At 70.7% G+C, this 112,790-nt stretch carries 115 protein-coding genes, 4 tRNA genes and 1 pseudogene (2 of these 120 running past the window's edge); 76 read left to right on the plus strand and 44 right to left on the minus strand.

The annotated features are described in order from the left end of the window. Nucleotides 1–381: the 3' portion of a YceI family protein gene (locus ACVHNB_RS40210; protein ID WP_428953677.1), read on the plus strand. The gene continues 438 nt to the left of window position 1, outside the view; only the last 381 of its 819 coding nucleotides appear in the window; the start codon falls outside the window, past its left edge; the stop codon is at nt 379–381. 51 nt (nt 382–432) lie between these two features. Continuing rightward, nucleotides 433–900, plus strand: a complete 468-nt coding sequence (locus tag ACVHNB_RS40215) for a PPOX class F420-dependent oxidoreductase (protein WP_428953676.1) — start codon at nt 433–435, stop codon at nt 898–900. Here ACVHNB_RS40215 and ACVHNB_RS40220 read toward each other — a convergent pair. Further along, the gene (locus ACVHNB_RS40220) at nt 897–1,652 is read right to left on the minus strand and encodes a TetR/AcrR family transcriptional regulator (protein WP_428953675.1); all 756 of its coding nucleotides are present in this window, start codon (nt 1,650–1,652) and stop codon (nt 897–899) included. The two genes, ACVHNB_RS40215 and ACVHNB_RS40220, sit on opposite strands and share 4 nt — an antisense overlap. 96 nt (nt 1,653–1,748) lie before the next feature. Next, on the minus strand, nt 1,749–3,296 hold the full coding sequence (locus ACVHNB_RS40225) for an MFS transporter (protein ID WP_456227077.1): 1,548 nt from the start codon (nt 3,294–3,296) through the stop codon (nt 1,749–1,751). A 101-nt stretch (nt 3,297–3,397) separates the two neighbouring features. Here ACVHNB_RS40225 and ACVHNB_RS40230 point away from each other — a divergent pair, with 101 nt between their 5' ends. After that, nucleotides 3,398–4,264: an endonuclease/exonuclease/phosphatase family protein gene (locus ACVHNB_RS40230; protein ID WP_456227078.1), complete on the plus strand. Its 867-nt coding sequence runs from the start codon at nt 3,398–3,400 to the stop codon at nt 4,262–4,264. A gap of 160 nt (nt 4,265–4,424) precedes the next feature. On the opposite strand, the gene ACVHNB_RS40235 is transcribed toward ACVHNB_RS40230, so the two are convergent. The 14 genes from ACVHNB_RS40235 to ACVHNB_RS40300 all read right to left on the minus strand — a co-directional run bounded on the left by ACVHNB_RS40235 (nt 4,425) and on the right by ACVHNB_RS40300 (nt 22,694). Continuing rightward, nucleotides 4,425–6,644 carry an ArnT family glycosyltransferase gene (locus ACVHNB_RS40235; RefSeq protein ID WP_456227079.1) on the minus strand — a complete coding sequence of 740 codons (2,220 nt, stop codon included), beginning with the start codon at nt 6,642–6,644 and terminating at the stop codon, nt 4,425–4,427. After that, a complete protein-coding gene (locus ACVHNB_RS40240; RefSeq protein ID WP_456227080.1) occupies nt 6,641–8,020 on the minus strand; it encodes a glycosyltransferase in 1,380 nt (459 codons plus the stop codon). The genes ACVHNB_RS40235 and ACVHNB_RS40240 overlap by 4 nt, the downstream gene beginning before the upstream one ends. A 26-nt stretch (nt 8,021–8,046) precedes the next feature. After that, nucleotides 8,047–9,543, minus strand: coding sequence for an ATP-binding protein (locus ACVHNB_RS40245; RefSeq protein WP_456227081.1), 1,497 nt, complete (start codon nt 9,541–9,543; stop codon nt 8,047–8,049). After that, complete coding sequence (locus tag ACVHNB_RS40250) at nt 9,540–10,289, minus strand: response regulator transcription factor (RefSeq protein ID WP_428953669.1); 750 nt, start codon at nt 10,287–10,289, stop codon at nt 9,540–9,542. Before ACVHNB_RS40250 ends, ACVHNB_RS40245 begins: the two co-directional genes overlap by 4 nt. Nucleotides 10,290–10,395: 106 nt before the next feature. Next, a complete protein-coding gene (locus tag ACVHNB_RS40255; RefSeq protein WP_456227082.1) occupies nt 10,396–11,106 on the minus strand; it encodes a chitinase in 711 nt (236 codons plus the stop codon). A gap of 102 nt (nt 11,107–11,208) precedes the next feature. Continuing rightward, entirely contained in the window at nt 11,209–12,063 is an 855-nt protein-coding gene (locus ACVHNB_RS40260) for an amidohydrolase family protein (protein WP_428957616.1), read from the minus strand. 94 nt (nt 12,064–12,157) lie between these two features. Then, nucleotides 12,158–12,529, minus strand: coding sequence for an antibiotic biosynthesis monooxygenase family protein (locus tag ACVHNB_RS40265; RefSeq protein ID WP_456227083.1), 372 nt, complete (start codon nt 12,527–12,529; stop codon nt 12,158–12,160). Between the two features lie 151 nt (nt 12,530–12,680). After that, nucleotides 12,681–13,562: a DUF2797 domain-containing protein gene (locus tag ACVHNB_RS40270; RefSeq protein ID WP_456227084.1), complete on the minus strand. Its 882-nt coding sequence runs from the start codon at nt 13,560–13,562 to the stop codon at nt 12,681–12,683. 277 nt (nt 13,563–13,839) lie between these two features. Then, entirely contained in the window at nt 13,840–14,490 is a 651-nt protein-coding gene (locus ACVHNB_RS40275; RefSeq protein ID WP_456227085.1) for a hypothetical protein, read from the minus strand. A gap of 73 nt (nt 14,491–14,563) precedes the next feature. Next, a complete protein-coding gene (locus ACVHNB_RS40280) occupies nt 14,564–16,123 on the minus strand; it encodes a type I restriction-modification system subunit M (RefSeq protein ID WP_456227086.1) in 1,560 nt (519 codons plus the stop codon). Further along, entirely contained in the window at nt 16,120–17,640 is a 1,521-nt protein-coding gene (locus ACVHNB_RS40285) for a restriction endonuclease subunit S (protein ID WP_456227087.1), read from the minus strand. The genes ACVHNB_RS40280 and ACVHNB_RS40285 overlap by 4 nt, the downstream gene beginning before the upstream one ends. Before the next feature lie 14 nt (nt 17,641–17,654). Beyond that, a complete protein-coding gene (locus ACVHNB_RS40290; RefSeq protein WP_456227088.1) occupies nt 17,655–21,218 on the minus strand; it encodes a DEAD/DEAH box helicase family protein in 3,564 nt (1,187 codons plus the stop codon). A gap of 256 nt (nt 21,219–21,474) precedes the next feature. Next, nucleotides 21,475–21,945, minus strand: a complete 471-nt coding sequence (locus ACVHNB_RS40295; RefSeq protein ID WP_456227089.1) for an NUDIX domain-containing protein — start codon at nt 21,943–21,945, stop codon at nt 21,475–21,477. 2 nt (nt 21,946–21,947) lie between these two features. Beyond that, nucleotides 21,948–22,694: an XRE family transcriptional regulator gene (locus ACVHNB_RS40300; RefSeq protein ID WP_456227090.1), complete on the minus strand. Its 747-nt coding sequence runs from the start codon at nt 22,692–22,694 to the stop codon at nt 21,948–21,950. A gap of 205 nt (nt 22,695–22,899) precedes the next feature. Between ACVHNB_RS40300 and ACVHNB_RS40305 the strand changes: the two genes are divergently transcribed. Both ACVHNB_RS40305 and ACVHNB_RS40310 read left to right on the plus strand, forming a co-directional pair. Continuing rightward, nucleotides 22,900–23,139 (plus strand): hypothetical protein, encoded by a 240-nt coding sequence (locus ACVHNB_RS40305; protein ID WP_456229015.1) that lies wholly within the window; start codon nt 22,900–22,902, stop codon nt 23,137–23,139. Next, nucleotides 23,112–23,372, plus strand: a complete 261-nt coding sequence (locus ACVHNB_RS40310) for a DUF7848 domain-containing protein (protein WP_456227091.1) — start codon at nt 23,112–23,114, stop codon at nt 23,370–23,372. Before ACVHNB_RS40305 ends, ACVHNB_RS40310 begins: the two co-directional genes overlap by 28 nt. 1,346 nt (nt 23,373–24,718) lie before the next feature. Here ACVHNB_RS40310 and ACVHNB_RS40315 read toward each other — a convergent pair. Then, the gene (locus ACVHNB_RS40315; RefSeq protein ID WP_456227092.1) at nt 24,719–25,165 is read right to left on the minus strand and encodes a GntR family transcriptional regulator; all 447 of its coding nucleotides are present in this window, start codon (nt 25,163–25,165) and stop codon (nt 24,719–24,721) included. A 159-nt stretch (nt 25,166–25,324) separates the two neighbouring features. Between ACVHNB_RS40315 and ACVHNB_RS40320 the strand changes: the two genes are divergently transcribed. From ACVHNB_RS40320 to ACVHNB_RS40345, 6 genes are all read left to right on the plus strand, one after another. Then, nucleotides 25,325–25,705: a hypothetical protein gene (locus ACVHNB_RS40320; protein ID WP_266741398.1), complete on the plus strand. Its 381-nt coding sequence runs from the start codon at nt 25,325–25,327 to the stop codon at nt 25,703–25,705. A 109-nt stretch (nt 25,706–25,814) separates the two neighbouring features. Further along, nucleotides 25,815–27,209: an FtsK/SpoIIIE domain-containing protein gene (locus ACVHNB_RS40325; RefSeq protein ID WP_456227093.1), complete on the plus strand. Its 1,395-nt coding sequence runs from the start codon at nt 25,815–25,817 to the stop codon at nt 27,207–27,209. Nucleotides 27,210–27,250: 41 nt separating this feature from the next. After that, nucleotides 27,251–27,955 carry a DUF2637 domain-containing protein gene (locus tag ACVHNB_RS40330; RefSeq protein ID WP_456227094.1) on the plus strand — a complete coding sequence of 235 codons (705 nt, stop codon included), beginning with the start codon at nt 27,251–27,253 and terminating at the stop codon, nt 27,953–27,955. A gap of 133 nt (nt 27,956–28,088) precedes the next feature. Next, the gene (locus tag ACVHNB_RS40335; protein WP_456227095.1) at nt 28,089–29,552 is read left to right on the plus strand and encodes a replication initiator; all 1,464 of its coding nucleotides are present in this window, start codon (nt 28,089–28,091) and stop codon (nt 29,550–29,552) included. Then, complete coding sequence (locus ACVHNB_RS40340; protein ID WP_456227096.1) at nt 29,549–29,731, plus strand: helix-turn-helix domain-containing protein; 183 nt, start codon at nt 29,549–29,551, stop codon at nt 29,729–29,731. The genes ACVHNB_RS40335 and ACVHNB_RS40340 overlap by 4 nt, the downstream gene beginning before the upstream one ends. Continuing rightward, nucleotides 29,731–31,014, plus strand: a complete 1,284-nt coding sequence (locus ACVHNB_RS40345) for a tyrosine-type recombinase/integrase (protein WP_456227097.1) — start codon at nt 29,731–29,733, stop codon at nt 31,012–31,014. Before ACVHNB_RS40340 ends, ACVHNB_RS40345 begins: the two co-directional genes overlap by 1 nt. A gap of 92 nt (nt 31,015–31,106) precedes the next feature. Here ACVHNB_RS40345 and ACVHNB_RS40350 read toward each other — a convergent pair. Both ACVHNB_RS40350 and ACVHNB_RS40355 read right to left on the minus strand, forming a co-directional pair. Then, nucleotides 31,107–31,179, minus strand: a tRNA-Arg gene (locus ACVHNB_RS40350). Nucleotides 31,180–31,369: 190 nt separating this feature from the next. Continuing rightward, a tRNA-Ser gene (locus tag ACVHNB_RS40355) sits at nt 31,370–31,460 on the minus strand. Nucleotides 31,461–31,619: 159 nt separating this feature from the next. On the opposite strand from ACVHNB_RS40355, the gene ACVHNB_RS40360 reads away from it, so the two are divergent. Together ACVHNB_RS40360 and ACVHNB_RS40365 are read left to right on the plus strand one after the other, a co-directional pair. Continuing rightward, complete coding sequence (locus ACVHNB_RS40360; RefSeq protein ID WP_456227098.1) at nt 31,620–32,090, plus strand: SSI family serine proteinase inhibitor; 471 nt, start codon at nt 31,620–31,622, stop codon at nt 32,088–32,090. Between the two features lie 194 nt (nt 32,091–32,284). Continuing rightward, nucleotides 32,285–36,268, plus strand: coding sequence for a PAS domain-containing protein (locus ACVHNB_RS40365; protein ID WP_428953664.1), 3,984 nt, complete (start codon nt 32,285–32,287; stop codon nt 36,266–36,268). Nucleotides 36,269–36,387: 119 nt separating this feature from the next. Here ACVHNB_RS40365 and ACVHNB_RS40370 read toward each other — a convergent pair whose 3' ends face one another. The 4 genes from ACVHNB_RS40370 to ACVHNB_RS40385 all read right to left on the minus strand — a co-directional run bounded on the left by ACVHNB_RS40370 (nt 36,388) and on the right by ACVHNB_RS40385 (nt 40,684). Continuing rightward, nucleotides 36,388–38,046, minus strand: a complete 1,659-nt coding sequence (locus tag ACVHNB_RS40370; RefSeq protein WP_456227099.1) for a long-chain fatty acid--CoA ligase — start codon at nt 38,044–38,046, stop codon at nt 36,388–36,390. 75 nt (nt 38,047–38,121) lie between these two features. Further along, nucleotides 38,122–39,852: a recombinase family protein gene (locus tag ACVHNB_RS40375; protein ID WP_181849199.1), complete on the minus strand. Its 1,731-nt coding sequence runs from the start codon at nt 39,850–39,852 to the stop codon at nt 38,122–38,124. Next, on the minus strand, nt 39,849–40,199 hold the full coding sequence (locus ACVHNB_RS40380) for a hypothetical protein (RefSeq protein WP_181849200.1): 351 nt from the start codon (nt 40,197–40,199) through the stop codon (nt 39,849–39,851). The genes ACVHNB_RS40375 and ACVHNB_RS40380 overlap by 4 nt, the downstream gene beginning before the upstream one ends. Before the next feature lie 32 nt (nt 40,200–40,231). Next, nucleotides 40,232–40,684: a helix-turn-helix domain-containing protein gene (locus tag ACVHNB_RS40385; protein ID WP_114528202.1), complete on the minus strand. Its 453-nt coding sequence runs from the start codon at nt 40,682–40,684 to the stop codon at nt 40,232–40,234. A 465-nt stretch (nt 40,685–41,149) separates the two neighbouring features. Here ACVHNB_RS40385 and ACVHNB_RS40390 point away from each other — a divergent pair, with 465 nt between their 5' ends. The 43 genes from ACVHNB_RS40390 to ACVHNB_RS40600 all read left to right on the plus strand — a co-directional run bounded on the left by ACVHNB_RS40390 (nt 41,150) and on the right by ACVHNB_RS40600 (nt 74,296). Next, the gene (locus ACVHNB_RS40390; protein ID WP_181849202.1) at nt 41,150–41,344 is read left to right on the plus strand and encodes a hypothetical protein; all 195 of its coding nucleotides are present in this window, start codon (nt 41,150–41,152) and stop codon (nt 41,342–41,344) included. A 68-nt stretch (nt 41,345–41,412) separates the two neighbouring features. Further along, nucleotides 41,413–41,787: a hypothetical protein gene (locus tag ACVHNB_RS40395; RefSeq protein WP_250748282.1), complete on the plus strand. Its 375-nt coding sequence runs from the start codon at nt 41,413–41,415 to the stop codon at nt 41,785–41,787. Continuing rightward, complete coding sequence (locus ACVHNB_RS40400) at nt 41,784–42,164, plus strand: hypothetical protein (RefSeq protein WP_114528204.1); 381 nt, start codon at nt 41,784–41,786, stop codon at nt 42,162–42,164. Before ACVHNB_RS40395 ends, ACVHNB_RS40400 begins: the two co-directional genes overlap by 4 nt. Continuing rightward, the gene (locus ACVHNB_RS40405) at nt 42,161–43,417 is read left to right on the plus strand and encodes a recombinase RecT (RefSeq protein ID WP_114528205.1); all 1,257 of its coding nucleotides are present in this window, start codon (nt 42,161–42,163) and stop codon (nt 43,415–43,417) included. Before ACVHNB_RS40400 ends, ACVHNB_RS40405 begins: the two co-directional genes overlap by 4 nt. After that, nucleotides 43,414–44,070 carry a hypothetical protein gene (locus ACVHNB_RS40410; RefSeq protein ID WP_114528206.1) on the plus strand — a complete coding sequence of 219 codons (657 nt, stop codon included), beginning with the start codon at nt 43,414–43,416 and terminating at the stop codon, nt 44,068–44,070. Before ACVHNB_RS40405 ends, ACVHNB_RS40410 begins: the two co-directional genes overlap by 4 nt. Continuing rightward, nucleotides 44,067–44,309 (plus strand): aromatic ring-opening dioxygenase LigA, encoded by a 243-nt coding sequence (locus ACVHNB_RS40415; RefSeq protein ID WP_114528207.1) that lies wholly within the window; start codon nt 44,067–44,069, stop codon nt 44,307–44,309. The genes ACVHNB_RS40410 and ACVHNB_RS40415 overlap by 4 nt, the downstream gene beginning before the upstream one ends. A gap of 594 nt (nt 44,310–44,903) precedes the next feature. Next, nucleotides 44,904–45,275: a hypothetical protein gene (locus ACVHNB_RS40420; protein ID WP_456227100.1), complete on the plus strand. Its 372-nt coding sequence runs from the start codon at nt 44,904–44,906 to the stop codon at nt 45,273–45,275. Next, nucleotides 45,272–45,970, plus strand: a complete 699-nt coding sequence (locus ACVHNB_RS40425) for a zinc finger domain-containing protein (protein ID WP_031017743.1) — start codon at nt 45,272–45,274, stop codon at nt 45,968–45,970. Before ACVHNB_RS40420 ends, ACVHNB_RS40425 begins: the two co-directional genes overlap by 4 nt. After that, nucleotides 45,967–46,527: a hypothetical protein gene (locus ACVHNB_RS40430; RefSeq protein WP_250748272.1), complete on the plus strand. Its 561-nt coding sequence runs from the start codon at nt 45,967–45,969 to the stop codon at nt 46,525–46,527. The genes ACVHNB_RS40425 and ACVHNB_RS40430 overlap by 4 nt, the downstream gene beginning before the upstream one ends. Further along, nucleotides 46,524–46,685: a hypothetical protein gene (locus tag ACVHNB_RS40435; RefSeq protein WP_456227101.1), complete on the plus strand. Its 162-nt coding sequence runs from the start codon at nt 46,524–46,526 to the stop codon at nt 46,683–46,685. Before ACVHNB_RS40430 ends, ACVHNB_RS40435 begins: the two co-directional genes overlap by 4 nt. 131 nt (nt 46,686–46,816) lie before the next feature. Continuing rightward, nucleotides 46,817–47,338: an HNH endonuclease signature motif containing protein gene (locus ACVHNB_RS40440; protein WP_456227102.1), complete on the plus strand. Its 522-nt coding sequence runs from the start codon at nt 46,817–46,819 to the stop codon at nt 47,336–47,338. Further along, nucleotides 47,338–47,844, plus strand: coding sequence for a single-stranded DNA-binding protein (locus ACVHNB_RS40445; RefSeq protein WP_114528211.1), 507 nt, complete (start codon nt 47,338–47,340; stop codon nt 47,842–47,844). Before ACVHNB_RS40440 ends, ACVHNB_RS40445 begins: the two co-directional genes overlap by 1 nt. An 86-nt stretch (nt 47,845–47,930) precedes the next feature. Then, nucleotides 47,931–48,599: a hypothetical protein gene (locus ACVHNB_RS40450; protein WP_114528212.1), complete on the plus strand. Its 669-nt coding sequence runs from the start codon at nt 47,931–47,933 to the stop codon at nt 48,597–48,599. Then, nucleotides 48,596–48,745 carry a hypothetical protein gene (locus tag ACVHNB_RS40455; protein WP_386480341.1) on the plus strand — a complete coding sequence of 50 codons (150 nt, stop codon included), beginning with the start codon at nt 48,596–48,598 and terminating at the stop codon, nt 48,743–48,745. Before ACVHNB_RS40450 ends, ACVHNB_RS40455 begins: the two co-directional genes overlap by 4 nt. Then, nucleotides 48,742–49,641, plus strand: coding sequence for a hypothetical protein (locus ACVHNB_RS40460; RefSeq protein ID WP_386480343.1), 900 nt, complete (start codon nt 48,742–48,744; stop codon nt 49,639–49,641). The genes ACVHNB_RS40455 and ACVHNB_RS40460 overlap by 4 nt, the downstream gene beginning before the upstream one ends. Further along, a complete protein-coding gene (locus tag ACVHNB_RS40465; RefSeq protein ID WP_386480346.1) occupies nt 49,638–49,904 on the plus strand; it encodes a hypothetical protein in 267 nt (88 codons plus the stop codon). Before ACVHNB_RS40460 ends, ACVHNB_RS40465 begins: the two co-directional genes overlap by 4 nt. 19 nt (nt 49,905–49,923) lie before the next feature. After that, on the plus strand, nt 49,924–50,751 hold the full coding sequence (locus ACVHNB_RS40470) for a hypothetical protein (RefSeq protein ID WP_386480349.1): 828 nt from the start codon (nt 49,924–49,926) through the stop codon (nt 50,749–50,751). Nucleotides 50,752–50,960: 209 nt separating this feature from the next. Then, nucleotides 50,961–52,367: a hypothetical protein gene (locus ACVHNB_RS40475; protein WP_456227103.1), complete on the plus strand. Its 1,407-nt coding sequence runs from the start codon at nt 50,961–50,963 to the stop codon at nt 52,365–52,367. Between the two features lie 59 nt (nt 52,368–52,426). Next, complete coding sequence (locus ACVHNB_RS40480) at nt 52,427–53,305, plus strand: hypothetical protein (protein ID WP_456227104.1); 879 nt, start codon at nt 52,427–52,429, stop codon at nt 53,303–53,305. An 85-nt stretch (nt 53,306–53,390) separates the two neighbouring features. Then, entirely contained in the window at nt 53,391–53,828 is a 438-nt protein-coding gene (locus tag ACVHNB_RS40485) for a hypothetical protein (protein ID WP_456227105.1), read from the plus strand. A 250-nt stretch (nt 53,829–54,078) separates the two neighbouring features. Beyond that, nucleotides 54,079–54,612 (plus strand): helix-turn-helix domain-containing protein, encoded by a 534-nt coding sequence (locus ACVHNB_RS40490; protein ID WP_456227106.1) that lies wholly within the window; start codon nt 54,079–54,081, stop codon nt 54,610–54,612. A gap of 6 nt (nt 54,613–54,618) precedes the next feature. Continuing rightward, a complete protein-coding gene (locus tag ACVHNB_RS40495; protein ID WP_114528218.1) occupies nt 54,619–55,875 on the plus strand; it encodes a PBSX family phage terminase large subunit in 1,257 nt (418 codons plus the stop codon). Between the two features lie 4 nt (nt 55,876–55,879). Next, nucleotides 55,880–57,358: a phage portal protein gene (locus tag ACVHNB_RS40500; protein WP_456227107.1), complete on the plus strand. Its 1,479-nt coding sequence runs from the start codon at nt 55,880–55,882 to the stop codon at nt 57,356–57,358. 18 nt (nt 57,359–57,376) lie between these two features. Further along, entirely contained in the window at nt 57,377–59,743 is a 2,367-nt protein-coding gene (locus ACVHNB_RS40505) for a phage minor capsid protein (RefSeq protein ID WP_456227108.1), read from the plus strand. Nucleotides 59,744–59,745: 2 nt separating this feature from the next. Then, nucleotides 59,746–59,931: an Rmf/CrpP fold protein gene (locus ACVHNB_RS40510; protein WP_114528221.1), complete on the plus strand. Its 186-nt coding sequence runs from the start codon at nt 59,746–59,748 to the stop codon at nt 59,929–59,931. Between the two features lie 100 nt (nt 59,932–60,031). After that, nucleotides 60,032–60,643 carry a hypothetical protein gene (locus tag ACVHNB_RS40515; RefSeq protein WP_114528222.1) on the plus strand — a complete coding sequence of 204 codons (612 nt, stop codon included), beginning with the start codon at nt 60,032–60,034 and terminating at the stop codon, nt 60,641–60,643. Between the two features lie 17 nt (nt 60,644–60,660). Beyond that, a complete protein-coding gene (locus tag ACVHNB_RS40520) occupies nt 60,661–61,668 on the plus strand; it encodes a major capsid protein (protein ID WP_114528223.1) in 1,008 nt (335 codons plus the stop codon). Nucleotides 61,669–61,671: 3 nt separating this feature from the next. After that, complete coding sequence (locus tag ACVHNB_RS40525) at nt 61,672–61,860, plus strand: hypothetical protein (protein ID WP_147286249.1); 189 nt, start codon at nt 61,672–61,674, stop codon at nt 61,858–61,860. Nucleotides 61,861–61,864: 4 nt separating this feature from the next. Then, complete coding sequence (locus tag ACVHNB_RS40530; protein WP_114528224.1) at nt 61,865–62,254, plus strand: hypothetical protein; 390 nt, start codon at nt 61,865–61,867, stop codon at nt 62,252–62,254. A 92-nt stretch (nt 62,255–62,346) separates the two neighbouring features. Further along, nucleotides 62,347–62,565 (plus strand): hypothetical protein, encoded by a 219-nt coding sequence (locus ACVHNB_RS40535; RefSeq protein ID WP_234310881.1) that lies wholly within the window; start codon nt 62,347–62,349, stop codon nt 62,563–62,565. Next, nucleotides 62,562–62,915, plus strand: a complete 354-nt coding sequence (locus ACVHNB_RS40540) for a minor capsid protein (protein WP_114528225.1) — start codon at nt 62,562–62,564, stop codon at nt 62,913–62,915. The genes ACVHNB_RS40535 and ACVHNB_RS40540 overlap by 4 nt, the downstream gene beginning before the upstream one ends. Further along, a complete protein-coding gene (locus ACVHNB_RS40545) occupies nt 62,908–63,330 on the plus strand; it encodes a minor capsid protein (RefSeq protein WP_114528226.1) in 423 nt (140 codons plus the stop codon). The genes ACVHNB_RS40540 and ACVHNB_RS40545 overlap by 8 nt, the downstream gene beginning before the upstream one ends. A gap of 11 nt (nt 63,331–63,341) precedes the next feature. After that, complete coding sequence (locus ACVHNB_RS40550) at nt 63,342–63,812, plus strand: phage tail tube protein (protein WP_114528227.1); 471 nt, start codon at nt 63,342–63,344, stop codon at nt 63,810–63,812. A 2-nt stretch (nt 63,813–63,814) separates the two neighbouring features. Continuing rightward, nucleotides 63,815–64,291 (plus strand): hypothetical protein, encoded by a 477-nt coding sequence (locus ACVHNB_RS40555; RefSeq protein ID WP_114528228.1) that lies wholly within the window; start codon nt 63,815–63,817, stop codon nt 64,289–64,291. Between the two features lie 260 nt (nt 64,292–64,551). Continuing rightward, entirely contained in the window at nt 64,552–66,603 is a 2,052-nt protein-coding gene (locus ACVHNB_RS40560; RefSeq protein ID WP_456227109.1) for a phage tail protein, read from the plus strand. Nucleotides 66,604–66,605: 2 nt separating this feature from the next. Further along, a complete protein-coding gene (locus tag ACVHNB_RS40565) occupies nt 66,606–67,940 on the plus strand; it encodes a phage distal tail protein (protein WP_181849205.1) in 1,335 nt (444 codons plus the stop codon). Nucleotides 67,941–67,952: 12 nt separating this feature from the next. After that, complete coding sequence (locus ACVHNB_RS40570; protein WP_147286250.1) at nt 67,953–68,960, plus strand: hypothetical protein; 1,008 nt, start codon at nt 67,953–67,955, stop codon at nt 68,958–68,960. Between the two features lie 10 nt (nt 68,961–68,970). Beyond that, nucleotides 68,971–70,068, plus strand: a complete 1,098-nt coding sequence (locus tag ACVHNB_RS40575; protein WP_114528231.1) for a hypothetical protein — start codon at nt 68,971–68,973, stop codon at nt 70,066–70,068. Continuing rightward, complete coding sequence (locus tag ACVHNB_RS40580) at nt 70,068–70,904, plus strand: hypothetical protein (protein ID WP_114528232.1); 837 nt, start codon at nt 70,068–70,070, stop codon at nt 70,902–70,904. The genes ACVHNB_RS40575 and ACVHNB_RS40580 overlap by 1 nt, the downstream gene beginning before the upstream one ends. Then, nucleotides 70,904–72,505, plus strand: coding sequence for a collagen-like domain-containing protein (locus ACVHNB_RS40585; protein ID WP_114528233.1), 1,602 nt, complete (start codon nt 70,904–70,906; stop codon nt 72,503–72,505). The genes ACVHNB_RS40580 and ACVHNB_RS40585 overlap by 1 nt, the downstream gene beginning before the upstream one ends. Nucleotides 72,506–72,572: 67 nt before the next feature. Beyond that, complete coding sequence (locus ACVHNB_RS40590) at nt 72,573–73,631, plus strand: peptidoglycan-binding protein (RefSeq protein WP_114528234.1); 1,059 nt, start codon at nt 72,573–72,575, stop codon at nt 73,629–73,631. Between the two features lie 60 nt (nt 73,632–73,691). Continuing rightward, on the plus strand, nt 73,692–73,955 hold the full coding sequence (locus tag ACVHNB_RS40595; RefSeq protein ID WP_114528235.1) for a hypothetical protein: 264 nt from the start codon (nt 73,692–73,694) through the stop codon (nt 73,953–73,955). Then, nucleotides 73,952–74,296, plus strand: a complete 345-nt coding sequence (locus ACVHNB_RS40600) for a hypothetical protein (RefSeq protein WP_114528236.1) — start codon at nt 73,952–73,954, stop codon at nt 74,294–74,296. Before ACVHNB_RS40595 ends, ACVHNB_RS40600 begins: the two co-directional genes overlap by 4 nt. A 59-nt stretch (nt 74,297–74,355) precedes the next feature. Here the strand turns inward: ACVHNB_RS40600 and ACVHNB_RS40605 are convergent, their stop codons facing one another. Continuing rightward, entirely contained in the window at nt 74,356–75,708 is a 1,353-nt protein-coding gene (locus ACVHNB_RS40605) for a transcriptional regulator (RefSeq protein WP_114528237.1), read from the minus strand. Between the two features lie 138 nt (nt 75,709–75,846). On the opposite strand from ACVHNB_RS40605, the gene ACVHNB_RS40610 reads away from it, so the two are divergent. From ACVHNB_RS40610 to ACVHNB_RS40620, 3 genes are read left to right on the plus strand one after another with little or no spacing between them, the layout of a single operon-like run. After that, a complete protein-coding gene (locus tag ACVHNB_RS40610; protein WP_258565880.1) occupies nt 75,847–76,281 on the plus strand; it encodes an ATP-binding protein in 435 nt (144 codons plus the stop codon). After that, a complete protein-coding gene (locus ACVHNB_RS40615) occupies nt 76,278–76,763 on the plus strand; it encodes a hypothetical protein (protein WP_114528239.1) in 486 nt (161 codons plus the stop codon). Before ACVHNB_RS40610 ends, ACVHNB_RS40615 begins: the two co-directional genes overlap by 4 nt. Continuing rightward, on the plus strand, nt 76,763–77,077 hold the full coding sequence (locus ACVHNB_RS40620) for a hypothetical protein (RefSeq protein WP_147286251.1): 315 nt from the start codon (nt 76,763–76,765) through the stop codon (nt 77,075–77,077). Before ACVHNB_RS40615 ends, ACVHNB_RS40620 begins: the two co-directional genes overlap by 1 nt. A 174-nt stretch (nt 77,078–77,251) precedes the next feature. Here the strand turns inward: ACVHNB_RS40620 and ACVHNB_RS40625 are convergent. From ACVHNB_RS40625 to ACVHNB_RS40665, 9 genes and pseudogenes are all read right to left on the minus strand, one after another. Then, a pseudogene (locus tag ACVHNB_RS40625) lies at nt 77,252–77,518 on the minus strand (AMP-binding protein); the annotation flags it as partial. Nucleotides 77,519–77,640: 122 nt separating this feature from the next. After that, the gene (locus tag ACVHNB_RS40630; protein ID WP_428953662.1) at nt 77,641–78,231 is read right to left on the minus strand and encodes a SigE family RNA polymerase sigma factor; all 591 of its coding nucleotides are present in this window, start codon (nt 78,229–78,231) and stop codon (nt 77,641–77,643) included. Nucleotides 78,232–78,450: 219 nt separating this feature from the next. Next, on the minus strand, nt 78,451–79,317 hold the full coding sequence (locus tag ACVHNB_RS40635) for a DUF1906 domain-containing protein (RefSeq protein WP_456227110.1): 867 nt from the start codon (nt 79,315–79,317) through the stop codon (nt 78,451–78,453). A gap of 67 nt (nt 79,318–79,384) precedes the next feature. Next, nucleotides 79,385–80,551, minus strand: coding sequence for a lipid-transfer protein (locus ACVHNB_RS40640; protein ID WP_456227111.1), 1,167 nt, complete (start codon nt 80,549–80,551; stop codon nt 79,385–79,387). Further along, nucleotides 80,548–80,961: a MaoC family dehydratase gene (locus tag ACVHNB_RS40645; RefSeq protein ID WP_428957615.1), complete on the minus strand. Its 414-nt coding sequence runs from the start codon at nt 80,959–80,961 to the stop codon at nt 80,548–80,550. The genes ACVHNB_RS40640 and ACVHNB_RS40645 overlap by 4 nt, the downstream gene beginning before the upstream one ends. A 17-nt stretch (nt 80,962–80,978) precedes the next feature. Next, complete coding sequence (locus ACVHNB_RS40650) at nt 80,979–82,172, minus strand: acyl-CoA dehydrogenase family protein (protein ID WP_456227112.1); 1,194 nt, start codon at nt 82,170–82,172, stop codon at nt 80,979–80,981. A 1-nt stretch (nt 82,173) separates the two neighbouring features. Continuing rightward, complete coding sequence (locus ACVHNB_RS40655; protein WP_428953658.1) at nt 82,174–83,118, minus strand: bifunctional MaoC family dehydratase N-terminal/OB-fold nucleic acid binding domain-containing protein; 945 nt, start codon at nt 83,116–83,118, stop codon at nt 82,174–82,176. Between the two features lie 5 nt (nt 83,119–83,123). Then, nucleotides 83,124–84,320 carry an acyl-CoA dehydrogenase family protein gene (locus ACVHNB_RS40660; RefSeq protein WP_456227113.1) on the minus strand — a complete coding sequence of 399 codons (1,197 nt, stop codon included), beginning with the start codon at nt 84,318–84,320 and terminating at the stop codon, nt 83,124–83,126. Nucleotides 84,321–84,505: 185 nt separating this feature from the next. Beyond that, the gene (locus tag ACVHNB_RS40665; RefSeq protein WP_428953656.1) at nt 84,506–84,817 is read right to left on the minus strand and encodes a hypothetical protein; all 312 of its coding nucleotides are present in this window, start codon (nt 84,815–84,817) and stop codon (nt 84,506–84,508) included. 370 nt (nt 84,818–85,187) lie between these two features. Here ACVHNB_RS40665 and ACVHNB_RS40670 point away from each other — a divergent pair, with 370 nt between their 5' ends. Beyond that, entirely contained in the window at nt 85,188–86,093 is a 906-nt protein-coding gene (locus tag ACVHNB_RS40670; protein ID WP_456227114.1) for a bifunctional DNA primase/polymerase, read from the plus strand. Nucleotides 86,094–86,221: 128 nt separating this feature from the next. Here the strand turns inward: ACVHNB_RS40670 and ACVHNB_RS40675 are convergent. Then, nucleotides 86,222–86,306: transfer RNA gene (locus ACVHNB_RS40675), tRNA-Ser, on the minus strand. Nucleotides 86,307–86,380: 74 nt separating this feature from the next. Continuing rightward, nucleotides 86,381–87,808: a S1C family serine protease gene (locus tag ACVHNB_RS40680; protein WP_428953654.1), complete on the minus strand. Its 1,428-nt coding sequence runs from the start codon at nt 87,806–87,808 to the stop codon at nt 86,381–86,383. Between the two features lie 312 nt (nt 87,809–88,120). Between ACVHNB_RS40680 and ACVHNB_RS40685 the strand changes: the two genes are divergently transcribed. From ACVHNB_RS40685 to ACVHNB_RS40695, 3 genes are all read left to right on the plus strand, one after another. Continuing rightward, a complete protein-coding gene (locus ACVHNB_RS40685) occupies nt 88,121–88,924 on the plus strand; it encodes a glycerophosphodiester phosphodiesterase (RefSeq protein ID WP_428953653.1) in 804 nt (267 codons plus the stop codon). Nucleotides 88,925–88,996: 72 nt separating this feature from the next. After that, nucleotides 88,997–89,635 carry an ATP-binding protein gene (locus ACVHNB_RS40690; protein ID WP_428953652.1) on the plus strand — a complete coding sequence of 213 codons (639 nt, stop codon included), beginning with the start codon at nt 88,997–88,999 and terminating at the stop codon, nt 89,633–89,635. Nucleotides 89,636–89,739: 104 nt separating this feature from the next. After that, the gene (locus ACVHNB_RS40695) at nt 89,740–90,702 is read left to right on the plus strand and encodes a DUF5926 family protein (protein ID WP_428953651.1); all 963 of its coding nucleotides are present in this window, start codon (nt 89,740–89,742) and stop codon (nt 90,700–90,702) included. 237 nt (nt 90,703–90,939) lie between these two features. Here the strand turns inward: ACVHNB_RS40695 and ACVHNB_RS40700 are convergent, their stop codons facing one another. Further along, entirely contained in the window at nt 90,940–91,620 is a 681-nt protein-coding gene (locus tag ACVHNB_RS40700; RefSeq protein ID WP_456227115.1) for a hypothetical protein, read from the minus strand. A gap of 56 nt (nt 91,621–91,676) precedes the next feature. Beyond that, the gene (locus ACVHNB_RS40705; protein WP_428953649.1) at nt 91,677–92,372 is read right to left on the minus strand and encodes a bifunctional DNA primase/polymerase; all 696 of its coding nucleotides are present in this window, start codon (nt 92,370–92,372) and stop codon (nt 91,677–91,679) included. Nucleotides 92,373–93,002: 630 nt separating this feature from the next. On the opposite strand from ACVHNB_RS40705, the gene ACVHNB_RS40710 reads away from it, so the two are divergent. The 3 genes from ACVHNB_RS40710 (at nt 93,003) to ACVHNB_RS40720 (ending at nt 96,926) form a co-directional block, all read left to right on the plus strand. Beyond that, nucleotides 93,003–94,394 (plus strand): PP2C family protein-serine/threonine phosphatase, encoded by a 1,392-nt coding sequence (locus ACVHNB_RS40710; protein WP_428953648.1) that lies wholly within the window; start codon nt 93,003–93,005, stop codon nt 94,392–94,394. Nucleotides 94,395–94,536: 142 nt separating this feature from the next. Next, complete coding sequence (locus ACVHNB_RS40715; RefSeq protein ID WP_428953647.1) at nt 94,537–96,000, plus strand: aminopeptidase P family protein; 1,464 nt, start codon at nt 94,537–94,539, stop codon at nt 95,998–96,000. A 95-nt stretch (nt 96,001–96,095) separates the two neighbouring features. Beyond that, nucleotides 96,096–96,926, plus strand: coding sequence for a class I SAM-dependent methyltransferase (locus tag ACVHNB_RS40720; protein ID WP_456227116.1), 831 nt, complete (start codon nt 96,096–96,098; stop codon nt 96,924–96,926). 10 nt (nt 96,927–96,936) lie between these two features. On the opposite strand, the gene ACVHNB_RS40725 is transcribed toward ACVHNB_RS40720, so the two are convergent. Next, complete coding sequence (locus tag ACVHNB_RS40725) at nt 96,937–97,389, minus strand: ATP-binding protein (RefSeq protein ID WP_428953645.1); 453 nt, start codon at nt 97,387–97,389, stop codon at nt 96,937–96,939. A gap of 191 nt (nt 97,390–97,580) precedes the next feature. Here ACVHNB_RS40725 and ACVHNB_RS40730 point away from each other — a divergent pair, with 191 nt between their 5' ends. From ACVHNB_RS40730 to ACVHNB_RS40770, 9 genes are all read left to right on the plus strand, one after another. Then, complete coding sequence (locus ACVHNB_RS40730) at nt 97,581–98,384, plus strand: hypothetical protein (protein WP_456227117.1); 804 nt, start codon at nt 97,581–97,583, stop codon at nt 98,382–98,384. Nucleotides 98,385–98,571: 187 nt separating this feature from the next. Then, nucleotides 98,572–99,315: a YcnI family copper-binding membrane protein gene (locus tag ACVHNB_RS40735; RefSeq protein ID WP_428953643.1), complete on the plus strand. Its 744-nt coding sequence runs from the start codon at nt 98,572–98,574 to the stop codon at nt 99,313–99,315. A gap of 96 nt (nt 99,316–99,411) precedes the next feature. Beyond that, entirely contained in the window at nt 99,412–100,068 is a 657-nt protein-coding gene (locus ACVHNB_RS40740) for an SCO family protein (RefSeq protein WP_456229005.1), read from the plus strand. Then, nucleotides 100,065–100,538 carry a copper chaperone PCu(A)C gene (locus tag ACVHNB_RS40745; protein ID WP_428953642.1) on the plus strand — a complete coding sequence of 158 codons (474 nt, stop codon included), beginning with the start codon at nt 100,065–100,067 and terminating at the stop codon, nt 100,536–100,538. Before ACVHNB_RS40740 ends, ACVHNB_RS40745 begins: the two co-directional genes overlap by 4 nt. Before the next feature lie 16 nt (nt 100,539–100,554). After that, entirely contained in the window at nt 100,555–102,447 is a 1,893-nt protein-coding gene (locus ACVHNB_RS40750) for a copper resistance CopC/CopD family protein (RefSeq protein ID WP_456227118.1), read from the plus strand. Between the two features lie 6 nt (nt 102,448–102,453). Then, entirely contained in the window at nt 102,454–103,722 is a 1,269-nt protein-coding gene (efeB, locus tag ACVHNB_RS40755) for an iron uptake transporter deferrochelatase/peroxidase subunit (RefSeq protein WP_456227119.1), read from the plus strand. A gap of 86 nt (nt 103,723–103,808) precedes the next feature. Then, nucleotides 103,809–104,744, plus strand: a complete 936-nt coding sequence (gene pheA, locus ACVHNB_RS40760; RefSeq protein ID WP_456227120.1) for a prephenate dehydratase — start codon at nt 103,809–103,811, stop codon at nt 104,742–104,744. A 651-nt stretch (nt 104,745–105,395) separates the two neighbouring features. After that, on the plus strand, nt 105,396–106,667 hold the full coding sequence (gene serS / locus ACVHNB_RS40765) for a serine--tRNA ligase (RefSeq protein WP_456227121.1): 1,272 nt from the start codon (nt 105,396–105,398) through the stop codon (nt 106,665–106,667). Between the two features lie 24 nt (nt 106,668–106,691). Then, entirely contained in the window at nt 106,692–107,516 is an 825-nt protein-coding gene (locus ACVHNB_RS40770) for an HAD family hydrolase (protein WP_428953637.1), read from the plus strand. Between the two features lie 147 nt (nt 107,517–107,663). On the opposite strand, the gene ACVHNB_RS40775 is transcribed toward ACVHNB_RS40770, so the two are convergent. The 6 genes from ACVHNB_RS40775 to ACVHNB_RS40800 all read right to left on the minus strand — a co-directional run bounded on the left by ACVHNB_RS40775 (nt 107,664) and on the right by ACVHNB_RS40800 (nt 111,923). Beyond that, a tRNA-Ser gene (locus ACVHNB_RS40775) sits at nt 107,664–107,751 on the minus strand. A gap of 260 nt (nt 107,752–108,011) precedes the next feature. Beyond that, nucleotides 108,012–108,254 (minus strand): SGM_3592 family protein, encoded by a 243-nt coding sequence (locus tag ACVHNB_RS40780; RefSeq protein WP_428953636.1) that lies wholly within the window; start codon nt 108,252–108,254, stop codon nt 108,012–108,014. 109 nt (nt 108,255–108,363) lie between these two features. Beyond that, nucleotides 108,364–109,083, minus strand: a complete 720-nt coding sequence (locus ACVHNB_RS40785; RefSeq protein ID WP_428953635.1) for an ABC transporter permease — start codon at nt 109,081–109,083, stop codon at nt 108,364–108,366. A gap of 20 nt (nt 109,084–109,103) precedes the next feature. Beyond that, nucleotides 109,104–110,015: an ABC transporter ATP-binding protein gene (locus tag ACVHNB_RS40790; RefSeq protein ID WP_456227122.1), complete on the minus strand. Its 912-nt coding sequence runs from the start codon at nt 110,013–110,015 to the stop codon at nt 109,104–109,106. Continuing rightward, the gene (locus tag ACVHNB_RS40795; RefSeq protein WP_428953633.1) at nt 110,012–110,914 is read right to left on the minus strand and encodes an ABC transporter permease; all 903 of its coding nucleotides are present in this window, start codon (nt 110,912–110,914) and stop codon (nt 110,012–110,014) included. Before ACVHNB_RS40795 ends, ACVHNB_RS40790 begins: the two co-directional genes overlap by 4 nt. Continuing rightward, a complete protein-coding gene (locus ACVHNB_RS40800) occupies nt 110,904–111,923 on the minus strand; it encodes an ABC transporter ATP-binding protein (RefSeq protein WP_456229006.1) in 1,020 nt (339 codons plus the stop codon). Before ACVHNB_RS40800 ends, ACVHNB_RS40795 begins: the two co-directional genes overlap by 11 nt. A gap of 301 nt (nt 111,924–112,224) precedes the next feature. Between ACVHNB_RS40800 and ACVHNB_RS40805 the strand changes: the two genes are divergently transcribed. After that, nucleotides 112,225–112,790 carry the 5' portion of a M24 family metallopeptidase gene (locus ACVHNB_RS40805; RefSeq protein WP_428953632.1) on the plus strand. 277 nt of this gene lie beyond the right edge of the window, so the window shows 566 of its 843 coding nt (coding positions 1–566); it begins with the start codon at nt 112,225–112,227; the stop codon falls past the right edge of the window.

Genomic DNA, 112,790 nt, shown 5'->3' on the forward strand with positions numbered 1-112,790 from the left:
GCGTCGATCGACACCGGCAACGGCATGCGCGACGGCCACCTGAAGTCGCCGGACTTCCTGGACGTGGAGACGTACCCGGAGATCACCTACCGGTCGACCGGGCTGAGCCCGGCGGGCCCGGACCGCTGGACGGTGCACGGTGAGCTCACCATGCACGGCGTCGCCCGCCAGGTCGACCTCGACCTGAGCTACCTGGGCACCGGCGCCGACCCGTGGGGCGGCACCCGCGCGGCGTTCAAGGCGACGGCCGAGCTGAAGCGCGAGGACTTCGCCATGAACTACAACCAGGTCGTGCAGGCCGGTATCGCGGCGATCGGCGCGACACTGAAGGTGGAGCTGGACATCCAGGCGGTGCAGGGCGACACGCTGCCGCAGGCCTGAACGGGATCGCGCGGCGGGCTCGAGCGGGGTCGAAGTCGTAAGGTGCGGGGCATGGCTCCGAACATCGCGACCAACACCCGCGTATCGCTGGACGAGTTGCTCGACTTCGTACGCCCCCGCCACCGCGCCCTCCTGATCACCGCCCGCGCCGACGGCACCCCGCAGGCCTCACCGCTGACCTGCGGGGTCGACGACTCCGGGCGGATCGTCGTCTCCACCTACCCGGAGCGCGCCAAGACCCGTAACGCCAAGCGGAACCCGCGCGTGAGCGTGCTCGTCCTCAGCGACGACTGGAACGGCCCGTGGGTCCAGGTCGACGGCACCGCCGAGGTCCTCGACTCCCCCGACTCGGTCGAGCCCCTGGTCGAGTACTTCCGCAACATCTCGGGCGAGCACCCGGACTGGGACGAGTACCGCGAGGCGATGATCAAGCAGGGCAAGTCCCTCATCCGGGTCACCCCGCAGAAGTGGGGCCCCATCGCCACCGGCGGATTCCCGGCGCGGCTCACCGAGGGCTAGGAATCGGCCCGCTCCCGGGCCACCAGGGCTTCGATGCCCGCGATCTGCAGTTCGAGCGCGACCTGGAAGTCCAGGTCGCGCATCTCCTCCACGGTGTCGCCCTCCTCCATGGTCTCCATCAACCGCTCGGCGTGCTTGAAGTTCTCCGCCATCTCCGGCGGCACGCTGAACGCGTACATCGCCTCGCGGAAGTACTCGTCCTGCGTCATGCCCGCCTCGCCGCACCGCTGCACGAAGTGGCCCTCGATGGTGCCGTACCCGTAGACGAACTGGAAGACGGACGCGATGGCCCCGCGCTGCCGGGGCAGGGAGAGGCCGGTGCGGGAGATGACCAGTTGCACCGCGCGCGAGAACCGCAGCGAGTTCGGGCCGATGTTGAGGAAGTTGCCGGTCAGTGTCGAGGTCCAGGGGTGGCGGACGATGAGCGACCGGTACTCGGCCGCCAGCTCCCGGAGCTGATCGCGCCAGTCCACGTCCGGCCCCTCGTCCAGGGCGAGGAACCGGGGCTCGCCGAAGACCCGGTCGAGCGCGAGCTCCAGCAGGTCGTCCTTGGTGTCGACGTACCAGTACACGGACATCGCGGTGACCCCGAGCTCGCCCGCGAGGCGCCGCATGGAGAACTTGGCGAGCCCTTCCTCGTCGAGCAGCTTCACGGTGGCCTCGGTGATCCGTTCCCGGTCCAGGCCGCTGGGCTGCTCGCTGCGCCGACTGCGCGGCGCCTTGGCCCCTGAGTCCTCGAGCCAGACACTCATCCGCGCTGCCTTCACCATGGCGCACCTTCCCGGGAGTTGTCGTACGCGGGCGGACCCTGGGTTCTTGCGGAACCCGGCGGTCCGCCCGCACCGATGCTATGCGGAAGCCACCACGGCTGAGTCTGCCCGCTCCGCCCTGCGCAGCAACGCCGCGGCCAGCAGTCCGCCGACGAGCACGGCGACGGCCCCGACCAGCTGGCTGGTCCCGAGGCCCGAGGAGAACGAGTCGGCGATCCGGGCCCTCTCCTGCGCCGACCCGGCCGCCGCCAGCGCCGCCGGGAGCGAGGCCGCGGAGACCGACACCAGCGCCGCGAAGCGGGCGTTGAGGACCGCGCCGAGCACGGCCACCCCGAGTCCGTTGCCGAACTCGGCGAGCGTGCCGTTGACCCCCGCGCCCACGCCCGCCTTCTCCGGCGGGATCGCGCTCATGATGGCGTTGGCCATGGCCGGCATGGCGAAGGCGATGCCCACGCCCATGACGACCAGGCCCGCCAGCATCCCGCCGTAACTGTCCGAGCCGAGCAGGGCGATCGCCGCGAGCCCCGCCGCCAGACAGCTCATGCCGGAGGCGATGGTGACCGGGGTGCCCACCTTGGCGAGCAGCCGGGCGCCGACGCCGCTGAGGTTCAACGCGACGATGGTCAGCGCGAGCGGCGCCGTGCGCAGGCCCGCCTCCAACGGCCCGTACCCGAGGACGAACTGGAGGTGCTGGGTCAGCAGGAAGAGGGAGCCGCCCATGCCGAAGGCAACGAGCACGGCGCCCGCCACCGCGCCCGTGAACTTCTGGTTCCGGAAGAAGTGCATGTCCAGCATCGGGTACGGGATGCGCAGCTCCCACAGCACGAACGCGGCCATCACGAGGATGCCGACCGCGGCCGAGGCGAGGGTCGGCGCGGAGGTCCATCCCTTGTCGGGGCCGGAGATGATCGCGTAGACGACACCGGTCATGCCGATCGTGGAGAGCAGCGCGCCGAGCAGGTCGGGCCGGTCGCCCCGCGGGTTCTTCGACTCCGGTACGAGCGCCAGGACGGCGACGAGGCCGATGACCGCGACCGGGATGTTGATGAGGAAGATCGCGCCCCACCAGAAGTGGTCGAGCATCACGCCGCCGAGCAGCGGGCCGACGGCGAAGCCGAGCGAGTTGACCGTCGCCCACAGGCCGATCGCCTTCACACGCTCGGCCTCGTCGAAGATCTGCACGACGACGGCCAGGGTGGTGGTCATCAGCAGCGCGCCGCCGATCCCCATGCCCGCCCGGGCGGCGATCAACTGCCCGGTGGACCCGGCCAGTCCGGCGACGAGCGAGCCCACGCCGAACAGCACCAGGCCCGCCGCGAGCATCTTCTTGCGCCCGTAGCGGTCCGCGGCGCTGCCGGCGGTGAGCAGCAGGCCCGACTGCACGAGCGAGTAGGCGCTGATGACCCACTGGATGTCCGAGGTCGACGCGTGCAGCTCCTCGGTGAGGGAGGGGATCGCGACGTTCAGGACCGTGTTGTCGAGCAGCACGGTCAGCTGCGCGAGGCAGATGACACCGAGGATCAGCCAGCGCTGCGGGTGGCCTCCGGCCGGGCCCGGCCGGCCGGTTTCCTCGGCGTTCTCAGCGTTCTCGGCGTTCTCGGCGTTCTCTGCGGTCGTCGCTGTCATGGGCCCCCCTCTTCTTATACGGCGTACGACTGAGCGTCGCCGTACACCGTAAGGGATAAGACGTACGGCGTACAACAAGGTTTTCCGCATACGGTTCCGGCATGCCGATACGCACCCGCGCACTGCCTCAACTGACCCTGTCCGCAGCCCTGTTGAGCCTGGTCCTGGCGGTGCCGCCCGCCTCGGCCGCGGCCGGACCCCACGGCGCGGTCCCCCTCCGGATCGCCACCTACAACATCCACGCCGGGTCCGGCATGGACAACGTCTTCGACCTCGACCGGCAGGCGGCAGCGCTGCGCTCGCTGCACGCGGACGTGATCGGGCTCCAGGAAGTGGACGTGCACTGGGGCACCCGCAGCCAAGGACGCGACGTGGCACGGGAGTTGGCGGAGCGGCTCGGGATGCGGGTGTCGTTCGCGCCGATCTACAGCCTCGATCCGGACCCGGCCGGGGGACCGCGGCGCGAGTTCGGAGTGGCGGTGCTGTCCCGGTATCCGATCCGGGCCGCCGCGAACCACGAGATCACCCGGCTGTCCACGCAGGACCCGAACCCCGTACCGGCGCCGGCCCCCGGCTTCGGCGAGGTCACGCTGAAGGTGCGCGGGGTGCCGGTGCAGGTGTTCGTGACACACCTCGACTACCGCGCGGACCCGGCGGTGCGGGTGGCGCAGGTCGCGGACACGCGGCGGATCATGGCAGCCGAACGGGGTTCCGTCCCGGGGGCGCGGCAGGTGTTGCTCGGCGACTTCAACGCGGCTCCGTCGGCGCCGGAACTCGGACCCTTGTGGCAGGAGTTGCGGGATGCGGGGCCGGCGAACGGCGGCACGTATCCGGCGGACGCGCCCGTGAACCGGATCGATTACGTGGCGGTGGGGGAGGGGATACGGGTGCGGTCGGTGTCGGTGCCGGGCGAGGCGGCCGCGTCGGACCACAGGCCGGTGGTGGCCGATCTGTCCATGCCCCGCTGAGGGGCGCGGGGAACTGCGCGACCAGCCCCCCACCGGCCGCGCGACGGCGAACGACACGGGGCTCCGCCCCGGGCCCCGCTGCTCAATCGCCGCAGGGGCTTGATCGGACGTGCTCTCGCCCCTTCCCGCTTCGGGAAGGGGCGAGAGCAGGGAGAAGGAATCAGCTCTTCGGCTGCGTCAGGTCGTAGAACGTGGCGCTCCCGACCGTCACCTTCTTGAAGTGGGACTCCACCCACGACGTGATCTTGGACGATGAGCCGGAGCTCGATCCACCCATGCCGCCACCGGAACCGCTCCCGATGAAGTAGTGGATCTTTCCGTCCTCGACGTACTGCTTGAACTGGGCCAGCGTCGGCGACGGATCCGTGCCGTTGAAGCCGCCGATCGCCATCACCGGGTCGCCGGTGGCCAGCTGGTAGCTCGCCTGGTTCTGGGAACCGACCGTGGCCGCCACCCAGGTGTAGTCGTCGGCGTTCTTCTCCAGCAGCTTCTTGGCCTTGGTGCTGACCTGGGCGCCGTTGAGCAGTCCGCCCATGCCGCCGCCACCGCCGGGCCCGCCCTCGCCCATGCCGCCCTGCCGCTGGGTCTTGCCGGTGCCCTGGTTGCCCTGCTGGTTCTGGTTGCCCTGCTGGTTCTGGCCGGGCATGCCGCCGCCGGGGAAGCCGCCGCCCTGCTGGTTGCCGGTGCCGGTGCCGGTGGGCGGCTGGCCCATCTGGCCACCCTGACCGCCCTGACCGGCTTGGCCGCCCTGACCGGCTTGGCCGCCTTGGCCGCCGCCGGGGAATCCGCCCCGGCCACCGCCACCGCCCCCACCGGGCCCGCCGCCGCCCATCATGCTCGCCCCCGAGGGACCCGCCGTGACGATCGACCCGGTGTGCCCGGTGTTCAGCGTGCTGATGGTGTACGCGGTCGGCGCCGCGAGGGACGCCACGAGGCCCAGCCCGGCCGCGCCGAGCGCCAGTTGACGGTTGAGACGACCCGCGAACGCGAGTCCGAGTCCTGCCACGAGCCCGCCGATGAGCACGGCCCACCGCAGCCACGGCAGATAGTCCGCCGTCCGCCCGAGCAGTACGTGACCCCACACGGCCGTGACCGCGACCGAGACGCCGAGGGTCGCCGACGCCGTGATCCGCGCCCGTTCCTCCCACAGGACCGTCGCGCCCATGCCGATCAGCGCCGCGACGTAGGGGGCCAGGGCCACCGTGTAGTACTGGTGGAAGATGCCGGCCATGAAGCTGAAGACCAGGCCGGTCATCAGCAGCGAGCCGCCCCACGCGAGGAACGCGGCGCGTGCCGTGTCCGTCCGCTTCGCCTTCCACGTCAGGACGACACCCGCGACGAACAGGATCAGCGCGGCCGGGATCAGCCACGAGATCTGGCTGCCGATCTCGGAGTTGAACATCCGGCCGATGCCGGTCTCGCCCCACTGGCCGGTGCCGCCCGTGCCGCCGCCACCGCCGCCGACGGAGCCGGTCTCGTCGCCGCTGATCCGGCCGAGGCCGTTGTAGCCGAAGGTCAGTTCAAGGAACGAGTTGTTCTGGGAGCCGCCGATGTACGGGCGCGAGGACGCGGGCCACAGCTCCACGACGGCCACCCACCAGCCCCCCGCGACGATCATCGCGAGCCCGGCGAGGGCGAGCTGGCCCAGCCGCTTGCGCAGCCGCGTCGGCGCGAGGACCGCGTAGAGCACGGCGAGCGGCGGCAGGATCAGGAAGGCCTGCAGCGTCTTGGTGAGGAAGGCGAAGCCGACGGCGACGCCCGCCCAGACCAGCCACTTGGTGCGGCCGCGCTCCACGGCGCGCAGCACGCAGTGGACCGTGACGGTCATCAGCAGCGCGAGCAGCGCGTCCGGGTTGTTGAAGCGGAACATCAGCGCGGCGACCGGGGTCGTCGCGAACACCGCCATGGTGATCAGGCCCGCGGCGGCGCTGAAGCGGCGGCGCACGGCCGCGTACAGGACACCGGCGGTGGCCAGGCCCATCAGGACCTCGGGGACGAGGATCGCCCAGGAGTTCAGGCCGAAGATCCGCACGGACAGCGCCATGGGCCACAGCGCGGCCGGGGGCTTGTCGACGGTGATGGCGTTCGCCGCGTCGGACGAGCCGAAGAAGAACGCCTTCCAGCTCTCGCTGCCCGCCTGGACGGCCGCCGAGTAGAAGGAGTTGGCGTAGCCGGACGCGGAGAGGTTCCACAGGTAGGCGAGGCCGATGACGAGGAGCAGGCCGAGGAAGGCCGGGCGCACCCAGCGCGCGTCCTCGGGCCGGCCGCGCCACACGCGCCGCGGGAGGGAGTCCTTGGGACGGCCGTGTCCGCCGCCGGGAGGAGGTGATGCCTCGGGCGCCGCCGGAGCGGCGTCGTACGGATGGAGGTCTGTGGTCATCGCGGTGTCCTGGGATCGAGGTCGTGGTCGTGGGCGCGTACGGCGTTCAGCTGCGCCGTCGCGTCGTCCCAGGCCTGCGGAACCTGAGGATGGTGCACGGGAGCCGGGGCGGTGCGCTCGGGGAACACCCACGCCCGGAAGAGCAGGAAGCGCAGCACGGTCGCCGCGAGGTTGGCCGCGATGAGCACGGCCAGCTCGGTGGAGTGCGCCGGGCTGCCGGACGCCGCGTTGAGGGCGGCGAGGGAACCGCTGGTCAGGGCGAGCCCGATGCCGAAGACGACGAGGCCCTGGGCCTGATGGCGGACGGCCCGGTCACGGCCGCGCACCCCGAAGGTCAGCCGCCGGTTGGCGGCGGTGTTGGCGACCGCGGAGACGAGCAGGGCGAGCGCGTTGGCGACCTGGGCCCCCGAGAACGTACGGAAGCCGGAGTAGAGCAGCAGGTAGAGCAGCGTCGACAGACCGCCGACGACGCAGAAGCCGACCAGCTGGCGGGCCAGCCCCTTGGGCACGCCCGGGAGCTGTCGGTCGCGCGGGTCGTCGCCGAAGGGGCGGGCCAGCCGGTCGAGGGAGAGCGAGCCGGTGGCGAGCGCCCGGCCGACGCGCCACACGCCCTTGAGGTCCTCGGTGGCCGTCTTGACGATGTGGACCGTCGAGTTCGGGTCGTCGACCCAGTCGACGGGCACTTCGTGGATACGGAGCCCGGCCCGCTCGGCGAGGACCAGCATCTCGGTGTCGAAGAACCAGCCGGTGTCCTCCACCAGCGGCAGCAGCACCTGCGCCACATCGCGCCGGATCGCCTTGAAGCCGCACTGGGCGTCGGAGAAGCGGGCCTGCAGCGAGCCGCGCAGGATGAGGTTGTAGGCGCGGGAGATGAACTCGCGCTTCGGGCCGCGCACGACCCGGGAGGACCGGGCCAGCCGGGACCCGATCGCGAGATCCGAGTGCCCGGAGATGAGGGGGGCCACGAGCGGCAGCAGGGCGTTCAGGTCGGTGGACAGGTCGACGTCCATGTACGCGAGGACGGGGGCGTCGGACGCCGACCAGACGGTGCGCAGGGCGCGCCCGCGCCCCTTCTGCTCCAGCCGGGAGTACGTGACGCCCGGCAGCTCGGCGGTCAGCCCGTGGGCGACCTGGGGTGTGCTGTCGGTGGAGGCGTTGTCCGCGACCGTGATGCGGAAACGGTAGGGGAAGGTGCGCACGAGGTGGGCGTGGAGTCTGCGCACGCAGGCGCCGAGGTCCTTCTCCTCGTTGTAGACGGGGATGACAACGTCCAGGACCGGCACATCGCCGCTGCCCACGGGGAGGTGCTCCCGCGCCGGCAGCGCCCCGAACCTCGCGGCGGTGGGGTCGATGCCCGGAGAAGAGTCGGTTCGCATGCCATCGACATTCGCCAACTGCCCTGTTAGCGCTGTGTGGTGACGCTATGCCCTGCCTGTGAGTACATGACGGGCTCCTGATGGGCCGGCAGATGCACGGTGAACACCGTCCTGCCGGGCACGCTGTCGACGGTCACGGCACCCCCGTGCGCGGCCGCGACGGCCTGCACGATGGCGAGCCCGAGACCGGTGGAGCCGGCCTTGCGGGACCGCGAGGAGTCCCCGCGCGCGAACCGCTCGAAAACGTGCGGCTGCAGCTCTGCGGGGATGCCGGGCCCGTCGTCCTGCACGTCGAGACGGACCCAGGGGCCGTGCCGGTGCACGCGGGCGGTGACGGTGGTGCCCGGGGGCGTGTGCGTACGGGCATTGGCGAGCAGGTTGACCAGGACCTGGTGCAGCCGCGCGGAGTCGGCGAGCACGGTGGCCGGTTCGTCGGGCAGTTCGAGCCGCCAGGCGTGGTCCCGGTCGGCGGCGCGGGCGTCGCTGAGCGCGTCCACGACGAGGGGCGACAGGTCCGTCGGCTCGTACGACAGCGGTCTGCCCGCGTCGAGCCGGGCGAGCAGCAGCAGATCCTCGACCAGGCCGGTCATCCGGTGCGCCTCGGACTCGATGCGGCCGAGGGCGTGCCGGGTGTCGGGGCCGGTCTCCTCGCGGCCGCGCCGGGTCAGTTCGGCGTACCCGCGGATGGAGGCGAGCGGGGTGCGCAGCTCATGACTGGCGTCCGCGACGAACTGCCGCACACGCGTCTCGCTCTGCTGCCGCGCCTCCAGGGCGCCGTGCACATGGTCGAGCATCCGGTTGAGCGCGGCCCCGACCTGCCCGACCTCGGTCCTGGGATCGGCCTCGGCGTCCGGGACCCGTTCGTAGAGGGTGACTTCGCCGCTGTGGAGGGGGAGTTCGGAGACGCGGGTCGCTGTCGCGGCGACGCGGCGCAGGGGGCGCAGGGCGACGCCGACCATCACGGCGCCGGTCACGCCCGCGGCCAGCAGGCCGGCGCCGGTGACGGACAGTTCTATGACGATGAGGGTGTTGAGGGTGGAGTCGACGTCGCCGGAGGGCAGGCCGACGACCAACGTGCCGTCGTCGGACGACTGGACGCGGTAGTTCCCGAGGCCGGGCAGGCTGACGCTGTGCGGCCGGCCATCACGGGGGACGGAGGCGAGGGCGTCCTTCTGGGACGCGGTCAGATCGGTGGTGCCCGTCAGGGAATCGCGGTCGGAGATCGCCGCCTGCGTGAGCGAGCCGTCGTCGACCAGCGCGCCCACCGTGTACTGGCCGCCGGGACCCGGCAGGCCCAGGAACGACAGGTCGTGTGCGCGCGCCTGCCCCCCGGGTTCCCGGCCCTCGGGGCCACCGCCGCCCCCGGCCATGCGGACGACCTGCCCGACCTTGTCGTCCAGCTGCCCGTACAGATACGAATGCAGCGCCAGGGTCGTCACCGTGCCGATGACCACGCTGACCAGGGCGATGAGCCCGACGGCCGTGACGATGAGCCGGGTCCGCAGGGTGCGGGCCCGCTTCACGACACCGTCGTAGCGGCAGGCTTGATCAGATAGCCCGCCCCGCGCCGCGTATGGATCATCGGCTCCCGCCCCGCGTCGATCTTCCGCCGCAGGTACGAGATGTACAGCTCGACGACATTGGCCTGGCCGCCGAAGTCGTAGGACCACACCCGGTCCAGGATCTGCGCCTTGCTGAGCACGCGCCGCGGATTGCGCATCAGGAACCGCAGCAGCTCGAACTCGGTCGCGGTCAGGTGGATGTGGGCCCCGCCCCGCGACACCTCGTGGCTGTCCTCGTCGAGCATCAGGTCACCGACGACGAGCACGGACTCGCTGCGCCGGTCGGCCGCCCCGGTGCGCCGGATCAGCCCGCGCAGCCGCGCGACGACCTCCTCCAGGCTGAACGGCTTGGTGACGTAGTCGTCGCCGCCCGCGGTGAGCCCGGCGATCCGGTCCTCCACGGCGTCCTTCGCCGTGAGGAACAGAACGGGGACCTCGGGCAGCTCACGGCGCAGCCGCCCGAGCACGCTCAGCCCGTCCATGTCCGGCAGCATCATGTCGAGCACGACGGCGTCGGGCCGGAACTCGCGCGCGGTCTGCACGGCTCCGGTCCCGTCACCTGCGGCCCGGATCTGCCAGCCCTCGTAGCGCAGGGCCATGGACAACAGCTCGGTGATCGACTGCTCGTCGTCCACGACAAGCACCCGGACGGGGCTTCCGTCCGGCCTCAGCAGTTCGGTACGCCCCTGGGGCGAGGTCGCGGTCATGTTGCAACCTTGCGACGCTCCTCTGAGAGCACCCTTTTCCGAACCTGTGAATTCCCTGAGAAACGCACAGGTGTCTCTCAGGCACGCCCTTGCACGCGGCCTGCGGTCAGCAGGTCAGCCCGCGCCCCGGCGCGACGTGCAGGAGCCGGGTGAAGGAGACGTACAGGTCGACGCGGTGCCGCATCTGCGCGGTGTTCCCGCCGTCGCACTCGGCGGTCCCGTTCAGACTGCGGATGGTCTCCCCGAACCCGGCCCGCGACACCATCGCGTCGTGCCCGGTCATCGTTCCGGGACCGGTCTGCGTGTTCCAGTACCAGAGGGCGGTCATCCAGGCCACGGCCGGATCCTGCTCGACCAGCCACGGGTTGTTCAGCAGGTCGAGACCGAGGGCGTCCCCCGCGGCCTTGTAGTTGAAGTTCCAGCTGAGCATGATCGCGCCGCGCCCGTAGTAGGCGTCGTGCCCGGCGGGACAGCCGTAGGGCTGCGTCTCGTCGCAGAAGACCGGATACGTCTCCTTGTTCTGCGCGACGACGTAGTACAGCCCTCCCGTCTCATGGCTGACGTTGGCGAGGAAGGCGGCGGCCTCCCGCTTCCGCAGCGCCCGGCCGCCGGTGTGCGCGAAGCGCGGGTACGCCTCGGTGGCCTTCACCAGACCCTCGTACGTGAAGAAGGAGTCCCGCTGCGGGAACATCCGCTCGAACTGCGCCTCGCTGACGACGAAGCGCCCCCTGCCGGCCGGGCCGGACGTGCCCGGCGCGGCGGTCGCCGATCCCGGTACGACGACGGCACCGAGCAACCCGACAGCGGCGGCCAGCACCCACACCGCACATCGCCTCAACACACCAGCACCTCCGGGAAGTTGGTCTGGACCAAGCGTCCGCGCCCGAACCTACCCAGCTCACCTCCCGTCACACCCGCCCTACTTGAGGAAGAGCGCCGCCCCGTTCCCGTAACAGACGGACCGCACCCAGTCCGCCCCAAGACCCAACTCCTCGATCACGTGCAGCTGATGCACATACGGATAGGGAATGTTCGGGAAGTCGCTGCCCAGCAACACCCGGTCCCCCAGATCGGCGAGCCGCCCCAGCTCACCCTTCGGAAACGGCGCCTGCCGCTCGCTGAACCCGGTGAACGCCATCGTCGTGTCGAGCCGCACCTCCCGGTACCGCTCGGCCAGATCCAGGAACTCGGCGTACTCCGGCATCCCCAGGTGGGCGACGACGAGCGGCAGCCGCGGATGCCGGGCGAGCACCCGCGCCATCGGCTCGGGCCCGGTGTGTTTGCCGGGCGCGGGCCCCGACCCGCAGTGCGTCACGACGGGCACACCGGCCTCGGCGAGCAGGCCCCAGACGGGATCGAGCAGCGGATCGTTCGGGTCGTACGCCCCCACCTGCACATGCGCCTTGAAGACCCGCGCCCCCGCCTCGACCGCCCGCCGCACATACGCCTCGACGCCCGGCTCGGGATAGAAGGTGGCGGTGTGCAGGCAGTCCGGCGTCCGCGCGGCGAAATCGGCGGCCCATCCGTTCAGCCACTGCGCCATCCCCGCCTTGTGCGGATACAGCATGGAGGTGAAGGCCACGACCCCGAACTCCCGGAGCCGCGCGAGCCGAACCCCCTCCTCCTCCCGGTACGCGATCGGCCACTCGGCCCCCACCAGCGGCCCGGCCGCGTCGAAGTACGCCCACACCTTGCGCAGTACCCGGTCGGGCATGAAGTGGGTGTGCACGTCGACGAGGCCCGGCAACCCGTGCCGCGCGCGAAACGCGGCGATCTGCCGCGCCTCACCACTCCCGTCGCTCCCATCACTCCCGTCGCTGCCGCCGCTCCCCCTGTGCGTCTCACTCACCCCGCCCACTCCGCCCACTTCACTCACTTCGCTCACTCCGCTCACGCGCGAACCCGTGGCCGCGCACGACCTCGGCGACATGCACGGTGTACGCCTCGTACCACTCGGCCCGCCCCTGCCGCTGCGCGTCCCGATGATCGCCGACCGACCGCCACCGCTCGATGGCCGCGACGTCCCGGAAGTACGACACGGTGATCCCGAGCCCGCCGGGGTTGCGCGCCGACTCGTGCCCCAAGTAGCCGGGGATCTCCCGCACCAGCTCGTCCAACCGCCCGGCCGTCTCCCCGTACCCGTGGTCCCCCTCCGTGCGCACGGAACTGAACACCACGACGTAGTAAGGCAGTTCGAAGGCCGGCAACGGCCGGACAGGCGCATCGCTGTGATCACTCATGTCCCCCACGGTCACCGGTCCCCTCCCCGCTGTCCACCCTCCCGCTCCGCTCCTTGCCGTACGGGAGCCGAGACTTGACCCTCCGGTCGACAACCGGCCGGCCGGTCAGCCGGTCGTTCCAGGGGGGCTGGCCACGTCCGGCGGACAGGACCTAGAACAACCCGCCCTGCACCCCGGGCACCTCCCGCACCACGACCCCCGCCCCGCTCGCACCGGCCGGCGCCCGCTCCAACGGCCAACCGGCCAGCACCCGCGTGTCCACCACGAGCCGCCGCCCGGCCGGCTCGACGAGATGCAGATCGGGCCCGGCGGCCGCGACCACGGTCCCCGCCACCACGGCCCCCTCGACGAGCCCGCTCACCACGGCGTCCACCCGGTCGATCGCCGCGAGCCCGAACGCCTCCCCGTGATCGACGACCCGGCACGGCAGCCGCTCCAACGACTCGGGCCACCCGTCCCCGATCCCCGCGGCGACGGCATGCGCCCGCACCAGCTCGGCGCCCCGCCCCTCGACCCCGGCCAGCCCCGCCCGAACGGCACGCTTGCGCTCGTACGGAATCCGGTCGGGCACCCCGAGCGCCACCCGCAGCAGCTCCTCGGCCCGCCGGGCCGCCATCAACGGCCCCCGCCCCAGCCAGGTGAAGGCCACCGCCCCCTGCTCCAGCAGCCGCGCGCTCCCCCTCCCCACACCGGTGATCCCCACCTTCACCAGTCCGTCCCCGAACCACGCCAGATACACGTGGTACGGCCGCGGATCATCGGCGAGGGTGTCCGCGGCCACGGACCGCGCCCGGTCGATCCCCGCGCACTCCCCGCACTGCGCCCGCGTCCCCCGCACCGGCGCGGCCTCCCGCCCCGGACACGGCGTCCGCCGTCCCCCGCGCCACACCCCCGGACACCGCCGCACCCCACCGACCCGGAACGCGACCGGCTCCCCGAACCTCACCCCGCTCTCCCGCTCACCCCCGTCCCCCGTCCACCCGAACACCGGCCCGCCCCCACGCCATCGCATCCCGGTGCACCACCACGTCATACGGCCAGCATGACGCAGCCCACTGACAACGCCGGATACACGAAGAAGCCCCCGGAGGATCTCCGGGGGCTTCTTCTCTGTGTGCACTCGGCAGGATTCGAACCTGCAACCTTCTGATCCGTAGGATCGGGCAGCACGTCACTAGGAGCACCGGCGGCCTCCCATTGCGATCGCTCATCGCAGCGATGATGCGCGTCTGTGTGCCGCCGTTGCCGTCAGGGCTGCCGTCAGCTCCGAATAGTGACCTTAACGCTATGGCGGTGCCTGAGACGTCGGCTCATCCCAGCACTGTCGCGATGGCGAGGGCGATTCGCTCGATCCAGTCAATCGCGTCAGTCACTTCAGCGTCAGAGATAGGGCGGCGACGCTTGAGGTCGCCGTCCAGCAGGTCCGCATCGTGGGCGATCCTGTTGCGGCGATCGGTGATCGAGTTGTACTTCTGCTTCAGCGTCTGCGCATTCATGGCCGTACGGCCATGGTTCCACTCGTTGATCTTGATGGCGGCCTTCGCCCAGATGTCTTCTTCCGTCACCAGCTTCAGGGCCTCGCTGATCTTGCGAGGATTCTGTAGGGCTGCGTTGCCCCACTTCGCCTTGACATGCTCGGAAACGGCATCGGCGAGCGTGGTAGTACCGCGCCGCACTTCCTCCACCTTGGCCAAGGGCAGCTCGAACTTCGTCAGCTGGTAGGGCATTCCGGGGCTGTCCTCGGCTGCCAGCTCGGCCACACGCCGGTACAGCTCCTCGTGGAACCAGTGGTCGATGGCGCTGACGGCCTGCACCCAGGCCGCCCGATAGAAGTCTCCGATGTCGATGACCGGAGACTGGAAGGCAGCCAAGCTCTGACCCGCCACGATCATCTTCCGGGCGTACTCGAGGTTGGTCAGGAACGCCCGAAACTCGCGTGTCTGCGGCTGTGCGGCCGGCATGAAGCTCCCCCGTCTCGCTGGTCTGAGAACTCAGGATTCCGACGGGACGGGGGAGGGGCAACCCAGTTCTGGATCAACCACTCTCAGTTGGCTCAATCGCGTCGGTGTCGGCCGAGACCTCACCACCGAGGGCCTCTGCAATGGCCGCGAACTCACTCAACGCGGCCTGCAGATCCTCGACGATCTCCTGGGCGATCACCTCAGGCGGCAGCAGACTGTCGGCGTCGTCGAGTGCCGGGTCCGTCATCCAGGTGATATCCAGATTCACCTTGTCGCGGGCGATGAGCTCGTCGTAGTCGAAGGACTTGAAGCGCTCAGACTCCACCCGCTCGCTGCGCAACTTGCCGGGCAGGTACGCCTCAACGAACTCCTCCAGAGCCGCGCGGGTCAGCGGGTGTTGCTTGAGGGTGAAGTGCTTGGCGGTGCGGAAGTCGTAGACCCAGAGGCTTGAGGTGTTGTGGGCGCCCCCGCTGCGGGGCGGTTTTTTCTCGAAGAACAGGACGTTGGCCTTGACGCCGCCCGCGTAGAAAATGCCGGTGGGCAGGCGCAGGATGGTGTGCAGGTCGAACTCGTCGAGCAGGCGTCGACGTACCTTCTCCCCCGCGCCGCCTTCGAAGAGCACGTTGTCCGGCAGGACAACAGCCGCACGGCCGTTCATCTCCAGTTGCGACATGATGTGCTGAAGGAAGTTGAGCTGCTTGTTGGTGGTGGTGGCGCGGAAGTCGTCCCGCTCGTACGAGATGTCTTCCCTCTCGGCCTTGCCGTCCGTCCCGACGATCGTGATCGCGGACTTCTTACCGAAGGGCGGGTTGGCGAGTACGAGTGACGCATGGCGGTCGGGCTTGTCGGCGAGAGCGTCACCCACGGTGATGAGGGACTTGCCGTCGGCGTCACCGATGCCGTGCAACAGCATGTTCATGGCGGCCAGGCGGGCTGTGCCGGTGACCAGCTCGTTGCCCCAGATCTTGCCGGACCCGAGTTCGAGACGCTGCTCCCGTGACAAGTGCTGCATATGGTGCTTGCGGATGTAGCTGTGCGCCGCGATCAGGAAGCCGCCGGTACCGCAGGCGGGGTCGGTGATGGTGTCCTCGGGCCTCGGCTGCATCACGTCGACCATGGCGTCGATGAGCGCGCGGGGCGTGAAGTACTGGCCAGCACCCGTCTTGGTGTCCTCGGCGCCCTTGGCAAGCAGACCCTCGTAGGCGTCGCCCTTGAGGTCCGTCCCCTGGATCGTCCAGTCCTCCTTGCCGATCAGGTCGACGACCAGCTTTTCGAGCAGGGCGGGCTCGGTGATGCGGTTCTGGGACTTGGCGAAGATCGTGCCGAGGGTGGTGCCGGGGTTCTTGGCGAGCTCTTCGAGGGTCTTGCGGTAGTGGACTTCGAGGTCGATGCCCTTGAGACGGGCGAGGGACTGCCAGTCGTACGCGGCGGGTACGACGGTCTTGGCCTCCTGCTCCGTGAAGGGGTCGGAGGCGATCTCGTCGGCCATCTTGAGGAAGAGCAGGTACGAGAGCTGCTCGACGTACTCGATGGTGGACAGGCCGTTGTCCCTGAGGACATTGCAGTAGTTCCAAAGCTTGGCGACCAGGGTGTTGGTCTGCGCGTGCGCCAAGGCGGGGGATGCGGGGGTCACAGCGGAAGCTCCTGCTGAACGGAGTTGGTGGGGGCGGAATTTGAGGAAGCAGGCGGCGGGGGCGGTGCATCTGCGGTGGCCGCCTTGCGGGGGCGGCGAGTCGTCCGCTTGGGCTTGCCACCCGCGACCTCGCGATCGGCCCGGATGCGGTCAAGGAGGACTGAGGCGGGCTCGTCAGCGGGGTCCTGTGGGACGAGTTTGCCGCGGAACGCGCGAGTCAGCAGTGATTTCCGAAGTGTCATACATCGGTAAGACGAAAGAGTTATCACCTTCTCAGCGGCATCGATGGCGGAGAGCTTTTGTTGACATACCTCGATGATCTTCATCTGAGTGGCAAGTGAAGGAACAACCACAGGTAGAGCGCGGATAGAAGCGATGTTGACGCCCTTCACGGCAACACCGCGGGCGTGCGCTTTGAGATAACGCTGTGAAAAACTACTCTGCAGATAGAGGTGGAGATACTCGGGATCAAGCCCGGGCAGAGGAGCAATTCGAGCGACATCGCGGCTCACGTTGGCGCCGTTCAGCCCCTTCGAGACCACCGCAGAACGGTCGTATGAGCCTCTCACGGCAAGAAGGACATCGCCTGATTTAATCCTGGCCCCTGCAAATTGCGCGTCCAATTCTGCACTCGTCAGATGGAGTTCCTTTTCATGAAGTGAACATCCTTTCAGATCCTTTACTTCCACATATGGAACGGTGCCACCGCTCTTGACTTTGGGCGTCAAGATTCCGTAGCGGATGATTCGCATGGGGTCGGTGAGAGCTTCTAGACTGAACACGTTCCATCCCTGGGGGACAACTGGTACGTGATCAGCATCTGCCACAGCAGGCTCTTTGTACCTCCTCTCTCCATTTGCGGCTCTCCAGGATTCACGTCGTGAGGCAATGAAATCCGATACGTCGCCCGTGCTGTTGACGACCTTTCCCTCCGTAACGGCGGTGTGAAGGGCACGCCTCTGCAAGGGGATCAACGTTTGAGCATGGGCAAGGGACTGCGAGGCGGCGTCGAGGTGGGAGAGGCGAGCTTCGATTACCTCAACAATACGAAGCTGCTCCGCGAGAGGAGGCACTGGGATTGGCCAAGCTTTGAGAATTGTCTGGCTAATGTTTGGCTGGGCCCCACCTTTTCCAGCCTTACGGAGGGCATCGCGCTGAGACCGCAGGTACCAGAACAGGAAACGTTTGTCCATAAATTCTTGATGCGGGGTTGCGAACGCAACTGCCTGATTGGTGGTAAGCGGTCGCCCGGTGATGGCTAGCTTGCCAATCGTGGCACCGTACATGGCGATAAGCACGGATCCTTCAGGCACCCATTTTGCTGAGCTTGATTTCAGCCCCTCAGCCGTGATGCTGGACGTGGATGAGTAGATTGGCCCGTCGTTCAGATCGCCGCTAACAACCCACAGGATATCTCCGCCGTAAAACTGACTGACACCGCTCTTGGGCGTCCCCCCGCTGCCCCAACTGGCGACATCCCCCAGGGTGGCCCAAACCCACCTGCCCGGAAGCTCCATGTCACTCAACCCGCTCAAGCCAACTCTCGATTCAGCTCACCCAACAACGATCGAACATCCCGCCCCGGAAACGCGTGCGCGAACCCCCGGCCGCCACCCTTTCCCTTGAAAGGCTCGGCGTTGAACTCCGCCGTACTGATCCCGACGTCGCTCGCCACCACGTCCCGTATGGACCGCAGCCACCACAGCTGCTCGTCGGAGAAGTCCGCCCCCGCCTGCTGCTGCTTGAGCAGCCACCCCTCGAAGCGCACTTCCACCGTCTCACGGTATGGACGCAGCTCGTCGTCCACCCCGAGCTCGTACCGGATGAGCGAGATCAAGTCAGGGACTCCCGCCTCCCGGCCGCCGTCGGAGCGGACCGCCGCGCCCAGGTCCTCGTAATACGTCCATAGGGCCTGCGGCGTCCACGCGTACTGCGGGCGGCGGATCTCCAGTGCCAGTTCCTTCAGCGCGGCATACGCCTCCGCAGGGGAAACGGACCGGGGACTTGTCAGGGCAATACTGACCGCAGCGATTCGGTCGCGCTCGTCCTTCAGTAGCTGGCTCCAGCGGCCGACCTGCTCCCGGGCCCGCTCATCGCGCGGGATCTCGTCGAGATCCGTCACCTCAACAGCTGTGAACTCGTCGAAGAGGTAGTCCTTGTCCCGCCGGATCTCGATGATGTGCCGCCGAAGATCGGGATACTCCGTCAGCGGAGCGATTGCGTCCTCCACGAGCTGCCTGGCCGCCGCCTGGCCGCCCTGCTCCAGAGCCCGCTCCTGCCGGTCCGGATCCACTGCCTTCACAATGTCGCCCGCGATCTCGGAAAGGGTCTCCCCGCCTGAGGCGCGCGTCAGCTGCTCGCGCTCCTCCTCCGTCAACTGCTGGTTGAGCCGCGCCAGCCGTCCCGCCAGGATCTCGGCCTCACTCGCGCTGATCGATTTCGTACCGGCCTTGTCCAGCAGCTTGGCCAGTGAGACCTGCCGCTCGCCTGCCGGCACCAACGGCTTGGCATCCACCAGCGGGGAGTCCGTCACCCCAACCGCGTCGACGAGTACAAACCGGTCCTTGCGGACCGTCGCGTCTGCATCCGGTGTGACCTCCTGGAGCTCTGTCGCGTCGATGGTGCGAGCGCCGCGGCCCTTCATCTGCTCGAAGAGGACGGCACTGCGCACCTCGCGCAGGAAGATCACGCACTCCAGGGCCTTCACGTCCGTACCGGTCGCGATCATGTCGACGGTGACGGCGACCCGCATCCGGGGCGAGGTCCGCAGCGCTCGGATCAGCTCGTCCGGGTCCTCGCCGGCCTGGCGGCTCTTGTACGTGATCTTCTTCGCGAAGTCGTCGCCGCGCCCGAAGACCTCCTTGACCTGGGCGAGGACATCTTCCGCATGGTCCTCTCCGACCGCGAAGATCAGGGTCTTCGGAAGCTCAGTCCGGCCGGGGAACCAACGCCGCCAGTTGTCCCGGTACGCGGTGAGTACCGCCCGGATCTCGTCCACCGTCACCACCGAGCGGCCTATTTGCCCGGTCGTGTAGGTGAAGTCGTCGTCCAGTTCCTGGTAGCGCTGCCGCCGCGTCTTGCGGTCCTTGACCCGCACCGTCGTGCCCGACTCGATGGTCGCGGCGCCCTTCTCACGCAGGTCGGTGCGCATCCGTACGACGTCGAAGTCGACATTCACTCCGTCCGCGACGGCCTGCGGATAGGTGTACTCGGAGACCAGGTTGCGGCCGAAGAAACCGAGGGTCTGAAGTGTGGGGGTGGCGGTCAGACCGACCATGTGCGCGTCGAAGTACTCCAGCACGCCCCGCCACAGACCGTAGATCGAGCGGTGACACTCGTCCACGATGATCAGGTCAAAGGACTCGATCGGGACCTTCGGGTTGTAGGAGACCTCGATGGGCAGGTCCGTCGCATACGTGTCCTCATACGCCGTGCTGTCCGAAACCTCGTCTGCCTGCTCGTCATCAACAAGAGTCTCCCCGCGCAGCAGCGAGTACATCTTCTGGATCGTGCAGATGACCACCGACGAGGTTTCCTGGAGCCCCGCCGCCCCGAGCCGGTCCACGTTGTAGATGTCAGACAGTTTGCGGCCGTCGTCCGGCGTCGTGAACTTGCGAAACTCGTCGTATGCCTGCCTGCCCAAGTTGTTGCGGTCGACGAGGAATAGGACCCGGCGCGCCTTGGCGTACTTGAGCAGCCGGTAGGTCTGTGCCACGGCGGTGAAGGTCTTGCCCGCGCCCGTCGCCATCTGGATCAGTGCCCGCGACCGGTCCTCTCCCAGGGACTCCTCCAGGCCGCTGATGGCGTCGATCTGGGCGAGACGCAGCCCGTTCGGCTCCAGCATGGGCAGTCGGCGCAGGGCAGCCCGGAACGTTGGGGCGTCCGGTGCCTCGTCGGCACGCCGCATCCAGGCGGCTACCGTCTCGGGACGGTGGAAGGAGAACACCTCTCGGGAGCGGGCATCGGGGTCGAGGCGGTTGATGAAATAGGTCTCGGTGCCGGTCGTCGCGTAGCGGAACGCGAACGGCTCCGCCTCCCGCCAGACGGCGAGCCGGTGCTCCTTGAGGACACCGGCCGCGTACCGGTCGTTCTGCTCCACGGCGCTGGAGAGGTGATCTCCCTCTCGCTTGGCCTCGATCACACCGACGATCCTGCCGTCGAAATACAGGACGTAGTCCGCACGGCCTGTGGCCAGCGTGAACTCACGCACCGCCACGCCCGCGTTCCTTTTCGGACTGACCTGGTCGCGGTCCTGGACATCCCATCCCGCCGCGTGCAGCATCTCGTCGATGGCCTCGCGGGCCTGCACCTCGTTGAGCGCGGCGGGCCGCTGTGCGCGGTGGATGATCGCCTCGCGGCGCTTGGCGTCGACCTCACGCGGCTGCCTCCGGGCGGCCTCGTACTTCGCCTGCTGGGCGTCGCGCAGCTCTTCGATCCTGCTACTCAACTGCTCTACTCGGGCGAGCAGTTCGGTCTTGTTCGCGTCGGCGCTGGCGATCAGGCTCTCGGCCTCGGCCCGCGCCCTGCGCTCGGCCTCCAGCGCGTCGTCGGCTTCGGCGAGCCTCGTGCGGGCCTGCGTGAGCGCCTGACGGTGGCCGTCGAGGGCCTCGCGCAGCTCGGCCAGCTCGGCTGGGTCCGTGATCTGAGCGCTGTCACCGGGGTCCGTGGGCGGCACGAACTCGGCTACGGTCCGCCGGCCGTCGATGGCATCGTGGAACCAGAGGCCGAGCCGGTAGCAGATCCGTACGGCAGCCAGGGCCCGTGCCGTGTCGAAGAGATGGCTGTGGGCGGCCTTGTTGCGGTCGCGGCGCACCCGGTCGAAGTCTGCGCGGATCTCCGGAACGAGGACTCCGGCCCTGGTCAGAGCGGTCAACCGGTCGATCTGCTGGTCGCCCTCGATCCGCATCCCGATACGAGCGATCAGTTCCTCTGCGAGGACCTCGCCGAACTGGCCCGCCTGGACCAGGGAGGAATTGGGGTTCGTGAACACGGTCGCTTCGGCGGAAGCCCCGTACAGGGAGAGCAGCGGCTGGTGCTGATACAGCACCCCGAAGTTGGGTGAGCCCTTCGCGAAGTCACGAAGCCGGTCGTCCATGCCCTATCCCCCGCCGTCACGCCCTATCGGTCAAGGGCGTCAGCTTACGCAGCGGCGACGTGCGAAGGTGGGGATATCTCTGGTGCAAACGCTACTTCGTACCGAGACGAGAGCATCCCGGTAGAACGCGGCAGACCCCGTCGACGGCCTAACTGACCGTGCGATCGGGTCGTCCTGGAAGGGCGCTGACGACCTCTCGAACTGGTCGCCATGTCAACCACCATGAGTACCTGCGTGCCGATCGTTGCCGTCAGCCTTACCCGAGATACGGATGACCGCGGTGCTCCAAGAAATGCCGAAGCCTGAGCTGCTGAGTGTGATGCATCGGCAGTTCCTCCAGCTCTTCCAGACGGACAAACCTCACTTCGGTCGACTCATCAGAAATCGAGAGCTGACCACCGATGATGCGGGCGGTGAAACAGACATTGAACTGTCGCCGGACCTCGCCATCCGTGTACTCGATGATGTGCTTCGGGTCGGTGTACGTACCGACCAAGCCAGTGATCTCCACGTCGAGACCGGTCTCTTCCTTGACTTCTCGGACCGCCGTACCGGGTAGGGAATCGGTGAGGTCCATGCCTCCCCCCGGCAGTGCCCAGAGACCGTTGTCCCGACGACGCTGGAGCAAGATGCGCCCCTGCTCATCAGTCACGACCGCGGAGGCCGCGACAACCATGCTGTTCGGCTTGGGTGCGTTCGGGTCGTTGTAGTACTCGGTCCGCGACATTGTCACTCCTCCTGCGGTACCGGCTCCGCCGTCGCCCATACCGCGTCGAAGCTCTGCTCGTAGGTGTCGAACATGCCGCCTTCCCCGTTGCGACGGAGATGCCACACCGGGGCACCATAGGCGTTCACACCCCAGACGTGAGCGTTGATCAGCATCTGATCATCGGCGCGGTACAAGGAGTTGTAGAGCGTCGTTCCGTGGGTCCTTATCTCGATGCCGGGTACGCCTACCAGAGGGCGGTAGTGCATCAGCGCCAGTCGACACCGGGACTCGATGCCGTGGCCGAACCGCTCCTCCTGGCCGCGTGCCTGGACGTTCGAGCTGTCGGCGTCTCCTATCGCGATGCGAACGGAGCAGCCTTCGGCAGCACGCTCGCGAAGCAGATCGTTGAGCCGGGGGTACGCCTCGTGGAGGAAGACGGCCGCGTAAACCAACACGTCGATGTGCTCACGGGCCTGCGTCATCATGTCCACGAACGTGGATACGGGGAGGTCGGCACGTTGCTCGTAGAGGGCGACGAGCTCCGGGCTGATAGATCGGGCGGCGCGAGCCTGTCGCAGTGCCGGCCAGAGTGCGTGCACGTCTTCTCCTAGGGCTTCAGCCGCCTCCAAGGCTGTGGCACGGCGCGGCGTACGGCCCAGATTCACCCATCGCTCCACCGACTTGGGATCGACTTCAACTGCCTTCGCGAGGGCGGCATACGTCCAGCCTCCGGCCGCCATGACGGCACGTAGTCTCTCGTTCTGCATGAGTCTCCCCCTGGCTGTTGGGACGGCGCTAGGGACGTTCTACCCGACGCAGGACGTCCCGAAGTGGGGTTTGGGGGTTGTTCCTAGGTCCTGTCAGTTGATCTGAAGCTTCTCCGCATCGACACGGACGGATACGGACCGCTTACGGGTGATGCGGCTCTCCGGATCGGACCCGGTTCGTCCCATCTGCGAGTAGGAGGCACAAGTGGTCGACAAGGCGGCCCTACCGACTGTCGGCACCCTCGTGGTGGATGAACGCACCGACAAGGCCGGCATCGTCATGGGCCACGAGGGCCCATACGTACAACTGCGACCGCCGCGGGGCGGCATGGAGTGGGATGCCCCGCCCGAGGCACTCCGTGAGCCCACCCAAGCCGAAGAACTGAGCGCGAAGGTGTTCCTGGCCAACGAAGTGTCATGGGGGAACAGCCGGTGGGAAATGTGAGCCCTCGGGCCGTACAGCGATATGAGACGTGGACTCTCGAACCCGATCGGGAGCCTGACGCCGAACCCACGACGTACGCCATGCAGTGTGCAGTGGACGGCGAGACGTCACCGACCTGCGAGGACTTCGTCGAGCCCCAGGACTGGGTCCTCAAGCACTGCGGCAAGAACCCCTCACACCACACCTATCGCGAGATCATCACGCGGCCGTGGCGATCCTGGATGAGCGCATGATGCGCCGAACGATCAACCGGCTGGGGCAGTTCACGGGACCGCTACTGATCATCATGATCTCCGGATCAAGCGGTGTAGTCATCGGCGTCGCGCTGGCATCCAGAGCTTCGTCGTTCTGAACCCCCGTCCCCATCGACTGACGCCGATCAACGTGGTTCCCCCACGTTCTACGGGCTCGATGGGGACGGGTCCATATCTGCATCCGGCCTGCCCGGAACGCGCAGTCTCCGCCCTCGCCGTGCGCAAGGGCGCCTAGAGCAAGAGACCGGACCACCCCTCAGCCTGGACAGCATTCCGGGTGGTCCGGTCGCGGAAGCCCTGATCAGGACCCCGGTGCCGATGGTACCGGGGCGTTCGGCGTGCCCGAACTCGGGTGCGACTACAACCCCGGCTCGTAGCTACCGAGTTGGAGATGATCAATGATGCGGCGGAGTCCGTGGGAGCCCAGTCCTGACCCCAGCCACCGAAAGTCAGCCACGACGGCGGGACAGACGAACGAGCACCCGTCACGTGTGCCGCGAGCAACCCAGTTCCGGTCTCAGCCACCCCACTTGTTCACGTCACGGACTGTTCCACTGTCCGGCCTGGCCGTTGCCGACGCGACATGGCGACCGCGTTCGGGCTGCGCGTCTGTGGTCGGTGCGGCTATGGGGTGGCGGGCGGTCGAGTGGCGTGGTCGGGTCGGCACACGCTGGCTGGGCCCTGGTGCTCGGGGTGGTCAAGTTGCTTTCCGACCTTGCCGTCCGTCTCGGCGAAGCTGCGCGCTGAGCGGCGTGGGGTCGCCGCAGCGGTGGCGGAGACATGGAGCGGCGGCGGCCCCGGGCCGCCAGCGCGCGCGGTCCGCCGCAGGCGGGCCGCCTTGATCCAGTAAAGAAACTTTGGACAGCTCGCCCCTTGGGCCACTCCTCGCTGACCGCTTCTCGATACTTGGGCATCTATTGAGCCGTTCTGCGCTCCGGATCGCCAAAACTTATCCACAGGCGTTCTGGGTTTTCCTGAACTCGTCGGCACCGGACTGTCACACGGCGAGGCCTGGCCACACCTGTAGCAAGTGAAGGACCGAGCATCGGCGTAATAGCCGAAGCGGGCTACCGGGGAGCGTGTGACGGGACGCGAAAGCAAGTTGCATCACCGCGGTGCGGGAGGGCGTGAAGCCCTCAACCGCCCCGCGGGACGGGGCATCCCACGGGCCAGTGATCCGTGGTGGCGTGAGCAGTCAGATCAGCGCAACGAAGGGCGGGACCTGGTGGATGAGTCGGAGATAGCGACACTTGACGGTGAAGTGACGCGTCTCGTCGTGGAGGTGGCCGAACTGGCGTCACTCCTGGAGCAGGTGCGAGCGGAGATTAGGCGCCTTCGCCCTCGCCCTTCAGCTGCTGCATCAGCTCCAACAGGCTCTGCATCGTCTCGCGCATCTCGCCGACCTGGCCGCGCAGATCGGCAACCTCGGCGGAAAGGGACGCGATCCTAGAGCGCAGGCCTGCGGCGTTACCCTCCGAACCCTCCGACTCGGAGAGCTCCGGGTTCTCCGACCCGCCCTCTGACCCGGGGCCGGCGGCGGGGCGGCGAATGAAACTGCCCCGCCCCTGGACGCTGTAGATCAGTTCTTCGCTCTTCAGCAGCCGGAACGCGTTCTGGATGGTCGCGCTGGCCAGACCGAACTTCTCTTGGAGCTCACGGGAGGACGGGACCTTGTCCCCGGGACTCAGCTCACCGCTCTGGATCTGACGGCGGAGGTACTCAGCCACCTGCACGTAGGGCGGCCGTGAGTCGTCTTCCAGGGGCAGCGTCATGGCCCAAGAATACGGCGGCTACGCCTGCCCCACCTACGGAACACATGGGTAGCAGCAAACATCTAACACACGGGTGTTGCAGTACACCTAGCTGTTGTGGTTACCTCTTGTTGCGGCCGACACCCGGACCGCAGAACCAACCGAAGGGCTCTATCTGTCATGGCTATGACCTTCATCCGCGTCGGTCTGCTCGACTCCACGAATTTCATGGTCGGCACGCCTCCGGTGCCGAAGTGGAAGGACCAGGAGAACGGTGTGCGCGCCGTCGACCGCGAGACCGGCCAGCCGATGTTCGTCGTGACGCTCTTCCTGATGGAGGACGACCGGGCCGAGGCAATGAAGATCACCGTTCCGGCGGGAGGTCTGCCGAACGGTCTTCACCCCGGTCGCTTCGTGAAGCCGGTGGAGCTGTTCGCGATTCCGTGGGCCCGGATCTTCAACGACTCCCTTCAGGAGGGCGTCGCCTTCCGCTGCGCGTCCCTGGAGCTGGTCGCTGGCCCGGCGGTCCCGCAGGACGCTGCCGAGTCTGCGGCGGCGTAGGTCCAGCACTCCGAGACATCCCAGGGCGGCGGCCCTTGCCTTCTCACCTCTGCGGGGCAGGACGCCGCCCCTCTGGCGGCCAACTCCTCATAAACAGAAGGACGCAGTGATGAACGGAATCAACGAAGCCTTCGGCTGGGTCAGCGGTGCTGTCTGGCTGGGTCTCATAGTGATCACCCTGTGGGCGGTGGCATGGGTGGTCCGCTACCTGCGAGCGACGCCCATGGAACGCCGCAGCATCCGCCTGGCCGTGCGCATCCGGTGGGGATGGAAGCGGCTGGCGCCGATGGTCGGGCTGTCCGTCACCGACAAGATGCCAACCGCCGTGGCCTCCCTCACCAGCGGTGACAAGGTCGTGAAACCCCGCGTTCTGGTGCCAACCCTCAAGGTCGTCCCGGATGAGTTCGGGGTCATCGTGCGGGCGGGCTGCTTGCCACAGGTGGGCCTGAAGGAATTCCAGAAGGCGGCCCCGTATCTGGCCGACGCATGGCGCATGACCCGGGTCTCAGTCCTGCCGGACAAGCCGGGTCAGGTCCTCATCCGCGGCGTACGAGTCGACCCGCTCGTCACCTCGACCACGCACACCCCAACGGGGCAGGCGCCGCAGAAGATGGCCCTGTGGGATCTGGGTCTGGACGAGTTCGGCATGCCTGTCAGCGTGCCGCTGTCGGAAGTTCCCGGCGTGACGATGGCGGGCCTGCCCGGCTTCGGGAAGACGTCTGCGGTCAACCGTCTGATCTGTGACTGGGCCCCGTCACCGGCCGTGCAGTTCAACGTGTTCGACGGCAAGGTGTCGCATGCCTACGAGGGGGACTACGCCGATCTTGTGGACCGGCTGTTCGCCTTCGTCGGTGACGACCTGGAGGCAGCGAACAAGGAGCTGAAGCGGCTGGTCGAGCTACGCCGTGCCCGCTCTTCCTGTCAGAAGCAGATCCGGGGCGTCAAGAACTTCTGGCACGCCGGGCCCACAGAAGAGTGGCCGCTGATCGTGACCATCATCGACGAAGCACACACCTACTTTCGCGACCACAAGGGTTCTGACGCGCAGACGAAGCGACTGGCCGCCCTGGCTGCTGAGAACGCTCGCCTGGCGGAAGACCTCACCAAGAAGGGGCGAGCGCTTGGCTTCCTAACTCTGATCATCACTCAGAAGACCACCGGCGACGCCATCCCTACCTTCATCAGGGACGTGTGTCCGGTCGGCCTGTCATTCGCCCAGAAGACTGCCGACGCCGCGGTTGCCGCCCTCGGAGACGACATCCGTCAGTGGCCCGAAGCCAACCCGGTCACGCTCCAAGACGCCGCCTATGTAGGGGTGGCGGTCATGAACGCCCATGGTCGCCCCGGCTTCGTCCGCATCCGCACCCCGTTCGTGGCCGACGAGCACGCCGCCCGCATAGCTGCCGAGACAGCACACCTCACCCGTGACCCCGGCCGGCTCCTCGAAGGCCTCACCGGTCAGGACCCCGTAGACCTCGCCAAGGCCCTTCCAGAAACGGCCTGAACGTCACTACCGCCTACGCCCTCGAAAGGAGGTGAAACCCCATGTCGGAAGACAGGATCACGCAACGCACGGTCACCGTGGTCATGGCTGTCATCGCCCTACTGGCCTTCGTTTTCTCCTTCGGCAACGTCTGGAACCTCGCCCTACGTCTCGACGTTCCCGGCTCCGTCGCACCGCTCATCGCCCCGATGGTGGACCTGTCCGTGGTCGGCCTCCTGGTCGCCCTGCGGTACCTGTCCCTGCGCGGAGTCCCGGCCGGTGAACTCAAAGCGGCCACCCGCCTCATGCACGTCTCTGGCTTCTTCACCCTCGCCCTGAACGTGGCTGAACCCATCATCTCCGGGCACTACGGCCGCGCCTGCGTGGACGCCGTAGCTCCCCTGCTCCTCCTCGGCTGGGGCGCGGTCGGCCCTGCCCTCCTGCGCCACTTCCACGCGGTCGCCACCCCTGCCGACACGCCGACCGAATCCCCTGCGGTGCTGACCGACGCAGCACAGGCGCCGGGCCAAACGGCACTGCCCGCACCCGCCGAAGCCGCCCAACCTGCGGCGTCCCCCTCCCCGCTGCCCGTCGCCGACCCGGCCCAAGCCGCCCCCGTGCCCCAGGGCCTTCTGGAAGCCGCACGTGAGATCGCGGCCGACCACACCGCGACCCACGGCCAGCCCATCACTGCCTCGCAGCTCAAGGCTCGGCTCGGCGTCGGCCTTCCCCTGGCCAAGGCTGCGCACGCCGCCCTGACCGCCTGACCTTCGGCCGGCTTCGGCCCCACTCTCTGCCCCTGCCCTACCGGGCCCGGTTCGTCATGCCTCCGGGCAGCAGCAAACCCCCTCGGTTGCTGCCCGGCGGTCCCTGCCCCGCCAGAAGGGATACCTGCACGCCATGGCCCGCGAAATCGGCCTGCACCACGTGATCAGCCCCGCAATCCGCGACCTTCTCGCCCTCGCGAACGGCGACGACTTCGACCGCGTCACCGAACAAGTCCGCAACCTGCGTGGCTGCACCAACCCCGTGAACCTGCACGGCTGGACAACCACCACCGACGCGACCACCAAGCAAGCGGTCCGCTCCTACCGCTCCGAGGACGAACCCTCCGGACGGCTACTGACCACCTGCGGAAACCGCCGCTCCTCCCGCTGCCCTGCCTGTTCTCGGGTGTACGCCGCCGACACGTACCACCTCATCAAGGCCGGGCTGTCCGGCGGCAAGAGCGTCGCCGAAACCGTCCGCGACCACCCCCGCGCCTTCGTCACCCTCACCGCCCCGTCCTTCGGCCCCGTTCACAACCGCCCTACGACGAAGGCAGGTGAGCCCCGCCCCTGCGCATGCGGCGCAAGCCACCCACAGGACGCTCCCGAACTCGGCACCCCACTCAGCCCAGCAAGCTACGACTACACCGGCGCCGTTCTGTGGAATGCCCACGCCGGGGCGCTCTGGGCACGCTTCACCACCTACATGCGGCGTGCCCTCGCCAAGCACCTCGGCATGACACAGAAGGCACTGAACGCTGCCCTCCGGGTCTCCTTCGCCAAGGTCGCCGAGTACCAGCAACGCGGCCTGGTCCACTTTCACGCGGTCGTCCGCTTCGACGGTCCCGACGGCCACACCACCTCGCCCCCGGCCTGGGCCACCTTCGACGCCCTTCAGGCGGCTGTCGGCCTGGCGGTCGAGCGTGCCAGTCTCCTCGTCGAGTCGGACGCGGTCGGCGAACGCGTCATCAAGTGGGGCGACCGCTTCAAGGTGGACCAGATCTCCGCCCTGGGCGACGGTGAACTTACCGATGCCAAGGTCGCCGGGTACGTCGCCAAGTACGCCACCAAGAACGCCGAAGGCGCGGGCACGGTTGACCGCACCCTGATGTGTCGCCCCTGCACGGGGCGCGGTTACGTGCGCGGCCCTGACGGTTTCCTCGACCTGTGCGAGGACTGCGACGGCACCGGCCAAGCAGAACCCCTCACCGGCCTGCCCGTACAGCAGCACGCCCGGCAGATGATCCGCACAGCTTGGGCGCTGGGCCACCTCCCGGAGTTCACCCACCTCAAGCTCTGGAAGTGGGCTCACATGCTCGGCTTCCGCGGCCACTTCTCCAGCAAATCCCGCGCCTACTCCACCACCCTCGGCGCCCTCCGCGACGTCCGCCGGGCCTGGCGCACCGCACAGGCCGAAGCTGCCCGCGTTCGCGCCGGCCTCCCCGTCGACGACGAGAACACCACCCTCGTCACCACCTCTTCGTGGACCTACCTCAGCAGCGGCTACCGCCCCGGTGAAGAACTTCTCGCCGCCCAGGTCCGCCACGACATGGAGCACGCCGAACGCTGCAAGCACGAAGGGCTGATGCCCGCATGACGACAGCCGTGCTCACCGTGGACCAAGTCGCCGCGCGCCTCGGCATCAGCCGCTGGAAGGTCCACGACCTGATCCGCTCCCGCGAACTCGCCTCTTTCAAGATCGGCCGCTGTCGACGCATCAGTGACGCCGCCGTAGACGCGTACGTGTCCCTCCGCACCGAACAGGAAGCCGCCTGATGGCCAAGCCCAAGAAGAACGCCAATAACGAAGGCACCATCTACCAGCGCAAGGACGGGCGTTGGGAAGGCAGCGCGTACGTACTCACGACTGACGGCACGTACAAGCGGCGCAGCGTCTACGGGAAGACCTGGGACGAAGCGCACGAGAAGCTGACCAGACTCAAGGCCGACTCGCTCAACGGCCTTCCAGTGGCCACCAGCAAGATGACGGTCTCCGAGTACCTCGGGTACTGGCTGCTGAACGTCGCCAGAGGCAAGGTCCGGCGGACGACCTACGTCAACTACGAGTCCCTCGTTCGCAACTACGTCACTCCGGAGTTCGGCAGGAAGAAGCTGGTCCGGCTCACTGCTCGCGACATCCGGGCCTTCCTCGTGAAGACGGCCGCCACGTGTCAGTGCTGCGCACAGCACAAGGACAAGAAGCGGCCCGAGCACAAGCGGCGCTGCTGCGCCCTCGGCAAGTGCTGCACGAAGCTCCCGTCTGATCGGACCGTGCGCTTCCTTCTGGTGATCCTGCGTGCCGCACTCCAGCACGCCGTGCGCGAAGACGAGCTGCCGCGCAACGTGGCCCGGAACGTGGAGCTGAGCATGGGAACGAAGCGCGAGATCGAACCGCTCACGGTTAAGGAAGGACGCATGCTCCTGGCGGCCGCGCGGGAGAACCGGCTGTGGGCCGCTTACGAGGTGGCGGTTCGAATCGGCCTGCGTCGCGGGGAGCTGCTCGGGCTGCGCTGGTCGGACATGGACCTTCACGAAGGTGTCCTCACCGTCCGCCAGGCGCTCCAGCGGGTTGGCGGCGAACTGCTGATCGTCGCGCCGAAGACACAGCGGTCAGCTCGTCGCGTGGCCCTGCCGTCCGAGTGTGTGACCGCGCTCCGGGCTCAGCGTGCCCAGCAGATCGCCGACAAGAAAGCCGCGGGCGATGCCTGGAAGGGCACAGGCCACGGCCTGGTCTTCACCACAAGGAACGGCACGCCCATCGAGCCGCGCAACCTGAACCGGTCCTTCGAGGTCCTCTGCGCCCGGGCCGGCGTTCGCAAGGTCCGCTTCCACGACCTGCGCCACACCTGCGCGTCGCTCCTGCACGAACAGGGAGCCGACGCCCGCATGATCATGGAAGTCCTCGGCCACAGCTCGATCCGCGTGACCATGGACATCTACACGTTCGTCCGGCTCGAATCGCAGCGCTCGGCGTTCGATCGAGTGGGGGACGCTCTCCGGGGCGACGGCAATACGCCGGACGATGACGACGGCGCGGCCGGCGCCCCCGTAGCCATCTGAACCGACCCCGGCATTCGGTTGCCGTCAACCACTGCCGTCACGACATACGCCAGAGGCCCCGTGGATTTCTCCACGGGGCCTCTGGTCTGGTGTGCACTCGGCAGGATTCGAACCTGCAACCTTCTGATCCGTAGTCAGATGCTCTATCCGTTAAGCTACGAGTGCTTGTCTTTAGTTTTCGTCTCCGCTCCCCGGCCTTTCGGCCCGCTCGCGGCGACAGGAAGAACATTACATGACTGCCGCCGCCATGTGAAATCCGTTTGCCGCACCCGTTGTGACCTGCGAAAACGCGCCCACGGCCGGGAGGAAACGCCGAAGCCCCGGTCCGTGTGGACCGGGGCTTCGGATCTTGGGGCGGAGGCGGAGGGATTTGAACCCTCGATGGGATTTAAGTCCCAAACCGCATTAGCAGTGCGGCGCCATAGACCGGACTAGGCGACGCCTCCAGCACAACCGTCCGCGCGAGCGCGATGCGGTGCGTGCAGATGATGACACAGTTGAGCGCCGTGTCACCAATCGCCTCCCACGGTACTAGGAGGGCAGGCCAGAGGGCAAAGCCCTGGCCGGGGCGCAACGTCGTGGCGGGCACGCGCGTTAGGCACGGCATGTTGCTGCGTCGTCTGTCGTCCCGCCTGCTGCTCACCGCCGCCTCGGCCGCGGCCCTCGCCGCCGTGCCCGTCTCCGCGCACGCCGACACCGGCCCGACGCGGATGCCGCCGCCCCCGTTCGGCGCGCCGGACGGCCCCGGCGGCGACCACCTGACCGTCACCGTCGCCGACTCGGGCAACGGCAGCGACGGCACCCGCGAGCTGGAGTGCGGGCCCGCCGGCGGCACCCACTCCGACCCGGGCGCGGCCTGCGACCGGCTCGACGAGCTCGCGGGCGACGGCCAGGACCCGTTCGCGCCGGTGCCCAAGGGATCGCTCTGCACGATGCAGTACGGCGGGGCCGCCACCGCGCACATCACCGGGACCTGGCACGGGCGGGCCGTCGACGCCACTTACAAGCTGACGGACGGCTGCGAGATCTCCCGCTGGAACCGGCTGGTGCCCGTGCTGCCTGCGACCGCGCCGTGACCGTGGGTCCAACGGTCACATCGCCATGACCCGGCGTGCACCGGGTCCGCACATCCTCTACGTGTGCTCCCTCTCATCCGGCGCCGCGAGCGCAACCACTGCCCGTAGACTCCCTCCCGTGACACGCTGCGGGCCGCGAGGCAAGATGGCCCGCACGGTCGGCAAGTCGCGGTAATCAGGGAGGAAGCGTCGTCGTGAGCAGCAGGCCATCCCGAGGCGCTGCTCGCCTCGCAGCCATACTTGACGCGCTCCCCGATGCGTTGGTGCTGGTCAACACCAACGGGACCGTCGTCAACGCCAACTCCATCGCGCTCGAGGCCTTCGAGGCGCCGGGCACCGCCCTGGTGGGGCGCGGACTGCTCGATCTGCTGCCCCAGTTCGACTCCCGGCTGATCCCCGGATCGATGCGCAGGCCCGACACGGTGACCGACGAGCGCGGGCGGACGAAGCCGACGCGGATGGTCGCGCGGCGCACCGACGGCAGCGAGTTCCTGGTCGAGGTGACCAGCGCGAACCTCGCCGACGGCGCGCGCGACGCCGTGGATCCGTACGGCTCGAGCGGCGGTTCCGGTTCGTACAGCGGCTCCGAGCTGCTGATGCTCGTCGTCCGCGATCTGTCGGGGACCCTCGACACCGAGGCCGAGCTGGCCCGTTCGCAGCGGCAGACCGAGATGATTCTGCGGGCCGCGGCCGAGGGCGTCGTCGGCACCGACACCGACGGGCACATCGTCCTCGTGAACCCGGCCGCCGCGCAGATCCTCGGCTTCCGTGCCAGCGATCTCGGCGGTCAGGAGCTGCATCCGCTCGTCCTGCACTCACGGCCCGACGGCGAGCCGTTCCCGTACGAGGAGTCGCCGCTCGCCGACACCTTGCGCTCCGGGCGCAAGCACCGGGTGCGCGGGCAGGTCCTGTGGAACAAGAAGGGCGAAAAGGTGCCCGTCGACATGACGACGGCACCGGTGCGCGACGGTGATCAACTGGTCGGCGCCGTCATGACGTTCACCGACCGGCGCCCCTACGACAAGCTCGTCACCGAGCACGCCGAGGAGATCGCCCGACGCGAGGAGACGGCGGAGCAGGAGCGCGAGAAGCGCACCGCCGAGCTGGAGCGGGTCCGCGAGGAGCTGACCGCCGAACTCGCCGCGACGCGCGAGGAGCACGCCGAGGAGCTGTCCGCCGAGCGGGAGCGGGGCGCCGCGTTCGCCGAGCGGGAGAAGGACCGGTACGAGGAACTGGCGGCCCGGCACTCGCAGCTGCTCGCCGTGCTGGGCCAGTCGCTGCGCGGGCCGCTCGACGAGCTGCGGCGCGAGCTGGGCCAGCTGGCCGCGGACGACGCCGGACAGCTGTGGCCCGAGGCCAACCAGGTTCTGCACCATCTGTCCGCGGGCTACTCGCGGATCACGACGCTCGTCGACAACGTGCTCGCGTACCAGCTCCTCGACGCGGGCGGCGAACAGCTCGCCCGTACGCCGGTGATGCTGGACGCCGTCGTCGCCGCCGGTGTCGACGGGGCCGTGGAGCTGATCGGTCCCGGTCGCGTCCAGTTCGCCGTGCACGCGCCGCCGATCGAGGCCGAGGTGGACGCGGGGCGGCTCGCCACCGCGCTCGCGCATCTGATCGCCGACGTGGCCGGGATCGACGCCACCGGGAACGCGCGGGTTCCGGCCGGCGCCGGGTACGTCGACTCGACCGTCGTCGTGGCGGCCGCTCAGCGCGGCGAGAGCGTACGCATCGAGGTGCGCGGCCCCTACGCGGGCGGTGACCCGGTGCACGGGCCGATCGTCCAGGGCATCGTGCGGGCGCACGGTGGTGTGCTGCAGACGCACGAGATGCCCGGGATGAGCGGCAGCGCGTACGTGCTCGAAGTGCCGATCGGGAGCGGCGCCGGGGTCGTCACGGCCCCCGCCGAGCCGCTCGCGGAGCCGGCCGCCGAGCCCACCCCGAACCTGCCCGAGCAGGCCGGCGCCGCCACCCCGCACCTTCCCGAGCAGGCGACCGCCGCGACCGGTGGCGGCCGGCGTCGGGCGCGGCGGAGCTCCGGCCCCTCGGTGGACTCGTTCCTGGAGAGCGGGCTGCCGGGCGGCGAGGCCTCCGGCGGTACGGGCCGGCGGCGCGGACGGCGGGCCCCCGAGGAACCGTCGGCCCCCGCGGACGGCGGCGCACAGCCGGAGGCACCGGCGGCGGAACCCGCTGCCGAGAGCCCGGCAGGCGGTACCGGACGGCGCCGGGCGCGGCCCGCGGAGACCGGTGCGGCCGAGGGTGCCGTGCTGACGGCGGCCGAACACGCGGCGGGTTCCGCGGCACTGGGCGAGACGGTGCCGCCGCAGGGCGTGCCCGCGCCCACCGGGCGACGGGCCAGGCGCGCACACGACTCGGAACAGGCGGCGCTGCCCGCGCTGCCGTCGGGTTCCGCTCAGGAGGGCGACTCGGGTCACGGCGGGCTGGAGTTGGCGGGTGCCGGGGCCGGGCAGCCGACGGGCCGCCGGGCGCGCCGTGCGCTCGGTACGGCTCAGGCAGGCCAGGCCGCGGACGAGGCGGCGGCGCCGCGCGAGATGTTCGCTCTGCCGCCCGCCCAGGCCGACCGCACAGCCGAACCCGTGGCCCCCGAGGCGGCCCCGGCGACCGCGCCCGCCGACGTACGAGAAGACGTACCGGACGACGTACGAGGCGCCCCGCAGCAGGACACGGCCGGGGACGGTGCGGCGCACGGTGGCGCCGGGCAGCCCCTGCCGCTGCCGGACGAGGCCCAGCAGCACGACGCCGCCGCGGGCCACCCGGCGGAGGACCACACGCCGCCGCAGCCGCACCCGGCGCAGAGCACGCCGGCGCAGGGCACGCCCGCGCCGGCCGCGCTGCCGCCGGAGAACGCGGCGCGTGCCGCCCAGCCGCTGCCCGCCGAGGCGCCGCAGCACCCGGCCGGGGACACGACCTCGACGCAGGGCCGCGCCTTCAGCGTGCGCACGCTGGGCCAGGGTGTCCCGTTCGGGCGGCAGGTCGCCGAGCAGCAGCGGCCGCAGGGGGCGCCGAAGGCACCCGCCCGTCCCGGGGCCACGCCGCCGCAGGGCGTGCCGCAGGCACCCGAGGGGCAGACGTCGAACGGTTCGGGCCGGCGGCGCAAGCTGTCCACCCGCCAGGAGCAGCCCGAGGCGACCGACCCGCAGACCCCGGCTCAGGGCACGACGCAGACCCCGCCGCAGGGAACATCGCAGACCCCCGCACGGGGTACGACGCAGGCCCCGGCGCGCGGCACGGCGCAGACCCCGGCGCGGGGGACGGCGGCCCGGCCGCATCCCCAGCCGTCCCTGCTGTCGCCGAACTCCTCGGAGGGCCTCGGCCGTTCCTACGCGATCGGTGCCCCCGACCAGGACGCCGACGAGGGGCCCGAGCCGCTGGACGGTCCGGGCGGAGCGGTCGAGATCGCCAACCGGCCGCAGCCGCAGCCGATGGACGACGAGCTGCCCCCGGAGCCCCTCGACAACCCGCGCCGCCTCCTTGTGTGGCCCGCGCCGGACGTGACGACGCAGCAGGCGCTGAGCGACCGCGGCTACCGTCCGGTCACCGTGCACTCGCGCGAGGAGGTCGACGCGCAGATCGCGGCGTTCCCGGCCGCGCTGTTCGTGGACCCGCTGACCGGGCCGATCACCCGGACCGCGCTGCAGTCGCTGCGGCAGGCCGCCGTCGCGGCCGAGGTGCCGGTGCTGGTCACCGCGGGCCTCGGGCAGGCGACGCGTGAGGCGGCGTACGGCGCCGACCCCGCGGTGCTGCTGAAGGCTCTCGCCCCGCGGGACAGTGAGCAGCATCCGCCCCGAGTGCTGCTGATCGAGGAGCACGAGGAGATCGCGCTCGCGCTGACCGCCACGCTGGAGCGGCGCGGGATGCAGGTCGCACGGGCCGCGAGCGACGCGGACGCGGTGACGCTGGCGGCGCAGATGCGGCCGAACCTGGTGGTCATGGATCTGCTCCAGGTACGCCGTCGCCGCGCGGGCATCATCGACTGGCTGCGGGCGAACGGGCAGCTGAACCGCACGCCCCTCGTCGTCTACACGGCGGCCGTCGAGCCCGCCGACCTGCCGCGGCTCGCGGCGGGGGAGACGGTGCTGTTCCTGGCAGAGCGCTCGACGAGCGCCGAGGTGCAGGGCCGGATCGTGGATCTGCTGGCGAAGATCGGCACCAACTGACACATGAGGGCGGCCCGTTGAGGGCCGCCCTCGTTTCACGTGAAACGTCGTGCACGAGTGCACTTGTGCTGTCGTGCTGTCGTGCTGTCGTGCTGTCGTGCTGTCGACGGTGCGCTCGCTCAGAGCTGGGTGACGTCCAGTTCCCCGTCCGCGTACTGCTTGCGCAGCACCTTCTTGTCGAACTTGCCGACGCTGGTCTTCGGGACCGCGGGGATGATCGTCCAGCGTTCTGGCAGCTGCCACTTGGCGACCTTCTCGGCGAGGAAGGCGCGCAGGGTCTCGAAGTCGGCGTCGGCACCCTCCTTCAGCACGACGGTGGCGAGCGGCCGTTCGCCCCACTTGTCGTCGGGCACGGCCACCACGGCGGCCTCGGCCACGGCCGGGTGCGACATCAGCGCGTTCTCGAGGTCGACACTGGAGATCCACTCGCCGCCGGACTTGATGACGTCCTTGGCCCGGTCGGTGAGGGTGAGGAAGCCGTCGGGGCTGATGGTGCCGACATCACCGGTCTTCAGCCAGCCGTCCTCACTGAACTTGTCGGCGGGGCGCAGTGGTTCACCGCCCGAGTCGGCGCCCGCGAAGTACGCGCCCGCGATCCAGTTGCCGCGCACCTCCAGCTCGCCCGCGGACTTCCCGTCCCAGGGCAGGTGCTCGCCGCCGGGGCCGCTCAGGCGCGCCTCGACGCCCGCGGGGAAACGGCCCTGCGTGAGCCGGTACGCGAACTCCTCGTCGCTGCCCGGCTCGACGCCGGCCGGCGGCCGCGAGACCGTGCCGAGCGGCGAGGTCTCGGTCATGCCCCAGGCGTGACAGACCCGCATGCCCAGGTCGTCGAACGCCTTCATGAGCGAGGGCGGGCAGGCCGAGCCGCCGATGGTGACCTGGACGAGCGTGGAGACATCGCGCGGCTTCGCCGTGAGCTCGGCGAGCAGGCCCTGCCAGATCGTGGGAACGGCGGCGGCGTGCGTGGGGCGCTCGGCCTCGATCATCTCGGCGAGCGGCGCGGGCTGCAGGAAGCGGTCCGGCATCAGCATGTTCACGCCCGTCATGAACGTGGCGTGCGGCAGCCCCCAGGCGTTCACATGGAACTGCGGGACGACGACGAGCGAGGTGTCGGAGTCGGTCAGCCCCATGGACTGCGTCATGTTGACCTGCATGGAGTGCAGGTAGATGGAGCGGTGCGAGTAGACGACACCCTTGGGATCGCCGGTGGTGCCGGAGGTGTAGCACATGGCGGCGGCCTGGCGCTCGTCCAGCTCCGGCCAGTCGTACGTGGTCGGCTTCCCGGCGATGAGGTCCTCGTACTCGTGGACCCGGGCGTGGGCGCCGTCGAGCACGGAGCGGTCGCCGGGGCCGGAGACGACGATGTGCTCGACCGTCGTCAGGCCGGGCAGCAGGGGCGCGAGCAGCGGCAGCAGCGAACCGTTGACGATGATCACGCGGTCGGCCGCGTGGTTCACGATCCACGTCAGCTGCCCCGCCGGGAGGCGAAGGTTGAGGGTGTGCAGGACGGCGCCCATGGCGGGCGCGGCGAAGTACGCCTCGACATGCTCCGCGTTGTTCCACATGAGAGTGCCCAAAACATCCGACTCGCTCACTCCCAGTTCGTCGCGGAGCGCGTTCGCCAGTTGTGCGGCGCGGTTGCCGATCTCGGCGAAACTGCGGCGGTGCGGTTCAGGCTCGCCGGTCCATGTGGTGACCTGAGACGAACCGTGGATCTTCCGGCCGTGTTCCAGAATCCGCGAGACAAGCAGCGGTACATCTTGCATCGTGCCGTACACCGGTGGGCCTCCCCATTGAGTTACGCGGCGGTAGCGCCTGTCCGCGATTCTCGGGGCATACCACGCGGTATGTCACTACCTCGGGGGAATCTGTTCCCAGGTGTCTGGACGTGTCCAGAGTTCGGCGGACAGCCACAGGCCGGCCGTAGCGGTCCCGAACGGCCCTCGACAGATACGGGCCCGCTCCCACGGGTCCGGCTCCCACAGGGGGTGCACCGTCACCGCAACGCCCTCGCCACCCGGGATCGGTTCGCCGTTCTCGTCCTTCTTACGGGACAGCACGACGCGCCGTACCAGTTGCTTGATCATGGCGTTCCGCTCGGACGTGTTGAACGTCTTCCACTCGGCCGCGATGCTCACGACCAGCCGGTCGAAATCTGAGCGTCGCGGCGCCTCGGCTACGTCGGCCTGCTTCTCAAGCTCGCGCTTGATCCGCTCCTGACGCTGCACGTAGGTGTCGCGCGCCCGCTCGAACGCCCCCGCCGGGTACTTCTCGGGGTGCTCGGCCTGGTCCATGATCAGGCGAGTGAGGGCGGCCTCGGCCGTCTCGTACTCCGCCGTGAGCTTGGCGCGGGCGAGCTTGGCGAGGGCCCGCTCGTCGACTTTCGGCTCGTCCTTCTCGGTCGGCGGCGCGGTGTCGACGCCCGGCGCCGCCTCGCGCATGAGCCACTTCTCGACCTCCTTCTCGACGGGGACGCGCTGAATCCAGATGCCTTCGCACTTGGTGCCGCCGGACGCTGCACGCTGCGAACAGCGGTAGGCGTGACCGTTGAGGTTGATCACCTCACCGGCGGCGTTCCTCCACCTGTTGGTGGTCATGCTGGTACCGCCGCGGCACGCGTCATGACGGACGATGCCCGTCAGTTCGTAGATGGCGTTCCGGGCCCGTGGCGGGGTGTTCTGGACCTCCGTGCGCCTGGCGCGGTACTTCTGCCACAGGTCGTAGTCGATCAGTTCCTCGTGTGCGCCCTGTGCGAAGAAGTAGTTCGGGCAACTGCCGTTGGTCCTCCTTCCGTTGCACTTGCAGTCGTCGTCATGGATGCGGAGCAGACCGGCGGGGAATCCGCCGTCCATGTAGCGGGTGAGGGTCTGCGTCGTCCACAGGGTGCCGCGGGTGGTGCGGTGCCCGCTGTTGTTGAGCCACCCGCAAAGCGAGGCGAACCCCTTCGGCTTCGTGGGGTGCGTGTACATGCGATACAGCTCGGCGACGATCGGGCCGACCTCGGGGTGAGGCTCGTACTTCTCGTCTTGCAGCTTCTCGGTTCGGGCATCCCATCGGCGGTGCCAGATGTACCCGAATCGGGGGCGCCCGGTGGCCGGGAGTCCCTGTGCCCGGCGGTGCTGGTGCGTTTCGCTCCATGCCTCGCCGATGCGGTCGCTTTCGAACGCTGCGAACTCAAGGATCATGCCGCGTTGGAACCGACCGATAGCGGTCGTGGCGTCGACCGGTTCGGTCGCACTGACCAACTGTCCGCCGATGGATTCGACGCGCGCGAGGTTAATCGCGTTGCCGGCGCGGTCGCGTCCGAAGCGCGAGTATCGCCATACGGCGATGCCCTTCTCTTTCCCCTTCTCGACGATCTCGATTGCCCGCATGATCTTGCGCTTGAAGTTGCGGCCGGTTGTGTCGAGGTCTTCGATCCATTCGGTGATCTCGGCTCCGTGGCGCTTGGCCCATTCGAGGATGGCCGCGCGCTGGATCTCCGGACTGATCTTCTCCTCTTTCCAGGTCGAGACCCGGATGTATCCGACGTACGGAGCCAGCTTCGTACGTTTGAACGTGGCAGGTATCTGCGCTGTTGTCACAGTGCCTTCCGTTCGGATTGGTGGGTGTTGTGCGGGCGCAGTGTGATCACGTTGCCCGCGACCTGCTCGTCGCGGTCCCGGTTGCCACCGCGGCGCGGTGCGGGGGGTACGTCGAGCAGGCCGCGCGCGACGTGGTCGAGGGCGCGCATGTAGCCGGCGTTGTCGGCGTTGGTGAGCTGGTCGGCCGAGACGCGTTGCGAGTTGTGCACGGTGCGGATGATGAGCAGGGGTACGGCGGTGAGCACGAGGAACAGCCCGGCTCGCCACAAGTCGTCGTTGTTGCCGAGTAGTCCGAGGACGCCGAAGGACAGTCCCGCCATGAGCAGGGCGACTGCGAAAACGGGCATGTACCGGTGCGTCACTGCTGTGCCTCCGTGCGTTAGTTCTCGGCGGCGTGATCCCCGCCGTTTGCGGCTCGCTGCTTGCGCAGGGTTTCTGTGAAGGAGACGAACAGTTCGACGCCTTGGGGGTCGGTGATCCCCAGTTCGTTGGCTGCTGCCTCGGGTGTCAGTGGGTCGGTGCGGGGGGTTTGCTGCCGGATGGCGAGCAGGACGTCGCGGGTGAGGATGCCGGCGGCGACCAGGACCTCGGCGAGCGGGAGGTCGAGGGTTTCGGAGAGCGCTTCCAGGACGCGCGTTTCCGGGGCGCCTTGACCGCGCAACATGCGGCTGATGGACGCTTGCCCGATACCCGAGTCGGCGGCGAAGCGCGTTTGCCCGCCGCCCCTAGGTCGTAGGTCGTAGCCGCGGCGTTCGAGTTGGTCTCTCAGCCAGTCTGCGAACTCCGCGGGCGTGGCCCGGTCGTTCTTCCGTGGGGGATTCGTTCGATCCATGGATGGAACATACCGCGCGTGGGGCGCTACTACCACATGATCGTTTGAAGCCGCCCGAAATAAGCACGTTTGGCACAGTCCACCCCCCTGAGCTGCCGCCATGCAGTCGAACAGGTGACCGATTGTTGCCGCGCATATGCCACGTGTCAACAGAGTTCGGAACTCCCAAGTCCGCTCGCATATGCCACGTCGAACGCCCGTACGTCGTGCTAACGTTCCATCCGTGGATAGAACAAACCATCCACGGAAGGACGATGCCGCTATGTACGACCGCGCCACTCTGGTCACAGCCGCCCAAGCAGCAGGCGACCGCAACCCGTCAGACACCGCAAGACGGTTGAAGGTTGCACGTAATACCGCATGGCGCCTGTGGAACGGACACACCGCCCCAAGTGCCGCCATTGCCGCGGCAGTTGAGGAGCACTACGGCGTTACCGCTGGTCAACTGATCAAGCGAGCCGCCGCATGACCGGCCCCGTGATCTCCCGCGACCAGGCGTTCGCCAACGCCCGCCGGGTCCTCGACGCCGCCCGCGACCGCCGCGACAGCGACCGCGCCGCCGGCCGCCTCGACCCCGAGGCCGAACTCATCTTGCGCCGCCTCGAACGGCAGCAGCGCGCCGAGCAGGCGCCCGCCGTCGAGCACCGCGCCGCCGCCTGAAACGCGCGAGGGCCGCCCGGAAGCGACCCGGACGGCCCCGCCCGACCGAACCCCGAGAGGTACCGATCGTGAACACCACCCAGCCTACCGCCGCCCCCCGCGCCGCCGAGGCCGTCGCCGGCGCCCTCGCCGCCCGCAAGCGCCTCGCCCTCACGGGCGTGATCGCCCGACAGCTCGACCAGATCGCCCCCGGCACCGCCCGCGTGCGGATCGTCCCCGTGACCACCGACCGCGACGGCGAACCGCGCATCGCAACGTGGGTCAGCCTCGACGACGCCCTCGGCCTGCCGCTCAAGGCCGACCGCGCCGCGCACCGCGCCGCCCGCGGCCTGCTCCGCCGGGCGTTCCCCGCCGCCGACTGGACCCGCGCGCACGCCTACGACGTCGCGGCCGGCGACCTCGCCCTCGACGCGCCGACCCTGCCCGAGGAGCTGCACCAGTGATCCGCCCCCAGCTCAGCGCCGACGGCCTCGCCGTCCGCCTGCCGATCGCCGCCCGCGCCGAGTCCATCCTCGACGACCTCGCCCTCGCGTACGCCGAGGACCCCGACACCGTCGGCGCCCTGCTCACCCACCACGGCGACAACGTGCGTGCCCTCGACCACGCGATCTATGCGCACGACATGCCCGAGTACGAGCGCGCCATGAGGGCCGCCGCCGCGGACGGAAGCCGCGAGGCCCTGGCCGCCGAGGCGCCGATCGCCGCCGACCTCGACGACCTGCTCGACCCCGACTCGGCGATCACCCTCGCCGGCCGGATCACCAGGCTCGCCGGCCGTATCCGCCACACCCCCGCACAGAACAGGAAGACCCACCCGTGACCGTCACCACCCTGCCCACCGCTCACGCCCCGGTCGCGGTCGCGCCCGCCCGCGGGGGCGCCCTGTCCCTCTCCCAGATGAGCCCTTACGAGGCGTGGCAGTTCTGCGAGTCCCTGGCCAACACGCCTCTACTGCCCGACGTCTACCGCAAGAACCCCGCATCCGTTCTATGGGCACTGGAGTACGGCCGCGCCCTCGGCCTCGACGTCGTCACCACCATCACGACGATTCACGTGATCAAGGGCAAGCCGTGCCAGTCCGCCGACCTCATGCTCGGCCGCGCCCGCTCCGCCGGGCACCGCGTGCGGATCAAGTCCGAGCGCACCCGGTGCGTTGTGTCGATCCAGCGGCACGACGACACCGACGACGAAACGGTCGTCGAGTGGACCCTCGACGACGCCGTGACCGCTGGTCTGTGCACGCTCAAGAACGACCGCCCGTACGCCCGCGACAAGCACGGCGACCCCACCCCGTGGGAGAAGTTCCCGCGCGCCATGCTGCGGGCCCGATGCATCGCCGAGGCCGTGCGTATCGCGTGCCCCGAAGTGCTGCACGGGGCGATCTACACGCCCGAGGAGTTGGGCGCCGTCGTCGACCAGGAGGGAAACCCGGTCGCCGTCGAGCGGACCGACGCCCCGCCCATGCAGCAGACGGCGACCGTCGTGCAGTCGACGCCGAACGGCCCCCCGGCCGCGACCGCGCCGACGCGCGACTACCTCGCCGAGGCCGCCGAGACGGCCGACGCCGACCAGCTCGCCGCGATCCTCGCCGACGCCGAAGCGAACGGCGCCCCCGCGGACTACATGGTGTGCCTCGGCGAACTCCGCGACGCGCACGCCGCCGAGGCCGTCGGCCCCGTCCGCGAGCTGCACGCCGCCGCCCAGGCCCGGGGCGTTCACCCCGACCACCTCGCACGCCTCGCCGCCATCGGCGCCACCAAGCCGGGCGCCAAGCAGCAGGCCGGGGGGAACGAGGAGCGCCAGGCGCCCGAGGAGCAGGGCACCCCGGCCGGACCGGCGCCGCACTCGGTATCCGACGCGGTCGCCGCCGAGGCCGCCATACCGGCCGGCGTCGCCAACGCCGAGCAGGCCGCCGCCGAGGCCGAGAACCGGCTCAGGCTCGCCGCGAGCCGCGCCCAGCTCGCCAACCTCGACGAGGCGTTCGAGCGCGTGCACGGCTTGCCGATCGAGCACGCCCCGGCCGCCGCCCTCGACGCGTTCCGCGCCATGATCGAGAACGGGGGCGCCCAGTGACCGAGCAGCCCCAGACCGAGCAGGCCGAAGCCAAGCCGACCGCGCCCGACCCCGTCGTCGTCCGCGACGCCGTGACCCGACAGGCCGTCCTCGGCGCCCTGCTCGACGAGGTCAAGAGCGCGTACAAGGACGCCAAGAAGGCCGCCGACGACCTGCTCGACAAGTCGCACAAGGCCGGCGGGACGACTCAGGTCGACGCCCTGTTGCCCGACGGGACGAAGGTCGGTTCGTCGTCCCGTTCGGGGGGCGAGCGCGAGGCCCAGGTCGTCGACGCCGAGGCGTTTCGCGGGTGGGTCCGGGACAACTACCCGACCGAGCACGTCGTCGAGTTCGTGCCCGCCCAGGTGCTCACCAGCGTGCGCCCCGGATTTGCCGGCAAGGTGCTCGCCGAGGCGACCGCGGCCGGTACCTCCCAGTTCGTCGACGGGACGTCCGGTGTCGTGCACGACGTGCCCGGCGTCGAGTTGAGGCCGTCGAGGGCCGCCTCGCACCGCCTCACCTACACCCGGGGGAGTAAGGCGCAGCCGACGAGTGGGCGCGACCTGGTCGCCGCCGCGTGGCGTGCGGGCGTCCTGGTCGAGTTCCTGCCCGCCCTCGCCCCGGCCGCGCCGACGGCCGCGGCCACGGCGCCGGCCGAGGAGCCCGAGCAGTGACCCGGGCGACCGCCGCGAGCCTCGCCGCCATGCGTCGCCGCCTCGACGAGCCGCCGCCCGAGAACGTGCCCGGTCAGCTCGCCGTCGAGGTCCCGGCCGGCGAGGACAAGCCGCCGCCCGCGTGCGGCCACGGGAACCCCCAGTGCGGCGCCCGGCCCGTTCGGTTCTACCCGTGCGGCCACCGGTGCGAGGAGCACCAGCCGAGCAAGACCCGCCCGTATTTCACTCCCTCGCCTTGACCGGCCCCCGGGGGCGAGGCCGCCCTCGCCCCCGGGCCCCCAGCACGACAGGAGCGCCACCCCGTGACCCTCGACGCCATGGATTGGGTGTGGACCCGCGCGAAGGCGCGCGGGAACGCCCGCCTAGTCCTACTCGCCGTCGCCGACGCCGCGACCGGCCCCGAGGCCACCGCGCGCATGGGTACGGCCGAGTTCATGCGCCGGCTCGCCGCGTCCCGCTCGACCGCGCGCGCCGCCGTCGACGCCGCCCTCGCCAGTGGCGAACTGGTCGAGGACGAGCCCGCCAAGGGCAGCCGCGCGACCCGGTACAAGCTCCCCGGAGCCGTCGGGTACCGCCGGACCGCACGCGCTACCGGGCCGGAATCCGGCCCCATAGCCCCGGAGACCCCCGGGCCGGAATCCGGCCCCCTACCGGCTACCGGGCCGGATCTCGGCCCCTTTACCGGGCCGGAGTCCGGTCCCCTCGCAGATACGCCGGAGACCCCTTACCGGGCCGAATCTCGGCCCCTTTGGGGACCGGATTTCGGCCCCCATCACCCACCCATAGAGGGATTGAGTGAAGGAGGGAGCGAGCGTGCACGCGACGCGGTCGCAGTGATCCCCGAGTTCGCCCGCCCCCTGGTCGACCAGATCACCGCCGCCGGCGTCCTGGTCGCGTGGAACCTCGCCCCGGCCGAGTGGTTCATCGTCGACGCCCTGGTGAAACGTTCCGGCCTCGACATGCTCGCCACCGCCGCAGTGCAGGCCGCCGCCCGCAACCGCAAGGGCGTATCGCACGCCCGCTACTTCCTGCGGGCGTGGCAGTCGCTACCGCCCGCCCCCGCGCCCGGCACCGTCCCGGCCGCCGCCCCGGCCGCCCACGCCTCGAACGTGATCCCCCTCGACCGCGCCCAGCCCCGCGGACGCGTCGCCCAGTCCGCCGACTACCTCGCCGAAGCCCTCGCCGCCATGGAGGCCCAGCCGTGACCCCCCGTGAAGTTGCCGCCCTGATCGCCTACGTCGTCAAGCTCGACCCGCGCCTCGCCCTCGACGACCAGGCCGCCGCCGCCGAACGCCTCGCCCAGTGGTGCGACCTGCTCAGCGACGTTCCCGCCCAGGCGCACGGGTGGGACGCCGCCCGCGTCGCCCGCGACTACATCGCCCGCAACCCGTACCGCATCCAGCCGTCGGACGTGTCCCGCCCGTGGCACACCCACAAGGCCGACCAGATAGGCCGGCACGTGGGCACGTTCGAGCCCACCGCGCACCCGGAGATCGACCCGGACGACGAGACCGGCGACGCGTATGTCGCCGCACTGCGCCGCGAGCGCGAGGCCGTCGCCGCGGGCCGGATCGCACCCGTCACGCTCCGCGCCATCACCGCGGGCCCGGCCGCCGCCGAGGTCGAGCGCCGCCTCGCCGCCCTCGGCGAGTACATGCCCCGCAGCGTCAAGCAGGTACTTGCCGAGCACCGGCCGCGCCGAACCGAACGCGAGCGCGCCGCCGTCGAGGGCCGCCCCGACCCCCTCGACGTGTCGTGCGTCTACGAGCACTGCCTCGCCCCCGTCGGCGAGCCGTGCCGCAACGCCCGCCGCCAGGTCCGCGCCAAGCCCCACCCGACCCGCCTCGACCGCGCCACCGCCCACCAGGCCCGCCGCCAGGAGCAGGAGACCGCAGCATGAGCCCGACCCCGAAGCAGGCCCGCACCCACCGCCGCAAGGCCGCGACCGGCGACCGGACGAAGAACGTCACGTCGTGGCGCGTCGAGGCGAGTTGGGACCACCGCCCCGACGCACCGGTCGTCATCCGGACGTCGGACAAGAGGCAGGCCCGCCGCAAGGTGGCCGACCTCGCCGACAAGGGCGCGTACGTGATCTTCCAGGAACACGAGGGGTGGGACCGGTGGCGCACCGTGCGCGAAGTCGACGGCGCCGCCCTGCTCGCCGAGCGCGACGCCGAGCAGCAGCTCGCCACCGCCGGGCACCCGCCGGCCCCGCCCGCGTACCGGCCGGACGCCGACGACCGACACCGCACGTGGCTCGCATGGATGAGCGCCCGCGCCGAGGCCGACCGCCGCGCCGCCGAGCAGGCCGCCCGCGAGCAGGCCGAGGCCGGCGCCCGTCGCCGTCGCCTCGCCGCCGAGGCGCACCGCGACGCCCGCACCCTCATGTCGCCGCCCGCGATCGTCCGGCCCGAGAACCGGCAGCGCGCCCGGCACATCACCGGGGCGCAGCGATGACCCCGGCCGCCCTCGCCGTCGTCCGGGCCGCCGTCGAGGACGCCCAGCGCGACCACGTCGAGCAGCCGGCCGACGTCGTCGAGCGGATCGCCACGGAGCTACGCCACCAGGGGTGGACGCTCGCCCCGCTCGAACAGCCCGAGCCGCACGCAGCCTGACGCCGCAGCACACGGGGGCGAAACCGATCGAACAAGGGCCGCCCCCGTGCTGTATCTTCCATCCATGGATGGTTTGAGCCATCCGAGAAAGCACGTCCAGTCGTCGCCCTACATCCCGCGGAGGTACGTCCATGAGCCGGCCCACAGCCGCCGAGCGCTTCGCCGCCAAGACGACCCCCGGGACCACCCCCGACGGCCCCAACACCCCCGACACCCCGTGCCTGTTGTGGCCCGAGGGCAGCCTCGACCGCGACGGATACGGCCGCTTCTGGACCGACGGCCGAGTCGTCCCCGCCCACCGCTGGTCGTACGAGCAGAAGCGCGGACCCATACCCGCCGGCCTCGAACTCGACCACACGTGCAGCGTCCGCCGATGCGTCGCCGACGACCACCTCGACCCCGTCGACCACCGAACCAACGTGCTCCGCTCGACCGGCCCCTCGGCGATCAACGCCCGCCGCACGAAGTGCGTGAACGGCCACGACCTCACCGACCCGACCAACGTCCGCGTGAGCTACCCCCCGTCGCACCCCAACGGGATGCGCAAGTGCCGCGCGTGCGCCCGCGACCGCGCCCGCCGCGCCCGCGAGCCCCAGCTCGCCCCCGTCGCCACCCTTCCCACCCGCACCACCCCCGAGAGGACCGCCGCGTAATGGCTGGAGAGACCCCGATCACCGTCGTCGGAAACGTCGTCGCCGACCCCGAATTGCGATTCACCCCCGCCGGCGCCGCCGTGGCGAACTTCCGGATCGCCTCGACGCCCCGCACGTTCGACCGCGTCACGAACGAGTGGAAAGACGGCGACACCCTGTTTCTGTCCGTCAGCGTGTGGCGCCAGCAGGCCGAGAACGTCGCCGAGTCCATCAAGCGCGGCGACCGCGTGATCGTCGTCGGCCGCCTCGGACAGCGCCAGTACGAGAAGGACGGCGAGCGCAAGTCGTCGTACGAGGTACAGGCCGAGGACGTCGGCCCCGCACTCAAGAACGCGACCGCCCAGGTCGCCAAGAACGGCCAGCAGAACGGCCAGCAGCAGCGCCCCCAGGGATACGGCCAGGGATACGGCCAGCAGGCCCCCCAGCAGGGTTACGGAGCGCCCCAGGCCGACCAGTGGAGCACCCAGCAGCCCCGCCAGGGATACACCGACGAGCCGCCGTTCTAGGCCCTCGCCGCGACCGGTCGCGGGCCGCCCCATGCGCGGGCGTGCGCGCGTCTACCACCCACCACTGACACAGGAGCGAACCCAGCATGACCCGCATCCCCGATTCCGTCGCCGTCGCCTCGCTCGACACCCATCGTCTGATCGTCGCCGTCCCGAACCACGGCCCCGCGGAGGTGTCGTGCAACCTCCCGCGCCCGGTCGCCGCGTCCGTACTGCGACAGCTCGCCGACGGCCTCGACAGCCCGGCCGGCCAGTGCGAGACCGCGCTCATAACCGGCCGCCCGTGCCCCGTCCATGACGCCCCCGCCTCGCCGTCCGAGACCCCGCGACCGGCCGGCCTCGACGCCCTGCTCGGCTACGTCGCCGCGAGCATGGCCGACGAGGAGCAGGCCGCCGAGCAGCCGGCGCCGCTCACCCCGGGCGACGTACGCGACGCCCTCGCGTTCAACGCCGACGAGCGCGACCAGGTGCTCGCCACGCTCCGCGACGTCCTGCTCGACACCACCGCGCCGCGCACCCCCGAGCAGGCCCTCGGCGCCGCCCGCATCATCCTCGCCGCGCACGCCCAGCAGCTCGCCGCCCTGGTCGAGGCCGAGCGCACCGAGACCCACACCCGATGGGGACTCAACCGCTCAACCCGCGGAGTGCTCACCGGGTACAGCAGCGCCCGCCGCACCATCCGGACGTACGCCGACCGCCTCGCCGACGAGCAGGCCCTCGCCGAGGGCGCAGCGAACGAGCAGGCCGGCCAGTGACCCCGGCCGTCGCCACCGCGGCGAACCTCGCCGTCGCCGTCGTCCTGCTCGCCGCCTCGGCCCGCCTGATCGTGTGGGCCCTGTCCGGCGAGCCCGGCCGCGTACACCACCCCCAGCACGACGACCAGGAGCAGCCGCCCGCATGAGCCCCCGCACCCAGCAGCGCGCACCCAAGGGACGCGACCGCGACCGCGCCGACCGGCGGGCCGTCGTCGACGTCCTGCTCGCCCGCGCACACCGTGGCGTCCTGTCCACCGCCGAGGGCGCCCTACTCGCCGAGCACGTGCGCACCGAGCAGCACCTCGCCGACGAGACCCGCCGCGCCATGGCCGGCACGACACAGGCCCTCGAACGCGCCCGCGCCCAGCTCGCCGCCGCCGAGGCCGCCATCGTCGAGGCAGAACGCGACCGCGACCAGGCCGAGGAGCGCGCCGCGGAGGCGAAGCGCGTCGCCGGCGAGCAGGCCGCAGCCGTCGCCCGCGTCGTCGCCCTGGTCGGCCGTCACGCCGCCGTACCGGCCCCCGCCGTATGGGCCGCCATCGACGCCGACCCCGTCGAGCACCGGACCGCCGACGACCGCGCCCGCCGATGGAAGGCCAAGCAGGGCGCCGCCCTCGACGCCGTGTCCCGCGTGCGCGTCCTCGCCCAACGGATGCGCGCCGGCTCACCCCAGGGCGCAGCAGCGATCTACGCCGACCGCATCGAGCAGGCCCTCGACAACGACCGCCGCGCCCTCGACCCCGACACCGCCATACGCGCCCAGTTCCTCGACGCCGCCGACTCGACGACGGCCCGCCTCGCCGAGCAGAAGCGCGAGCACGATGTCGCCCTCGCCACCGTCGAGGAGCGCGCCCGCCGCCTCGGCGCCACCATGCAACGCACCGTCGACCACTACCGCGAGCAGGTCGTCGCCGTCCGGGCCGCACTGCCCGACGAGCCCCGGCCGCGCCTCGGCCTACCGACCGACCTCGCGTACGCCAACGGCCGGCACGACCTCGCCGACCACGTGCGGCACGTCCTCGACCAGGCGCAGCAGACATGACCACCCCACCCCCGACCCCACCGACCGTCGACCCCGAGCAGGTGCGCGCCGCCGTCGAGGAGGTGCGCACCGCGCTCAGGGCGTGGGCCGAGGCCGTCGCCCCCGCTATCCGGGCCGCCGCCCAGGCTTTCGCCCAGCTCGCCGAGGCCGCACGTACGGCGAGCAGGGACGACTACGCCCTCGCCCCGCCGCGCCCCGCCCGCCGCGACCGCCCCGCATGGCAGAGCCCTTACGGCCCGCCGCCCCGCCGCCGTCAGCACTGAGCACCAGGAGCAACCGCACATGACGATCACCCCCGGCCAGCGCGCCGCCGACGACCTCGCCGCCGTGCGCGAGTCGTGGGGCGACCTGCTCGCCGCGATAGCCGAGCCGCCGCGCGCCGCCGAGTGGATGCCGTACGAGCGCCGCGGATTCCTCGACCAGCTCGCCGCCAACGACCGCGCCGACGACGACCAGGCGCTCGCCGAGGCCGCCGTCGGCCGTCTGCCGCTCATCCTCCGTGAGCACCCCGCGCCGGCCGATCTCCGCGCCCTCGACGCCGCCCTCGCGGTCGAAGAGGACGTGTTCGAGATGTGCGACACCGTCGCCGAGCGCGTGCAGCTCCCCGCCCGCGACCGGCACGGCCGTTGGACCCTCGGCAGCGACCCGAGCGACCCGCGCTTGTGGAGCCTGCCCACGTACCGCGACGCGGGCCCGACGACGATCGCCTCGACCGGATCGCGCGTGTTCGGCCTCCATTGGGCCGCCGTCTGGTTGGAGGGCCGCGCCCTCGACGACCAGGCCGACCGCGACCTGTTCGCCCCCACGCCCGCAACCCTGGTCGACCAGATCGCCGAGGTCGCCCGGACCGCGCGCCGCCGCGTCGAGGGTGCCCTCGGCCGCACCGTCCGGACGATCACGCTCGACGAGTCGTGCCCGTTCTGCCGCGCCGGCCGCATCACCGTGCACAACGGCGGGGGCGACCCGCGACAGGCCGTGGCGACCTGCTCGACCGGCCCGTCGTGCCCGGCACCGGTCGAGGCCGAGCGAGGCCGCCGGGCGTGGCGGGGGCCCGCCCTGGTCGGCCTGCTGACCGCGCTGGAGTCGAGGCGCACCGCCCCGGCCGCATAGGGCGCAGCACCCCCACACCCCCGGGATACGCGCCCGGGGGTGTTCGCATGCCGTCCCCGAACCGTCCCAATCACGGTTCTGTAACGGTTGCTGTAATGGTTGCTGCAACGACTACAGCAACGGTTAGTGTTGGCATTCCTGACGGGTCCTCACCCCGGCAGGACCGCCGGCCCTCACCCGGCACCGACACGAACCAAGGGAGCGACCCCATGGACCTGTACCGACCCGCCAACCCCCGCAGCCGCGGCGCCGGCCACTACCGCCGCCCCGGCACGTCCGCGAGCTACTGCGGGCGCACCGTGCAGGCGCAGCCCGTCACAGAGGCCGACGTGACCGGCGTGTGCCAGCAGTGCGCCAAGGGCGAGCAGCGCGACCGCGTCGAGGCCGAGCAGGTCGTCGCCGACCGCGACCTCGACGGCCCGACCCTCGCCGAGCGCGCCGGCGTCCGGTACTGCCTGGTTGGCACCGGCCGCCGCGTGCACTACTCGAACAACGACGACACCCTGTGCGGGCGCGAGGTCACCGAGTACACCGACGGCCCCGACAAGCGTCACGACCTGCTGTGCGCCCCGTGCATCAAGGCCGCCGAGAAGCGCGCATACGCCCGCGCCCTCGCCGCCGCCTCGCCGCTCGCCGCCGCCGCGGTCGACCTCGCCGAGACCGTCGAGCAGGCCGACACCGAGCAGGCCGCGACCCCGGCCGAGCAGTCGACGCCGGCCGCCGGCACGCTGGTTGACCCGTGGACGTGGATTCGGCGCCCGTCGAGCAGCGACGCCGCCCAGGCCGCCGAGGAGCGCGCCGAGCGTCGCCAGCACCTCGCCGACGCCCGCGGGGCGAACGCCTACGAACTCGCCGTCGCCGCCGTCCGTCAGGTCGTCCGCGAGATGCCCCAGGCCGGAGCCCTCCGCGTCCGCGTCGTCGAGGGCAGCCCCGAGGCGATCCTCGCCCGCGAGGACCTGCACGCCCTCGCCTACAGCGGGCACACCACCGCCGACGCCGTCGCCCGCGTCCGGGCCGCCGTCGCCGCCCACATCCGCCACGGCGAACGCGAGGTGCACATCATGTTCCCCGCCCTCGGTATGCGCCCCGCCCTGTACGTCCCCGACGTCATGGCACTTCTGAACCGCTGGGACGACGAGGCCGAGGCCCGCCTCGACCAGGCCGTCGCCGAGGCCGTCGAGGAGTTCGCCCGCACCGCGCACGCCGTCGACGCCGTCGAGCACGCCGAGCAGGTCGAGGCCGCGGTCGAGACCGTCGAGCAGGCCGTGACCCTGTACGACGCCCACCTCGCCGCCGAGGCCGCCGACGTCGAGCCCGTGCGCTGCACGCTGCACGGCGACCAGTGCGACCGCGACACCCGCACCCCGCACCACTTCCCCGACGTGCGCCTCGCCCCCGCCGCGCCCCGCACCGCGCCGACCATCTGCCCGGAGTTCGCCACCCTCGACCCCGACGACCTGATCGCCGACGAGATGCGCACGGCCGCCGCCCTGGTCACCGAGGCCGAGGCCACCGAGGGCACGTGGCAGGGCGAATGGATCGGCGAGCAGCCGACCGGCGAGGCCCTGTTCGACGTCGAGCAGGACACCGAGCAGGGAGCCTTGTTCCGCCCGTAGCCACCCGACCGGCCCGCCCTCGCCCGAGGGCGGGCCCCGTACCGACAGAGGAACCCGAGATGAGCAACGAACAGCCGCACGACGACGAGCAGGGCGTCGAACCCACGGTCGCCGAGTACACCCGCGCCGACGCGTCGAAGTTCCCGACGACACCGGCCGGGCAAGAAGCCGCCGTCGAGGGCATGGCCGCCGCCAAGGGGTGGACGTCCGGCGAAATCAGCCGCGCCGTCCGCGCCGCCCGCGCCGAGCCGCCCCTCGCCGAGTTCCGCGAGCACCTGGTCGAAGCCGTAGAGCAGGTGCCGGCGTTGCAAGCCGGCATGCTGCGGGCCGTTGTCGACCTGGTCGACAACTACACCGCCGACCGCGCCGGCCGCCCCCGGGGCGAGAGCGCCGCCGCCGACGGATCGGCCGATGTGCTCAGCCGCGCCGCCCTGGTCAACCTCGCCCGCGATCACCGCACCGTCATGCGCCCCGATGTTGGCGGGCAGGCGTACGACGACCTGATCGAGGAGATCGCCGACACGTTCACCCTGTCCGACGTCCGGATCATGCGGGGCGCATGGACCGCCGTTACCGAGGCCATGCCGCGGATTGCGTACGTCGCCCGCCAGGGTGGCAAGAGCCCCGACGAGATCGCCCAGGCGACCGGCTACACGTCGAGCAGGGTCGCCCAGTTCATCCGGCAGGAGAAGGAGCGCGCCGCCGCCGTTCCGCTCACCCGGTACACGTTTCGCGTCGACGTGATGGGCGCCGAGGGCGAGTGGACCGACCGCGAGGTCGGCGAGGAAGAACTCGACCCCAACAACCTGCCGGCCGAGGCGAACCGCCTGATCGACGAGAGCGGCGCCCGCACGGGCCGCGCCCGCATTTTCCTGTGGGAGGGCGACGAGGGCGACGACGCCGACGCCGCGCACACCGTCGACCGCACCCGCCACTAGGCCCGCACACACAAGCGGGCCCGCCCGGTCCCTCACAGACCGTATGGGCGGGCCCTGACCACCGCAGAAGGAGCGACCCAACCCGATGGCTACCGAGAAGCGTAACCAGAAGACCGCCCCGCCCAAGCCGGGCACCCGTCCGTCGATCCGCGTCGACGACCAGCTCGCCGCCGACCTCGCCGTCGTCATGCGTACCGACGTCAACCTGTCCGACGCCGTGCGACGGGCCGTCCGACAGCTTGCCGACATGTACCGGACCGCATGGGCCGAGGGCGTCGTCGCCGAGGGCACCGCGCCGACCCTGCTCGCCTACCAGCTCCAGCAGGACCCCACATTGTTGCCGCCCCGTCCGACGCCCGCACCGGCCCCGACCAGCGCGTATGACGCCCGTCGGCAGCCGTCGGCGCCCCCCGTCGGACGCCCGGCCGCACCGGTCGCACGCCCGTGGGCACCGACCCCCGGCCGCGGGCCCCAGGTGGCACGCTCCGGACCGTTCCCGGGCGTGCCCGTCCGACGCCCGTAGGACAGCGCGCGGGGGCCGTCCGACAGCGCGCGACCGGACGCACCCCCGCGTAGGCGCGCGCGCCCTCGAACGGACTTGCGCCGTTATCAATCTGTGACCTAATGTTGGGGCCGTCTCCGGCGTGCCCGGAACTCCCCAGACCGCGCCCCCGCGAGCGACCACCGCCCCCGGGGGCGCCGACAACCCGAACGCCCCGTCGGCCCACCCCCGGCGGGGCGTTCGCATGTCCGGCGAGGAGGTGCGACCGCCGATGGCCCGCCCCATCGACGACGACGACCGCCGCAGCGTTCGCGAGCTACACGCCGCGGGCAAGACCCGCAACGCAATCGCCCGCACGCTGAAACGCTCCCCGTCGACCGTCTCGAAGATCGCCGCCAACCTCGACCCGCCCCTGTCGTTCGACCGCGCCGAGCAGGTCGAGGCCGCAACCCGCGTCCGTACCGCCGACCTCGCCTCGCGCCGCGCCGGCCTCGCCCTCGACCTACAGGCCGCCGCCGAGCGCCTGCTCGGTCAACTCTGGGAACCGACCACGCACGGCGAGTTCGCCGGCCGCGAGGGCGAGTGGCACGAGACCCATCTACCGCAACCCCGGTTCGGCGATCAACGGGCGATCGTCGCGTCGGTACAGACCGCCGTCGGCACCTCGCTACGCCTCGCCCCGGCCGAGGGCGGAGAGAACGCCGAGCAGGTGCGCAGCATGTTGGGCGCCCTCGGCGAGGCCCTGACACAGGCCGCCAACGACGACCAGGCCCTCGACGACGACGGGGGCAACGCCGGGGGGTGAGCCGTCGTGCTCGACCTCGACCGTCTGCCCCTGTCCCGTAAGCAACTCCGCAGCATCGGAGAGGCGACCGCCCGTATCAACCTGTGGCATGGGTCGGTCCGGTCCGGCAAGACCATTGCGAGCCTGCTCGCTTTCGTGATCGCCGTCGCCACCGCGGGGCCGTCCGGACTGATCATCATCGTCGGGCGCAGCCTCCAGACGATCGAACGCAACGTTCTGGAGCCCCTACAGGATCACGCGTTGTTCGGGCCCCTCGCCCGGCACGTCGTGCACACCAGGGGCGCCACGACGGCGACGATCCTCGGCCGTACGGTCCATTTGATCGGCGCCGCCGACGCACGGGCCGAGGGCCGCCTACGTGGCCTTACCGCCCAGCTCGCTTACGTCGACGAGGCGACGCTACTCCCCGAGGGGTTTTGGACCCAGCTACTCGCCCGGTTGAGCGTCCCGGGCGCCCGCCTGTACGCCACGACCAACCCGGACAGTCCGAGGCATTGGCTCAAGGTCGGTTACCTCGACCGGATCGCCGAACTCGACATGCGGGCATGGCATTTCAAGCTCGCCGACAACCCCAGCTTGTCGGCCGAGTACGTCGCATCGCTCGCCGCGGAGTACACCGGCCTATGGCGCCGGCGCATGATCGACGGCGCGTGGGTTGTCGCCGAGGGCGCGATCTACAGCGAGTGGGACGAAGACCGGCACGTCGTCGACGAAGTGCCCGCGATCCGTCGCCATTGGGTCGGGATCGACTACGGCACGACGAACCCTTTCTCGGCGATCTTGCTCGGCCTCGGCGTCGACGACCGCCTGTACGTGTGCGCCGAGTGGCGATTCGACTCGCGCACCGCCCACCGGTCCATGACCGACGCCCAGTACAGCGCCGCCGTCCGGGCGTGGCTCGCCGACCAGGGCGTCGAGCCCGAGTGGACGTTCGTTGACCCCTCGGCGAAGTCGTTTTCCACCCAGCTATGGCAGGACGGACACCCGGGCCTCGCCCGCGCCGACAACACGGTCGCCGACGGAATCCGCAGCGTTGCCGCCCTGCTCGCCGCCGGCCGCCTGTACGTACACCGGTCGTGCGACGGCCTGCTCGGCGAACTCCCCGGTTACGCATGGGACGCCAAGGCGACCGAGAGGGGCGAGGACGCCCCCTTGAAGATCAACGATCACTCCTGCGACGCACTGCGGTACGCCGTCCACTCCACCTCGCACGAGTGGCGCCACCTGCTCACCGCGCGCCCACCCGACACCACCAGGAGGTGACCCCATGGCACTGCCCGAGAACGGCGCAGCGTGGCCGCCGCCCGAGTGGGCCGCGTACTACGACCGGATAGCCGTCGACGACGCGTGGTACTCCGGTGACCGGGGCCGCCTCGCCCGGATCTACGGCCGCGAGACGAAGACACCGCGCCGCCGTCTGTGGGCCCGCCGCAGCAGCGCGCACCGTCCCGGCCGGGACACCCGCCTACACGTCCCCCTCGCCGGCGACATCGCGCAGACCAGCGCCGACATGCTGTTCGCGGACATGCCGCGCGTCGTCGTCGAGGACGCCCGGACACAGACCCGCCTCGACCAATTGCTCGCCGACGGGCACACACAGCAGATGCTTTTGTCGGCCGCCGAGCAGTGCGCCGCCCTGTCCGGGGTCTACCTCCGCGCCACGTGGGACCGCGAGTTGGTCGACCGGCCGCTACTCACCGCCGTACAGCCCGACAACGCCATCCCCGAGTGGCGTTTCGGGATGCTCGCCGCGGTGAACTTCTGGCGGGAACTGTCCGGCAGCACGACACAGGCCGTATGGCGCCACGTCGAGCGGCACGAGCCCGGCCGGATCGCCCACGCGCTCTACCAGGGCAGCGGCGACAACATCGGCCGGCGCGTCCCGCTCACCGAACACCCCGACACGGCCGCCCTGGTCGGCAGCATCGAGCAGGACGGCGAGTCGACCACGACCGGTATCCGACGACTCACCGCCGCGTACGTGCCGAACATGACCCCGAACCGGTTGCACCGCGGGTCGCCGATCGGGCGCAGCGACTACGCCGCCCCGATCTATGACCAGCTCGACAGCCTCGACGAGGTGTGGACGAGTTGGATGCGCGACATTCGCCTCGCCCGCGCGCGCCTGATCGTTCCCGACGGATACCTACGGAGCAACGGGCCCGGCCGCGGAGCGTCGTTCGACGAGGACGCCGAGGTATACGCGCAGCTCAACATGCCGCCGACGGAAAACGGCGGCATCACCTTGAGTCAGTTCGAGATCAGGGTCGAGGAGCACCAGCGCACGGCCGAGGCACTGACCAGGCAGGCCGCCCAGTCGGCCGGCTACGCGGCACGGTCGTTCGGCCTCGACCAGGACGGAGGCGCCGCCCGGACCGCGACCGAGGTCGACAGCGACGACGACAAGAGCACGATTACGCGCAGGAAGAAGGCCGGCCACTGGAAACAGGGCATGTCCGACGCCCTGTTCGCCCTGCTCGAACTCGACGTCGCGCACTTCGGTAGCGGAGCACCCGCGGAGCGCCCCCGGGTCGAGTTCCCCGACGGAGTCGCCGAGTCGCCCATCGACACCGCGACAACGCTCGACCTGCTCAACCGCGCACAGGCCGTGTCGACAGCCACCCGGGTCAAGATCCTGCACCCGGAATGGAACGACACGGAGGTCGCCGCCGAGGCCGCCGCGATCCTTCGGGAGACCGGCACCGCCGCCCCGGACCCCGGCGACACGTACCCGCTCGCCGCGTAGACGACGAGGGGGTGCGCCGTGCCGATTCACCCGGGCATGGTCGAGGATCTGGCAGCCACGACGCGTGACACCTACGCCGCGGCCGAGGAACGGCTACTCGGCATCATCGCGCGCCAGCTCGCCAAGGGACTGGACGCGCCCGGGTGGGTCGAGGCCAAGCTCGCCGCCGTGCAGCAGGTACGCCGCGCCGCTCAGGCCGTCGTCGACGAGTTGGGGAAGGCGACCACCCTCGACGTGTTCGACGCGGTCGCCGAGGCGTACAACGTCGGGCACCGGTCGGCCGTCGCCGAGTTGGGCGCCCTGTCCGACAAGGCCCGCGCCCTGGTCGACGAGCGCACGCCGAACGCCCAGGCCGTCGACAGGTTGGCGCAAGAGGCCGTCGACGTCGTCACCGCGACGCACCGGTCGATCCTCCGCGCCGTCGTCGACGGTTTCCGGGCCGTCATCGCGTCCGTGGCCGCCACGCCCCTACTCGGCACCGGCACCCGCCGGCAGGCCACACAGGACGCGATGCGGGCGTTTGCCGACCGCGGGATACAGGCGTTCGTCGACAAGGCCGGCCGCCGCTGGTCGCTCCCCTCTTACGCCGAAATGGCAGTGAGGACCGCGACCGCGCGGGCCGCGACCGAAGCGCACATGCGGACTCTGGAGACCGCCGGCGTCGAGCTGGTCGTCGTCAGCGACGCCCCGCGCGAGTGCCCCTTGTGCGCCCCGTGGGAAGGCCGCGTGTTGACGATCAGCGGGCCCGCGGGCGCGCGCACGGTCGAGGTCGAGCACGCCACCGAGGACGGCCGTATGGTGCCCGTCCGCGTCGCGGGCAGCCTCGACGAGGCGCGCGCCCGCGGGTTGCAGCATCCGAATTGCCGCCACTCCGTGAGCCTCTACTCGCCCGGCCTCACCCGGATCGAGCAGGCCACCAGCGACCCGGACGGGTACGCCGCCGGGCAGCGACAGCGCGAGATCGAGCGGACCATACGGAAGTGGAAGCGCCGCGAGGCCGCCGCCGTCGACCCCGTCGGGCAGCGCGTCGCCCGCGCCAAGGTGCGCCAGTGGCAAACCGCGATGCGCGACCACTTGAAGGCGCATCCGGACTTGCGCCGCCTGCCGCACCGCGAACAGCTCGACCCGTCCGAGCAGCCCGCCAAGAAGCGCGAGGAGGCCCGCCGGCAGAACCCCGACCCGACGCCCGAGCAGGTCGACGCCGCCCGCGTGTGGTCGGGCGACGACGCGTCCGTGCGCGCCATGAGCGACGACCAGCTCGCCGCCGCCATGCGCTCGAACCTGCTTGACGACCGGGCCCGCGCCCGGATCGAGGCCGAGGCCGACCGCCGCGACCTCGACGCCCTGCTCGACCGCGCCGCGCCCCGTGGCACCCTCGCCGCCGACCTCACGCCGTTCAGCGACCGCGAGCTAGGCCGCGTGATCGGCCACGTCGACGACGCCGACGCACTGCGGATCGCCGCCGAACTCGACCGCCGCGACGTCGCCGCCCGACTCCCGGGCGTCCGCCCGGACCTGGTCGGCCTGTCCGACGACGAACTCGCCGCACGCGTCCGCCACGCCATCGAGCACGGGACCGACGACGTCGACCAGCTCGCCGCCGAGGCACACCGCCGCGACATGCTCGCCGCGATGTTCCCCGGCGGGCGCCTGGTCGACGACCTGTCCGCCCTCGGCGACGACGACCTCGCGTGGGTCATGCAGTACGCCAACGACGGCGAGCTGTTGCGGATCGCCGACGAGTTCGACCGCCGCGACGGAGCCGACGCCGCGCCGCTCCCCGAGCCGGCCGACACGGGCGACCGCGTCGCCGACATGCTCGCCGACCGCGACGCCCTCGCCGAGGCGATGGGCGCCGTACCCGATCCGGTCGTGTGGGGCGCCCTCGCCGGCGACGGCGAGGCCACCGCGCCGCGGGATTGGGGAGCGCTCAGCGACGAGGAGATCGAGGCACTACCCGACGAGGAGTTCGCGCAGTTCCGCAACTCCGAGGCCGCCGCCGCCTACTGGCAGCGCGTCGAGGAGCGCGCGGCGAAGGCCGCCGAGGAGGCCGGCGAAGAGGCCGTGCCCGAACACCGCATCACCCGGGCCGAGGCCCGAGAGATGTACTGGGAATGGGTGCAACGGCAGATCGCCGACGCCGAGGCCGCCACCAACGGCTACATGTTCAACAAGAAGTACGCCACCAAGGGCTACAGCTACGAGTCGTTGTTCACCGGCCCGCACCGCATCGGCTACGCCCGCGCGTCCGACGAACTCAAGGAGTGGTGGGAGACCCACCCGCGCCTCACGCAAGCCGAGTTCATCACGCAAGTCACCGGCAAGACGCAGCGTTGGGCGACCGGCGCGAGCGAGAATCGGTGGGGCGAGCAGATGAAGAGGTGAGCATGGGCGCGCGAGGCGACATCATCCGGGCGACCGTCGCGGGACGGAAGGCCGGCCGGGACGGCAAGCGCGCGAGCGCCTGCCCGTACCCGGCCACGTCCCTACTCCGGACCGCGTGGATTAAGGCATACGCCGAGGCCCGCCCCGTTCCGGCCGACGTCGTCGACGACGACCAGGCCGTCGAGTAGCACCACCCCAGCACCACACCCCGAAGGGGGGTCCGCCACCACGGCGGGCCCCCCTTTCGCATGTCCGCACACCCCCCGCCCCGTCCCACGAGGAGCCACCGTGCCCGAGCAGCCCCCGAACCCGAACCCGTCCGGCGACCCCTCGACGGACCCGGCCAACCCCCCGGCGCCCCCGGCCGGACCGCCGGCGCCGTCCGCGCCGCCGGCCAACCCGCCGGCCCCGCAGGGCGACCCGCAGCAGCCCGCCGAGGGCGACGTGTCCGCGCTCCCCGAGTGGGCGCAGGAACTCATCAAGAAGGCGCAGGAGAAGGCCCCGGCCGACCCGCCGCAGCCGACCCCGCCCGCGCCCGAGCCGGCCGCCGAGGGCGACCTGTCCAAGCTCCCGAAGTGGGCGCGCGACCAGCTCGGCCAGGCGCAGGAGCAGGCCCGGACCGCCGCCGTCCATGCCGCCGTACTGCGAATCGCGCCGACCGCCGGCGCCAACGCCGCGGCCCTGCTCGATTCGCAGTCCGCCATGGCCGCGCTCGCCGCGGTCGACACCAACGATCAGACCGCCGTGACCGAGGCGATCAAGACGGCCGTACAGGCACAGCCGCACCTCGCCGCCGCCGTCGGTCCCGCCCGCGGGGGCGCCGACTTCGGTAGCGCCACCCCGCCCGAGCGCAAGCCCGGATCGCTGCACGACGCCATCGCCGCCCGTCTGGGCGCCTGAACCTAGGAGCACCGCACATGCCCGTCACTCTCGCCGAGGCGAAGAACAACGCACAGGACGACATCGACGTCGCCGTGATCGACGAGTTCCGCAAGGAATCCGCCGTTCTCGACTCGCTCACGTTCGCCGACGTCGTCAACCCTGCCGATGGTGGGGACACCCTCACGTACGGATACCGCCGGCTGATCACCCAGCCGACCGCGTCGTTCCGTCCCATCAACACCGAGTACACCGCGTCGGAAGTCCAGACGCAGCGCTACACCGTCGATCTCAAGGTGATGGGTGGGGCGTTCCGCGTCGACCGCGTCGTCGCCCGGATCGGTCCGGCCGCGTCCGGCGCCGTCACGCTGAACATGACCCAGAAGATCAAGGCGACCCGGACCCAGTTTCAGGACACCGTGATCAACGGCGACACCGCCGTCGACGAGGAGTCGTTCGACGGCCTCGACAAGGCCCTCGCGGGCAGCTCGACGGAGTTCCGCGCCGGCGTCGTCACCGACTGGTCGGATTTCGACACCGACGCCCGCGCCGAACACAAGGCGCTCGACGCCATCGACGAGTGGCTGTCGCTGCTCGACGGGTCGCCGACGATCATCCTCGGCAACAAGCGTGCGCTTGCCCGCGTGCGCGCCGCCGCGCGCCGCGCCGGCATGTACACACAGAACCCCCTCGACGGCCTGCTCGGCCCGAACGGTCGCCCGATCGTCCGCGAGCAGTATGGCGACATCGTGTTCGCCGACCCGGGCGACAAGGCCGGCTCGAACGACCCGATCATCCCCGTCGAGACCCGCACCGTCGGCGCACAGGCCGACGTGACCGGCCTTACCGACCTGTACGCCTACCGCGTCGGCCTCGACGGTTTCCACGGCGTGGCGTGCATGGGCGGGACCGTCGTCCGCCAGTGGCTCCCGTCGTTCGACACCCCGGGCGCCGTCAAGTTCGGCGAGGTCGAACTCGGTCCCGTGGGCGTCGCGCTCAAGAGCACCAAGGCCGCGTCCGTCTTCCGCAACGTCAAGGTGGGCTGACCCATGGCAGTTATCCACACCCCTGTGAAGGGATTCAGCGGGCCCGGCGTGGCCGGCCTGCACTTCGTCGACGGCCGCGCCGAGACCGACGACGAGGGCGTGATCGCCTACGCCCGCCGGCACGGCTACGACGTCGAGGACACCGCGCCGAAGCGGAAGCCCGCGGCGAAGACCGAGACGCCGAAGGAGTAGGCCGGTGCCCCGGATCTACGCGACGCCCGAGCAACTGGCCGCGTGGACCGGGGAACCGGCCCCGGCCGACGCCGAGCGCCAGCTCGCCCGCGCGTCGAGCGACGTCGACGCCGCCCTGTTGTGCGCGTTCTACGACACGAACAGCGCCGGCCTACCCACCGAGCCGCACGTCGTGCAGGCCCTCGCCGATGCGACTTGCGCTCAGGTGGAGTACCAGGAAGCGACCGGCGACGACGGGACCGGCGCCGCCGGCAGGTGGGGCAGCGTCGCTATCGGCCCCGTGTCCCTCGGCGACCGCCGCGACAACCCGCGGGCCCCCGGCGACGTCGACCTCGCCCCCCGCGCACACCGCGCCCTCATGCTGGCCGGCCTGCTCCCGGGGGTGATCTTCTGAGAGTCCCCCGGTTCCTGCTCAGGCACCGCGTCGTCGTCGAGCCGTACGACGGCGACAGCGCGTACGGCCCCACCTACCGGCCCCCGTTCGAGGTGCGGGCCCTGGTCGCCGAGGCGACCAAGCTCACCCGCAACCGCGAGGGCGTCGAGGTCACGTCGACCGCTCAGGTCATCACCGAGCCCGACCTCGACTGTCCGGCCGAGTCCCGCCTCACCCTCCCGTCGGGCCGGATCACGAAGGCGCTCAGCGTCGCCAACCACACCGCGCCCGGCCTACCGGTGCCGCAGTCCACGGAGGTGATGTGCGAGTGACGCAGCGAACCCGACTCCGTTGGAACGGTGGCGCAGCGCTCCGCGGCACCAAGAGCGGCGCCGCCCGCGGCCTACGCCTCGCCGCCGAGCACGTGCTCGCCGAGTCCCGCCGGATCGTCCCCATTGAAGAGGCCACCCTCGAACGCTCCGGCGTGGCGACCGTCGACGAGTCGTCCCTGACGGCCGCCGTGTCCTACGACACCCCGTACGCGATCAGGCAACACGAGGAGATGACCTATCGGCATGACGCCGGCAGGTCGGCGAAGTACCTCGAAAAGCCTCTGACGACCGAGGCCCCCGTCGTCGCCGAAATCGTCGCCGCCGCCGTGCGGAGGTCGCTCCGTGGCTGACGTCACCGACGGCGCCGCCCGGTACCTCGACGGCCTCGGCCTGCTCGACTACGACCCCGCCGGGAAGACCGGCGACACGTTCGTCGAGCGCATGCCCGCGGCGCCGGACGCCGCCGTGTGCCTGTCGCTGTACGACGGGGGCGCCCCCGACGCCCGCAACGCGTACGACGTCGTACGGCTACAGGTGCGCGTACGCGGGGGCCCGGACCCGCGCGTGTCCCGCGCCCGCGCGTGGGCGATCTACGGCGCCTTGCACGGCCTCGCCGGCGTCGACCTCCCCGACGGGTCATGGCTCATCCTCGCCGCCGCCCGCGGCACCCCCGGACCGATGGGCGCCGACGCCCTCGGCCGTCACGAGCACGTCGTGAATTTCGATCTTGACGTGTCGTCCCCCAGCACTCACCGCACCGAATAGGAGGCCCCAGCATGGGACGCCCCATTGACGCCCGCGGGTGGGCATTCGAGGTCGAGGACATAACGACCCCGGCCACGCCCGTATGGCACCGCATCGGCAACGTCAACTCCTGGTCGTACAGCCCGTCGGAGAACGAGGAGACGGCCGACACCACGACCAACGACAGCGAAGGCGCGTACGAACAGGACGTCATGCAGCGTGGCGCCACGCTGGAAGTCACCGGCCTGTGGTCGCAGACCGGCACCGTCCGCGACCCCGGACAGGAGTACATCGACGACGTGTGGGCGTGGCGCCTCGGCAGCGAGTCGCGTAACCGCGTCCGCTACCGCCACAAGTCCCAGGCCAAGTGGACCATTTGGGAAGCCACGGTCACGCCCGGCGAGCAGGGGGGCGAGCACAACGCCAAGGTGGGTTGGGGCGCCACCTTCACTCGCTGCGGACTCCCGACGACCGCAGACGTCGTAACCGAACCGGAGGCGTGACCATGATCGAGCAGCACGACCAGGCCCTCGACGACGGCGACCAGGTGCTCGACGACGTCACCGACTTCGACCAGTTTTTCGCCGAGCAGACCACCGCGCCCCGCGGCCTGCCGCTCCGCCTGTTCGGACGTACCTACACCCTCCCGGCGCGTCTGCCCGCGCTCTACGTTCTCCAGCTTCACCGCGTCATGCACTCGGCGAACCCGGAGGACGTTTCCCGCCTGCTCGCCGCCCTGTTCGGCCCCGACGCCCTCAACCACTGGGCGGAAGCCGGCATGGACGATCGACAGCTCGGCATCGTCCTCATGTGGTCGACCGCCAACGTCGCCAACCCGGGCGCCATGACCTTGGAGCAGGCCGCCGCGGAGTACGACCGCCGCGAGGCCGCCAAGGCGGGAAAAGCGCAGAGGCCGGCGACGGCGAGGCCGAAGAACCGCCAGAAGAACAAGGGGAAGCGGCACAACTCTGGACGGCGGTAGTCCGCCACTGGGGCGCGGTCGAGGCTGACCTACGCCGCGAGTACAAGCTCACCGCTGCCGAGGTCGCACGGCTCACCGTGCGCGAGTTCCTGGTCTGCCTCGGCGGCCTGTCTCCCGACTCCCGGTTCGCCCGGACGTGGCGCGCAACGCCGCGCGTCGTGACGGACCCGGACGAGATCGCACGACTCACCAGCGGGTGAGCAGCACCACGACAACTACATAGAGCGCGCGCCTGACCGGCGCTGATGAGGGGGTGACCCATGGCCCTCACCATCGGCGAACTGGTCGGCTATATCGACCTCGACGCGTCCGGGGCCGACGAGGGAGTCGCCCGCACCGAGGCCGCAATGGCGGGTCTCCAGCGGGACGCCGACGGCCGGTTGCGGGATCTCCGCGGCCGGTTCGTTGCGGCCGGCTCCGAGATGGGGGGCGCCCTCGGCGACGGCATCGGCGGGGGCGCCGAGGAAGCGGGGCGCGGCCTCGCGGGTATCGGCCCCCTGCTCGGCGCCGCGGCGACGAGCACCAAGCTACTGTCCGCGGGCGCCGTCGGCGCCGCGGGCGCGCTCGCCGCCGTCCCCCTCGCCGTAATCGGCCTCGGCGCGAAGGTCCTCGCCGAAAACGAGCAGGTCAAGGGCGCTTTTAGCGACCTCGGCGAGCACGTCAAGGGACAGATGCAGTCCCTTGCCGAGCCGCTGGTCGAGCCGTTCGTCGGCGCGGCCGGGCAGCTCAAGGGGATCTTTGACGACCTCGCCCCGCAGATCGGGCAGCTTTTCGAGGGCGTCGCCCCGCTGGTCGAGCCGCTGGTCGAGGGCATCGGCGGCCTGGCCAAGGGCGCCATGCCCGGCCTGGTCGCCGCGGTCGAGGCCGCGGGCCCGGTCATCGACGCCCTGTCGACCGGCCTCGGCGCGGTCGGCGAGGGCGTCGGCGGCCTGTTCGAGGGCATCGCCACCGGGGCCGGTGGCGCCGCCGAGGGACTGGGCGGCCTGCTCGGCGCGGTCGGCGAGATCCTGCCCGCGCTGGGCGGCCTGATCGGCACGCTCGCCGAGGCCGGCGGGCCCGTCCTCGCGGCCCTCGCCAAGGCCCTGGTACCGGTCGTCAAGGGTCTGGCCGACGCGCTGGGCCCCGCGCTCGCCGCCCTCGGCCCGCCGCTGCAAACGCTGATCGGCGCGCTCGGCGAAGCGCTCATGCCGATCGTCGGCGAGCTGGGCCCGGTCCTGGCCGCCGTTGCAGAAACGTTCGGCCTGGTCCTGGAGGGCGTTTCGCCCATACTGCCCATACTGGGGCAGTTGATCGGCGCGGTCCTGCCCGTCTTCGCGGAGCTGCTGACCGCCCTACAGCCGCTACTCGTCACCCTCGGCGGCGCGCTCGCGCAGGTCATGACCGCGGTTGAACCGCTGGTCCCGGTCATCGGCGAACTACTGATGGCCGCGCTCGACGCGCTCATGCCGATCATCACGCCGTTGATCGGCCTGGTCGGCAAGCTCGCCGAGATCCTGGCCGGCGGCCTCGCGCAGGTGATCACGTCCGTCGTCCTGCCGATCCTGCAAGCCGTCGTCGCGCTGCTGCAAGGCGACTTCGACAAGGCGTGGCAGCTCGCCAAAACCGCCGTACAGAACGCGGCGAAGCTGGTCGGCGAGGCCGCCGGCAAGCTCGCCGATTGGGTCGGTAAGGGCATCGGCGCCGCCGTCGACTGGATCAAGGGACTCCCCGGCAAGGCGTACAACGCCCTGTCGCCGCTCGCCGGACAGCTCGCCGAGCGGGCCCGCTCCGCCCTGTCGTCCTTCAAAACGTCCGTGATCAACAAGGCCGGCGAAGCGATTGCGTGGGTCCGCGGACTGCCCGGCCGGATCTCCTCGGCGATCGGATCTCTCGGCTCGCTGCTGGTCGACAAGGGCCGCGACGTCGTGCGCGGCCTGTGGAACGGCATTAAGGGCATGGGCAGTTGGCTCAAGTCGACCTTGACCTCTTGGGCCAAGGACTTGATTCCGGGCCCGATTGCGAAGGCCCTCGGTATCGCCAGCCCCTCGCGCGTCATGGCGCGCGACGTCGGCCGCTGGATTCCCGCCGGCGTCGTCAAGGGCATTCAGGGCGGACAAGGCGCCGTCGACCGCGCCATGCGGTCGCTGGTCACCGCACCCGCCGCCCCGCAGCTCGCCACCGCGGGCGCCACCGTCGGCGCCTACGGCGGATCGCCGTTCGCCCCGGCCGCCGGGGGCGCGACCGTCCAGATCGAGCACTGGCACGCCGCCGAGAACGGCACCCCCGACGACAACGCGAGGTCGCTCGCATGGCTCGCCAAGGCAAGGGGGTAGCGATGACCGTCGCCACGATGGGCGCCGCCGGCGCCCTGGTCACCCGGCCGGGACACGTCCAGTACGGCGACCTACTGCTCGGCCCCGACACCCCGTACCGGTGGCGCTCGCTCACCGGGTGGGGCGACCTTCCGCCGCTGGATTCCGGCAGCGTGCAGCGCGCGGACGCGCACGGCGCCTACCCGGGCCAGTTGCTCGCGCAGTCGAGGACGATCGGCGTCGACGGCCTGGTCGTGCGCGCCCCGCGCGCGCAGATCGGCGAGGTCGTCGGCCGCCTCGAATCCGCGACCGCGCCGCGCGTCGACGAGATCCCTCTCGTTGCGTGGCTCGACGAGCGCGGGCCCCTTGTGTCCTACGCCCGCGCCGTACGCCGCGCCGTGCCGACGACGACCGGCTACCGCCTCGGCACGATCGTGGGCGGGGCGATCGAGTTCGTCGCCACCGACCCGCGCCGCTACGCCCTCGCCGAGCAGGTCGCCACGGCGACGCTCCCCGTGTCCGAGTCCGGCCTGTCGTGGGAGTCGGCCGAGGCCGAGGTGTTGCCCGTCGACCAGGCCGCGGGCGTCGGCGAGGTCTGGCGTTGGTGGAGCGACGGCGACCCGGTCATCACCGGCGACGACGTCGGCCCCGTGTCCGTGCAGCCGCTCGCCGAGGCCGCAGAGCTTGTCTGGGCAGCCGACGGAAGCGACTACGGGTGGCCCGCCGGCCCCGGGCAGACCGTCACGTTCGCATCGAACGTCGCCGCTGCACAGGGCGCGATCATCACGCTCCGGTGGTGGGCCGCGGCCGGCCAGCACCTCGCCGACGAGACAAGCACCCCGGGCGCCGCATCGCTCACCGGGACCGCGCCGGCCGGCGCCGTCACCGTGCAACCGGTCGTCCTGTTCCCCGGAGCGCTCCCCGCGCCCGTGCCCGTGGGCGCGTCGTCGCTCCGGATCAGCACGGGCGCCGACGTCCTCGCGTGGCCGCTCAACTTCGGCGAGCCCGGCAGCACCGGCCGCCTGTCCGCCGTCAACCCGGGCAGCGCCGACACGCACCCGGTCGTCGAGTTCCGGGGCCCGGTCACCGCGCCGAGCCTGGTCAACACCGCGACCGGCGACGCCCTCGAATACGACCTCCCCCTCGCCGCCGGCGACGTCCTGGTCGTCGACACCCACGCCGGAACCGTGACGCTCAACAACACCGCGTCGAGGCTCTACACCGCGACGGCCCGGTCGGTCCCCGAGCAGACGTTCACGCTCCCGCCCGGCACTTCCCCCCTGATGTTCCGCGCCGCGCCCGGCAGCAACGACCCGGCCGCGTCGGTCGCCGTGCGCTACCGCGCCGCCTACTGGTAAGGAGTCCCCGCCGTGACCGTGCGCCCCGCATGGCTACTGCCCTTGGGGCAGACGAGAGAAGACACCCGCCTCGCCCCCATCGGCACATGGTCGCCCGAGGACGAGATACGGACCCGCGACGGAGTGATCCCCGGCGGAAACCCGTTCGCCGCGACCAGCGCCGGCGCCATGTCCCTACAGATCGGCGTCGGCCGCTCCACCGTGCAAGGCACGACCGCACAGGGCGCGTACCCCGTCGCCGTCGACGCCCCCGAGACCGTCACGTTCACCGACGGGAATGCACAGTTCAACCGGATCGACAGCGTGATCGTGCGGGTATACGACGGCCTGTTCGACGAGAGCGAGCAGCCCCTCGCCCGGATCGAGGTCGTCGAGGGCGAGGCCAACGCGACGCCGACCGCGCCGGACCTCCCGCCCTGCTCGCTGCGCCTGTGGGACGTCACCGTGCCCGCGGGCGCGTCCGCGGGCGTGGGCGGTATCGACTGGTCGTCCGCCCTCGCCGACCGCCGCCGGTACACGGCCGCCGTGGGCGGGATCATCCCGCGCGGGTGGGGACTCAGCTTCAACGGCGCGTACGACGGGCAGTACCGCGACGCCGGGGGCGTCCTCGAACGATGGAACGCGACCGATGGGGCGTGGGAGACCTACCGGGCGCCCGAGCCCCCCGTCGAGACGATCAACGGGGGCGTGTCCATGGCCGCCGGCTGGTCCCTGAGTAGCTTCGGCGCGCGCCGCCGCGGGGGTGTCGTGCAGTTCCTCGGCTACTTCGTGAGGACCGGCGCGAACATCCCCGCAACCCCCAACCTCGGCGACACCCTGGTCGCCACGCTCCCCGCCGGGTGGCGCCCGATCGTCCTGCTCGAAGCCCTCGCATCGAACGGCTACGGCCTCGGCGCCGTCGCCATCGGTGGCGACGGGAAGATGACCGTTCGTTCGTGGGCAGGTGGCGGGCCCGACCTCAACACGAGCGGGATCGAGAAGAACACGAACGTGCGGATCTCCGCGACGTTCGTGCAGTAGGGGGCGCCGCGTGCAGTCCCCTTACCGGTTCGTGTTCACCGATCTACGGTCCGACCAGGTGCTCGACACCCTGCCCGTGCAGGGGGTCGGCCTCGACGACTTCATAGGCAAGACGGGCCGGCTCACGGGCAACGTGCCCATCCCGAACCGGCAGATCGCCGAGCGGGCCCGCCGGGCGTTGCAGCCCGGCCGTACGGGCGTATGGGTCGAGCGCGGGACCGAGATTTGGTGGGGCGGCATCCTGTGGACGCTGCAACTCGCCTCCAGCGCCCGCGGATACCTCACCGCACAAATCCAGTGCGGAGGGTGGGAAAGCTACCTGTACCGGCGCCTGTTGCTCGACACCCAGGTCGCCGACGACGTCGACCAGTTCGACATCGTGCGCGGCCTGGTCGACTACGCGCAGTCGACGCCCGGGGGCGATATCGGGATCACCTACGACGGCGAGCCGTCCGGGGTCACCCGCGACCGCGAGTTCTCCCGCTACGACCTCCCGTCGATCGGCGATCTGATCGACCAGCTCGCCGCCGTCGAGCGCGGTTTCGAGTGGCGCGTCGCCAGCTACCGCGACAGCAACGGCCGGCGCGTCAAGCGCCTGATGCTGGGGCACCCCATCATCCGGGCCGGAACGACCGAGATCGTTCTCGACCACCCCGGGCGCATCCTCACGTACACGTGGCCGCACGACGCGTCGACCCTCGCCAACGGGTGGCAGTCCCGCGGCGCCAGCATCAACACCAACCAGGCCGTTGACTCCGTTCCGCTCATGTCCGAGCGCCTGGTCGCCGACGAGGACATAACCGCCGGGTGGCCGCGCCTCGACGGATCGTCCGATCACACCACGGTCGAGCAACAGGCCACCCTCGACGCGCACGCCCGCGCCGACTGGACCGCCGCCCGCCGGCCCGTCCAGATCCCCGAGGTCGAGGTGTTGCTCGGCGACAACGTCTCGCCCGCCCTGCTCGGCGCGACCGTCCGCGTCCGCATCCGGGACCTGTGGCACCCCGACGTCCTCGACGCCCGGTATCGCGTCGTCGGCCTGTCCATCAACCCGCCCGAACGAGGCCGCCCCGAAACGGCCAAGCTCTACTTGGAGGTAGCCGCGTAATGGCGTACGTCCCGCAAGACCTGCTCGACCGCGTGAGCGCCCTCGAACGCGAGGTGCGCACCCTCCGCGGCCGGGCGCAGATGCGCCCCGCCCTTAACACGATCTTGAACGGCGACGTCCGGATCGGCGAGGGCGGACGGTTGATCGCCGAGGCCGCCACCGGGAACCGCGTCTTCATGACCGGCCAGGACGCCGAGGGCGATTGGGCCGTCGGCATGGCGAGGTCCGTGTCGGGTACGGCCGCCCTCACCGTCGGCGACGAGTACAACGGGTCGGGCGCCGGCCAGATGATCCGCACATGGTCGCGGTCCGGCGAAGTGATCATGATGGATGACGCGTGGTGCGACTGGATGCTCGGCCGCCCGTGGATGCCCTTTCCGATGTACCCGACCGCCATACAGGGATACGAGGGCGGGACCGGGTGGGGTTTCGCGTGGGTCGGCCGAGGCCCGGCACAAAACGCCGTCCTGGTCCTCAAGTTCTCGACGATCAGCTCGAACGGCGGACAGGTCCGCGTGAACTACGTACGCGGCAGCGACTCGCGGACCCTCGGCACGTGGACGATCCCCAGCGGCTCGACGTGGGTCGACCGAACCATCGTGCAGCCGCTCGACGGCGCCGACTTCGGCGAGGAAGTCACGATCCAGATCGAGCACCGCAACAGCACCGCGGGCGCGATCGAGACCCGCGTGTTCGCCTGCTACACCCGCAACACCTTCAACGCCGGCGAGGTCCCCGACCCGCCGGCCAGCCTCGCCGCCGCGGCGACCACCGAGCCGACCGCCGAGGCCCGCGCCATCCCAGGCGACCCCAACAACGACCGCCAGGAGGCGTAGTGCTGCCCGAGGGAATCCCGACCGTCCGAGTCACCGGGCGATTCCTCACCCCCGAGGGCAAGCCCCTCGCTGGGCAAGTCATCTTCCGGGCCCCGGGAATGGTCACCTTCGGCGAGTTCGACGTGATCCTCGGCGGACCCGTCGCCGCGCCGCTCGACTCGACCGGCGCTTTCGAGGTCGTGCTACCGGCCACCGACGCCCCCGGCATGATCCCGACCGACTGGTCGTACGCGGTCGCCGAACAGCTCGCCGGCGTGCCCATGAACCGCACCTATCAAGTGCTCTTGCCCGCCGAGACCCCGGCCGTCGACCTCGCCGACATCGCCCCGACCGACCCCACCACGCCGAACTACGTCGCGGTACGCGGCGACAGCGCGTACGAGGTCGCCGTCGAGGCCGGATTCGTCGGCACCGTCGAGCAGTGGCTCGCGTCCCTGATCGGCCCCCGCGGCGACACGGGCGCCACCGGGCAGACCGGCCCGGCCGGCGACGACGCGTACGAGGTCGCCGTCGCGGCCGGATTCGTCGGCGACCGCGCCGCATGGCTCGCTTCCCTGGTCGGCCCCCGCGGGGCGACCGGCGAGACCGGCGAGCAGGGCCCGCCCGGAACGAACGGAGCCGACGGAGCCCCGGGCGTCGTGCAGTCCGTCAACGGGCAGTCGACCGCCGCGGTCGTCCTCGACGCCGCCGACGTCGGCGCCGTCCCCGACACCGCGCCGGGCGCGGCCGGGGGCGTCGCCCAGCTCGACGAGACCGGCAAGGTCCCGGCCGCCCAGCTCCCCGCGCTCAGTGGCGGGGGGACCGTGCAGACCGTCGCGGGCGTGAGTCCGGACGCGAACGGAAACGTCGCCCTGGTCCCGGCCGACGTCGGAGCAGCGACGGCCGCGCACACGCACACGGCCGCGCAGGTCGGCGCCCTCGCCACCACGGCCCGCGCCGCGGCGAACGGCGTCGCCAGTCTCGACGCCTCGACGCGCGTCCCGATCGCCCAGCTCCCGGCCGCCGCCGGCCGGAACATGTGGACCCCGCAAGCATTGGGATTCGCCGCCTGGTCGTGCGACCCGTACACCGTGGCGAACCCCGTCCCCAAGTACCTGAAACCGCAACGCCTGTTCTTCGTCGGTTTCAACATCACGGAGACCACCACGGTCAACCGGATCGTGATGTTCGCCCGCGGGTACGGCGGAGTGAGCACGAACCGATACCGCGGGGCGATCTACCGGGACACGGGCGCGAAGGTCGTCGAGTCGGGGGGCGTCGCCCTCACCATGGCCGGCCAGGAAGCCGGAAGCCTGCCCGCCATGGAGACCAACCACGTCGGGGCCGTGCCGCTCACGATCGCCTCGACCTCGCTCGCCCCCGGCCGGTATTGGGCCGCCTGGTCCCTGGTGACCGGCGGTACCGCCGACTTCGCGTTCTTCCACGTCCAGAACGAATCGCCCATCGCAACGGCGAATTTCTGGATGCCCGGAACGCCGTTCGCGCGCGCCTGGTACACGGAAGGCCAGACCAACGCGGCACTACCGGCCACCGTCAGCCAGACCGCCGCCGGCGTCCTCGCCGACCACGACATCCCGATCATGGCGCTCGCCAACGTCTGACCCCTGCTCGACCCGCACGCCCCGCGCACCGCGCCGAGGGCGTTTTTTCATGTCTGGAGACACCCCCATGACCGTCAAGATCATCAGCCGCGCCGCGTGGGGCGCCAAGCCGTGGGACAACGACCCGAGGAGCGACGGGCCCGCGTACGTCCCCCTGTCCAGCCGTACGGAATTCTTCGTCCACTACGACGGAGCACACCACATCACCGCGACCGGCCCCGCCGTCCCGCGCGCGATCGAGGCGCAGCACCTCGCGCAGGGGTGGGCCGGCGTCGGGTATCACTTCGTCGTCGACCAGGCCGGCAACATCTACGAGGGCCGCGGGTGGACCCGCACCGGGGCGCACTGCCCCGGGCACAACGTGAGCGGCCTCGGCGTACAGATCGCCGTCGGTGGCGACCAGAAGCCGAGCGAGGCCGCCCTCGCCGCGTGCCGCGCCCTGTACGACGAGGCGTGCCGGCGCACCGGCCACACCCTCGCCAAGCGAGGCCACCGCGACGGCATCGCCACCCAGTGCCCCGGCGACATCCTGTACGCGTGGGTGCGCGACGGCATGCCCGCCAAGGGCTACACCCCGCCCACGGGCGGGACCTCGCCGAGCGTCGCCCGCTACCGCGTGACGATCAACGGACTTGAATACGGCTACGGCGCCGAGGGCGCCCACGTGACCCGCGTCGGCGAGGCCCTGGTCGCCAAGGGACACGGCGACGCGTACAAGGTCGGCCCCGGGCCCAAGTGGACCGACGCCGACACCGAGGCGTACGCGGCCTATCAGCGCAGCCTCGGTTTCACCGGCGACGACGCCGACGGCGTGCCGGGGGAATCCTCGCTCCGGTCCCTGCTCGGCACCCTCCCCGGCAAGACCACGACCAAGCCGAAGCCCAAGCCGCCGGCGTTCCCCGGCCGCGACAAGTTCGGCCCCGGCAAGCGCAACACGTACGTGACGCGCCTCGGCGAGGCCCTGGTCGCCAAGGGATACCGCCGCTTCTACAAGGTCGGCCCCGGCCCGTCCTGGTCCGACGCCGACCGCAACGCGACCCGCGCGTTCCAGCGCGCGCAGGGGTGGACCGGCGCCGACGCCGACGGCTACCCCGGCCCGGAGACGTGGCGCCGTCTGGTCGCCTGAACCACCCCACCCCGCCCGCCCGGTACCGCGCCGGGCGGGCCCACCCCCCGAGAGGAACCCATGAACCCGAAGAACACCCGCGCCGTCCGTACCGCGCTCCAGACGTTCGCCGCGGTCGTCGCGGTCGTGCCCGCCCTCGCCGCGGTCGTCGCCGACTCCGGCGACCTCGCCGTCGCCGCCCCGTGGCTGGTCGGCGCCGCCGCCACGGCCGCCGCGGTCGCCGGCGTCGTCGCCCGCGCCATGGCGCACCCCACCGTCGAGGCCCTGCTCGACCGGTTCGGCCTCGGCCTGGTCGACGACGGTAAGGGGCCGACCGCGCCGTGACGACCCAGCCCTCGCCGTCCGATCCGGCCGCGGTCGCGCTGGAACTCGAACGCATCCGGCGGACGATCGAGGTCGGGCACGCCCGGATCGACGGATCGCTCGCCCTGCTCGTTCAGCGCCACGACCAGACGGACGAAGCACTCAAGGAGCACACTCGCCGACTCGACGACCACGACGCCCGCCTCGACGTCCTCGAACGAGGCGAGACCGAACGCCAGAAGCGCAACGACACCCGCGTCGACGCCCTCGAACGGGCCCGTTGGCCGCTCCCCAGTGTGGCCGCCCTGGTCGCTCTGTGCGGCCTGCTGCTGTCCCTGTGGCAGTTCGCCACCCGAGCATGAGCAACGCCCCCCGCCCGGCCACGTACGGCCGCGCGGGGGGCGTTCTGTCGTTTCGGCGCCTACGCCGCGGCGACCAGCTCGCGCGCGTGCTCGTTGAAGTCGGCGACCAGGCGGTCGCTGCCGAAGGGCTGCATGCGCCGCTGTAGATCCTGCACGGCCTCGACCGCGCGCGAGGACTTCACCTGTCCCGACAGTTTCAGCGTCCGCATGCCGGCCGAGTACGCCGCGTCGAGGTCCCGCCGTTGCAGGTGGGACACGGCAAGAGCAGCGTGCGACATGGCGCCACGGCGGGCCCGGTTCTGCATCTTGGCGTGTTCGATCGACCGGTTCGCGTGTTCCTCGGCCGCCTTGGCGTCGCCCAGGTCCCGCATGGTGTTTGCGTGCTCGCCGTGCAGATACGCGGGGTCGATGAACTCCGCCCAGTCCGGTTCTTCCGCGAGGTCGGCCCGCGCGTAAGCCCGTTCCGACTGCGTGACCGCTCGCGCCGCGGCGACCTTGTCGTCGAGCAGGGCGAGCGCCCGCGCCTCCAGACACCACAGGTCCGCAAGGCACGCCGGCGAGTCCGCCCTCGACAGCCCCTGTCGGCCCGCCTGTGCCAGGCGCCGGCCCTCGGCAGGGTTGCCGAGTAGCGTCGCCTGGTCGGCCATGCCCGCGAGAACGTGCGCACCCAACGGGGCGTTCTGCGATTCCTCGGCGAGGCGTAGCGACTGGATCAAGTAACGCTGCGCGGTGCTGTGCTCGCCGTTGTCGTACGCCATCCAGCCGAGTAGGTAGGTCTGTTCGGCCGCGGCCTCGCACAGCGCACGCCGCACCGTGTCGTCGTGCGACCGCCGCAACAGCGGGTAGACGTGGTGGTTCATGTACTCCGCGAGGACCAGGCGCCCGGACCCGCCGCCCTGTAGCACGTCCATCCGTTGGAACGACGCGAACATGTTCTTCACTGAGAGCACATCTTCGAGGCGCACCCGCGGGCCCGGTTCCGGCTCCTGGTCGAGGGTGGCCAACAGCCAGTCCCGCGAGGGACCGACACCGGCAACGGCCGCGAACGGTGCGGCTGCAAGGAACTTTCGACGATCCACGTCAGCTCTCCCCAGGTCGGCGACGACTTCCACCGTAGCCGCGAAAGAGGGGTCATAAGTGAGCGCTGCCTCGGTCGAATTGCCCTCGCCGAGGCCGAGGTCGTACGTCGTGATGCGCCACCCGAAGTGATCCGAGAAGACTCCCGCGAGAATGTCGGGGATCGGTGCACGGGGCGTTTCGCCTTCCAACCACCGACGTACACGCGTCGCGTTGGGCGCGACGTTCGGTTGCCCCCACTGCTGCGCCTTCGATTGCACGCGTCGGGCAAGTTCCTTACGGCTGATTCCGGAGCGGCCCAGCCAGTAACTCAGTTGATCATTCGGTGAATTCATCCCCGCACCCTCCGCGACCGTGGGCGTCGAAAGCGACACCCTTCGACACCCCCCTCGACGGTACCCGCCCTTTCGCAACGGGTGTTGCCTGTACGACGAAACCCATCCGCTCGTGACCGCAGCTCCGAAGGGGTTGGCATGAACGAACGACGGCAGGCCCCGGCGCCCTGCTGCGCGCCGCCCTCCGGGCCCCCAGCACAGGCCATGTTCCCCAAGAGCAACGAGGCACCCGCACAGGCTCGCGCATACGTGCGCGACCTCCTGGCGCACGACGACGCACCGCTCGACGACGAACGCCTCGACGACGTCTTACTGATCGTCTCCGAGCTGGTCACCAACGCCTACCGGTACGGCACCGAACCCGAAGAATCCGTACTCGTCGCCGTCCTGACAACCGCCGAGCGCGTGCGCGTCGAGGTGCACGACCCACGGCGCACCCGCCCTCACATGCGCAACGAGTCAGGGGAGCGCGCCCGCGGGCGCGGCCTGCACATCGTCGACAGCCTCGCGGCCCGATGGGGAACCGACGACCGGCCATTCGGTAAAGCCGTATGGGCAGAGGTGAAGCGATGACAACAGAACCCGCCCTGTCCTTCCGGGCCGTGCCCGGCCCCGCCTTCGCCGCCGGGTGCACCGTGTCGACGTGGCTCGACGTAGGCGGCCTCTCGACCCCGGTCGGCTACGTCCTGATCGGCCACGCGCCCCCGTGGCGCCCGAGGGAATCGGCCGAGTCGATCGAGGCCGGCCTGATGGGCATGGTTGACGCGATGCGCTTACAGCCAGCCGCCGCCCGCGTACCAATCGTCGGCGCGCGGCTGCTGATCCGCGAGCGCTTCGCCGCCCTCGACTACGGACACCCCACATTCGTTATGCGGCTTCCCGCGCCCGGCGCCGACTGGCGTCGGCACGTCCTCGCCGGCGGCCCCGTCTGCCTGACGATCGGCCTCGACCCTCTACCGCCCGGCGCGGGCCCCGATGCCATCGGGGCGTACCTCGACCGCGTCGCCGCCACAAATCGCGCCTACATGGGCGCCACGACCCGCCGCGTCCGGTGATGGTCGAGGACCCCGGCGAGGTCGGCGAACGGCCCATTCCCCCGTCCTTCATGTGGGCATGCGCTGAGTGCACAGTGCGGCTGCGGCGGCTCGCCGAGATGTGGGCCGCCCCCGAGGGGTGCCTCTGGGAACAACTCCAGGTCGCCCGCCACATAGCCGAGGCGCACCCCGAAGCGGTCCCCCCGCCGCATCTCGACGACTGCGAGCTGTGCCCGTCGTACGCTCGCCACGACGCCGACGATCCGGGCGGGGTGTGGGCGGAGCACCGGACCCGGGACCTGTTCATGCCGCCCGGAATCGCCCGCCTGTTGTAAGCCACAGGGGTGCGCGCCCGCGCCGACGCGTGCGCCCTCGCCGCCCCTCCCCTGCTGTGACAGCAACGGGGGAGGGAAGGACCCACCGCCGCCGTCATCCCCCGTGCGGCGCGGTAGGTCACACAGAACGGCCCCGGCACCTGATCAGGCAGGTACCGGGGCCGTTCGCTGTTCCCCCTGGTCAGGGGGTGATGACCCACCGGATGTTTTGGGCACTCTGTTCCACATGAGGGTTGCGACCCGGTCGTCGTCGCGGACGCCCAGGTCGTCGCGGAGGGCGTGCGCGAGCTGCGCCACACGGGCCCCCGCCTCGGCGAACGTACGGCGGTGTGGCTCGCCCTCACCCGTCCACGTGGTGATCTGCGAGGTGCCGTGCACGCGCACCCCGTGATTCAGGATGCGGGTGACAGTCAGCGGTACGTCCTGCATCGTGCTCAGCACGGGCGTCCTCCCGGTGGGCGCTACGGAGCAGTAGGGTTCCGCCGATTCTCACCGCATACCGCGTGGTATGTCACTACTCCCGGGAATGATCGATCACCGAGTGACCCAACCGGACGCCCCGCTCAGCTGCGCGCGGGCACCAGTTCGGGGTCCTCGCGGAGCTTGCCGAGCGCCCGCGAGACCGCGCTCTTCACCGTGCCTATGGAGACTCCGAGCACCTGCGCCGTCTGCGCCTCGCTCAGATCCTCGTAGTACCGCAGGACGACCATCGCCCGCTGCCGCGCCGGCAGCTTCATGATGGCGCGCCACATCGCGTCGTGCAGCGCCTGCTGCTCGGCCGGGTCCCCGGCGGGCGGTGTGGCCGGCTCCGGCAGCTCGTCGCAGACGAACTCGTCGACCTTGCGCTTGCGCCACTGCGAGGTCCGCGTGTTCAGCAGGGCCCGGCGCACATAGCCGTCGAGCGCCCGGTGGTCCTCGATCCGGTCCCACGCGACATACGTCTTCGCGAGCGCGGTCTGCAGGAGATCCTCGGCATCGCACGGGTTCGCGGTCAGCGACCGGGCGGTGCGCAACAGCACGGGCTGACGCGCTCGGACGTACGACGCGAACGACGGGTACGCCGAGTGCGCTGCGTGCGCCGGGTGCGTCCCCGCCGGGGTACGCGTCGCCGGCTCCGATGCGCCGGTGCAGACAGACGCCAGGGTTGCGGTCATGGCTCCACGCTATGAGCGACCCCTGCTTCTGCGGATCGGCCGGAGGTCCCGAAGCGGCGTCCGCCTCAGGTTGTACGAGGGGTGCTGTCCCCACCTCCTGAAGGTGGAGGAGCGGGTGAGGATCCCTGAGGGTTCGGCCCTGAGAGTGTGCGGAACCGGCGCTGCGGGTTCGGCCCCGGGCCGCGGGCGGGGCGGGCCCCGCGGGCCCGCGGGGCCCGCTCAGCCGATCCGGGCCACCGGGGCACGCACCAGGTTCCGGTCGATCACCAAGGTACGCCCGCCATGGCGCTCCTTCACGTTCCCCGCGTACTGGTGGATCCTGCGCTGCGGGTGCCAGGCATTCCGCCTGAGCACGGGCTCCCGGTACAGATGGGGCTTGGTGTGCCAGCGCGCGAACCACATCACCGCGGGAAGATCCCGCACCCCCGCCCTTCGCGCCGCCTCCATGTGCCGCACCCCCGATCCGGCGCTGCTGTAGAACCCGGGGACGTACCCGCGTCGCTCCACCTCCCTGTCCCACGCCCGCACGAACGACAGCGTCGTACGGGCGCATCCCCGCTTCCGATAGTTGTAGGCCTCCATGTCGAGATAGAGGGGGCTGTGCCGCTGGATGCCGAGCGCCCCGGCCCGGCGCACCGCGTCCCTCGCCTCCCGCACCCCCTGCCGCCACGGGTGCCGCCCGATCCGCACCCCCCTCTTGTGCCGCGCGCTGACGCAGGGCGCCTGCGATCCCACGTACACCGGCAACACCCGCCATCCCATGCCGGTGACCGCCCTCATCCAGCCGCGGTTCAGCGCGAGCTGGTGCCGGCAGGCCCGGCCTCGGCCCGCGTAATAGACGCCCACCGCGCGGTAGTCGGAGGTCCGCCAGCGCCGCATCGTGTCCCGGGACGGCGCCGAGCAGACGTCGAACGCCCGCCCGTGGAAGGTACGCACCCTGGATCCCCACGGCGCGGAACCCGCGGAGCCCTTCGGTGCGGAGCCGTCCGGCGTGGATCTGTCCGCGACAGTCCGGCCCGCCGCGGCCGACGGCAGGTCGGCGGTCCCCGGCACGAGAAGCACAAGCAGTACAAGTCCAATGATCATCTTTGGGCGGTCCATGGATCGAGTGAAGGATCCGCCCTCACGCGCGGGCCGGGGACACGCGCCCGGTTCAGCCGTCCGCCCCCAGAATCAGACCCGATGTGGGGACGCCGGTCCCCGCGGTGACCAAGGCCGTGGCCGCGCCGGATATCTGGTTCACGGCGGTGCCCCGCAGCTGCCGCACTCCCTCCGCTATGCCGTTCATCCCGTGCAGATACGCCTCCCCGAGCTGTCCGCCATGAGTGTTGAGCGGCAGCCGCTCCTCGGCGACGAACCCGGCCGCCTCGCCGGGCGCGCAGAACCCGAACTCCTCCAACTGCATGAGCACGAACGGCGAGAAGTGGTCGTACAGGATCCCGACGTCTATGTCGTCGGGCCCGATCCCGGCCGTCCGCCACAACTGCTGTGCCACCACGCTCATTTCGGGAAGCCCGCTCAGATCGTCCCGGTAGAAGCTGGTCATCTGCTCCTGCGCGCGGCCCGCACCCTGGGCAGCGGCAGTGATCACCGCGGGCGGATGCCGCAGATCGCGGGCACGCTCGACGCTGGTGACGACGATCGCCTGCCCGCCGTCCGTCTCCTGGCAGCAGTCGAGCAGCCGCAGCGGTTCGACGATCCAGCGCGACGCGGCATGATCGGCGAGGGTGATCGGCTTGCCGTGGAAGTACGCGGCCGGGTTCGTCGCCGCGTACTTGCGGTCCATGACCGCGACATGGCCGAACGCCTCGGGGGTCAGCCCGTACGTGTGCAGATACCGCTGCGCCGCCATCGCCACCCAGGACGCCGGGGTGAGCAGCCCGAACGGGAGGTTCCAGCCGAGCGCCGCGCCCTCCGCCGAGGCTTCCCGGTGCTGCACCCCCGAGCCGAACCGTCGGCCCGACCGCTCGTTGAACGCCCGGTAGCAGACGACCACTTCGGCCACGCCGCTCGCCACCGCGAGGGCCGCCTGCTGCACGGTGCCGCAGGCCGCGCCGCCTCCGTAGTGCACCCGGGAGAAGAAGGAGAGCTCCCCCATTCCCGCGGCCTGCGCCACGGTGATCTCCGGGTTCGTGTCCATGGTGAAGGTGACCATGCCGTCGACGTCGGCGGGGGCCAGGCCCGCGTCGTCGAGCGCCGCGTGCACCGCCTCCACCGCGAGCTTCAGCTCACTGCGCCCGGAGTCCTTGGAGAACTCGGTGGCACCGATACCGACGATCGCCGCCTTGCCGCCGAGCCGGTCCCTGGAATGCACGCTCATGACGGGCTCCCCTTGAGCCGGGGCACGGTGACGGTCACGGTGCCGGTGACATGACTCCCGATACCGTTGCGCCCGACCACCGCCACCTCGGCGGTGTCACCGTCGTCCGCACCGGCGACCTCGGTCACCGTCGCCGTCAACACCATCGTGTCTCCCGGGTAGTTGGGAGCACCCAGACGTATCGCGACCTTCCGCAGCACCGCCGTCGGGCCGAAGTGGTCGGTGATGTAGCGGCCCACCAGCCCATTCGTCGTGAGGATGTTCATGAAGATGTCGGGGGAGCCCTTCTCCCTGGCCAGCTCCGCGTCGTGGTGCACGTCCTGGTAGTCACGGGACGCGATCGCCCCGGCGACGATCAGGGTCCGGGTGATCGGGATCTCCAGCGGCGGCAGCTCCGCCCCCGCCTTCAGCAGTACCTCACCCCCGCTCATACGGGTTCTCCTTCCGGTCGCTCGACGACTGCGGCTGTGCGTGCGGCTGCTTCCGTGTCCGCACCTGGGGGCGCGGCTGTGTCCGGGCAGGCGCCCGTCTCCGCCTCCCCTGCTGCGGTGAAGGCGATCAACTCGCCTAATTCATCCAGCACTTCACGGCCTCCGCCGAGATAGCCGTCGAGCTGCCGGCCCCACAGGAAGTGCCGGTGCACCGGATGATCGAGATCGGCGCCCATCCCGCCGTGCAGATGCTGCCCGGTGTGCACGACGCGTCGGCCCCCTTCGGACGCCCACCAGGCCGTGGTCAGCGCATGGCTCCGATACGGGAGCCCCTCGTCGCGCCGCCAGGCCGCTTCATAGGCGGTGACCCGGATGGCCTCGACGTCCATATGCGCTTCGGCCGCGCGGAGTTGCACGCCCTGCTTGGCGGCGAGGGGGCGGCCGAACTGCTCCCGCTGGTTCGTGTACTCCACTGCTCTGGCCAGGGAACCCGCACACACCCCTGCCTGCAGCCCGGCGAACGCGGTCCGTGCCGACGCCCGCACGTCCTCGTACGCCCCCGGACCGCCGATCCGCTCCGCCGGCGCCTCGTCGAGCACGAGTCTGCCGGCGGACCAGGGCGCCGTGAGCTCGACCGGCTCACAGACGACGTCGGACGTCCGCACCATCCACAGGCTGTGGGCAACGTGCACGGCCTCGCCCCGGCGCCCCGCCTCGGCCCGGTCACGCACCGCCACCAGGACGTGCGTCGCCTCCCGCAACCAGGGCACCCACGGCACGACCCCGGTCAGCCGCGCCCGGCCCAGTCCTTCGCCCGCGGCCACCACGATCCGACCGCGCCCCGGAAAGGCCCCGGTCGCCACGGCCGATCCGTCCCGCAGGCCCGGCAACAACCGCTCCCGCTGCTCGGCGCCGCCGTGCGCGCCCACCGCCAGCAGTCCGTAGACACAGCTCGCCGCGAACGGGACCTGGGCCGTCGTCCTGCCCTGCTCCTCCAGCATCAGCACGAGACCGAGCAGCCCGGTCTCCTCCACGGCGCCGGTCAGTCCGGCATCGGCCAGCGCCTTCCACAGCTCGCTGTCCGTGCCGGCGCCGAGGCCCGCCAGCCGCTCCGGCGTGGAGAGGTCACCGAAGATCCGCGCGGCCAGTTCCCGGGCCGCTTCCTGCTCCGGAGTGGGGGTGAAGTCCATGTCACGCCTCACCGCCCTCAAGAGCCCGGAACACCGGCAGCTCCAACTCCTCGTCCACGCGCAGGAACTCGACCCGGACCGGCATCCCGATGCGCACCTTGTCGTAGGGCACCCCGATCACATTGCTGACGATGCGCACCCCTTCCGCCAGCTCGATCAGTCCCACCGCGTACGGCGGATCGAAGGCCGGGAAGGGCGGGTGGTGCATGACGACGTAACTGAAGACGGTGCCCTCGCCGCTCGCCTGGACCGTGTCCCACTCCTGCCCGCCGCACGCGTTGCAGCCCGGCAGCCAGGGGAAGCGCAGCGTCTCGCAACCACGGCACCGCTGGATGAGCAGCCGGTGGTCGCTGACGCCTTCCCAGAAACCCGCGTTGTCCCTGTTCACGACGGGGCGCGGGCGCTGCCCCTTCGACGCACCCGATGACTTCGGGACCTTGGCGGCGCCCGAACTGCGCTGTGCGGGGGCGTACTTCAGGATCCGGAACCGGTGCGTCCCCGCGAGCTCTCCGCCCGCCCGTACGTCCATGCGCGTCGTGACGAAGTGGCCCGTCCCCAGCTTCGTCGTCTTCAGCGGCGACACCGACTCGATCACCGCGTCGAAGGTGATCGTGTCCCCCGGTCGCAACGGTCGCAGGTACTCCTGCTCGCAGTCGGTGGCGACGACCGAGGTGTACCCGGCGCCGTCCAGCAGCGCGAGCAGGTCGTCGTAGGCCCCCGCGCGTCCCGCGTACCCGGGCAGGCCCGCCATCGTCCAGGCCTGCAGCATCGTCGGCGGCGCTATGGCGTCCGCGCCCTCGTACGCCGGGTTGGTGTCGCCCATGGCCTCGCACCAGTGCCGGATCATCGGCGCGTTGACCGGGTCCCTGCCCTCGCTCGCCGTGGCCGCGACGAGCCCTTCGAACGCCTTCAACCCCTCGTACGCCAACGCCTCATGGCCTGTCATCGCGCTCACCGCCTCCCCCGCTTCATCCCCAGCCGCATCGAGGCCACGATCTCCCGCTGCACCTCGCTCACCCCGCCGCCGAACGTGTTGATCTGTGCCGCCCGGTTCATCCGCTCCAACTCCCCGTCCCCCACCGCGGGATCACCGCTCCCCGCCGCGAACGCCCCGGGCGATCCCCTCCGCACCCACCCGGTCTCGCCCGCGATCTGCTGACACATTTGGTACACCTCGACCGCCGATTCGGTTCCCGCGAACTTCACGCCGCTGGCATCGCCGGGGGCCAGCCGGCCCGCTCCCACATCGCCCACCAAACGCCAGTTGAGCAGGCGCGTCGCCGCCAGCCGGGCATGTGCCTCGGCCAGCTGGGACCGGACCCACGGAGCGTCAACCCGGCACTCGCCCGTCACTGGATCGGGTGTACGAGCGGCGTCGAGCACCCGGGCGTAGAAGTCCTCGGCCTGCATCCCGATCGCGGCGAGCGCGACCCGCTCGTGATTGAGCTGGTTGGTGATCAGCCCCCAGCCGCCGTTCTCCTCGCCGACCAGGTTCGAGCCGGGGACGCGGATCCCGTCGTAGTACGTGGCCGTCGTGGTCAGGCCGCCGACCGTCTCGATCGGGGTCCACGAGAAGCCGGGCGCGTCGGTGGGCACGAGAACGATCGAGATGCCCTGGTGCTTGGGGGCCTCGGGGTCGGTACGGCAGGCGAGCCAGATCCAGTCGGCGTTCTGCGCGTTCGACGTGAAGACCTTCTGCCCGTCGATCAGCCAGTCGCCGCCGGCGCCGTCCCGCACGGCCCGCGTCCGCAGCGACGCGAGGTCGGTCCCGGCCGACGGCTCGCTGTAGCCGATCGCGAAGACCAGGTCGCCACTGAGGATCCGGGGGAGGAAGTAGGCCTTCTGCTCCTCGGTCCCGTACTTCATCAACGTGGGACCGACCGTGTTCAGCGTGACCATGGAGACCGGCGCGCCCGCGCGATAGGCCTCGTCGAAGAACACGAACTGCTCGTCGGCGCCCCGCCCCTGGCCGCCGTACTCGACGGGCCAGCCGAGCCCCAACAGCCCCTCGGCCCCCATCCGGCGCAGCACCCGGCGCTGCCCGGCGAGGTCGTCGGCCGCGGGCGGCCCCTCCGGCATCAACGTACGGAAGCGTGCGCGCAGGTGAACGCGCAGCTCGCGCTGGCGCTCGGTGGGGGCGAGGTGCACGGCGGCGGCCCTCCCGGACCTCGTACGAACAAGGGTTTCTGACTGTCCGTCAGATGTCGTTGGGTGTCAAGAGATCCGCCGAGCCGCCGATGGACGCGAAAACGCCTGCGCGGCGGTGCCGAGGCACCGCCGCGCAGACTGTCACGCACCCCATGGAAGACCCCTGCCGAACAGGAGCCATGAGGTCACCAGAGCTCGGTGAAGTTCACCGCGATGTTCTCGTTGGACTGGTCGATCGCCGTGAAGGCGGATCCGTTCACCTGAGCGGTGTTGTTCTGGTTCGAGGCGCCACTGCCGACGGCCTGCTGCTGCGTGGTGGACGAGTTGCCGTGGTTGTTGCCGCCCACGCCGCTGCCGCTGATCGTCGACACACCCGCGTTCGATCCGTTGTCCGCGAAGGCACCGTTGTCGGCCATCGCCACCCCGGAGAACAGGGCGGCGGCGAGGGGCAGGGCGGCGACAGCGGCGATGGCGCGGGCAGTACGGATGGAAGCCATGTCTTTTCCTCCAGAAGGAAGTACGCACCGGGGGCTCGGACGGGGGTCCGGCACCCGGGGAAGTACGGGTTGCTCCAAGGCAGTTGGCCGACCGCCTCGGCGATGTTCACGACGTCGCGAGACCAGAGTTGCCCACCGAATCCCCCGCGAACCACCCCGGAAGCGGCTATTCGCTCGCAAGCGTGAGGACATGTCGATAAACATGCTTCACGCCCACAAAACCCCAGCTCAGCACTGAATGCACCACCTTGGGGTGATCACAGCCCAGCGCTCCCACGCGATGAAGCGTTTCGGCACATTTTTGGTAAATAGGGGCCTCGTACGGCCCACACCTCTTCCCCATTTCGAACATTCGTACGAACATGAAGGTATGGCCACCACCGACCGGCACCCCTCGCGCTCCGCCCCGTCCGCACCCCTGGCGACCCTGGCCCTCGCGCACGCCCTGTCCGCCGCCGCGCGCGGGCTCGCCGTCATCCCGCTCTCCCGCACCAAGCTCCCGGCGCTGCCCTCACCGCATCGCGACGACCCCCCGTCAGCCCCGCGCTGCCATGGCGAATGCGGGCTGCCGGGCCATGGCGTGTACGACGCGACGACCGACCCGCGCCGAGTCCGCGCGCTGTTCGCCGCCGCACCCAGAGCGACCGGGTACGGGATCGCGTGCGGCCTTCCACCGCACCACCTCATCGGCGTCGACCTGGACACCAAGTCCGGTACGGATTCCTCCGCTTCGCTGCGTGAGCTGGCCTTACGGCATCTGTTCACGATCCCCGACACCGTGGTCGTGGCCACCCCCAGCGGCGGCCGGCACCTGTGGCTGTCCGGCCCGCCGGACGTCGTGGTGCCCAACTCCGCCGGCCGCCTCGCCCCCGGCATCGACATCCGCGGCGCCGGCGGCTACCTGGTGGGCCCCGGCTCCCGCACCGAGCACGGGGTCTACAGCACGGTGCCCGGCACGGCCCATCTCGCGCCCGCACCCTGCCCACCGGCGCTCCTGCGGCTGCTCACGCCCCCGCCCCGCGCGCACCACCCCGAACCCGACACCCGCACCGGCCAACACGGCGCGGGCCTCGTCCAGTTCGTCCTCGGCGCCCACGAGGGGCAGCGCAACACCCGCCTCTTCTGGGCAGCCTGCCGCGCCTACGAGAGCGGCCTCGGCAACACCCTCGCCGACGCCCTGACGACTGCCGCGGTCCGCACGGGCCTGACAGCCCGCGAAGCCCGCTCGACGATCGCCTCGGCGGCACGGCTGACGACGGGACCGTCAGGCCCGTAGGGAATGCCACCGCCTACAGGTGCGCCGCCGCGCATACAGGCGGGCCTGCCCGCCTACAGGTGCGCCTGCCCGCCTACGGAGACGTGAACGGCCCCGACCGGAAGCCCGGTCGGGGCCGTTCACCTACGCGGTGGGTGTGGGATTTGAACCCACGGTGACTCTCGCCACGACGGTTTTCAAGACCGTTCCCTTAGGCCGCTCGGGCAACCCACCCCGCGCCCCGAAAGCCGTGCGGCTGTGATCCGGTGGCGCGGGGACCAGGGTAGCGGGTTCGGCGACGGGGTCCGTCAGCTGTCGCCCTTGCGCTCCCCGAGGGTCACGTCGGTCGTGCGCTCCTTGCCGTCCCGCGTGTAGGTCAGCTTCACCGTGTCGCCCGGCTTGTGCGTCCAGATCTGGCCGATCAGGGTCGGTCCGGAGTCGACCACCGTGTCGTCCAGCTTCGTGATGACGTCGCCGGGCTTCAGGCCCGCCTTGGCCGCCGGACCGTTCGGCGTCACGGCGGCGGAGCCGCTCGCGCCCTGCTCGGTGATCTTCGCGCCGCCCGTGCCCTCCTCCAGGGAGACCGAGGCGCCGATCACCGGGTAGACCGGCTGGCCGGTCTTGATGAGCTGCTGGGCGACCATCTTGGCCTGGTTGATCGGGATGGCGAAGCCGAGGCCGATCGAGCCGGACTGCCCCGAGCCGCCGAGGCCGCCGCTGGAGGCGGACTGGATGGCCGAGTTGATGCCGATCACGTTGCCGTTGCCGTCGAGCAGCGGGCCGCCGGAGTTGCCCGGGTTGATCGACGCGTCGGTCTGCAGGGCGCTCATGTAGGAGGCCTTGCTGCTGCCGGTGCCGTCGCTGGAGGCCACCGGGCGGTCCTTCGCCGAGATGATGCCCGTGGTCACCGTGTTCGACAGGCCGAAGGGGGCGCCGATCGCGATGGTCGAGTCGCCGACGGCGACCTTGTCGGAGTTGCCGAGCACGAGGGGCTTCAGATTGCTCGGCGCGTTCTTCAGCTTGATGACCGCGACGTCGTAGCCCTGCGCGTGGCCGATCACCTCGGCGTCGTACTTCTTGCCGTTCGAGAACGTCGCCGACAGCTTGCCGCCGTCCACGGCCTCCGCCACCACGTGGTTGTTGGTGAGGATGTGGCCTTCCTTGTCGTACACGAAGCCCGTGCCGGTGCCGCCCTCGCCGTTGTTGCCCTCGGCCTCGATGGTGACCGTGCTGGGCAGCGCCTTGGCGGCCACGCCCGCGACGGTGCCCGGGTCGCGCTTGAGGTCGGCGGGGTTGGAGGCGGAGACGGTCGTCGAGCCGGTGCCCCCGTCGTCGTTCCGCTGGGCCGCCCAGTAGCCGACACCGCCGCCGACGACGCCCGCGATCAGGGCGGCCGCGATGACACCGGCGAGCAGCCCACCGCGCCGGCCGCCCGGCTTGGGCTGCGGCTGCTGGTAGGAGGCGCCCCACGACGACCCGCCGCCACCGCCCGCGTACGACGGGATCGCCGGCGGCGGGGGCGGCCAGTCACCGGCGGGCGCGGGGCCGGCCGGTCCGGCGGGCGCCCCGTGGTCGACGGCCACCGCGCCCTGGCCCACCGTGTCGTGGCCTGCGCCTTCGGGGGCCGATGGCGCGGGTCCGGCCGGGGCCTGTGCGGGAGCAGCGGGAGCGTCCACCGGCACGGGAGGTGCGGACGGGGCCGGGGGGACCGCAGTGCCCTCGTTCTCGGTGCTCACAGCTTTCTCTCCTCGATCCACGGCTTGTTGTCGCCGGTCCGGCCTGGGGCAGTGCTCGATCATCCTCAAGCACAGTTCGATCTTTTTCAGTCTCTACAGCGGCGCTTGAACGACCACTGTCACCCATCGTTCCGGCATGGTCCTGTCACGGTCCAGTTGTGCTGTTGTACGCGGTCAGCCTTTCCCATGGGGCGTCAGGGCACCATAAGGCGTTCCTGTGCGTCCGAGGCCATCCTTTATGCCGGGCGAAACGGACGCATCCGCTAGGCCGAACTTTCTCGTCGGCCGGCCCCGCGGTGGCACCATGACGCGGTGACCCACGCACGACAGCAGCGCATCCAGGTCGTCGCCCACCGCGGTGCCTCGGAGGACGCCCCCGAGCACACACTGGCCGCATACAAGAAGGCGATCGAGGACGGTGCCGATGCCCTCGAATGCGATGTGCGGCTCACGGCGGACGGCCATCTCGTCTGCGTGCACGACCGTCGCGTCAACCGTACGTCGAACGGCCGCGGAGCGGTCTCGGCACTGGAACTCGCGGATCTCGCCACCCTCGACTTCGGCTCCTGGAAGGACCGCGAGGAGGGCCCTGACTGGACGGTGGGCTCGGCCGACACCTCCGTACTGACCCTGGAGCGCCTCCTCGAACTCGTCGCCGACGCCGGCCGGCGGGTCGAGCTGGCCATCGAGACCAAGCACCCCACACGGTGGGCGGGTCAGGTGGAGGAGAGGCTCCTGCTTCTCCTCAAGCGGTTTGGCCTGGACGCGCCCCCTCCGGATGAGCCGTCGCCGGTCCGCGTGATGAGTTTTTCGGCCCGTTCCTTGTTGCGCGTCCAGGAGGCGTCGCCGACGCTGCCGACCGTCTATTTGATGCAGTTCGTCTCGCCTCGTCATCGCGAAGGACGCCTTCCTCAGGGCGTGCACATCGCGGGCCTCGGCATCCGTATCCTGCGCAGCCACCCCGGTTACGTCGAGAAGCTCACGCGCGCGGGCCACCAGGTTCACGTCTGGACGGTGAACGAGCCGGAGGACATCGACCTCTGCGTGCGGCTCGGCGCCGACGCGATCATCACCAACCGGCCCGCGGCGGTGCTGCACCGTCTCGGCAGGAGCTAGTTCCGGCCACCTTCACCCCTGGTTGTCACGGGGAGTGCTCCGGCGCGTTCGGTCCGTATTCGATCGTTACGAGTGCGTCACCGGACATGGATTGGCCGGTTTCCGGTCCAGTCCATTGGGGCATTCACTCCGTGGCGTGGGGCAAAGGAGGTCTCGGGGGTGGCGTTGGTGGTGGCACAGGAGGTGCCGGCGTCGTCGAGCATGGCCGTTCCCCATGGCCCTGCGGGCGTGGGCGAGGCACGACACCGGATGCGTGATCAGCTGCGCAGCAGCGGGGTGTCGGACTCGGTCGTCGACGACGCGGTTCTGATCCTTTCCGAGCTGCTCAGCAATGCGTGCCGGCACGGCAGGCCGCTCGGCGACGACATGGCCGGCGACGGGGACGTACGGGCAGCGTGGCGCGTGGACGACCGGGGTTGCCTCACGGTCGAGGTGACGGACGGCGGCGGCCCGACCCGCCCGGTTCCGGCCACCCCTTCCGTGACCGCGCACGGCGGCCGCGGGCTCAACATCATCACGGCGCTGGCCGACGACTGGGGCGTGCGGGACGACGCCCGGGGCGAGGTCACCGTCTGGGTGATCGTGCACAAGGACGTGCACGCGCAGGCGGCGGCGTGCCGCCGCGACGGCTTCGCGACCCGTATCGCCTCTCCACCCGTCGGGGACCTGGCGGGTCTCGACTTCGCGGACGCCTTCGACGACCTGGGCTGAAGGCCGCTCCGCGCAGGGCACTTGGAGCGGATCCCACCCTTGTCAGTACGAGCGGCTAGGCTCGCGCCCGTACGTACGAGTGCCGTATCCGGGAGACATCCAAGATGGCCAAGAAGCGCCCCCAGACCAAGGGCAAGCCGCAAGTCACCAGTGGAGAGATCCCGGTCGTCGGTGCCCGCGAGCCCTGCCCCTGCGGCAGCGGCCGCCGCTACAAGGCCTGTCACGGCCGGGACGCGGCGCACGCGGTGACCGAGCTGGTGCAGCGTCCCTTCGAGGGCCTGCCGGGCGAGGGCGACTGGGTCGCGCTGCGCGAGCTGGTGCCCGCGGCGACGGTCGAGCTGCCCCTGAAGGGCGAGCTGCCCGAGGGCGTCCCCTCGGTCACCCTCGCGACCGTGCTGCCGATGGCGTGGCCCGCGCTGCGCCGCGACGACGGCTCGGTCCTGCTCGGCCTGCAGAACGACACGTCGTCCGGCGACATCAGCCGCGACCTGGCCGACACCCTGCAGCGCGCCCTGACCGCCGAGCCGGGCAGCCCGGTGCAGGCCCGCCGCGCGCCGGCCGACGGCCCGCGCCTGCAGGACCTCCTCGACCCGGACGGCACTTTCGAGCCGGTCGTGCACACGGGCTTCGAGTTCTGGGTGCCGGACTCGGAGAACGCGTCGGGTGAGGTCGCCGCCTCCCTGGAGCGGGCCAACGCCGCGGCCATCCCGACCGTGAAGCTCTCCGGCGTGGACAGCGCCTACTGGTGCGAGACCCCGGAGAAGAATCACCTGCGCTGGGTGATGCCGCACCCGGAGGAGAAGCTCCTCGACGCGCTCGCGCGGCTGCACGCGGCGGGCACGTCCTCGCTCGGCGAGGGCACGCGCCTCGTCGGCTCGTTCCGGGCCCACGGCCTCACCGTTCCGGTGTGGGACCTGCCCAGCCCGGTGAAGGCGGAGGACGTCGAGAAGCCGGCCGCCGAGTTCGCCGAGCGGCTCGCCGCAGCGCTCGCCACGGACGCGCCGCTGACCGCGGACGAGCGTCGCGCGCGGGGCGGCCTCACCAACCGACAGGTGACTCTCAGCTGATCCACAGCATCCACCTGGACTGACCGACCGGTCAGCCGCTCGGACCGCCGGAAGCCTGCTCGGAATGGGTGACTCCGGTCACAACTCCCGGTAGTTGCAGGTAAATCCATGTCCGAATAGAAGAGATCGAATTTGCTAACTGCCGATCTCTTGTTACCGTTCAAGTAGCCCGGTTGCTGGTGCATCCCCCGTCGCCAGCAACCGGGCGCTTTCATGCCTGCGAACGGTCGGCGCGCCTCAACCCCCGTACGCGGGCGCCGAGTTGCTGCCCGACCTCAACAGCAGCGGGTCATCGGCACCGGCCGCGTACTCCACGACCGCGGCGTAGCGGGGGAGGTCCGCCCGGGTCCGTTCCCGCGGGGTCTCGCACATGCCGGGCTCGTCCTCCGCGGCCACCGCGCAATGGATCTGCACCGTGCGCCCGCCGGGCGCCATCAGGGTCAGCACGGCGGTCAGCTCCGCGCCCGTCGTGTTGCGGTAGTAGGTGCGCGCCCAGGTGTCCTGCCCCTTGCTGAGCACACAGGTCTGCGCCTCGATGCCCTCGGGGGAGGCGAGTTGGGGACCGCAGTGGGCGGCGACCGTCAGGCCCAGTCCGGTCAGGAGGGAGGACCGGGGACGGTCCGGCGCCGCATCGGGCTTCTGGTCCGCGGCGCCGCCCGTCGCACCGTCCTTCGTACGATCCGCCGTGCCGTCGGTCTTGTCGTCGACCTTGTCGGCCGTGCCCTCCGACGCCGATTCCGCCTTCTCGGCGGCCGGTCGCCCGGACCCCTCGCCCACCGGACCGGCGGACGCGCCCGCCAACGGCAGTACGGCGGTGAGCACCACCACGGCGAGAAGTCCGAACAGACGGAGGCGCGAATGGGGTCTCCCCTGCTCGGGCCCGTTCGAGAGCGTGGAGAAGGGTGGCGCGGCAGGCATGCGCCGAACATATCGGCGCACACCCCTGCCGGCCGCTCGCCGCGCGCCCGATTCCGCTACAACTCGGGCGCGCTCACACCCGTACGAGTGAGGGCATCCACGACCGCGTCGACCACGGCCTCCACATCGGGCGTCCAGGGCGCCGCCGAACCGGGCAGCGGCGCACGCTCCCAGCGGACCTGCCCCGCGCCCGTGGTGGACGGGGGCAGCGCGATATAGCCGCCCTCCCCGTGGAAGCGGAGCGAGCCGGGGACGAAGTCCTGCGCATACAGGAGCTCACCCAGCTGCTCCATGGAGTACGGCGCCACGAGGATGAACAGGCGCTCCGGGGTCGCGATGACCGGGCCGAGCCGTACGTCGGCGCGCTCGAGTGCGGCGAGCGCACGGGCGCCCGCGACGGCCGGGAGGCTCACGGCGCAGGGTGCGCGCCCCCCGGAGGCACCGGACGAGGCACCTGTAGCGAGCACGATCGGGGCTCCGGGGCGGTTGGTCCACCACCAGCGGACCATGCGCTCGTCGGTCGTCGCGGTGAGGAGTCCCGGGTCGAAGGGGTGGGCACCGGGCACCGTGCACTCCGGGTCGGGGCAGGCGCAGCGAACGCCGTCGCGGCGTCCCGCCGCCGCGAGCCCTATGCCCGGCAGGACCGGCCACTGCCACGCTGTCGCGAACGTGAGGGCCGCGCTGATCAGGTCAGACTTCCCGCTGTCACGCCTGGACAGGAGCCTGCGTCGCCTTCCGAGGATCTCGCGCATGAGCGCTCGTTCCTTTCCGTTGAACGCCGAGGGCCACATCACACCATGTGTCGATCAGTCACTGTGCGTACGTGCTGGAGCACCTGACCTCAGCCTGGATCGTCGGCCTGAGGCAGCGGTGACCCCTATAGTCCGAGCGCCTGCTGTGTCCTTTAAAAGCCTGGCGTGGGGTGGCGGTGCCTGGCGTTTGCCGTCCCGCGTATTTCTCGCCGCCTCCCCCACGGGAGGATGGGGCACGGTCGTCGATGGTTATGACGCCCGGGTCCGTCACCAGGTTCCGGGTGGATCCCAACTACCCCTGGTCTTCTCCGAGTACGTACCCACCGCGGCCGCTATGACGCTCCGTCGAACAATGCCAGTCGACCTCAATATGCTGTTCCCTGAGTCGCTTTTTGGCCAACTTGGAACGATCAAGATCGGTACGTGATCACGAGGGAGAACAGAGATCGCATTACCGCAGAAGCCACTTGAGCACCATGGACACCAGGAATCCCAGCAGGACAATGCTGGACATCCCCTCTCCAGTGCGTGTAGATGTGGAGACATTGCTAGCGGCGCAGAGCTAATAAGGCTGACATGGGGGTTTGCGATGCTATTGAGCAATATGCACCAGCCGGAAAGCCGGAAGCCATGACAGCCCCACGCCTGCCGAAAGTGGCTGGAATCGATTCCCCTCCTGGACAGGTTCCCTCTCCCGCCCACACCGTCGCGCCCGCGCCTGCGGCCCCACCGGTCGCTCCCGCACCGGCCGCCCCCGGAGCCGTGATCCAGGACAGACTCGCCGGCTGGGTCTCCGACCTCACGACCCTGCACGAACTCACGGAACGGCTGGCCCGCACGGCAGCACTCGACGAGGCACTGCACGAACTCCTGCGCGCCGGAGCCGCCCTGGTGGGCGCCCGGCGCGGTCTTGTCGTGCTGGAACCGGCCGACGGGCTCGGCCCCGACACCACCGTCGGCCTCGGCCTGTCCCGGCCCGACCTCGGCCACATCGAGACGGTGCCCCGCGGCGCGACGTCGTACGGGCGGATCCTCGACGGATTCAGCACCGAGGACGAGGCGCGCGCCGACCTGCTCTCCGAGGACGGACTCGACCCGCGCCACCGCGAGGTCGCCGCGCGCCTCGGCTACGCGGCGAGTTACGCCCTGCCGCTCGCCACCGACGACGCGGGCCGGCTCGGCGCCGCCGTCTGGCTCTACGACGAGCCCGCCGAGCCCGTCGAGCGCCAGCGCCACCTCATCGGCCTGTACGCCCGGCACGCCTCCGAGCACCTGGCCCGCCTGCTCGAACTGGAGCGCACGCGCGCGTGGTCGCGCACGATGACCGACGAACTGCTGCCCGCTCGGCTGCCGCGCGTCTCCGGTGTGCAGCTCGCCGTCCGCCACCGCACCGGGCCGCGCGGCGGCGGCGACTGGTACGACGCGCTGCCGCTGCCCGAAGCGGCGCTCGGCCTCGCGGTCGGCTCGGTCACCGGATCCGGCGCGAGCGCCGTCGCCGCGATGGGCCGGCTGCGCGCCTCCCTGCGGGCGTACGCGGTGATGGAGGGCGAGGACCCCGTCGCGGTCCTGTCCGACCTGGAGCTGCTCCTGCGGCTGACCGAGCCGGCCCGCAGCGCGACCGCCCTGTTCGCGTACTGCGAGCCCGGCCCGCGCAAGATCGTCCTCGCGGGCGCCGGGCACTGCCCGCCCCTGGTGATCGGGGAGCGGCGCACGGAGTTCGCGGAGACGACCCTGTCCGCGCCGCTCGGCATGCTCGCCTGCTGGGAGGCGCCGAGCGTGGAGATCTCGCCGGACCCGGGCGAGACGGTGCTGCTGTACACGGACGGCCTGCTGCGTCGCACCGGCGATCCCATGGACCGCGCCTTCGCCCGGCTGCACGCGGCAGCGGCGAGCGTCCCCAGGGCGATCCGCGACGACCCCGGCGCGATCGCCGACCACGTGCTGCGCGCGGTGCTCCCGGACGGACTCGACGCGGTGGACAGCGACGAGGACGTGGTGCTGCTCGCGGCCCGCTTCGAGTGACCCCGCGAACGCTGCTGGTAACAGGCCCTCCGCCCCTGGACCCCCTTCCGTACGCTCGTACGATGGAGGGGGTCCACTGCCATTTCAGGCCATACCCAGGTCATACCCGGGCCTTTCACCAGGCCCGCGTCGAGGAGGAACCGTGTCGGAGGAGCTCACCCCGGAGATCCCGGAAGCCCCTGAGGGCGACGAGCCCATCAAGCAGCGCAAGAACGGCCTCTACCCGGGCGTGTCCGACGAGCTCGCCGAGAACATGAAGGCCGGCTGGGCCGACACCGAGCTCCACGACCTGCAGCCGATCGCCCAGGCCGCCGAGACGGCCGCGCGCCGCAAGGCCCTGTCCGCCCGCTTCCCGGGCGAGCGCCTCGTCGTCCCCGCGGGCAACCTGAAGACCCGCTCGAACGACACGGAGTACGCCTTCCGCGCCTCCGTCGAGTACGCGTACCTCACCGGCAACCAGACCGAGGACGGCGTCCTCGTGCTGGAGCCGACGGCCGGCGGGCACAAGGAGACGATCTACCTCCTGCCGCGCTCGAACCGGGAGAACGGCGAGTTCTGGCTGGGCGGCGACGGCGAGCTGTGGGTGGGCCGCAGGCACTCCCTGGCCGAGGCCGAGAAGCTCCACGGCATCCCCGCCTCCGACGTGCGCGAGCTCGCCGAGGCGCTGCGCGAGGCCACCGGCCCGGTGCGCGTCGTGCGCGGCTACGACGCCGGCATCGAGGCCGCGCTGACCGACAAGGTCACCGCCGAGCGTGACGAGGAGCTGCGGGTCTTCCTCTCCGAGGCGCGGATCGTGAAGGACGCGTTCGAGATCGGCGAGCTGCAGAAGGCCGTCGACTCGACGGTGCGCGGCTTCGAGGACGTCGTGAAGGTCCTGGACAAGGCCGAGGCGACCAGCGAGCGCTACATCGAGGGCACGTTCTTCCTGCGCGCCCGCGTCGAGGGCAACGACATCGGCTACGGCTCCATCTGCGCCGCCGGCCCGCACGCCTGCACCCTGCACTGGGTCCGCAACGACGGCCCGGTCCGCTCCGGCGACCTGCTGCTGCTCGACGCCGGTGTCGAGACGCACACGTACTACACCGCCGACGTCACGCGCACGCTGCCGATCAACGGCACGTACAGCGACATCCAGCGGAAGATCTACGACGCCGTGTACGAGGCCCAGGAGGCCGGTATCGCGGCCGTGCAGCCGGGCGGCAAGTACCGCGACTTCCACGACGCCTCGCAGCGTGTGCTCGCCGAGAAGCTCGTCGAGTGGGGTCTGGTCGAGGGTCCGGTCGAGCGCGTCCTGGAGCTGGGGCTGCAGCGCCGCTGGACCCTGCACGGCACCGGCCACATGCTCGGCATGGACGTCCACGACTGCGCCGTCGCGCGGACCGAGACGTACGTGGACGGCACGCTGGAGCCCGGCATGGTGCTCACCGTCGAGCCGGGTCTGTACTTCCAGGCCGACGACCTGACCGTGCCCGAGGAGTACCGCGGTATCGGCGTCCGCATCGAGGACGACATCCTCGTCACCGAGGACGGTAACCGGAACATGTCGGCCGGGCTGCCGCGCAAGGCCGACGAGGTCGAGGCCTGGATGGCCCGTTTGAAGGGCTGATCCTCGGCAAACAGAAGCAGGTGTGGCCGGGGGCCGTGCACGACCGCGTCGTGCACGGCCCCCGGCGCGTGGATCGCCCCCCACAGGAGACATGTATGACGTCAGTCGAGCTGAGCGGCGTACCGGAGACGCTGCTGTGGAACCTCTACCACCGTGCCTTCGAGGCGCGGCAGCCCGATCCGGTCCTCGAGGACCCGAAGGCCGTCGAGCTCGTCGAGCGCGTCGACTACCCCTTCGAGGAGACGTTCGGCGCGCCCAGCCCGCTGCTCGCGCAGGGGCAGGCGCTGCGCGTACGCACCTTCGACGACGCCGTACGGGACTTCCTGGCCGACCATCCGGACGGCACGGTCGTCACGCTCGCCGAGGGCCTGGAGACGCAGTTCTGGCGTGTGGACAACGGGCGGGCGCGGTGGCTGTGCGTGGAGCTGCCGGAGACCGCCGGGGTGCGGCGCGCGCTGCTGCCGGGCGGGGAGCGGCAGCGCATCCTCGCCCGGTCGGCCCTCGACCTGTCCTGGCGCGACGAGGTCGACCCCTCGCGCGGGGTGCTGATCACGGCACAGGGCCTGCTGATGTATCTGCGGCCGCCGGAGGTCCGGCAGCTGATCGCGGGCTGCGCCGAGCGGTTCGGCGGCGGGGCGCTGGTGTTCGACGCGGTGCCGCGCTGGTTCAGCGAGCGCACGATCCGCGGGGAGATGCGTACCAAGCAGGGGTACGAGACTCCGCCGATGCCCTGGGGCCTGAACGCGGGGGAGCTGGACAGGGTACGCACGGCGCATCCGGCGATCCGTGAGGTCCGGGAACTGCCGCTGCCGCGCGGCCGGGGCGCCTACTACAGGACGCTCGCACCCCTGCTGGGGAAGGTGCCGGCGCTGCGGAACCTGCGGCCCACCATGACGGCCGTCGTGCGTTTCGCCGACGCTTCTTGAGGGCGCCGGATCACACCGCCATCAGCGGGGTGTCCTTCTTCCACTTGAGGATCTTGTCGAAGCTGACCACGGCACCGCCCCTGCCGGGCTTGTTGGCGACATGTACGTGGTCGGCGAGTTCGTGAATGAGACAGAGGCCGCGGCCGTTCTCGGCCTCGTCGGGTGCCGGTCGGAGCGCCGCGCGGCTTCTGGAAGGGAAGCCCGGGCCGGAATCGGCGACTTCAATGCGGCACTTCTCGCCGTCCAGGTAAGCGGTGACCCTGTATGCGCCCGAAGACTCGCTGGCGATCGTGTTCCCGCCGTGCTCGACGGCGTTCGCACACGCCTCGCTGAGAGCGACCGCCAGGTCGTAGGAGATGTCGGGGTCGACACCAGCGGTCTCCATGGTGCCCATGAGGAGACGCCGGGCGAGCGGAACGCTCGCAGCATCGCGCCGCAGATGGAGGGACCACCAGATGCTCATGTTCCAGCCTCCAGGCCGCGGCTCGACATACCGATACGTATTGCCGCCACGGGCCGCGTGCAATCGCGGAGTTGAGGTGATACCGCCCATACGGCCGATGCGAGAGGGGCGTCCCTGCCTGTAAAGGAGATTCCGGACCTTGTGGACCTGCCGTATGGGACCGGTAAGGCCAGTGGGATGATGAGCCCGCCATGTCTGCCCCCCACACGCGCAAGGCGCACAGCGCGGCCGATCTCCGGCTGCTGAGGGCCGCGATGTTCGCCGCGGTCTGCGTCGTGCTGTCCGCGGCGGGGCACGTCCTCGGTTCGACCGCCACGGTTCCGTGGTGGACGCTGTCGCTCGGCTTCCTCACCGCCTTCTGCGTGACCGCGCCACTGGCCGGCCGCGAGCGGTCGCTGCCGGGCATCGCCGTCACGCTGGGGATCGGGCAGATCGGCCTGCACAGCCTCTTCGCGCTCGGGCAGCACGGCGGCTCGATGACCATGAGCGCCGGGGAGCCCTCCGTCGTGGAGCGGGCCGCGCGGCTGATGTGCGGGGCGGGTGCCTCGGCGCTCAGCCCGGTGCAGGCGCAGCGGATCCTCGACCAGGCCCGGGTCCCGTCGGGCGCCGCCGGTGGCACGCACACCGACATGGCGGCCATGGCCGGCTCCTCGATGCCGCTGCTGCCGTCCCTGCCGATGCTCATCGGACACCTGCTCGCCGCGGTCGGCGCCGGCTGGCTGCTGCGCCACGGCGATCTCGCCCTGGGCCGGATCGTGCGGCTCTCGAAGCTGTCGGCGCAGGGAGTCGCGGAAGGGGCACTCGTCCGTTCCCTGCGCGCGGCTCTCGCTCTCGTACGCGCTCTGAAGGCGGGCCTTCCCGGCACGCACGAGGTCCTCCCGTGCGCGCCCCGCGCCGGGTTCACCGCTCCACCCGCCCCGCGGGCCGCGGTGCTTCAGCACTCGGTGATCCGGCGTGGGCCACCCGCCGCCGAAGCGTTCCTTCTCGCTGCCTGACACAGCATCCGTACTCCGCCGCGACCCGCGTGGTCCCGCGTGAGGTGAGGCGTGCTGTGCGGCACGCGCGCGTACCCGCTGTCCGCCGCTCATACTGCGGTTTCTTCGCCGCTCTGTAGTGCGGTGTTTCGCGGGCGCGCCCTCTCACCCTTCGTTGGATCCCGCTGAACGTGGAGTTCTCACTGCCATGAAGAAGATGTCCCGCGCCGCTCTCGTCGGTGCCGCCGCCGTCTCCTCCGTCGTCCTCGTGTCCGCTCCGGCCTTCGCGCACGTGAGCGTGCAGCCGGAGGGCCCCGCCGCCAAGGGCGGCTACGCCGTGGTCGACTTCAAGGTGCCGAACGAGCGCGACGACGCCGCGACCACCAAGCTCGAGGTCACCTTCCCGACCGACCACCCGCTCGCCTCGGTCATGCCGCAGCCGATCCCGGGCTGGAAGGCCGAGGTCACCAAGTCGAAGCTCGACAAGCCGATGGAGATGCACGGCGAGAAGATCACCGAGGCCGTCTCCAAGGTCACCTGGACGGCGACCGGCTCCGGCGACGACAAGGGCGTCCAGCCCGGTTACTTCCAGAAGTTCCCGGTCTCCATCGGCGCACTGCCGACCGACACCGACGAGCTCGTCTTCAAGGCGATCCAGACGTACGACAACAAGGAGGTCGTGCGCTGGATCGAGCCGCAGCAGAAGGGCCAGGAGGAGCCGGAGAACCCGGCGCCCACCCTGGCGCTGACGGCGGCCACCGACGACGAGCACGGCGCGTCCGGCGCCTCCTCCGACGACGACAAGAAGGAGGCCACCGCGGCCTCCAGCACGTCGTCCGACAGCTCCGACAGCGACACCACCGCCCGCGTCCTCGGCATCGTCGGCATTGTCGTCGGCGTCGCCGGTGTGGCGTTCGGCGTTCTGGCCGGCCGTCGGCGTACCAACAGCTGAGCCACCCATGGCGGGTGCCGGGGTCGCGGTGGGCGACCCCGGCACCGGCCGGACCCCTCACATCTGGGACATTTCTCTATGCGCAAGACCACGAAGATGAGCAAGAAGACCCTGCTCGCCGCCGCCGGACTGGTCACGGCGGCCACCCTCGCCCTGTCGGCCTGCGGCAGCGGCGACGACAGCGGCAAGTCCGTCGCCGACGTGTCCACCGAGACCGGTTCACAGAAGGCCGCGACGGTCCTCGACAAGCCCTTCGAGAAGCCGGACCTGGTCCTCACCGACACCCACGGCAAGAAGTTCGACCTGCGCGAGCAGACCAAGGACAAGCCGACGCTGATCTACTTCGGCTACACGCACTGCCCCGACGTCTGCCCGCTGACGATGAGCAACATCGCCGTCGCCAAGAAGGCCCTGCCCAAGTCCGAGCAGGACAAGCTCCAGGTCGTCTTCGTCACCACCGACCCCGACCGGGACACCCCGGCCGTGCTCGGCAAGTGGCTCAAGGCGCAGGACCCCGATTTCATCGGCCTGACCGGCGACTTCGCCACCATCCAGGGCAGCGCCCGCACGCTCGGCATCTCCATCGAGCCGACACAGAAGGACAAGAACGGCAAGCTCGTGTCGATGCACGGCACGCAGGTCATCGCGTTCTCGCCGAAGACGAACGGCGGCTATGTCCTGTACGGCGAGGACGCCACCGTCGACGACTACACCAAGGACCTGCCCAAGATCATCAAGGGGGCGAAGCCGTGAGGCGCACGCCCGTCGCGCTGGGCGCCATAGTGCTGGCCTCCGGGCTCGCGCTCACCGCCTGCGGCTCCGACAGTTCCGATGACACACCGGAAATGAAGGTCTCGGGCGCGTTCATCCCCGAGCCCGCGTCCGGTGACATGGCTGCCGGGTTCTTCCTCGTGCACAACAGCGGCGGCGCCGACACCCTCGACTCCGTCAGCAGCGACATCGCCGGGCAGGTCACCCTGCACAGCACCAAGGGCGGCGTGATGAAGGAACAGAAGTCCTTCGCCGTGCCCGCGAACGGCGAGCTGGACTTCGAACGGGGCGGCAACCACCTCATGTTCGAAAACCTCAAGCGGAAGCCGAAGGAAGGCGACAAGGTGTCGGTGAAGCTCCACTTCACCAAAGCCGGAACCCGCACCGTCTCCTTCCCTGTGAAGGCCGCCACCTACAACCCGACGTCGCACACCGCGCACGCTGCTCACTGAAGGGGCTGACCCGTACGTGAAGACCATCGCGCCCCGTTTCCGGCACCTGGTGCTGCTGTTCCTCGCCGTCACCGGCGCGCTGCTGTCCGGCGCCGCCCCCGCGTCCGCGCACGCCGCGCTGACCGGGAGCGACCCGGAACAGGGAGCGGTGGTCGAAGCGGCGCCGAAGCAGGTGTCGCTGACCTTCTCCGAGGACGTCGCCATCTCCAGCGGCGCCGTGCGCGTGCTCGACCCCGCGGGCAAGCGCGTCGACAGCGGGAAGATCGGCCACACCGGCGGCACGACGTACACCGTGGGGCTCCACTCGGGCCTGCCGGACGGCACGTTCACCGTCGCCTACCAGGTCGTCTCGGCCGACAGCCATCCCGTCTCCGGCGCCTTCACCTTTTCCATCGGCGCCCCCTCCAAGACCTCGGCGGTCCTGACCGACCAGAACGCCGGCGGGGGCGTCGTCGGCGCCCTCTACGGCGTCGCGCGCTACGTCTCGTACGCGGGCTTCATCCTGCTCGTGGGCGGCGCCGCGTTCGTCCTCGGCTGCTGGCCGCGCGGGGCCGGCATCAAGCCGGTCCAGCGGGTCGTCGTCAGCGGCTGGACCGCGCTCACCGCGGCCACGCTGGCCCTGCTGCTGATGCGCGGCTCGTACACCGGCTCCGGCAAGGTCGGCGACATCTTCGACATGTCGCTGCTCGGCCAGGTGCTGCAGACCAAGACGGGCGCGGCGCTCACGTCCCGTCTTCTGTTGCTCGCCGCGGCCGCCCTCTTCATTGCGGTGCTTTTCGGCGCTTATGTGAAGCGGGCCGAAGACGGCGACAAGAAGGAGGTCAAGGACCTCACCTTCGGGCTCGCCATCGGCGGTGCCGTCGTCGCGGCCGGGCTCGGCGCGACCTGGGCCATGGCCGAGCACGCCTCGACCGGTATCCAGGCCGGACTCGCCATGCCCGTCGACGTCCTGCACCTGCTGGCCGTGGCCGCGTGGCTCGGCGGTCTGACGACGCTGCTCGTCGCGCTGTACCGGGCGCCCTCCATCGAGGCGTCGGCGGTGCGCCGCTTCTCGCGGGTGGCGTTCTGCAGCGTCGTGGCGCTCACCGCGACGGGGCTCTACCAGTCGTGGCGGCAGGTCGGCTCCTGGTCCGCGCTGACCGGGACGCGCTACGGGCAGTTGCTGCTGCTCAAGGTCGGGCTCGTCGCCGTGCTCGTCGGCATCGCCTGGATCTCCCGCAGGTGGACGAGCCGGCTCTCCGAGAAGCCGGCCCCCGAGGCCACCGCCGCGACCGTGGTGGAGCAGCGTTCGTCCGAGAAGAAGAAGCCGGTCACGGTCGGCGCCGCCAAGGGGGACGACCCCGAGCGGGCCGCCCAGCTGGCCCGTCAGCGCGCCGCGGTGGCCAGCGCCCGCGAGAAGCGCGTCCGCGACGCCGACCCGCACCGCTTCGGCCTGCGCCGCTCGGTGCTCGCCGAGGCGGGTGTCGCGGTCGTGCTGCTCGCCGTCACCACGGTGCTGACCTCGACCGAACCGGGCCGCACGGAGGAAGAGGCGACGTCCGCGTCCTCGGCGGCGCAGACCCGGTCCGGACCGCTCTCGCTCAAGCTGCCGTTCGACACCGGCGGCGAGGACGGCAAGGGCACGGTCCTGCTCGACCTGGACCCCGGCCGCACCGGCGACAACGAGATGCACCTCTACGTGGAGCGGCCGGGCGGGAAGGCCTTCGACGTCCCCGAGGTGAAGGTCGCCTTCACTCTGGAGGCGAAGAAGATCGGCCCGCTGTCCGTCGTGCCCGACCGCATCGCCACAGGGCACTGGACCGCGAGCGGCGTACAGATCCCCGGGGCGGGCGACTGGAAGATCGCGGTCACCGTGCGCACGTCCGACATCGACCAAGTGACCGTCATCAAGAACGCGAAGATCGGCTGAACCACCATGGCTGACACCGAAAGCCGTACGGCGTCCCCGGACACCGTCCCGACCGGCATCTCCCGGCGCCGTCTGATCGGGACGGCGGGCGCCACCGGCATCGCCCTCGGTGCCGTCGGCGCGGGCGCGGGATACGCCGTGGCCTCCTCGGACTCCCCTGACCAGCAGGCCGCGCTGACCTCGCTGGGCGCGGACGAGGTGATGTTTCACGGGAAACATCAGCCCGGCATCACCACCCCGATGCAGGCCCGCGGCCATCTCGTCGCCTTCGACCTGGCGGCGGGAGCGGGCCGCAAGGAGGCGGCCGCCCTGCTGCGCCGCTGGTCGGCGACCGCCGAGCGGCTGATGGCGGGCAGGGCGTCGGCGTCCGACGACACCGACGTCGCCCGGGACGCGGGCCCGTCCTCGCTCACGGTCACCTTCGGGTTCGGCCACAGCTTCTTCTCGCGTACGGGCCTGGAGAAGCAGCGTCCCGCCGCGCTGGACCCGCTGCCGGACTTCTTCTCCGACCATCTCGACAAGGCCCGCAGCAACGGCGACCTGTGGGTGCAGATCGGCGCCAACGACTCCCTCGTCGCCTTCCACGCGCTGCGCGCCCTCCAGAAGGACGCGGGCGGCGCGGCGAAGGTGCGCTGGCAGATGAACGGTTTCAACCGCTCACCCGGCGCCACCGCCCAGCCCATGACGGCCCGCAATCTGATGGGCCAGATCGACGGCACCAACAACCCCAAACCGTCCGAGTCCGACTTCGACAAGCGGATCTTCGTGCCGGGTTCGGGCTCCCCGGCATGGATGGCGAACGGCTCGTACGTCGTCGTACGCCGCATCCGGATGCTCCTCGACGACTGGGAGAAGCAGTCGTCGGCGGCGCAGGAGGGCGTGATCGGGCGCCGGAAGTCGACCGGTGCGCCGCTGACCGGCGGCAAGGAGACGACCGAGCCGGACCTGGAGAAGACGGACGCGAACGGCGACCTGGTCATCCCGATCAACGCGCACGCCCGCATCAGCCGCCCCGACCAGAACGGGGGCGCCGCGATGCTGCGCCGGCCGTTCTCCTTCCACGACGGGTTCGCCGCGGACGGCGCCCCGGACGCCGGGCTGCTGTTCGTCTGCTGGCAGGCGGATCCGCTGCGCGGCTTCGTGCCCGTGCAGCGCAAGCTCGACCGCGGCGACGCCCTCTCCCGGTTCATCCGGCACGAGGCGAGCGGCCTGTTCGCGGTGCCCGGCGGCGCGGCCGAGGGCGGCTACGTCGGGCAGGCGTTGCTGGAGGGCTGAGCGCCTCCGGGTGCTGCCGTCGCCGGTCGGGGTGGCCGGTGGCGCATCCGGGAGCCGGGCGGTACCGGGCCCATTAGGGTGACCCCATGCCAGCCAGCTACGCCTATCTCGGCCCCGAGGGAACCTTCACCGAGGTCGCCCTGCGCACGCTTCCGGAGACGGCCACCCGGGAGCTCGTCCCCATGGTGTCCGTGCCGGCGGCGCTCGACGCCGTCCGCAGCGGCGAGGCCGAGGCCGCGTTCGTCCCGATCGAGAACTCCGTCGAGGGCGGCATCACCACGACCCTCGACGAGCTGGTCGCGGGCGAGCCGCTGATGATCTACCGCGAGGTGCTGCTCGACATCACCTTCGCGCTGCTCGTGCGCCCCGGCACGACGCTGGGCGAGATCAAGACGGTCACCGCGCACCCGGCCGCCCAGCCGCAGGTCCGCAACTGGATGAAGGCCCATCTGGGCGAGGACGTGACCTGGGAGTCCGCGGCGTCGAACGCGGACGGGGCGCGGCTCGTGCAGGAGGGGCGCTACGACGCCGCCTTCGCCGGGGAGTTCGCGGCCGAGCGCTACGGCCTGGTGCCGCTGGTCACCGAGATCCACGACGCGGAGAACGCGCAGACCCGGTTCGTGCTGGTGGGCAGGCCCGCGCGGCCCGCGGCGCCGACCGGTGCGGACAAGACGTCGGTGGTCATCTGGCAGGCCGACGACCACCCCGGCGGGCTGATGGAACTGCTCCAGGAGTTCTCGATCCGCGGCGTCAACCTGGTGCTGTTGCAGTCCCGGCCCACCGGCACGGGCATCGGCGACTACTGCTTCGCGATCGACGCGGAGGGGCACATCTCGGACCGCCGGGTGGCGGAGGCGCTGATGGGGCTGAAGCGGGCCTGCCCGCAGGTGCGCTACCTCGGTTCGTACCCACGCGCGGGCGTCGCCGTCGAGGACGTGCGGCCGCTGCGGACGGGGACGTCGGACGGCGAGTTCGTGGCGGCGTCCGACTGGCTGGCGCGCTGCCAGGACGGCCGGTTCTAGGGGCGGGCCTCAGGGGCCGTCGTCCCCTGTCCGACCCCTGCCGGATCCGGTTCTCCACCGCCGGATCCGGCTTCTTGTTGCCGTCACACCCGGTCCGACCAGCGGATTTTCTTCATCCACAAAAGTTATCCACAGGTGACCTTCTCGACCTGGGGACAAGTCGACAGGAAGGCATGACATGGTCGATAAATCGCCCTACAGCCCACAAGTCCGTCCACAGCCCCCCACGTCACCCCTCGTCCATCCTTTTCCTTTGATCAACTCTTTGGAGTGAAGCATTTCCACCCGAAAGTGAGCATGAAGCGGGTTTGGATCGGGAATCCTTCGTCGTACATGCGGCTTTCGGAACGACCCCTTCCGGTGTCCACAGTTCTTTCTCACAGCCTGTGGATAACTGGCCGAAGATGCACACTCCTGTGGACAACGGGTGCCCAAGTCCCGCCTCCAGCAAGGGAGTCAGGTCAAGAGGCCGGGGCGATCATGGCCCTTTCGGGGAAAGGGGGCGCTCTTATTGACGTGCCCCCACAGGGTCCCTAGTTGATCTTTTCCGGCCGCACTCCGCCCTTAATTCACATTCCGGCAAATAGGGCATAAAGCCACGCATCGGATATCGGGTCGAGAGCCGGAACCGCGCACCGGTAGCCTGGAGGGGTGATTGACCTTCGCCTGCTCCGTGAGGACCCCGACCGTGTTCGCGCCTCCCAGCGCGCCCGTGGAGAGGACGTCGCGCTCGTCGACTCCGTCCTGTCCGCCGACGAGCGGCGCAGGTCGTCCGGGCTCCGCTTCGACGAACTCCGCTCCGAGCAGAAGGCCCTCGGCAAGCTGATCCCCAAGGCCTCCCCCGAGGAGCGCCAGGAGCTGCTGAAGAAGACGGGCGAGCTCTCGGCCGCGGTGAAGGCCGCCGAGGCCGACCAGCGGGACGCCGAGGAGGAGACCCAGCGTCTCGCCCTCCAGCTGGGCAACATCGTGCACCCCGACGTCCCGCGCGGCGGCGAGGAGGACTTCGTCGTCCTGGAGACGCACGGCACGATCCGCGACTTCGGTGCCGAGGGCTTCGAGCCCAAGGACCACCTGGAGCTCGGCGAGGCGCTCGGCGCCATCGACGTCGAGCGCGGCGCGAAGGTCTCCGGCTCGCGCTTCTACTACCTCACCGGTGTCGGCGCCCTGCTGGAGCTGGCGCTGGTCAACGCGGCGATCGCGCAGGCCACCGAGGCCGGCTTCACGCCGATGCTGACGCCGGCCCTGGTGCGCCCGCGCGCCATGGAGGGCACCGGCTTCCTCGGCCAGGCGGCCGAGAACGTGTACCACCTGGAGAAGGACGACTACTACCTGGTCGGCACCTCCGAGGTCCCGCTCGCCGCGTACCACATGGACGAGATCGTCGAAGCGGACCAGCTGCCGCTGCGCTACGCGGGCTTCTCGCCGTGCTTCCGGCGCGAGGCCGGCACGTACGGCAAGGACACCCGCGGCATCTTCCGGGTGCACCAGTTCGACAAGGTCGAGATGTTCTCGTACGTCCACCCCGACGACGCGGAGAACGAGCACCAGCGCCTCCTGGAGTGGGAGAAGCAGTGGCTGACCGGCCTCGAACTGCCCTTCCAGGTGATCGACGTCGCCACCGGTGACCTCGGCTCCTCGGCCTCGCGCAAGTTCGACTGCGAGGCGTGGATCCCGACGCAGGGCAAGTACCGCGAGCTCACCTCGGCGTCGAACTGCAACGGCTTCCAGGCGCGCCGCCTGTCCATCCGCATGCGCGAGGGCAAGAAGGTCCAGCCGCTCTCGACGCTGAACGGCACGCTGTGCGCCGTCCCCCGCACGATCGTCGCCATCCTGGAGAATCACCAGCAGGCCGACGGCTCCGTGCGGGTGCCCGAGATGCTGCGGCCGTACCTCGGGGGACGAACCACTCTTGACCCCAAGTAATCGCAGCCTGGAGCCGATCACCAAGTGAGCCATCCCGCTCCCACCGCCCCCGCCTTCCCGTACAAGCTCGTCGCGACCGACCTCGACGGAACGCTGCTGCGTTCCGACGACACGGTCTCCGAGCGGACGCGCGAGGCGCTCACCGCGGCCACCGCGGCGGGCGCCGCGCACATCGTCGTGACCGGCAGGGCCGTGCCCTGGACCCGCCACATCCTCGACGACCTCGGTTACGACGGTCTCGCGGTGTGCGGCCAGGGCGCGCAGGTCTACCACGCGGGGGAGCACCGCCTCCTCACGTCGGTGACCCTCGACCGGCAGCTCGCCGGGCTCGCGCTGTCCAAGATCGAGGCCGAGATCGGGCCGATGGCCCTGGCCGCGAGCCGTGACGGCATCGAGGGCGAGGTCATCGTCGGCCCCGGCTACCGAGTGCAGGAGGGACCGCTCCCGGTCATCCCGTTCACGGATGTCGCGGAGCTGTGGGCGGCCCCCCTCAACAAGGTGTACGTCCAGCACCCGGGCCTGACCGACGACCAGCTGGCGGAGGTCGCGCGCACCGTGGCCGGTGACCTGGTGGGCGTCACGATGGCGGGCGAGGGCATCGTGGAGCTGCTCCCGCTCGGTCTCTCCAAGGCCACGGGGCTCTCCCTGGCGGCCCGCCGCCTGGGCGCGAAGTCGTCCGACACCATCGCCTTCGGGGACATGCCCAACGACATCGCGATGTTCGGCTGGGCGTCCCACGGCGTGGCGATGGCCAACGCCCACGAGGACCTGAAGGCGGTCGCGGACGAGGTGACGGCGTCGAACGAGGACGACGGCATCGCGGTCGTCCTGGAACGCCTGCTGGGCTGAGCGCGCCCCTCTGGGGGCGCGGGGAACTGCGCGAGCGACCCACCACACCTCGCATCCGGCAACCGACCTGCGGCACCAACGGCTAGACGCCGTCGCCTGGCCGCAGGCCGGCCCGGACACCGCTGAAGCCAAGCGCAGCAAAAAACGTGGAGGATGCGCGGATCGAACGCGCGCGGGGGTTCCAGCCCCGACGACGGCCTAGCAAGCCGCTGCCTTACCACTCGGCCAATCCTCCGGGTGGGCGGCCCGCGTGCCACAGATGGCACGCGCTCGAAGCGGCCGCCCCGGGCAGCACCCCTGGGCGGGGCTCAACGGAGTGCAGTGACTACTCCGGAGCCTGCCTCGGGCTGCCCTGCCGGGAGCTCGACGGACTACTGACGGACATCGTCGCGCTCCTCTCCCGGTCGATGGACGCCGGTGGTGGACCGGCGCGGTGGTACGACAACTACTGTGCCGCGGCACCGAGTTCGGCGCCACCGAATTAATCGCGGGTGCTTATCGGCGGCGGCGCCGCTTGCGGCGGCGTGCCTTGCTGAAGAACCATCCGGCGGGCGGCTCGTCCGACCGCCACGGCTGCGGGTCCGGGCCCCCGTCGCGCCAGCGCGCGGTGAGCATCCGGGCCCGTGCCGACGGCTCGGTCGTCTCCGCGGAACGGATGAAGTCGGCGTCCAGGACCACGTCGTCCCAGGCGTCGCCCTGCTCGGGCGTATCCCCCTCACGGATCGGCTCGGCTGCCATCGTGGGACCTCCTCGGGCGGCGTAGCGGACAGCGCACCCTCCCACCAGTGTCCAGGTGGGAGGGTGAAAGCGGCGTCAAGACCAGTGCGGGCGGTGCCCGGACCGGCTCCTACTCCTCTCCGGCCAGCTTCAGGGACCGCAGCCGCTGGCCCGCGTACCAGGTCGCCAGCACGGTCACGGCGACGAGCAGTACCGTCGCGAGCGGCAGCCCCACGTCCGAGGTGACGAGGTCGCCGCCGGCCACCTTGTGGGCGACCGCGAGGGACCACTGCTGCACGCTGAGCGTGCGGGCCCCGGCGACCAGGGAGCCGAAGAGCGCCTCCCACACGAGGGCGTAGACCAGGCCGAAGACGACCGCGTGCCGGGTCACCGTGCCGAGCAGCAGGAAGATCGCGGCGTACGCGATGGAGGCCACCAGGGCGGCGATCGTGTAGGCGACGGCGATCTGCTGCCCGTTCCCGTTCAGGATCAGGCCCGCGATCAGGGTCGGGACGGCGGAGAACACCATGGTCACGGCGATCGCCACGATGAGCTTGGTGAAGATGATCGTGGGGCGCTTGACCGGCTTGGACAGGAGATAGACCACGGAGCCGTCGTCGATCTCGGGGCCGATGGCACCCGTGCCCGCGATGACACCGATGAGCGGCACCATCGTGGCGAGCGCGAAACCGCCGAGGAGGTCGGACGCGGTCTGGTCGTCGGCTCCCGTGAGGCCGCGCACCAGCGCGGAGATCACGACGAGCAGCACGGGCAGCGCGAAGAGGATGAGGGCCCGGCGGCGGCCGAGCAGGGCCCGGTAGGTGAGCCGGGCGACAGTGGGGTCGTACATCAGGGCCTCCTACGCCGTGACTAGGCCGCAACCAGGTAAGAGAAGACGGACTCGAGGGACTCGTCGGACGGCGAGACCGTGAGCAGGCGGATGCCGTGTGCCCGGGCGACCCTCGGCAGCAGCGTGGTGAACCGGCCGAAGTCGACGGCCTGGATGCGCAGCGCGCCCTCCTTGAGGTCGACTTCGATGCCCGCGGTCGACGGGTCCGCGATCAGCGCGGCGGCCAGGGCCCGGTCGTCGCTGGAGCGGATGAGGTAGCGGTGCGGGCGGTCGGTCATCAGCCGGCGGATCTTGCGGAAGTCGCCGCTGGCCGCGTGCCGTCCGGCGACGATCACCTCGATGTGGGAGGCGAGCTGCTCGACCTCTTCGAGGATGTGCGAGGAGAAGAGCACGGTGCGGCCCTCGTCCCCCATGCGATGCAGCAGGTCCATGAGCTGCATGCGCTGGCGCGGGTCCATGCCGTTGAACGGCTCGTCCAGGAGCAGCACGGAGGGCTCGTGGACCAGCGCGGACGCCATCTTCACGCGCTGGCGCATGCCCTTGGAGTACGTCGAGATCTTGCGGTCCTGCGCGTACTCCATCTCGACCGTGGCGAGCGCCTTCTGGGCCTCCTTCTTGCCGAGGCCGTGCAACTCCGCGTTGGCGACGACGAATTCCTGTCCGGTGAGGAAGTCGTACATGGCCTCGCGCTCGGGGACGATGCCGATGTGGCGGTAGATCTGTTCGTTGCGCCAGATCGGCTGTCCGTCGAGCGTCACCGTCCCGTTCGACGGGGCCAGGAAGCCGCCCATCATGTTGATGAGGGTGGACTTTCCCGCGCCGTTCGGACCGAGCAGGCCGGTGACGCCCGGGCCGATGTTCATCGTGACGTCGTTGACTGCGACGACGTTGCCGAACCAGCGTGATACGTGGTCGATGTTGATGGCGGTCACAGTCCGACCTTCCGGTAGCGGCGCATCAGCAGCCCGTAGGAGCCGGCGATGAGCCCGAGGACGACGAGCAGATAGACCACGCCCTGGCCCGCCGAGGGGCCGTCGGCGCCGGGGAAGGCGGACGAGGCGCCCAGGAAGGCGGTCTGTACGCCGTCGATGAGCGTGATCGGCGAGAACAGGCCGAGCCAGGACACCGCGCTGCCGTTGTCCTGCGCGTAGGCGATCGCCTGGACCGTGGAGACCGCCCCGTAGGAGATGGTCAGCACGGCGATGACGGCGGCGATGCCGAAGCCCCGGCGCGGTGTGACGGCGGAGACGACAAGACCGATGCCGGCGAAGAGCAGTGACAGCAGCGCCACGGAGACCAGTCCCTGGGCGAATCCCTTGGTCTGCTCGGTGAAGTCCAGCTTGGCGAGCAGAGAGCCTACGTAGAGGACGAGCAGCGGTGCGGCGGTGAGGATGAACAGGGCCGACGCCATGGCCGCGTACTTCGCGACCACGTAGTCGACGCGCTCGATGGGGCGCGAGAAGTACAGCGGCACCGACTTGAAGCGCAGGTCGCGGGAGACGGCCTGGGGTGCCTGCGACGCCACGTAGAGGCCGACCACCGCTTGGAGGAGGACCGCGTAGCGCGTGTAGTCGACGGGCAGGTCCTTCGCCTTGGTGGCGACGGCGACCGCGACCATGATCAGCGCGGGGACGCACATCACGACGAAGAGCAGCATCGGCAGCACCTTGGACTTGGCCGAGCGGCCGAGTCCGTACGCTCCGCGCAGGCTCTGCGAGAACAGCGAGCGGCGGGCGTACGCGCGGCCCAGACGCGGGCCGTCGTAGTGGCGGTAGCCGATGTTGTGGATCTGGGTGGACGCGCGGTCCGTGGGCATGGGCTCAGTGGTCATCGCGCGAGCCTCCCGTCTGCTGTGTGGCGGCGGTGGCCGCCCAGGCGGCGGCCCGCTCGGAGGCCTGCTCCTGCCGCGGCTCGTCCTGGGGGCGGAAGACCTCGGCGATGTGGTGCCTGCGCTGTTCCATCCGGACCAGGCCGAGGCCGAGGTCCGCGACGACGTCGCGCACGATGTCGTACGTCTCCTCGCCCTGCGCGGTGATGAGGACGGTGTGGCCCGCGCCGGGCAGTTCGCCGCCGGTGGTCGTCTCGATCCCGCGCCGGGCGAAGGCCTCGCGCAACGCGCCGGTGCCGTCGGGGTGTTCGTCGCTGTCGGTGACCTCGATCGCGAGCGTCGCCGTGTTCTGCGTGAAGTCCGTGGTGGAGCTGGAGCGCAGCAGCTTGCCGCCGTCGATCACGACGACGTGGTCACAGGTGCGCTCCAGCTCGCCGAGCAGGTGCGAGGTGACCAGGACCGAGATGCCGAAGTCCTGGTGGACGCGGCGGATGAGGTCGAGCATGTCGTCGCGGCCGACCGGGTCCAGACCGTTCGTCGGCTCGTCCAGGAACACCAGCTGCGGGTCGTGGACGAGGGCCTGGGCCAGCTTCACGCGCTGCTTCATGCCCGTCGAGTAGCCGCCGATGGGGCGGTAGCGCTCCTCGTACAGGCCGACGTGGCGCAGTGTGTCGGCGGTGCGCTCGCGGGCGGCGGTGGGCGGCAGGCCGGACATGCGCGCCATGTGGACGACGAACTCGGTGGCCGAGACGTCGGGCGGCAGGCAGTCGTGCTCGGGCATGTACCCCACGCGCTCACGGATCTCAGCGCCCTTGGTCGCGACGTCGAGCCCGAGCACTTCGGCACGGCCCTCCGAAGCGGGGGACAGACCCAGCAGGATCTTGATCATGGTGGACTTGCCGGCTCCATTGGCTCCGACGAGTCCGGTCACCCCGGGCCCGATGTCCATGGTCAGCCGGTCAAGCGCGGTCACCCGGGGGAACCGCTTGCTCAGGCTTTCGGTCGCGATCACAGTCACGGTTCGACGGTAGTGGCGCAGACCACAGCGATTCGTCAGACCACAGGCTCGACCTCGTATGAGACCTGAGTATTACGGGTCCCTAGGGGTCCTCCCTGAGTAGCCCCTCGCGCCCCGGGTCGTCACTCGTCACGGTGCCGACTCTGTGCACATCGCGGACGTTTTCCACAGTCTGCCGCAGGCCTCTTGACGTCGCCGTCAGGCATTGTCACATTCATCAGTGTCAAGTTACGAGCGCGTACGGCGACGGCCCGGTCACGGGACCCGGGCGGCCGGGACACGGACGGACGGTGGCATGACCCCAGCAGTGGTACGGGAACTCTCCGCGGAACTGAGGGGGTTCCGGGAGGTTCAGACGCTCGCGTACGAGTGCGCGGAAGCGGTCGCGGCGCAGCTGAAGCCCGGTGTGACGGAGCGCGAGGCGGCGCGGATGCAGCGGGACTGGCTGCGCGAGCGCGGGGTGCGGGACTGGTTCCATCTGCCCTTCGCCTGGTTCGGGGACCGCACGGCGTTCGTGAACTTCCGTGTACCGCTGCAGTTCTTCCCCACGAACCGGAAGCTGGAGCCGGGGATGCCCTTCATCCTCGACATGGCTCCCGTCCTCAACGGCTGTACGGCCGACATCGGGTACTCCGGCTGTCTCGGGCTCAACCCGGTGCACGACAAGCTCCTCGCGGACCTCGAGGCGCACCGGGAGCTGCTCCTGCGCGAGGTGCGCGAGCGCCGGCCGCTGCGCGAGATCTACGAGGACGTCGACCGGCTGATGGTGCGCCAGGGCTATGCGAACCGGCATCGCGCGTATCCCTTCGGCGTCATCGCGCACAAGGTCGACCGGGCCAAGGAGCGCCGCTTCAACCCCAC

The sequence above is a fragment of the Streptomyces sp. YJ-C3 genome (assembly GCF_053891275.1).

Coding starts and splice junctions, on each gene's coding strand:
- ACVHNB_RS40720 (WP_456227116.1), top strand. CDS start 96,096: ATGACGTCAGTCGAGCTGAGCGGCGTACCGGAGACGCTGCTGTGGAAC.
- ACVHNB_RS40740 (WP_456229005.1), top strand. CDS start 99,412: ATGAGCAAGAAGACCCTGCTCGCCGCCGCCGGACTGGTCACGGCGGCC.
- ACVHNB_RS40785 (WP_428953635.1), bottom strand. CDS start 109,083: ATGTACGACCCCACTGTCGCCCGGCTCACCTACCGGGCCCTGCTCGGC.
- ACVHNB_RS40475 (WP_456227103.1), top strand. CDS start 50,961: ATGGACCTGTACCGACCCGCCAACCCCCGCAGCCGCGGCGCCGGCCAC.
- ACVHNB_RS40710 (WP_428953648.1), top strand. CDS start 93,003: ATGACAGCCCCACGCCTGCCGAAAGTGGCTGGAATCGATTCCCCTCCT.
- ACVHNB_RS40430 (WP_250748272.1), top strand. CDS start 45,967: ATGAGCCCGACCCCGAAGCAGGCCCGCACCCACCGCCGCAAGGCCGCG.
- ACVHNB_RS40290 (WP_456227088.1), bottom strand. CDS start 21,218: ATGGACGACCGGCTTCGTGACTTCGCGAAGGGCTCACCCAACTTCGGG.
- ACVHNB_RS40485 (WP_456227105.1), top strand. CDS start 53,391: ATGGCTACCGAGAAGCGTAACCAGAAGACCGCCCCGCCCAAGCCGGGC.
- ACVHNB_RS40595 (WP_114528235.1), top strand. CDS start 73,692: ATGAACCCGAAGAACACCCGCGCCGTCCGTACCGCGCTCCAGACGTTC.
- ACVHNB_RS40630 (WP_428953662.1), bottom strand. CDS start 78,231: ATGACCGCAACCCTGGCGTCTGTCTGCACCGGCGCATCGGAGCCGGCG.
- ACVHNB_RS40445 (WP_114528211.1), top strand. CDS start 47,338: ATGGCTGGAGAGACCCCGATCACCGTCGTCGGAAACGTCGTCGCCGAC.
- ACVHNB_RS40460 (WP_386480343.1), top strand. CDS start 48,742: ATGAGCCCCCGCACCCAGCAGCGCGCACCCAAGGGACGCGACCGCGAC.
- ACVHNB_RS40320 (WP_266741398.1), top strand. CDS start 25,325: ATGGCTATGACCTTCATCCGCGTCGGTCTGCTCGACTCCACGAATTTC.
- ACVHNB_RS40300 (WP_456227090.1), bottom strand. CDS start 22,694: ATGCAGAACGAGAGACTACGTGCCGTCATGGCGGCCGGAGGCTGGACG.
- ACVHNB_RS40650 (WP_456227112.1), bottom strand. CDS start 82,172: ATGGACTTCACCCCCACTCCGGAGCAGGAAGCGGCCCGGGAACTGGCC.
- ACVHNB_RS40220 (WP_428953675.1), bottom strand. CDS start 1,652: ATGAGTGTCTGGCTCGAGGACTCAGGGGCCAAGGCGCCGCGCAGTCGG.
- ACVHNB_RS40265 (WP_456227083.1), bottom strand. CDS start 12,529: ATGAGTGATCACAGCGATGCGCCTGTCCGGCCGTTGCCGGCCTTCGAA.
- ACVHNB_RS40700 (WP_456227115.1), bottom strand. CDS start 91,620: ATGCCTGCCGCGCCACCCTTCTCCACGCTCTCGAACGGGCCCGAGCAG.
- ACVHNB_RS40390 (WP_181849202.1), top strand. CDS start 41,150: ATGACCGGCCCCGTGATCTCCCGCGACCAGGCGTTCGCCAACGCCCGC.
- ACVHNB_RS40270 (WP_456227084.1), bottom strand. CDS start 13,562: ATGACGTGGTGGTGCACCGGGATGCGATGGCGTGGGGGCGGGCCGGTG.
- efeB (WP_456227119.1), top strand. CDS start 102,454: ATGGCTGACACCGAAAGCCGTACGGCGTCCCCGGACACCGTCCCGACC.
- ACVHNB_RS40555 (WP_114528228.1), top strand. CDS start 63,815: ATGATCGAGCAGCACGACCAGGCCCTCGACGACGGCGACCAGGTGCTC.
- ACVHNB_RS40500 (WP_456227107.1), top strand. CDS start 55,880: ATGGCACTGCCCGAGAACGGCGCAGCGTGGCCGCCGCCCGAGTGGGCC.
- ACVHNB_RS40490 (WP_456227106.1), top strand. CDS start 54,079: ATGGCCCGCCCCATCGACGACGACGACCGCCGCAGCGTTCGCGAGCTA.
- ACVHNB_RS40360 (WP_456227098.1), top strand. CDS start 31,620: ATGTTGCTGCGTCGTCTGTCGTCCCGCCTGCTGCTCACCGCCGCCTCG.
- ACVHNB_RS40780 (WP_428953636.1), bottom strand. CDS start 108,254: ATGGCAGCCGAGCCGATCCGTGAGGGGGATACGCCCGAGCAGGGCGAC.
- pheA (WP_456227120.1), top strand. CDS start 103,809: ATGCCAGCCAGCTACGCCTATCTCGGCCCCGAGGGAACCTTCACCGAG.
- ACVHNB_RS40795 (WP_428953633.1), bottom strand. CDS start 110,914: ATGACCACTGAGCCCATGCCCACGGACCGCGCGTCCACCCAGATCCAC.
- ACVHNB_RS40470 (WP_386480349.1), top strand. CDS start 49,924: ATGACGATCACCCCCGGCCAGCGCGCCGCCGACGACCTCGCCGCCGTG.
- ACVHNB_RS40275 (WP_456227085.1), bottom strand. CDS start 14,490: ATGCCGGCCGCACAGCCGCAGACACGCGAGTTTCGGGCGTTCCTGACC.
- ACVHNB_RS40550 (WP_114528227.1), top strand. CDS start 63,342: ATGGGACGCCCCATTGACGCCCGCGGGTGGGCATTCGAGGTCGAGGAC.
- ACVHNB_RS40335 (WP_456227095.1), top strand. CDS start 28,089: ATGGCCCGCGAAATCGGCCTGCACCACGTGATCAGCCCCGCAATCCGC.
- ACVHNB_RS40440 (WP_456227102.1), top strand. CDS start 46,817: ATGAGCCGGCCCACAGCCGCCGAGCGCTTCGCCGCCAAGACGACCCCC.
- ACVHNB_RS40590 (WP_114528234.1), top strand. CDS start 72,573: ATGACCGTCAAGATCATCAGCCGCGCCGCGTGGGGCGCCAAGCCGTGG.
- ACVHNB_RS40385 (WP_114528202.1), bottom strand. CDS start 40,684: ATGGATCGAACGAATCCCCCACGGAAGAACGACCGGGCCACGCCCGCG.
- ACVHNB_RS40225 (WP_456227077.1), bottom strand. CDS start 3,296: ATGACAGCGACGACCGCAGAGAACGCCGAGAACGCCGAGAACGCTGAG.
- ACVHNB_RS40635 (WP_456227110.1), bottom strand. CDS start 79,317: ATGATCATTGGACTTGTACTGCTTGTGCTTCTCGTGCCGGGGACCGCC.
- ACVHNB_RS40480 (WP_456227104.1), top strand. CDS start 52,427: ATGAGCAACGAACAGCCGCACGACGACGAGCAGGGCGTCGAACCCACG.
- ACVHNB_RS40450 (WP_114528212.1), top strand. CDS start 47,931: ATGACCCGCATCCCCGATTCCGTCGCCGTCGCCTCGCTCGACACCCAT.
- ACVHNB_RS40435 (WP_456227101.1), top strand. CDS start 46,524: ATGACCCCGGCCGCCCTCGCCGTCGTCCGGGCCGCCGTCGAGGACGCC.
- ACVHNB_RS40285 (WP_456227087.1), bottom strand. CDS start 17,640: ATGGAGCTTCCGGGCAGGTGGGTTTGGGCCACCCTGGGGGATGTCGCC.
- ACVHNB_RS40725 (WP_428953645.1), bottom strand. CDS start 97,389: ATGAGCATCTGGTGGTCCCTCCATCTGCGGCGCGATGCTGCGAGCGTT.
- ACVHNB_RS40620 (WP_147286251.1), top strand. CDS start 76,763: ATGGTCGAGGACCCCGGCGAGGTCGGCGAACGGCCCATTCCCCCGTCC.
- ACVHNB_RS40565 (WP_181849205.1), top strand. CDS start 66,606: ATGACCGTCGCCACGATGGGCGCCGCCGGCGCCCTGGTCACCCGGCCG.
- ACVHNB_RS40315 (WP_456227092.1), bottom strand. CDS start 25,165: ATGACGCTGCCCCTGGAAGACGACTCACGGCCGCCCTACGTGCAGGTG.
- ACVHNB_RS40560 (WP_456227109.1), top strand. CDS start 64,552: ATGGCCCTCACCATCGGCGAACTGGTCGGCTATATCGACCTCGACGCG.
- ACVHNB_RS40615 (WP_114528239.1), top strand. CDS start 76,278: ATGACAACAGAACCCGCCCTGTCCTTCCGGGCCGTGCCCGGCCCCGCC.
- ACVHNB_RS40695 (WP_428953651.1), top strand. CDS start 89,740: ATGGCCAAGAAGCGCCCCCAGACCAAGGGCAAGCCGCAAGTCACCAGT.
- ACVHNB_RS40580 (WP_114528232.1), top strand. CDS start 70,068: ATGGCGTACGTCCCGCAAGACCTGCTCGACCGCGTGAGCGCCCTCGAA.
- ACVHNB_RS40325 (WP_456227093.1), top strand. CDS start 25,815: ATGAACGGAATCAACGAAGCCTTCGGCTGGGTCAGCGGTGCTGTCTGG.
- ACVHNB_RS40640 (WP_456227111.1), bottom strand. CDS start 80,551: ATGAGCGTGCATTCCAGGGACCGGCTCGGCGGCAAGGCGGCGATCGTC.
- ACVHNB_RS40670 (WP_456227114.1), top strand. CDS start 85,188: ATGGCCACCACCGACCGGCACCCCTCGCGCTCCGCCCCGTCCGCACCC.
- ACVHNB_RS40330 (WP_456227094.1), top strand. CDS start 27,251: ATGTCGGAAGACAGGATCACGCAACGCACGGTCACCGTGGTCATGGCT.
- ACVHNB_RS40295 (WP_456227089.1), bottom strand. CDS start 21,945: ATGTCGCGGACCGAGTACTACAACGACCCGAACGCACCCAAGCCGAAC.
- ACVHNB_RS40655 (WP_428953658.1), bottom strand. CDS start 83,118: ATGACAGGCCATGAGGCGTTGGCGTACGAGGGGTTGAAGGCGTTCGAA.
- ACVHNB_RS40240 (WP_456227080.1), bottom strand. CDS start 8,020: ATGCGAACCGACTCTTCTCCGGGCATCGACCCCACCGCCGCGAGGTTC.
- ACVHNB_RS40510 (WP_114528221.1), top strand. CDS start 59,746: ATGGGCGCGCGAGGCGACATCATCCGGGCGACCGTCGCGGGACGGAAG.
- ACVHNB_RS40705 (WP_428953649.1), bottom strand. CDS start 92,372: ATGCGCGAGATCCTCGGAAGGCGACGCAGGCTCCTGTCCAGGCGTGAC.
- ACVHNB_RS40610 (WP_258565880.1), top strand. CDS start 75,847: ATGAACGAACGACGGCAGGCCCCGGCGCCCTGCTGCGCGCCGCCCTCC.
- ACVHNB_RS40735 (WP_428953643.1), top strand. CDS start 98,572: ATGAAGAAGATGTCCCGCGCCGCTCTCGTCGGTGCCGCCGCCGTCTCC.
- ACVHNB_RS40215 (WP_428953676.1), top strand. CDS start 433: ATGGCTCCGAACATCGCGACCAACACCCGCGTATCGCTGGACGAGTTG.
- ACVHNB_RS40465 (WP_386480346.1), top strand. CDS start 49,638: ATGACCACCCCACCCCCGACCCCACCGACCGTCGACCCCGAGCAGGTG.
- ACVHNB_RS40525 (WP_147286249.1), top strand. CDS start 61,672: ATGGCAGTTATCCACACCCCTGTGAAGGGATTCAGCGGGCCCGGCGTG.
- ACVHNB_RS40665 (WP_428953656.1), bottom strand. CDS start 84,817: ATGGCTTCCATCCGTACTGCCCGCGCCATCGCCGCTGTCGCCGCCCTG.
- ACVHNB_RS40230 (WP_456227078.1), top strand. CDS start 3,398: ATGCCGATACGCACCCGCGCACTGCCTCAACTGACCCTGTCCGCAGCC.
- ACVHNB_RS40730 (WP_456227117.1), top strand. CDS start 97,581: ATGTCTGCCCCCCACACGCGCAAGGCGCACAGCGCGGCCGATCTCCGG.
- ACVHNB_RS40345 (WP_456227097.1), top strand. CDS start 29,731: ATGGCCAAGCCCAAGAAGAACGCCAATAACGAAGGCACCATCTACCAG.
- ACVHNB_RS40310 (WP_456227091.1), top strand. CDS start 23,112: ATGGGGGAACAGCCGGTGGGAAATGTGAGCCCTCGGGCCGTACAGCGA.
- ACVHNB_RS40520 (WP_114528223.1), top strand. CDS start 60,661: ATGCCCGTCACTCTCGCCGAGGCGAAGAACAACGCACAGGACGACATC.
- ACVHNB_RS40380 (WP_181849200.1), bottom strand. CDS start 40,199: ATGCCCGTTTTCGCAGTCGCCCTGCTCATGGCGGGACTGTCCTTCGGC.
- ACVHNB_RS40340 (WP_456227096.1), top strand. CDS start 29,549: ATGACGACAGCCGTGCTCACCGTGGACCAAGTCGCCGCGCGCCTCGGC.
- ACVHNB_RS40250 (WP_428953669.1), bottom strand. CDS start 10,289: ATGACCGCGACCTCGCCCCAGGGGCGTACCGAACTGCTGAGGCCGGAC.
- ACVHNB_RS40605 (WP_114528237.1), bottom strand. CDS start 75,708: ATGAATTCACCGAATGATCAACTGAGTTACTGGCTGGGCCGCTCCGGA.
- ACVHNB_RS40235 (WP_456227079.1), bottom strand. CDS start 6,644: ATGACCACAGACCTCCATCCGTACGACGCCGCTCCGGCGGCGCCCGAG.